The following is a 114897-nucleotide window of genomic DNA, read 5'->3' on the forward strand; positions in this document are numbered from 1 at the left end:
ATCGCCGCGACCCTGGTGATCGGTTACCGCGCCGCGGTCACGATCAACAATGATTCGAGCCGTTTCCCGGCCGATCCACGTGAGTGGGAGCGCGACATTCCCACCGACTGCCCGATCCTGCCCATGTTGCAGTACCGGCCGAACGCGTTGCGCAGCGCCGGCCAGGAGCATGCGCGGTACCGCAAGGCCAGTGTCGACAGTATCGACGCGATCAACCTGTACACGATCGACGGGGTGATCGAAGAGATCGTGGTCCCCCAGGTCAACACCTTCTGTGCCGACGGTGAGGCCGACCTGATCAGTCAGTACGCCTTCCCGGTCACCTTCGCCTACCTCAATTACATGGTCGGATGCCCGGCCGATATCGGCCAGCGGGTCGCACAGGGCATGGCGATGATGTTCGAGGGCAACTCGGCAGAGGAAGGCAACGCACTGTTCGTGGCGGCGCTCGGCGAGCTGGTGAGTCTCAAGAGGGACCAGCCGGGCGCTGACGTCACGACCCGGCTGCTGGCCCATGCTGCGGAGCTGTCCGATGAGGAGCTGGTGCATCAGCTGGTGACGATCTACGGCGCAGGCATCGAGCCGTTGACGAATCTGATCGCCAATACCCTGCTGCTGATGCTCACCGATGAACGGTTCTCCGGGGTGGCCGCGTTGACCACGCGCGACGCGTTGAACGAGCTTCTGTTCACCGACCCGCCGCTGGCGAATTTCGGGATCACCTACCCGACACGGCCGATGATGGTCGAGAGGGTGTGGCTGCCCGCCAATCAGCCGGTGGTGACCAGTATGGCGGCCTGCAACAACGATCCCGACATCGTGGGCCCGTACACCGGGAACAACGCGCATCTCGCCTGGGGCACCGGACCACACACCTGCCCTGCCCAGGATGTGGCGTACTCGGTCGCGCAGAACGCCATCGATCAACTCTTCGACCGGTTGCCCGAGCTCCGGCTGGCGTGTCCCGCCGACCAACTCGTCTGGCGGCCAGGGCCGTTCCACCGATCGCTGGCGAGCTTGCCGGTGGCGTTTCCACCCGCCCGCCCGTTCTGACCGAGACCCGGGATGCCGTGCTGACCGGCATCCCGGGCGTTCTCAATCGCCTGAGGCCGAGACCTCAGCCGAGCCGCAGCGCGGTCGCGCACTGCTCGACATAGCTGTCCGAGTCGTAAACCGTGCGCAGGGAACCGGTTTCGAGCTCGAAGGCCGCGACCAGGTCACCCAGGTGCGGGGCCAGCATCTCATGCAGCTGGACGCGCATGTCCCGCAACGGCTCTCGCGTCTTGGGGAGCGGGCCGTCGGGAAGCAGCTCCGCTCCGTGCGTGAGGCACTGCCGCACCGCGAACAGGGTGAGCACGTTCTCCATCACCTTCCGCGCGCTGTCCGGCAGCGCGGCGGCGCGCTCGGCCAGGCGCACTGCGGCCCGATGTGCGGTGTGCGCGTCGGCGGCCGCCAGCGCCAGATCGTAGACCCGGTCCCAGCGCGCCTGCCGGTCGCCGGTCGTGTTCGCGTAGACCTCGAGCGCGCGGTGCTGCAGGAACAGCGCGCGAGCGCCCATCCACTTCACCCAGCTGTCGGGGGTGTCGAGATCACAGGGCTCGAGCTCGTCCCAGCTTTCCCCGGTCCACTCGTCGGGGCCCAGCAGCCGCCGGTAGCCCGCCAGCAGGGCGATCACGTAACTGTCGCCCTCGGCAGTGGCCGCCGCGTCACGCAGGGCCCGGTACTCCACGATCTTGTTGTGCGCGAACACGCCCTGGGCGCCGAGCCGGTCCCGCACCTCGCCGCACACCCGCAGCGCGGTGGAGGTGGCGAAGTACTTGGTCAATGACACCAGGTCGGTCAGCGCCGGACCCTGCTCATCGTCCTCGGCGTCGATGACCGCCGCGAAACCGTCCACCGCGATCTCCACCGCGGACGTCGCGAGATAGGTGTCGACCACCGCCTCCGCCAAGGGCGCGTAGTGGGCCGGCACGTCCCGCAACCGGACCCGCCCGCCCGCCATGCTCGCGATGTCGCGTTGCTCGGACTGCCGCACGGCGATCGACACCGCGGCCCGCGACACGGCCGCCGCCATGCCCGAAATGCACAGGCGGCCGACGCGCACCCGGCTGATGGCACGCCACACCTGGTTGTCGCGCGGAATCGGCGAGTGCAGCTCACCGTTCTCGTCGAGCCGGGTTCCGGTGTGCGACAACAGGCATTCGCGCGACACCCGCACATTGTCGAAGCGGGTCATGGCGTTGTCCATGCCCAGGCCCGGCTTGTCCGGCATACGGCGGATGGTGAGGCCGGGCCGCAACTGCCCGTCGGCATCGCACATCCACACCAGAAACGGGTACACGCCGTGCGCGGTGTCGCCGACGATCAACCGCGCGAACACGATTCCGAAGCGCGCGATGCCCGCCACCGGTGGCGCGGCCGTCGTCGGCATGAACTTGATCGCCGCGTCGGTCGGCGTGTTCAGCACGAAGCCGCCGCCGTCGGCGGGGTCGTAGGTCGCGGTCGTCTCCAGATTGTTCAGATCGCTGCCGTGGCCGACCTCGGTGAGCACGTATGCGCCGACCGCGCGGCCCGCCAACAGCTCGGTCAGCGCGAAGTCCACTTCGCCTGTGCGCGAATGCTGTTCGAGCAACGTGCCCAACACCAGGTTGACCTGCACGGTCAGCAAGGCTCCCAGGTGCGGATCGACGACGGTGGATTGCTCGTGCAGGGTCAGGCATTCGCGCAGATCCGACACGGTCTCCACCGCCGACAGGTTGGGCAGCAGTCGCAGGTAGCGCTCGTAGGCGCGAGCCCCCGGGTCCTCGGTGGCGGTCCACCAGTCCTGGTCGAATCCCGCCTCCCCGAACAGCGTGTTGTAACGCTGCGCGGCGGCACGACGGCCCCCGAACAGCAGGTCCGCGAAATTATCCACATGAGAGACCATGACTCTGCCTTCTCTTCCACTCATTACCGATTCCAAGTGACTTGTCGTGTGTCACTTGGCATTACGCATGACTCGAAAGCCGGGGGATGCCCGGCTTCGAGACCAGCGGAAACTGTCAGTTCATCGGGGATCAGCGGCCCGAGGAAACGACCTGTCGAGAGTTCAACCCATCGCCCACCTTTGGGCGATATCGCCTGTCGACCGGCCATCGAGGAAGGTCGTGCGCGCCATCGCTCCATGCTGCGACCCCGAAGGAGCCACAGTGTTGCGGTTGGGCAAACGACACACGAAACATAGTGTGACACACGAGTCTTCAAAAGGAGTCGGGTAGGGCGGGGATCATCGGGCGAACAATCCTCGATGCCGTCCTGAGCTGCGCGTAACGGTTGCTGCGGGTATAATGCGACTGCATCCCGGCGCTATCGCCGACGTGAAATTCGTTGTTTTTGAGCACTTCTCACCGGTCACGTACCACCCGTTCATGGGAGTTGCACGAGTGAAGCTGCAGTCGCCGGAGTTCGCCGCCGACCCGACCCGCGCCTACGAGGATCTGCGCCGCCGCTACGGTCCGGTCGCACCCATCGAGTTGGCCGACGGGGTGCCCGCCACCCTGGTGCTCGGCTATCGCGAGGCGTTGCGGATTCTCGGTGATCCCGAACACTTTCCGGCCGATCCGCGGGGGCGGCAGTACCGGTCGGCTTATCTGGCCGCGGTGGCCGAGATCGATCAGTACCGGTTGCGCAGTACCGTCGAATCCGCTGCCATGCCGCTGATCAACGGCTTCTGCGGGGCCGGGTACGCGGACCTGCTCGCCGACTACGCCCGCCCGCTGACCCTGATCGTGCTCAGTGACCTGATCGGCTTCCCGCCGCGGCTGCGCACCGAAGCCGGTGCCGCACTGCTGGATCTGGCCGAAGCCGCCGACACCGCCACCTCGGACCTGGCGGAGCGCCAATTCCGCACCGTGCTGGCCGAACTGGTGGCCGTGAAACGCGATTCCCCGGGCCGCGACGTGGTTTCGACCCTGATCGGCCATGCGGACGCCTTCGACGACACCGAGATCGTCGACCAACTGACCAGGCTCTGCGTCATGGGCGCCGAACCGACCTGGAATCTCATCGTCAACACGTTGGTCCTGATGGCCGACGACACCGGTTTCCACGACGATCTGATGGCCGGCTCCCTGCAACTGCGCGACGCTATCGACAGCGTCTTGTTCACCGATCCCCCGCTGGCCAACGCCTGCCCCCGCTTCCCCCAGCAACCCCAGGTGATCGCCAGTTCCCTACTACCAGCGAACCAACCGGTCCTGATCAGCATTACCGCCTGCAACAACGACCCCGCCGTCTCTGGCGACCACACCGGCAACCGCTCTCACCTGGCCTGGGGCCGAGGCCCCCACACCTGCCCCGCCCAGCCCATAGCCTCGATCATCGCCCGCGAGGCCCTGGATCAACTCCTGGACGCCCTCCCCGAGATCAAACTCGCCATCCCGCTGACCGACCTCCCCTGGCGCCCCAGCACCTTCCACCGCGCCCCGGCAGCCGTCCCGGTGACCTTCCCGCCGTCCCTACCCGTTGGTCCTCGCGCGTGAGCCCGGCAGGCCATCTCGGCTTGACTCCGCCTCACCCGTGTCCGACATTGAGTTGATGCGTTCGAGAGCAGAAGAACTCGACAAGGCCCCGTCCGGCGGTTTCGACCCCGTCGGTGCGGTGGAGATGACCTTGACGCCGCTGGGCGCAGGCGACTTTCACGGCTCGATCGACGAGATCGCCCACGCCGCTGCCGCTCTCGGGGCCGACCATTTCTACGTCACGAACTCCTTGGGCTCGCGCATCACCGCCATCGCCTACCGCCGCGCTCCCCGACCCCGCCGGTGGTGCCGCGCCCGATCCTGAGCGGCAGCCGGGACCGTCACACCAGGTGGTCGCGAAGCCAGGCCGACATCAGGGCGATGGCTTCCGGAAGTTTGGAGGCGGCGACGTGGCCGGTGTCGGGGATGAGGTGGACCTCGGTGTCGCGACGGCCCTCGAACAGGAGGGTGTCGTGTCGGACGACATGGACATCGTCGGCGCCGTTGACGATCAGCATGGGGCAGTTGGTGTCCTGGGCGAGCAGGGATTCGCGGTTGAACGGCTGTGCCGCGCTGAGGATGTCGTCGAAGGTGGGGCGGGCGGTGAAGCCGAAGGCATTGCCGGCGATGTCGGCCATGCCGAACATCAGGCGGCTGAAGTTCTCCCGGGTGAAGGAGTCGACGATGGGGCCGCCGAGATCGATGGCGGCGTCGACGATTCCGCGCAGGCCGGAGGCGGCGGCGAAGTTGCCGCCGAAAGAGAAGCCGAAGTGGGCGACGTGGCCGTTGCCGAGGGCGCGCGCGGTGGCGACGAGGCCGTCGATCACCGAATCCGCGTAGGCGTCGAGCGGGGCCTGGGTCTCACCGGTGCCCGGGTGGTCGAAGGCCAGCACCGTCACGTTCGCGCTGCGGACGAACGCGGTCTCGATGGCGTGCAGATCCATCTTCCAGCTGTCGAGGCCACCGCTGAGCAGGACCACCGGGCGTTGGGTGAAATCCGGTGTGGCCGAGAGCAGATGGACCGGAACGGAGGTGGATCCGCCACGGTAGGGCAGTTCGAGGACGCGGCGCTCGAAGTGGATGCCGAAGGTCGGCGCGGCCTTGACGTACTGCTCGACCTGCAACGCCATCGCGGTCCGCTTGGGCACGTCGGCCAGGGCGGGGAATCGCGCCACACCGTAGGCGAGGGCGGCGCGGAAGTGTTCGCCGCGGCCCCCGGGACCGTGCGCGCGGGCGGCAGGACCGCCCGGGTCCGCACGGCCGTCCTGGAGGCCGCATTGCACGAGCTGGCCGCCGGCGGGTACGCGGCCCTGTCGATCGAACGCATCGCGGAACGATCCGGTGTGCACAAGACGACCATCTATCGCCGATGGCAGTCCAAGGAAGCGGTCTTGGCCGAGGCCGTCGGGGATCTGGTCGAGTCGCTGTTCCCGATTCAGGTCACCGGCGAAATCGACCGGGATCTCCGAGTTTTCGCCCGCGCCCTGGTGGATCTGCTCACCAGCGACGCCCCGCTCGTGGTCGGCGCGGTGCGCGCGCTGTTCTCCGATGCGGCCCACGACCCGCGCATCGCCGAGCTCAAGCGCGAGCTGTACGCCCGCCGATACGACGAGGCGCGCGCCATCGTGCAGGCCGCGATCGATCGCTCGGAGCTGCCGCCGGACACCGATACTCGCGAATTGATCGGCCTGATCACCGCACCGATCTACTACCGCTTCCTGGTCACCCAGGAACCCCTCGACCACGCCGTCGCCGACCGCACCGCCGCGACCGCCCTGATCGCCGTCCGCGCCGGGGCCTGCCGCCTCGGCTAGCTATCGATACGCGCGGGCCATCGCGGCGGTTTCGGTGGCCATCCGCGCGCGCAGCGGAGCGGGAGCCAGCACTTCCGCGCCCGCGCCGAGCCGCAGCAGGTCGGGCAGTGCACGGTCGAACGACTCGATGGGGAAGTCGATTTCGCGCAGACCGGTGGCGTCCGGGGCTGTCGCGGAGGCGCGGGCCGCCCGGGCAGCGGCCGGATCGAGCAGTTCGGGGAGTCGATCGAAGGTTTCGGCGTTCAGGCGGATGCGGGCCGAATCGTGGTGGCGGCGTTGGTCGAAGGATTCCAGGTAGGTGGACCAGTACGCGGCCAGCGATAAGTCCGGCGGGCGGGTGACGGGGTCGTCGAGGACCTGGAGTTCCATGATCCGGGAGATGCGGTAGGTGCGGATCCGGGTGTCCGAGTGGCCTACCAGGTACCAGTTTCCCGATTTCAGGACGAGGCCCAGTGGTTCGGTGGTGCGGGTGACCAGATGCGGTGTCGCCCAGCGGATGTAGTTGAAGCGCAGCGCGCGTTCGTTCCACACCGCGTCGGCGACCGTCGTGAGGTACGGGGTGGGTTCGGATTCGGAGTACCAGCCCGGGGCGTCGAGGTGGAAGCGCTCGGCGACGCGACCCGCGCGGTCGCGGAGCTCGGGCGGCAGGGCGGACATGACCTTGAGATTGGCCGCGGTCACGATCGCGCCGAGCCCCAGATCGGAGGCGGCGCTGGGCAGTCCGGCCAGGAACAGCGATTCGGCTTCGTCGGTGGTCAGCAGGTTGAGTTTGGCGCGGAAGCCGTCGAGCAGGCGATAGCCCCCGTCGTGGCCCGGATCGCCGTAGACGGGGATGCCCGCCGCGGACAGCGACTCCATGTCCCGGTAGACGGTCCGCACCGACACTTCCAGCTGCTCGGCGAGCTCCTGTGCGGTGACCCGGTCGCGCGTCTGCAGGAGCAGCAGGATCGACATGAGACGGCTGGCGCGCATGCCGGGAATTCTGCCCGAATCCACTGACACAAGATGTCAGTGAAGCCCGCATACCTTTGCTCCTCGTTCCGAACGAATCCCCTCCGACCTCGAATAGGGAGACACCGCAATGCCTTTCATCGAAACCCGCACCGGCACCTCGCTCTTCTACCGCGACTGGGGCACCGGCCGCCCGGTCCTGTTCTGCGCCGCGGCGGGCATGGACAGCATCGAAGCCCGCGGCGTCATGGCCGATCTGATGGCGCGGGGCCTGCGCGCCATCGCGGTCGACCGCCGCGGCCACGGCCGCTCCGACGATCCCGGGATGGGCTACGACTACGACACCCTCGCCGATGATCTCGCCGATCTCATCGACCACCTGAACCTGCACGAGCTGACCCTGGTCGGCCATTCCATGGGCGGCGGCGAGATCGTGCGCTATCTGACCCGCTACGGCAGCGAGAGGATCGATCGCATCGCCCTGGTCGCGGCGGCCCTGCCGTTCCTGCTCGCGACCCCCGACAATCCGGACGGCGTGCCGCGCGAAGCCGCTGACGCACTGCGCGATTCGTGGCACCACCACCAGGATGTCTGGCTGCGTGACAATGCCGACCCGTACCTCGGCGTGGGCCTGCCGGGCTGCGACGTCAGCCAGATCGACCGCGACCGGGTACTGGCGTCGATCGGCTGCGGCACCTCACTGCAAGCGATCCTGGAATGCAATCGCGCGGTGGTCGAGACCGACTTCCGCACCGAGCTGCGGGAGATCGACGTGCCGACGTTGATCATCCACGGTGACGCCGACGCCTCGATCTCCCTCGATTTCGGCGGCCGCCGCCAGGCCGAGCTGATTCCGAACAGCGAGCTGATCGTCTACGAGAACGCTCCGCACGGCGTCTACCTCACCCACGGCCCCCGCCTCACCGCCGACCTGCTGGCCTTCCTCGGTGAATCGCCCGCGCGCCGGGCGGTTTCGCGACCCGAGCCGGTCGGATCCGCTCCGCTTCGTTGATCCGCTGAGCGTGACGATCGCCCGAGCCCCTTCGCCGTGCCACGGCGGAGGGGCCCCGGCGTTGCGGGTCAGCCGACGCTGATGACGGACTTGCCGCGTGCGTGCCCGGCGGCCAGATCGTCGATCGCGACGGCGGCCTCAGCCAAGGCGTAGGTGAGGGTGACGCGCGGGGCCAGGGCGCCCGCGGTGGCGAGTTCGGCGAGCGCACGCAGGGTTTCGGGCTTGGGCAGCGACAACAAGGAGCGCAGCCGCTGGCGGGAGAGGAGCGAGAGCAGCTGGGCGCGCATCGAGCGCCCGAGCCCGCCGAAGAAGCGGCCGCCGCCCTCACCGCCACCCAGCACCAGCGTGCCGGCGTCGGTGAGCAGGGAACGCAGCAGCGGCAAGGGGCGATTGCCCGCCATGTCGAAGATGAGATCGTAACGACCGGTGAGTGTTCGGGCGGTGTAGTCGATGACGTGATCGGCACCCAGGTCGGTGACGAACTCGACGGCCGGGCCCGCGCAGACGCCGGTCACCTCGGCCCCGTAGTGCTTGGCCAACTGCACAGCGAGGTGACCGACGCCGCCCGCCGCGCCGATGATCAGCACGTGCTGCCCGGCCTCGATGCGTCCGGAGTCGCGCAGGCCGTTGAGTGCGGTCATCCCCGAGATCGGCAGGGCGGCAGCCTGTTCGAAGCTCAGATTGACCGGTTTGAGTTGCAGCTTGCTCGCCGGGGCGCACGCGAACTCCGCGAACGATCCGGGCACCGTCCCGAAAACCTCGTCACCGGGCCGGAATTCGGTGACCCGCGGACCGACCGCCTCGACGATCCCGGACACGTCCCAGCCGCGGACGCGTTCCCGGGGCCGACGCAGCCCCAGGGCCAGTCGAGCGACCAGCGGCTCGCCGGTCATGAAATGCCAGACGCTGGGGTCCACGCCCGCGGCGCGGACCCGGAGGAGCACCCCGTCCTGTCCCGCGTCGGGCGTGGGAACGTCGGTGTAGGACAGCATGTCGGTGGTGCCGTAGGCGTCTTGCGCTATAGCCTTCATGGCTCATCTTCTTCCGGGTACTCGAAGACCTCGCTCAGCGGTGCACGGAACACCCGGGCGATTTCGAACGCCATCTCCAGTGACGGCGAGTACTTGCCCTGTTCGATGGCGATGACGGTCTGGCGGGTCACACCGAGCCGGTCGGCCAGTTCGGCCTGGGTCATCTCACCGTTGGTGAAGCGCAGCGCGCGAATATTGTTGAGTACCTTGGTGGGTCTCACCATGGCCACATCCCCCGCCGGTAGGCGACGAGTTTGGCGGCCGCGCTGACGAGGGCGCCGAGGGTGAGGCCGAGATAGATCGCGTTGGCGATCCAGAACCGGTCCGCGTCGGCGAGGCTGAGCAGCAGTCCGCCGCCCGCGCCGAGCGCGGTGAACGCGCCGCCGATCTGTGCGCCGCGCAGGTCGATCTCCTTGTCGCGTTGGTCTTTCCGATCTCCCTCCCGGGAGCCGATGGCGACTGCGATACTGCCGATGATCGAGGCCAGGATCGACCCGCCGACGGCCCACAGCAGCGGCGCGGCGAAGGAGACGGACGTGAGGGCCTGGTCGCGTGCCCGCACGAGCACGACGACCAGGTAGATCACGTAGGAGACGACGGACGCGACACCCAGGATCCAGGTTCGCTTCTCCTCGTAGGGCATGCGTCCAATGTAAAACAAAGCCGACATGATGTACAGAATCTTTTACACCACCCGGCGGGGACTCAGGCGGGCCGGAACCCCACCCGCAGCGATTCCAGCCCGCGGATCACGACGTTCGGCTTGAACGGCGGGTTCTCCGAAAGCAGTTCCATGGCAGAGACTTTGCGCAGCAGCACGTCCAGCAGCACTTCCATCTCGAGCAGCGCCAGCGGCGCGCCGAGGCAGTAGTGGATGCCGAGGCTGAACCCGAGGTGCTTCTTGGCCGGGTTCATCGGGTCAGAGTAGCGGGCCACATCGGTACTCTCCGGGGCTGGGAAGACCCGCTCGTCGTGGTTGGCGGAGTTGATCAGCACCACCACACCGTCGCCGGGCTCGAAATCGTGCCCGGCCACCGTGATCGGACGCGTGGCCGCCCGGGTGGTGATCTGCACCGAGGGTTCCAGCCGCAGCAGCTCGTCCGGCGCCGAGGCGGTCAGTTCCGGCCGTTCCCGCATGGCCCGCACCTGATCCGGTGCGCGCAGCAGCCGCAGCATGCCCGTGCCGACGAGGTTGGCGGTCGTCTCGTGCCCGGCCACGAAGGTGGTGATGCAGGTGGCGAGCAGTTCCTGTTCGGTGAGCACGTCACCGCGGTCCTCGACCAGCGAGAGCGCGCTCAGCAGATCGTCTTTCGGGTCGGTGCGCCGCTCGTTGAGCAGCTCCCGGAAGTACCCCATGAATCCGCGCGAGGCCGCACTGCGCGCGGTCAGGCATTCGGCGGGCAGCGTGTAGTCGTGGTCGAACCCGCGCGCCAGGTCCTGCGACCACTGGTGCACCTGCCCGTACGCCTCTTCGGGCACCCCGATGAGCTCACACGCGATGATCAACGGCAGCGGGTAGGCGATGGTCTCGACGAGATCGAATTCACCCGCTTCCAGGGCCTTGTCGACGAGCTGTTCGGCGAGTTCCTCGATGCGCGGCCGCAGCCGGGTCACCGTGCGCGGGGTGAATCCCTTGGTGACGAGGTTGCGCAGCCGGGTGTGGTCCGGCGGCTCCATCCACAGGAACGAGGTGGGCAGTTCTTCGGGCGCGTCCTCGGGCGCGACGGTCGGGTGCATCATCCCGGCCTCTTCGGCATGACTCCACGCGGTGGTGGACAGCACGGCCGCGCAGTCCTCGTAGCGGGTCAGCACGTGATGCCCGAGCGGGGTCAGGTGGATGGGTCCGGCATCGCGCAGGACCTTGGCGGGGGTGTAGGGATCGGATCGGCCGTCGGGTCCGAACAGCTGGACCAGGGCGGCCGTGACGGCCGGATCCTGCTCCCGGGCTGCGATGTTCACCTCTGGGGCGACCATTGCGGTCCTCCTGGTTTCAGTGGTGGGCTGACATGGTGGCCGCGGCCCCGTTGCCGCGCAGCATGATTCGTCCCACCAGCGCCGGACCGGCCAGCGCGGCGGGCGTTTCGACGAGATGGGCGACCCGCATGAACGTCCGTGCGACCAGCGAGTCATGGTGGGCGGCGCGATATGTCTGCGCCACATACGCATTGGTGAGCCGGGTGCGCAGGCCACGCCGTCCCGCAACGGCGGGATGACGCAGATCCGATGCGGCGGCCAGCTGCCAGGCGGTGTCGGCGGCCTCGGCGGCGGCCGCGTAGAACCGTGCGGGCAGCTCCGCGAACGGCAAGCCGATGCGGAGGCATTCCCGCAGGACGGCCGCCTGCAGCGCCGCCACGGTCATGCCCTGGGCATAGAGCGGATTGAACGCGCATTGCGCGTCACCGAGCACCACCAGCGCCGCGGGCACCTCGGGTTCCCGGTCGAAGCGGCGGCGCACCGAGGACCGGAAGCGGTACGGCACCGCGTCACCGAGAGGCTCCGCAGCCGTGACGATCTCGTGGATATCGGGCGCGGACAGGGTCGCGGCATAGGCGTGGAATCCTGCCGGATCGGTGGGCGGATGATCACCCATCATCCCCGCCAACGTCACCAGCCAACGGTCACCCTCGACATGCACGGCTCCACCACCACGACCGTCGGCCCCGGTCGAGATGATCACCGACGCATGCCCGCCCAACAGCCCGTCCCGGTGCCGATACAGCCGCGAGGCATACCCGAGATCGACCTCGAGTCGCTCCTCGACAGGCGCCGTCGCGCCGATCACCCGCAGCCACTCGCAGATTCGCGAGCCTCGTCCGCTGGCATCCACGACCAGATCCGCGCCCACGATCTCGGTGTCGGCGGAGTCAGCGCCGCCTGCACTACGCGGCTCGCCCTCCCCCGCACCGTCGTCGGCCGCGTCCGTGGAACCGCTCCGGCGCACCCCGTCGTCGATCGCGGGTGTGTCCGAGGCTGCTCCGTGGTCGCCGTCCTGGCGCGAGTCGCGGTGGGTGGTCACTCGCACGCCGGTGACGCGCTCACCATCTCCCGTCAACCCGCGCACCGTAATACCCTCACGCAGCGTCACATTCGGTAGCTCTAGGGTGCGTCGGCGCAGGACGGACTCGAGCAGCGGCCGGGTGGCGATGACCGAGGTGAGATCGGTCGCGGTGGCGGCCAGCCGGGATCCGCCGATATACCAGCGGGTCCCGACGAGCACCTCCGCGGTGTGCGCACCGGCGGCAACCAGATCGTCGGTGCACCCGGGGTACAGATCCTCGATGATGCTGCGCCCGCGATCCAGCAACCCATGCAGGTGCGCGCCTTGCCCAACCCCACGCCGCACCACACCCGGCTCGGCCGTATCCCGCTCGAGAATCGTGACCCGCGTACAGAATTCGGCCAACACCCGTGCCGCGAGCAGCCCCGCGACACCCGCGCCGATGACAATCGCATGCCGCTCCGCCCCACCGGCCTCGGGTGCGGTCATTGGGTCACCCCCCAGCGGCAATATCCGCCACGCCCGACGCGGTCGCACGCCGCACCCGGTTCCGTGGCTTCGCGTGCGAGACCCCCACGCGTGCTGAATTCGACGGGCATCCGCGCCACGACGCACACGGGCGCGCGGTACATCGGCTCGTGCAAGTATCCGCACTGCCCGATGCCGCCGCGTACTTCGCACGGACCCGGGTTGTCCCGTTCGAAATTCGTGACCCGCGTGATCGTGTGCCGGTCCGCCTGGTTCATACCGCTACCTCGCCCGGGCGCGGTCATATCGCGACCGGGAGGGCCATGACGCCTCGGTGGATGAGGCTGGGGCGGTATTCGATATCGGTGGCAGCCAGACGCAGGTCGGGGGCACGGTCCAGGAGGGCTTGCAGGGCGGTGGCGGCCTCGAGGCGGGCGAGGGGTGCGCCGACGCAGTAGTGGATGCCGAGGCTGAAGCCCAGATGCTTGCGGGCGGGGCGGGTTCCGGCGTAGCGGGTGATGTCGAAGCGGTCGGCGTCGGGGTAGACGCGGTCGTCGCGGCTGGCCGAGGCGGTGAGAACGACTACGCCGTCGCCGCGGCGGAATTGGTGGCCGCCGACCACGGTGTCGTTCAGTGCTACGCGGATGGTGAACTGGGTGGGAGCGTCGTAGCGGAGCATTTCGTCGAGGGCGGGTTCAACCAGGTCGCGGTTGTCGCGCAACAGGTTCCACTGATCGGGGTTGCGGAGCAGGGCGAGCATGCCGTTGCCGATCAGGTTGATGGAGGTCTCCATGCCCGCGACCAGAAGGAGCAGGGACAGGCCGACGACCTCGGGCTCGGTGAGGAAGTCACCCTCGACGCTCGCGGTGACCAGCTCGCCGAGGAGGTCGGTGGTGGGGCTGTGCTTCTTGCGCTGCACCAGCTCTGCGAAGTACCCCATACACGCCATGGCCGCCTGTCCGCGTACGGTCACCGCGCCCTCGTCCAGCAGTGAGTCCGGGTCGCTGCCGCGGGCGATGGCCAGCTGCCACTCGCGGAATCGGGCCGCGTCGGCGGGGTCGCCGCCGAGCAGCCGGACCGGGATCATGGCCACGGCCAGTGGCACGGCGAGGTCTTCCATGATGTCGAAGCTGCCGCGGGCCAGGGCCGCGTCCACCAGTTCGTCGACCACCCGACCGGCCACGGGGGTCAGCTCGGCGATCGTGCGCGGGGTGAACGCCTTGGCCACCAGTTTGCGGTAGCGGCCGTGCTCGGGCGGGTCCATGCGGACGAACGAGCCGGGGATGGCGGCGGTGGTGTCGCGGAACGGGCTGATGCCCGCGGAATACCCGTGGCCCCAGTCGTTTCCGGTGAGCACCTGCGAGCATTCCTCGTAGCGGGTGATCAGCGTGACCGGGACGTCGCCGAAGCGGTACGGGAACAGTGCCCCGGCGTCGCGCACCCGGCGATACGCCGGATACGGGTCGGCCCGGTGCTCGGGGTCGAAGGCGTCGAAGGTGATCTCGGGTACGGCGGTGCTCATCGGCCCTCCACTCGGACACGCAATTCGGACATGCCCCGCACGACGACGTTGGGCCGGTACGAGGGTTCGGCCAGCAGGCCCAGGTCGGTGACGCGAGCGCCCAGGGCGCGCAGCACCGTTCGCATCTCGAGCCGGGCCAGGGGCGCGCCCAGGCAGTAGTGCAGCCCGAGCCCGAAGGACAGGTGCCGTTCGGCGCGCTGCCCGGGCAGGTAGCGGCCCAGGTCGAACCGGTCGGCGTCGGGGAAGGCGGCCGGATCGCGATTGGCCGAGCCCAGCAGCACGATGACCGCGTCGCCGGGCGCGAAAGTCCGCTCCCCGACGGTGATCTCGGCGCGCGCGGTGCGGGTGGTGAGGTGCACGGGCGCGTCGTAGCGCAGCACCTCGTCGACGGCGGGCCCGGCGAGGTCTGGATCGTCGCGCAGCCGCCGGAACTCGCCGGGCTCGCGGATGAGGGCGAGCACGCCGTTGCCGATCAAGTTGACCGAGGTCTCGTGTCCGGCGACCACCAGGATGAGCAGGGTCCCGATGAGCTCGGTGTGGGTCAGCCGCACCCCGGCCTCCTCGGCCTGAACCAGGGCCGTGATCACGTCCGGCTGCGGGTTCTCGCGGCGCTGTTCGACGAGATCGCCGAAGAATTCGGTGAATTCGTGCACGGCGGCGGTGCGCGCGGCCAGCTCCTCGGGGCTGAGCAGCACATCGGGATCCAGGCCGCGGGCGATCCCGGCCGACATGGCCCGGACCTGCGCATGCGCCTCGGCGGGCACGCCCAGCATTTCGCAGATCAGCGTGAGCGGCACCGGATAGGCCAACGTCTCCAGCAGATCCACCTCCCGCTCGGCCAGGATCGCGGTCAGCAGGTCCTCGACGAGGTGCTCGGCACGGGCCTGCAAGGAGGTCACCGTACGTGAGGTGAACGCCTTGCCGACCAGCCCGCGCAGCCGCGTATGGTCCGGCGGCTCCATCCACAGGAACGACCCCGGCAGCTCGACATCGCTGTCCCCGTGCAGCAGTTCGGGTTCCTCGGCGTGGCTCCAGCGCGGATCGATGAGGATCGCCTGCGCCTCGGCGTGCCGGGTGACCAGGTGGGTCCCGTGCGGTCCGGGCACGAACGGCCCGGTGGCGCGCAGGATCTCATAGCTGTCGTAGGGGTTGTGCCGGAACTGCGGCGCGACGCTCTCCACGACGGCCTGTTGCACCCGGGTACTTTCCGCGACCGCGGCGGGATCGGCACTCACCGGCGACTCCTGAATTGTGCGGGCCAATTTCGGGATTCATCCTCACGGGCTCAGCACCTGCGCCGTCCGTCCATTGTCGACGCCTATCGCCCGATTGCCGTATCCCTTTATCGGGCACGACATTTGGACGATCGACGCTGCTTATCACCGCCCGCGATTAACAGGGAGTTCAGCGCGCGGACACAATTCGCTGTTGTCGTGATCATCATGAATTCCCTGAATTCGGAAGGCACACTGCCGGATCGGCTGGCCGACATCGCGGCCGCGCATCCCGGCGTCGTGGCGACATTCTGGTCGACCGGTGAACGGCTGCCGTACGCGCGCCTGCATCGGCTGTCGCTGACAACGGCAGCCGAGTTGGTGCGACGCGGTGTCGCCCGCGGCGAGCCGGTGGGCATCCTGTGCCCGAACGCACCGGAATTCCTGGTGAGCTTCTTCGGTATCGCGGCGGCAGGCGGCGCGGCCACTCCCCTGCCCCTGCCCGCGAGCACCCGCCGCGCCGGCGGCTACCCCCAGCAACTGGCGGCCATCACCGCGGCGGCGGGCATGCGCACAGTACTGGTGTCGCCGACCTTCGCCGAAATGATCCCTCTCCTACACGACGCCGTAGACGTGGAATTCCTCAGCACGACTGCACTTTCCGCTGAAGCGGATCCTTCCGACGGCGGCCTGGTCTCCGCTGGGGCGACAGGTTCCGCTGAGGCGACGACTGCGACTCGGGCGGCGGGTTCGGTCGGGGCGACGGGCTCGGTCGAGGCGACGAGTTCGGTCGGGACGACGGGCTCGGTCGAGGCGACGAGTTCGGTCGGGGCGGCGAGTTCGGTCGGGACGACGGGCTCGGTCGGGACGACGGGCTCGGTCGAGGCGACGGGCTCGGTCGAGGCGACGAGTTCGGTCGGGACGACGGGCTCGGTCGGGACGACGGGCTCGGTCGAGGCGACGGGCTCGGTCGGGACGACGGGCTCGGTCGGGACGACGGACTCGGTCGGGACGACGGACTCGGTCGGGACGACGGACTCGGTCGAGGCGACGGACTCGGTCGAGGCGACGGACTCGGTCGAGGCGACGGACTCGGTCGAGGCGACGGACTCGGTCGAGGCGACGGACTCGGTCGAGGCGACGGACTCGGTCGAGGCGACGGGCTCGGTCGGGGCGGCGGGTTCGGCTGAGGCCGAGATCTTGTGCGGGGCGGCGATTGCTGCTGGAGCGGGCACCTCGGCCGGGGCTGGGACCAAATCGGTTCGGCTGCCGGAACTTCGCCCCGATGACCTCGCGGTCGTGCAGTTCACCTCGGGCAGCACCGCGCTGCCCAAGGGCGTGAAGCTGACCCATCGCCAGGTGCTCAGCGGCCTGGCCGCGATCCGGCGCGGCATCGCCCTGGATCTCGAGGATCAGGGCGGGTTCTGGCTGCCGTTGTTCCATGACATGGGCTTGTTCGGGACGCTGTCGGCGATTCTGCGCGGCATCCCCGCCCACCTGTGGTCGCCCTTGTCGTTCGTGAAGGATCCCGCGCGCTGGCTGCGCGAGTTCGCCGCCAGCGGCACCACCATCACCGCCATGCCGAGTTTCGGTTACGAGGCGCTGCTCGCGGCGGTCGAGCCCGAGCAGGTCGCCGCGCTGGATCTGCGGCATTGGCGCATCGCCTTCAATGGTGCGGAACCGATTTCGCAGGACGTGGTGTCCCGATTCCTGGAGCGCTTCGCGCCCGCCGGATTCGCGCCCAGCAGCATGTTCGGCGTGTACGGCATGGCCGAGGCCACCCTGGCGGTCGCCTTCCCGCCGCTGGGCCGCGACCCACTGTTCGAATGGGTCGACCGCGCACTGCTGGCCGATGCCGCTGTGGCCGAACCGGTTTCACCCGAGCAACCCGGCGCGCGAGCCGTGGCCGGAGTCGGTGCGGCCGTGGACGGCCTGGCGTTGCGGGTGGTCTCCACCGACAGCGGCATCGAGCTCCCCGACGGCCGCGTCGGCGAGATCCTCATTCGCGGCGCGTCGGTGACCGGCGGCTACCTCAGCGCCGACCCGGAGGCGGTGGCCGATCGCTTCGTCGACGGCTGGCTGCGCACCGGTGACCTCGGATACCTGCGTGGCGGTGAGCTTTTCGTCACCGGCCGCTGCAAGGACATGATCACCGTGCGAGGGGTCAACCACTACGCCCAGGACGTCGAGGCGGTGGTCGCCGATCTCGACGGTATCTACAAGGGCCGCTGCACCGCCTCGGCCGACCCCGACGGTGCGGATGTGATCGCCGTGATCGCCGAGACCGAATGCGAGGGCGAGGAAGCCGTCGCGCTCTCGCGCGCCATCGCCGATCGTATTGCCGCCGAACTCGGTTTGGCGGCGGTCGAAGTCCATCTGGTGGCACCGCGCACGATCCCCCGCACCAGCAGCGGCAAGCTGCGCCGCCTGGCCGCCCGCGACCTCCTCACCCCGCGGCAATGACGCCCTTCCATCCCTCGCGAACCGGAGTACCTCGTGCACAGTTATGACGTCTTCCGCCACTACGAGCGCCTGCACTGGAAGCTGGGCGACCTCGGCTTCGACACCGTCGACAAGGACCTGGTCCGGCCCGAATACGTCACCCTGGCCAAGAGCGCGGCCATGGGCGAGTCCAATGTGATCGCGGCCGTGCACGGCTTCCTCGCGGAGTTCGTGGACGACTACGACTTCTCCACCTTCGCGGTGGTGTGGGGCTATCAGGAAGTCCAGCACCACTACGCCTTCCGCTCCTGGCTGCGCGCCATCGGCGAGGACGTGCAGGACGCGGCGGTCGACGCCATGCGCGAGCCCTACGCGCCGGGCACCACGCCGTCGGCGACGCTGGCCACCAACATCATCTCCGAGCTGACCGTCAACCACGTCTACCGCGCGGTGTCGTCGTGGGTCGAGGAGCCGGTGCTGAAGTCGCTGCTGCTCAACGCGAGTCGCGACGAGGCCGGGCACGCCCGCGAATTCATCCACTACGCCACCGGCCGGCTGGAGCGGCGGCCCGAGGAGCTGCCCTCGGTGCTCGAGACGCTCTACGTCTACAGCTCCGAGGCCAAGATCAAGCACCCGGTGAGCACGTTCAAGGCCGGGATCGCCGAGCTGAGCGATCACGAGACCATCGACACCGGTTTCGAGCTGTTCCTCGAACAGGTCGCCGCCGAGGGCGAATTGGAGGTGCTGCACGACAAGGTGCGCCGCACCTTCGCGACCATGACCGGGCTGGACCTGTCCAGCAATGCCAAGGTCCGCCGCGCGCTGGCCGAGGCCATCGCCCAGGCCCGCCCATGACCGCACTGTCCTCCGATGCCGCGACACCGCCGCCCGCCGACCCCGAGGTCGTGCGCGTGCCCTGGTCGGTCATCCCCGACTACCACTGCTTCGGCTGCTCCCCGCACAACGTGTCCGGGCTGCGCCTGACCTTCACCCCGCACGGTGACGGTTTGCAGGCGCGTTTCCGCCTGGATCGCGCTTTCGAGTCGTATCCCGGCATCGTGCACGGCGGCCTGACCGGCGTCATCTGCGACGAGGTGATGGGCAATCTCATCGTGCTGGCCCGGCACGTGCCCGCCTTCACCGTCTCCCAGCGCACCCGGTTCCTCACCCCGCTGCTGATCGACCGCGAATACCGCTGCGTGGCACAGCTTTCCGAGACCGGCTCGGGCGGCCTGATCCAGGCGACCGCCGAGATCCGCGACGCCGACGACGCCGTGTGCGCCGCCTCGGCCGCCACCTACCGGCCCTTCGCGCTCGAGTCCGTGCGCCATCAGCTGTCCCTGCGCGACGACGAGGTCGCCCTGCTCGCCCAGGCCCTCACCACGGCAACCGCCCTGTCCCCGAATGGAGTTCCGTCATGACCGACGACATCCTGCGCACCGTCACCGAGATCGCCGCCGCCGAGACCGGCCTGCCCGAGTCGACCCTCACCCCCGACGCCGACCTGCGCGGCATGGCGGGCGTGGATTCGGTGCGGGTGCTGCGCATGATCGCCCGCATCGAGCGCACCTACGACATCGAGCTCGAGGACGAGGACGTCTTCGGCACCGCCACCCTCGCCGAGGTGGCGGCGGTCGTGGACAAGGCCGTGCGGGCCGCGGCATGAGCCTCGAAATCGACAGCATGAGCGCCCCCGTCACCGCCGACACCAATCAGCACTACGACCTGGATCCGGAGATCTTCGGCCAGTTCCTGGATCCGCTGCGCAAGTACAGTTCGGCGCTCTACGAGAACGACACCGACACCCTGGAACTCGCGCAGCGCAACAAGCTGCGGTTCGTCGCCAGACGCCTGGGCATCCAGGGCGGCGAGCAGTTGCTCGACATCGGTTGCGGCTGGGGATCACTCATCCTGTTCATGGCCCAGGAGTACGGGTGCGACACCCTGGGTGTGAGTCCCGCGCCGCGCCAGCACGAATACATCGCGACCCAGGCGCTGGCCCGGGGCGTGGAGCGTCAGGTGCGGACGCGGGTCGGGCATTTCGAGGAGATGGAGCTGCCCGCGAAGAGCCAGGACGCGGTCACCATGCTCGGCTCGATCGTGCACATGCCGGATCTGGACCGGGTCTTCATCGAGGCCCGCGCGGTGCTGCGCCGGGGCGGTTCGCTGTATGTGTCGGAGAGCTGCTTCCGCAATGCCGCCGCGCGCCGCGCTTTCGACGAGCGCGCCGGCACCGAGTTCGTGCGCAACGACATCTTCGGCTGGGGTTCGCTGCGTCCGCTGTCCGAGCTGGTCACCGCCGCCGAGGATGCCGGTTTCTCGATCACCTCGGTCGACGATCTCACCGACCAGTACCGGCGCACCATCGAGGACTGGATCGCCAATGTGGACGTGGCCGCCGATCTCATCGACGCGCACCGGCCCGGTCTGGCCGCCCAGCTGCGGCACTACCTGGAGGTCGCCAATGCCGGATGGGGTTACACCACCAAGCATTACGCGCTGGGCTGCCGCAAGGCGCGCTGAGAGCCGGGAGCGGAGATGACGAGGCAATCGGACCTGCTGCCGGTCGGTGAACTGGTCGAGGCCGTGGACGGCTTCCTGGCCGCCTCACCGGCCGCGCGAGCGTGGGACGTGGAGACCGAATTCGACTGGGCCGCCGCCGATGCCGGACGGCTCACCGAGGGGCAGCGCTCGGCGGTGCAGTTCGTGACCTTCATCGAGGATCACCTGCCCGGGTATTTCGATGTGTACCAGCGGTTCTTCCCGGTCGACGACAGTGTCGAACTGCCCGCGTTCGAACACAATCGGGAGCTGTACCACTTCACGGTGCGCTGGGCCCTCGAGGAGGACACCCACGCCCGGGCGTTGAACCGCTACCAGGTGGACTCCGGCATCGCCGAACGCGACACCCTGCGCACGGAATTGGCGGTGGAGGGCCGCAAGCCGTTCGACCTGCCCTATGAGCATCCGGTGCAGTTCTTCGCCTACGCGCTGGTGCAGGAGAAGGCGACCCAGATGTACTACCACCAATTGCGGGACGTGTCGGGCGATCCCGTTCTGGCGGCGGTGCTGTCACGTCTGGCTCGCGACGAGGCCCGGCATTTCAGCTTCATGGCCGATGTGGTGAGCCGGTATCTGCGGGTGCAGGGTGACGCGGTGGTGGAGCCGATCCGCGATGTCGTGGCGGGATTCCGCATGCCGCTGGCGGATACGCTGCGCGGCTACTGGCGCTGGGCGCTGCGCATCGCCGACGTGGCCGACTACGACCACACGGCCGCGTACGAGCATCTGCTGCGGGTGCTCGACCGTGCGGTGGACGCGCGCACCGATCGGCTCGATGAACTGGCGGTGTTCATCGGCCAGTGCCGCGCATTGGCCTGACCACCCGATACGAAAGAGCCCGGTTCCGTGGGGAACCGGGCTCTTTCGTGCGAGGACGTCAGCCCTGGGGTCCGAGCACCAGGATGGTGGTGGATCCGTGCGCGATCAGCTTGCCGTTGGCGTCGGTGATGCGCCCCTCGGCCGTGGCGGTGCGACGGCCGACGTGCACGGCGGTGGCCTCGCAGGTCAACCGGCTGCCGTCGATGGCGACCGAGCGGATGAAGTTCACCTTCAACTCGAGGGTGGTGTAGGCGGTGTTGTCGCCGAGCTTGGTGAACACCGCGCTGCCCATGGCGGTGTCCATCAGTGTCGCGATCACCCCGCCGTGCACGGTGAACATGGCGTTGATGGTGGCCGGGTTCGGGTCCAGGTAGTAGCGCGTGTAGCCGTCACCGGCGCGATCGAGCCGAATGCCCAGCGAGGCGCCGACTCCCAGCTTCTCGTCCAGGCCCCGCTGGAAGACCGTCGTCAGTTCGTCGACGCGCCGGTCCACCGTCGCGTCGATCTGCGCCTCGCCGTTCACGTGTGTGCTGGTCATGGATTCGTCCTCCCTAGCCTGCCGGTGTCGGGTGAATTCGATCAGCTTCCGGTGAATTATGGTTTGCCGCAGGACATTCCATTTCCAGCTCCGATCGGGCGATCGAGAAAGCCGTGTGACGAATCATTACTCGCCGCAAGCAATTACATCGGATACTGTCGGCGGTATGGCCGACATCGAAGCCCTGGACCGCATCGAGTCCATCGGGCCGGAATTCTTCGCCGATCCGCATTCGCATTATCGCCGCTGGCGTGCGGAGGGCCCGGTGCGCCGGGTTCGCTATCCCGACGGGATCGTGCGCTGGGTCATCCTCGACTACGCCGCGGGCCGCGCCGCCCTCAACGACCCGCGCCTGGCCAAGAACTACCTCGCCACCAACGGCCTGCTCGCCACCAAACGCGGCCTGCCGCAGCCGGACCCGCGGGATCTGGTGCTGTTCAACAACATGCTCAATCTCGACCAGCCCGACCACACCCGGTTGCGCAAGCTGATCATGCGGGCCTTCACCCCGCGCCGGGTGGCGGAGTTGACGCCGCGGATCGAGGAGATCGCGGCGGACCTGCTCGACGCCCTCGACGGCCGCCACGAGGCGGACCTGTTGCACGACTTCGCCGAACCGCTGCCGATCACCGTGATCTGCGAACTGCTCGGTGTCCCGCTCGCCGACCGCGCGAACTTCCAGACCTGGACCAAGGCGCTGGTCGCCGTGGCCGGGGTGGAGGAGGACCGTGAGTCCGCCGCCCGCGACATGGGGGCCTACCTGACCGGGCTGGTCCGGGAGAAGGCCGCGCATCCCACCGCGGATCTGCTCTCCGCGCTGGCCGTTCCGGCCGACGACGGCGACACCCTCACCGAGACCGAGCAGGTCGGCATGGCCTTCCTGCTGCTGGTCGCCGGGCACGACACCACCGTCAATCTGATCGCCAACGGCACTCTCGCCCTGCTGCGCAACCCGGAGCAGGCCCGCGCCCTGCGCGCCGAGCCCGAACTGATCCCCGACGCCGTCGAGGAGTTCCTGCGCTTCGACGGCCCGGTGAACATCAGCACCATCCGCTACACCTCGGAACCGGTCACCATCGCCGGCGTCGACATCCCGGCCGACGAATTCGTGTTCATCGCCCTCATCGCGGCCAACCGCGACGAGGACCGCTACCCGAACCCCGACACCCTCGACATCGGCCGCGACACCTCCGGCCACATCGCCTTCGGCCACGGCATCCACTTCTGCGTCGGCGCGCCCCTGGCCCGCATCGAGGCCCGGGTAGCCTTCTCCGCCTTGCTCTCCCGCTATCCGAACCTCCGCCTGTCGCCTCGCGACGCGGCCCTGACCTGGCACCCGAGCACCCTGATCCACTCGCTGCAGGAGCTCCCGGTACTGCTGGACTGACGCTCTTTCAACGCGGCCGCAGCGTGACCGGCAGCGCCGAGGGCGAGAGGACGAAGTCGCGGTTGGAGGCGCGCACCCGGTGCCCCGGTACCGGTGTGACGCGCCATCGTGACAGCAACGCCGCCGAGGCCAGGGCGATCTCCAGCATGGCGAAATGGTCACCGAGGCAACGACGGCGGCCGACACCGAAGGAGATCATGGCCTTCTTCGCGGTATCGGCGGCGTTCTCGGCGTTCCAGCGCTCCGGATCGAAGGTCTCGGGGTCGCTGAACCAGCGCGGATCGTGCTGAACCATGTAGGGGCTGAACATGATCGCCGACCCGGCGGGGATGGTGACCTCGCCGATCGGCAGATCGGCGCTCGCATTGGCGGCGCTGATCCACGGACCCCAGAATCGAATCGTCTCCGACACGACCTGCTTCAGGTACGGCATCGACCCCAGGTGCTCCGGCCGCACATCCCCGGTCCCCACCACGGAATCCAGCTCGCCATAAAGCTTTTCGGCAATATCGGGCCGCAGACTCACCTCGTGCCACAACCACCCGGTCAGCGATGCCATCGACCCCACCCCACCCGCGAGCATGAGAATCGCCTCATCGATGATGTGGTCGTCCGACAACCGCTCCCCGGTCTCGCTGTCGGTATGCCGGATCAACGCCGACACCACATCATTGAAATCCTCATCCCGCCTGCGATATTCGGCGACCACGGCCCCCACCGCCGCCCTCAGGTGCCGAGCCTTGCTGCGCCAGCGATAGTTCGCGATCACCCGCATCCTGCGCAGCTGCGGCGGCAACGCGGTCCGCACGATCACCTGGCTGAGCAGCCACGGCACACTGTCGCGAATCTCCCGCCGCGCACTGTCACCGAAATCCGCCGTGAACAACGTCGCCGACACGGTGTCGAGCACCAGCCCGTGCGCCTCGTCCATGAGGTCGACCCGCTCCCCCCTCGGCAGTCCGGCCGCCCACGAGTTCGCGATATCCGCCGCGGCTTCGGCATATTCGGCCAGCCGGGTCTGCCGCAGCGCGGGCGAGATCATCCGCCGCCGCAGCCGATGCTCGGGCCCGCGCAGCACATTCACCGCCCCACCCGCGATATCGGCGATCGCTTCCCTCAGATCCTCCCGCTCGAATTCCGCGTCCGAGAGATTCACCTCGCGCAGCAGATCCGGCGTAGTGAGCACATACCCGGTCTGCCGCCCGAAATGGACCCGCACGATCGGCCCCAACCGCGGCAACGAGGTGACGAAACCCGGCGCGTCGGTCAGCGCCCGCAGACTGTGCCCGAGCACGGGCACAGCGCCGGGCGCGGTGGGTATTTCGGCCAGTGTCCGCGGCATGACGGCCGGGAAATCGGCGACAGCGATCGGAGCGGCGGGGGTTGTGCCAGCGGTGCGCAGCGCGGCGGCCCGGATCCCCGCCAGCGTCCTCATGACGGCGCCCACCCCGTTGCCCCTCCGACCGACAGTCATGCTCGCTCCCTCCGCGCCCGGCACCGCGACCACGATCGCGTCGGCGGACTGTCGACGGTCCTCCGATGTGGCCGCGGTCCGCCGGTCCCGGCGGACCGCCGCGGCCTTCCCGCCCCGTGCGCGGGGCCTGCGCCCGAACACCGCCACATCATCCGCCAGCGCGGTGGGCGCATCGGCGGCGGCCAGTCGGTAGACTTCCAAAACTGCTGCGATCTGCCTCGATTGGCGGACAGCGTCGGTCTGTCCGGTCAACGCGGTTCGCAGCTCGGCGAGTAGCGAGCGGTCGGCCACGAGTTTGGCGAGGGTGTCGGCCAGCGCGTCGACGGTGACGTCGGCTGCGCGTATCCCCGCCGGAACCGATTCGGCCAGAGCAGGATCCGTGTACACGACCGGCAGCCCTACCGCCGCCGCCTCGAGCAGGACCATGCCTTGGGTGTCGAAACCGTAGGAAGGAAACAGCAGGGCGTCGGCCGCCGCCATCGCGTCGAGACATTCCGCTTGGGTCACCCTGCCGTGCAAGCGAATCCGGTCCCCGAGCCGCCGTTCGACAATCCGTCCCACCGCCGCGCCGTGCAGCTCACCCTCACCGTAGACATCGAGTTCACAGTTGTCCGTCCGGCGTACTGCCTCGATCGATTCCAGCAGCCGCTTCTCCCCCGACAGTCGGCCGCACCAGACCAGGCGCAGTGGGCCGTCGTCGGTTCGTTGTGCGGGGGTTCGCCCTTCGAGGAGGGCGTCGTCGACTCCGTTGGATATCACCGTGATCGGCCGGGTCACCCCGTGGGCGAGCAACAGATCCGCGAAGTGGCCCGTCGGTGCGATCACCTGGTCGGCGGCTTGGGCTTGGCCGCTGATCGTCCACCAGGCGTGCCGGGCCGCGCGCGTCTCGGGCCGGTGCGGCATGTGATGGGTGTGCGGGACGTAGCGGCCGTGCAGGAGTCGCAGCGCCAAGGCGGTCGGGTACGGTGCGGGCGAGGTGTGTTCGATGAAGGCGTCGTCGCGGCTCTGGGCGGTGTGCACGAGCGGGATGCCGTGCCGCCGTGCGGCTTTCATTCCTGCGATGGCGACGCCGTAGGTGGATTGGGTGTGCACGATGTCGATCGGCCCGCGCCCGGCGAACTCGGCGTCGATGAGCGCGGCGTTGCGGCGGGTCGGCGCGACGACCTCGAAGCCGTTCACGGCAGGGATCGAAAGCGGATGCAGTGCAACGATATCCGGGTCCGGCGCGGCAGTCCGGTCGGGTGCGACGAACAGGGTGACCCGGTGTCCGGCGCGTTCGAGGCCGCGGCGCAGTGCGGAGACGGCGGTCTGCACCCCACCGAGCGAGGCCGGGTGGTAGTCCACGAACATCGCAATGTGCATCAGCCGAACCCTACTCAGCGCCGACCCGTTCTGAAATGCCCACATTTTTCCGGTCTGGACGGCGGCCGCCACGCCGCACAGTGTCTATTGATCCCACCATCTGTGTCGAAAGAGGCCGCATGCGCATCGCGATACCGCTGACCGGAACCCGGGGCGACGTTCACCCGATCGTGGGCCTCGGTGTCGAGTTGCAGCGGCGCGGGCACGAGGTGTTGCTGGGCGCGCCACCGAATCTGGTCGACTTCGTCACCGCCGCAGGGCTTCCCGCGCAGGCCTGCGGACCGGATGTGCAGCGGCTCTACAGTTCCGAGGAAGGGCGGCGGGCGCTCGCGGCGGGCAATACGCTGCGGCTGATGCAATTGGTGGGCAAGCAGATGGCCGAGTACGCCGAGCGGATGAACCGCGAGGTGATCGAGGTGTGCTCGAAGGCCGAGCTGATCGTGGCGAGCACGGTCACCGAGGATCGCGCCTCCTCGATCGCCGAGGCCATGGGCGTGCCGCTGGTCAGCCTGCACTACTATCCGTGCCGCATGAACAGCGCCTACCCGTTCCCCGGATTGCTTCCGGCGCACTGGAATCCGCCCGCGCCGGTCAATCGGGCGACCTGGACGCTGGCCGAGAACCTGCGCCGCGTCGTGTTCCTGCGCTACCTCAACCAATTGCGCGGCACGCTCGGACTGCCCAAGTCCTATGCCAGTCCGGCGGCGGCGCTGGCCCGGGCCGGTGTCCCCGAGATCCAGATCTACGACCCGGCCCTGGTTCCCGGCCTGTCCGAGGAGTGGGGCGAGCGCCGGCCCTTCACCGGCTTCCTCACCCTCGACCGCGCCACCCGCACCGCCGTGGGCGAGCTCTCCGGCAGCCACAACGAGCTGCTCGAATGGATCGGATCCGGTGCTCCCCCGGTGTTCTTCGGCTTCGGCAGCATGCCGATCCACGACGCCGCCGCCGTCTTCGCCATGGTGGAGCAGGTGGTGGTCCGGCTCGGCATCCGCGCCCTGGTCCACGCGGGCTGGAGCGATCTCGATGTGGCCGCCACCGCGACCGGGGACCGGATCAAGCTGGTCGGCACCGATTTCGCGTACGACGAGATCTTCCCGCACTGCGCTGCGGCCGTGCATCACGGCGGCATCGGCACCCTGTTCGAGAGTCTGCGGGCGGGCCTGCCGACGGTCGTGTGCTCGGTCTCGTTCGAACAGCCCATGTGGGGCGGCCAGGTGGCGAAGCTGGGTTTGGGGGCGCACCTGCCCTTCACGGCGCTGACCACCGAAGGCTTGATCGCCGAGCTGGCTCCGCTCCTGAACGATGAACGCCGCACGCGAGTAAAGGAATTCGCGACCACCCTGCGCACCACGGGCACCGCCGAGCGGGCGGCCGATCTCATCGAGGCCGCTGCCCGGTGACCGCGCCCACCGCCGTCCGCTACCTCGTGCCCGACACGCTGGTGATGTTCCGCCGCTGTGCCCGCCGCACCCTGCGCAGCACCGACACCCTAGTCATCTCGCTGACCATGCCGATCCTGATGATGCTGTTGTTCACCTATGTGTTCGGCGGCGCGATCGAGGTCGGCGGCTCCTACCTCAACTATGTGATCCCCGGAATCATGTTGCTGTGCACTGGTTTCGGCGCGTCGATCACGGCGACCAGCGTCTGCACGGACATGACCCGCGGCAGTGTGGACCGGTTCCGGACCCTGCCGATGTATCGCCAGGCACTGTCGGCGGGACATCTGAGCGAAGGGGTCGTCCGCACCATGGCGGCCATCGTCATCGCGGTGGGCGTGGCTGTGGCGCTGGGTTATCGGCCGGGTTCGGGCCCTGTGGGCTGGCTGGCCGCGACCGGCTTGATCGTATTGTTCGTGGTCGCGATCACCGCGATCGCGGTGGCCCTGGGTATGGCGGCCGGTAATCCGGAGGCCGCGGGCGGCCTCACTTACGCCATCACCTTCATCCCCTACGTCTCGAGCGCCTTCGTCCCGACCCACACCATGCCGTCCTGGCTGCGCGGCATCGCCGACCGCCAGCCCGCGACCCCGGTCGTGGACACCATCCGCAGCCTGCTCGACGGCACCCCCGCCGACCGCGCGCTGCCCGCCGTCGTGTGGTGCGCGATCCTCGCCGCCATCGGATTCGCGTGCGCGAGCGTGTCTTTCCGCCGCCTGAACTACCGCTGACCGCGCTGCATATAGCAGTTGGTCTCGATCACCGCACCACTGTCGAGGCGCTCACGCCAGCCCGCGGGCCCCACGAGGCGAACCGTGTCCGCCCACGGCGAGTACGGCTTGCCCTGCGAGTCATGGCCCGGGAACGGCACATAACCCCAGTAGCAGGTGAGCCCGCCCGCCGGAGGCGAGAACACCCAGGTGTCGGCCCCGACATCGGCACCGACCGTGACCTGCCTGATCTGCTGCTGCGCAACGACATTCGGATCGCCATTGCTCACGTCCTCGGGAGCCGCGTTCGCCGCGCCCACCGCGGTCACGAACGCCGCCACGGCAGCCGAGCCCACCCCGAACACACGTCTCATCCCCGACAGCCCAATCCTCGTATCGAATCCCCGCCCCCCGGAACAAAGACGGCGGCGAACTCTAACAAGCCCTCGTCGTGACCGGGTAGACCCGCGGATAGGCCACCGAATCGGTCACCCGCCCAACCTCCGGACCCGGGCCGGGCGTTGCCGTTTCGTTCAATACTCGACCTGCCTGACCGCCCGACGATATCTCCCATCGACCATGACTCACGAAAGGATGGGACCACACATGATCACCTGGGGTGGCCGCCTATTGGTGCTGCTGGGAGCCGGGCATCTCCTCACCGGCCTGGCAATCACATCACCGCATTTCGCCCGAACCTGGCTCGCCGGGCATCTGACCGACGACAGCCTGACCGCCTTGAGCCCCGCCAACGGCGCCTATTGGCTCACGGTGGGCAGCTTCGCCTTTCCTCTCATCATCCTCGGCCTGCTGATCCTCTGGCTCGACCGCCGCGACATCGTGCCCCCACTCTTCCTCCCTTGGACGATCGGCCTCTGGTCGCTGGCGGCAGCCGCCATGTTCCGCGGCATCCCCTGGCTGCTGGCCTGGCTCGGCGTAGCCCTCCTCTTCACCGGCATCCACCGCGCCCGCACCGCCGGAGCGGGCCGAATGGAGCGAGCCGACATCGTTCGATAGCCTGGCTGCGTGTCTGTCAGCGGGGTGGCCGCGGCCTTGGTGCCGAAGCGGATGTTGTCGGTGTTCGTGCGCAACGCGGAGCTGTTGAAGTTCCTGACGGTGGGGGCGATCGCGTTCATCGCGACCTCCGCGATGTTCTTCGGGCTCAAGTGGACTGTGCTGCAGGGGAAGCCGGTGACGGCGAACGTCATCGCGGTGTTGCTGGCGACGGTCCTGTCGTATGTGCTGAATCGGGAGTGGGCGTTCTCGGCGCGGGGCGGGCGGCAGCGGCGGCACGAGGCCGCGATGTTCTTCCTGGTGGCCGGTATCGGGTTGGTGATCAACCAGCTGCCGCTGGTGGTTTCGCGCTACGCCCTCGACTACCGGACTCCGGATGTCTCGCTGCTCGCGGAGAACATTGCCGACTTCCTCAGCGCGACCTTGATCGGCACCCTGCTGGCGACCGCGTTCCGGTGGTGGGCGATGCGCAAGTTCGTGTTCCCGCATGCCGCCGAGTCCGCCGCACCGCGGTCGCGGTCGGTCCCGGCGAAGCGCTGAGCATGCTCAGTTGCCGGTCGCCGCGACCGCTTGCGCGATGAGCGTCAGATAGAGCGTGAGGATGAACAGGACCGCGGGGATGACCGGGTAATCCTCGTCGGTCGAGCGCAGGTAGCGCCGGGCGCCCGCAATCGGAATCACGGTCAGCGCCAGCGGGATCCAGCCGATGACCGCCGCTACGCCGTGGAATTCCCAGGGCTTCGCCACGGCGATCTCGCTGATAGCCGCGGCCGCAGCGCACAGCAAGCCCGCGGCGGTGCTACCGGTGGAGCCCAGGGCGTTGGAGTAGTACATCTCCCCCGGTCGGATGATTCGGGACGTCTTGCGGGCGAATTCGAATTGCAGGAAGGCACCGGCGAAGACGATCGCGACCCAGGCGACCCGGGCGTGCGCGGACGCCTCGCCGGTGTCGATGGCCGAGAGGATGACGTAGGCGGTGACCAGGAGCTGGACCGGGTAGGTCACCAGCAGGTTCAGCAGGATGCTGGTGCGGACTGTCGCTGAGAGTTGTTCCAGCCCCCACAGGATCAGGCCGTAGGCGAGGACCGCTGTGATGGCGAGAGCAGAACGCAGCGACAGCGCCAGGCTCCCCGCGATCGAGACGACCGCGATGAGGGCCATGGCGCCGCGCAATTCGAGCGCGCTGATCGCGCCGGTGACCAGCGGGCGGTCGGGGTTGTGGATGCGGTCGTAGTCGAGGTCCTTCTGTTCGTCGACCATGCGCAGGTAGAGCAGGACGATGGCGACGATCGCGATCCGGGCGGCCGTCGCGCCGGTAGGGTGCCAGCCGGTCTGCGGTCGGGTCAACAGGGCCGCGGTGCCTTCGAGCGCGAAAACCCACAGGATGCCGTACAGCAGGTAGTGGGGCTTGTACATCACGCGGGTGAAGTGTGCAATACGGCCGACCGAGGTGAAAACACCGGCGCTGGAATGCTTTTCAGCAAGATCGGTCATCCCGCCGCGCCCTCCCCCGCCGGTGTGGCCGCGGGCTTCGCCCAGCCGTCCCATCCGGTCAGCTCGGCGGCGGGCGTGCGCCGCACCGAGGTGTCCGAGCCGGGCAGCAGGTGGGCCACGGGGAGCATCGCCACCTGGGTGACCTCATCGAACGGGATGCCGAGCAGGTCGGCGACCTCGCGTTCGTAGGCGAGGTGCGCGGTGGTCAGCGTCGAACCCAAACCCCGTGCGCGCAAAGCCAATTGCAGATTCCAGACGGCTGGATAGATCGAGCCGTAGAAGCTCGCCAGCCGAAGAGCCGACGCCTCGGCGGGTGGGCGGCCCAGTGAGCACACCAGGATCAGCGCGGGCACCTCGGCCAGGTTGTCGGCCAGGAACTGACCCGAGGACAGGTCGGCCAGCTGATCCGGGCGGGGTGTGCGGCCGGAAAGGTTGGCGGCGAAGCCTTTCCGGTAGTACTCGCCGATGCTCGCCTTGAGCTCGACATCGCGGACGACGACGAAACGCCAGGGCTGGCGGTTGGAGCCGCTGGGTGCGTGGACCGCGATCTCCAGGCATTCCCGGATATCCCGGTTGTCCACCGGCCGCCGCAGGTCCAGGCGTCGCCGGACCGCGCGAGTGCCGGTCAGCAGGTCCGTGTTCACGAGCGGGTGTCCTCCGAAGCTGGTGCGGCCCGGTCGAATTCGAGATCCACCCGGGCGGCCACGCCACCCGCCTGGCGGATCTCGCAGTGCACGACGGTGGCGTCGACGCCGGATTCGGTGCGCTCCGCGACGCACACGGCCGGCAGGTCGAGCTCGACGAACTGGTCGAAAGCGCTGGTCACACTGACCAATCGGAGCGGCCCGACAGCGGTCAACGCGGTCTGCCTGCACGCCTCGATGAGGAGGTTGCCGGGCACGTGGTCGAGCTGATGGTCGAACAGGATCGGATGGGTGGTGTCGGCGACGACCGCGGCGCGTGCCCGGCTCTCGGTGACTTCCGGGACGCCGATCACCACGTTGCGCGGATTCTCCCGCCCGACCAGCGCCGCCGCGGCGCGCGGCCCCGCCGAGGCGGGCGTCTCGAACGGACCCAGCCCCAAGTGTTTCCGGTATCCGGCGCGAATCGCGGACCAGTGGCGCGGAGCGACCCAGGAGAACGATCCGTCCACCGTTCCCATCGCGACACCGCCGCTGGCGATGTCGAGGACGAGGTCCAATCCTTCCAGCAGCTCACCGCGCCGATGCTCGCGCAGCGCCCGCACCCGCAGCTCCAGATCGGCCGGTGCTCCCCCGATTTCCCAAGCGCCGCTGTCGATTCCGCTGCCGTTGAACGTCCGCACCAGGAACGCCCGATCGGTGGGCACGTCGTAGAACTCGTGCGTCACCGCGATGGACGCCTGCCGGGCCGCCTCCATGACCGCGATCAGGTCGTGATGCTCGCCCAGCGCCCCGGCGTGATCGCCGTAATGCCCGTGCATGCGCGGCAATTGGGCTCCGACGACGAAACTGTCGGCCGTCTCGGCCTCGAGCGAGGTGACGAAGACCTCCGCGACCGCGTGCCGGTGCGCGAGCGCGCGCGGAATGGTGCGGACATGGGTGGCGCGGGCCGCGCCGGGCCGGGCGGCCGCGGTACCGCGCACGGGTTGTGTGGTTGTCACGGTCTTGCCTCCAGCCAATCGGTCGCGCCCACGGGCCGCAGCGTCTGCGATCCGGTCCCGGTGCGCATGGGAAGTACGTAGGAACCCAGCACGATGACCGACCAGGCGTCGAGCGCGAGACCGCTGGACCACGCCACGTCCAGCAGTGCGGCCTGCGCGGCGTCGGAACCGGGTTCGGCGGTCACCATCCGCTCGTCGAGGGACTTCAGCGCCGCCGAGTCCAAGTCGGCGCACAGCCGGGCGACCGCCTCGCCCCGATCGAAGCTGCGGGCCGGGGCCTGGTCGTAGAGGTCGCGGGCGAGCGCGGCGGCCTCGGCACTGCGGTCCCGGCCTTCGAGGGCGCGAGCGATGACCCGCGACCGGGTGTCCTCGTCGAAGTAGATCGCGAGCTCGCGCAGCACATCGGCCGGATCGTCGGGCGAGTGCACGAGATTGAGCAGATAGTTGTGCCGCCCCAGCAGATACCGCAGCTCCCCCGGCCGCCGCTTGCGCGGATCGGTGGCGCCCTTGGCCTCGGCCAGCCGCACCGGCGTCGGCAACTCGCCCACCGGTCCGCGCACCACCAGCACCAGCACGTCGGAGATGCCGACCAGCAGATCGGCCAGCCGCCGACGTTCGGCGGAGGCGATGTTCCAGGCGAAGTACCACAGCGCTCGCGCCACATGCCGATCCACGACCACCCGGTGGGCGTCCACGACCTGGAAGTCGTTGTCGGCCAGCCACGTCAGGGTCGGTTCGACCGCGCGGGCCACGATGGCGTCGGGTTTGAGCAGCAGCAGCGAATGCTCGCAGGCGAAGCGCTCGGCGTCGACACCGAGCCGTCCGGCCTGGTCGACGGTTTCGAGCAGATAGGTGTCACCGAGGTAGGCGTCGATCTTGGCCTTCGACGGTGTCAGCTCGCCGAGCAGGGTCCGCAGTTCGTCGTCGTTCATGCCCGCACTCCGGTTCCGCCGATGCCGTCGCGCGCCAGCATCTCCTCGATGGAGGGCAGTGGCGCGCCGAGATACCCGGACTCGAGGCAGTGGTCCAGCAGCAGCCGCAGGTAGTCCTTGCCGGTCCGCGGTCCCAGCCGGTCCAGCAGCCGATCGGCGGTGCTGGTGTCGAAGCTCAGGCGACGCTGGAAGTAGCTGGTGTAGAGGGACCCGATGCGCAGGTAGTACTCCCGCTCGATGGCATCGAGATCCTCTGGGCGGAAGGATGATTCGGGCACGAAGGTCGCCACCTCGAACGAGGGGTACTCGGCCAGCACGTCGGAGACCTCGCGCAGCGACAGCGTGTCGCGGCCCACCGCGTGCAGGGTGGCCCCGGCCACGCTGTCGAAATCGGTGACAGCCGCGGCGATCACGTCCGCGACGTGATCGACCGGCGCGAGCGCGAGCGTGGCGTCGTAGCGGCCGGGCAGCGTCCGCAGTTTGCCCTCGACCATGAGCTTCACGACGGTGTAGAGGTTCTTGTATTCGCGGATCGCGCCGTCGTTCAGCGCGCCGGTGACGATGCCCGGCCGCACGATCGCCCACCGCAGCCCGCGCTCCCCGCCGTCGCGGACCAGCTGCTCGGCGCGCAGTTTGCTCTGCTCGTAGCCGTTTCCGAAGCCCTGCCCCGCATCCAGCTCGTCCTCGCGGATGACGCCGTGCCGCATCCCGCACACGTAGGCGGTGCTCACGTGCACCAACGGCACGTCCCATGCGAGCGCCAGTTCCACCGCGTGCCGCGCGCCGCCCACATTGAGTTCGTCGTAGGTGTCGGGCAGGGCGTCGAAGGCCGTGGTGGCCGCGCAGTGCACGATCATGCCGACGCTCCCGGCGAGCTCGGCGGCGACGGCGGGATCGAGGCCGAACCCCGCCTTCCGGATGTCGCCGTGCACCCGCAGGTCCGGCTCGTAGGCCGTGCCGTCGTTGCGTCGAAGCTCCGAATTGTTATGCAGCACAGCCACGACGGCCCGCCCCGATGCGCTGAGCCGGGCGGCGACCTCCGCGCCGACCAGTCCGCTGGCCCCGGTGAGCAGCATCCGCTCGCTCATGCGCTCACCTCCAGGGCCCGGATGACCAGGTCGACGACCTGCCCCACCCGCAGCACCCCCATGAGTTGTTCGGGCCGGTAGCGCGGCAGGTCGAAGCCGCGTTCGAGCACGACGGTCAATTCCATCAAGCGCAGCGAGTCGAAGCCGAGGTCTTCGATCAGGCGCAGGTCGTCGCCGAGGTCCGCGGCGGGTCGCGGCGCCATGCCGCCGACGATCCGCCGGACCCGTTCGGCCACCGGGTTTTCGATGCTCATGACTGCTCGCTCTCTCGCAGGTGCGGCTGCTGGCCGCCGCTGGCCAGCAGGTCGCGGGCCTCGTCCAGGGGCAGGTCGGCGTCGAGATAGCCGGCCAGCCGCAGCCAGTCGTAGCCGAGGGTCAGGGTCCGCTGCCATTGCTCACGGGAGTCGAAGGAGGCCGGGAACTCCCGGGCCGCCCCGGCATCCGCGCTCAGGCGGCGCACCGTCGCGACGAAACCGTCGACACAGGCAAGATCGTCCAGAGCGTCGCCGCCGTTTCGCAGTGTCCGCGAGAACCGCACCTGGACAGCGGATTCCAGTGCCGAGAGCAACACTGTCCGATCCGGTGCATGCGCGGGCACCAGCCGCGCCACGGTGCCCACCGGATCCACATCCGCAGGCAGCGGATCGATGCCGTACGCACTCAACAGCACTCGCACACTCATCGCGATGAGCCGATGCGCCGCAATATCGGCAACCTCCCCCTGCCCGTCCTTCACCGCGCCCACCAGATCCTCGCGAGCGTTCTCCAGCACCACGTTCGACCACACCAGATTCAGCCCACACCCGATGAACCGCTGCGCCGGCATCGGCGACAGCGTCACGATCCCCTCCCCCCGCGCCGCCCCGGTGAGCCCCAATGCGGGCAACGCCACCGCCGGCACCGGCGTAAACGGCTGCACCGGCTTACACATGGCCAACGCCGGTTCCAGCACCTCCCCACCCCGCCACTGCAACCCGACGAACCCCAACCGCACGAACTCGGCCAGCTCCGCGCCTATCTCGTGCCCACTACGCGCCATGACATCCCGAACCGACTGCCGGAACACCACCGACCGCCACGCCCGCGCCCCCGCCTCGGACAACACGAAAACCTCGCCGTCCGACCGCAGTACGTGCAGCCGCCCGGCCAGCGGCCAGGTGGTCACCTGCGGACGGCGAGTGAAGATCAATGCGTGCGCATCGTCGGCGATACCATCGACACCCAGGTCCGCGGCCAGCTCCAACAGCGCGCCCCAGCGCTCCTCGCCCGCTTCGGAGCCCGGCGTCGGGGATTGCTCGCCGAACCCTGACCCCTGGCCGGGGTTCCTCGTCGCGTCGCCGAGTGACCCGCTGCCCGCGTCCTGGCCGTACGCTTTGGCCTCGGCTTCCCCCGTGGTACCAGCGTCCGGCGTGTGGATCGTGTCGACCGAGATCGCCTCCCCGCCGTTGCCCGTCCCCACGGCCCATGACTTTCGTTCGGGCGCAACCGATCCCGGCCCCGGGTTTCCGGCGTCGGCCGCGGCCGCCGGAGCTCCGGTTCGATCACGGCCGGAATCCGAGGTGGCAGAGGCATTGCCGGGCAGGAGCACGCTGGGATGGCGCGTGGTCGCCGCACCCGTGGTCTCCGCCTCCTGCCGTTCAGCAGCAGGAGTCGGTCCGGCACTGGCGGACACCGGTTCCGGCCCGAGCCCGGACGATTGGTTTGCTCGACCCGGCGCACCGATCAGTGCCCGGTAGCGGTCGGCCAGTGGATCCGGGCCGATCCGATCCAACTGCCGGGGTAGCCATTTCGTCTCGAGGTACGTCTCATCCCGGTGGGCGAGCCAGCCCTTCGTGGCCTGCAGGACACCGTCCTCGGCCCAGGCCAGCGCCTCGGCGTGGGCGCCGAAGGCGCGCAGGGCGATCGCGTAGCGCAGGGCGTGGCGGGCGCGTGCGGTCCACCATGTGGCGACGCGCACCGCGAAAGCGTCGTCGGTGATGAGGGCGCGCAGCTCGTACAGGTCGACGACCCCGGGTACGAGCACAGTGGCGCGCAGGAAGCGCTGGCACCGGTTCAGCACGTCTTCGTTCGGATCGGTGATGACCTGTTCGAACTGGCGTCGGATCTGGGCGACCGAGCGGGTCCGCACTTCGACGCGGCGTCCGTCGAGGAAAAGCACGGTCGGCAGCGTGGGGAGTTCGTCGCAACCCGGTGCGACCACCAGGAAATCGATGTCGGAGCCCGCGTTGCCGAAGCCTTCGGCCAGCGAGCCCTCGAAGAGCACGGCCGCGTCGGCCGGGACCGAGACCGCTTCCAGGGCCGCGTCGAGCAGCCGCTTCAGACGGTCCGCTGGAATCGCCGGGGTCCGTGCGGAAGCCTGCTCCTCGTCGTCGGGCGCATGGATCACCGCGCCCTCGAGCTTGCTGTCGCGCAACTGCTGCCACATGTGGCGGCGGCGGGGCTTGCCGCTCGAGGTGCGCCGGATGAGTCCGCGCGGGCCGGTGACGATGCGGACCAGCTGGGCGGGCCCGAGATGGCCGCGGATGATGGCCCGCGCCTGCGCGATCCAGTCCCCGGCGGCGGTCTCGGCGAACAGCACGACACCCTGCTGTCCGGCGTCGGAGAATCCGACCGCGGCGAGCTTGCCCTTGGTGAGCCCGGTTTCCTGGGCGACCCGGGATTCGATGTCCTCCATGAACACCGAGCGGCCGCGCACCTTGAGGCTGGTACCCATCCGGCCGAGCACGAAAACCTCACCGTCGTACAGGAATCCGGCGTCACCGGAGTACAGGCGGCCGTTCTCGATGCGCGTGGAGGCGGTCGCGCTCGGTGTCCCGGAGTAGCCCAGCGCCACCGAATCGCCGGTCACCACCATCTCGCCGAGCACCCCGTCGGGCAGCTCCCGGCCCTCGTCGTCGACGACGGTCACGGTGGATTCGGGCGTCGAGAAGCCCAGTCCGGTGATCCACCCCGCCCCCTCGACCCGGTGGCTGTCGTCGAGAATCGCCTCCTCGAGCACCGGAACCGGTTCGCCGAACCGCAGATTCGGATTGTCCAGGCGCAGCGCGGTGATGGGCCGTCGCGTCGGCGAGGAGGTCACCATCAGCGTCGCCTCGGCCAGCCCGTAGGCGAGGGTGAACGCGCCCATCGAGAAGCCCTGCGGCCCGGTCAGTTTCGCGAACGCCTGCAGGTCGGCGACCTCGACCGGTTCGGACCCGATGGCCAGCGTGCGCCATCCGGACAGATCCAGGTCGGCGATGTCCTCGGGCCGCACCCGGTGCGCCACATATCCGAGCGCGAACGACGGCGAGGGCGCGTGCTGGGCCGTCGTCATGGCCCGCAGCCAGCGAATCGGGTCGCGCACGAACTGGTCCGGCCGCATCAGGTACAGGTCGGCCTGATTGGTGACACCCTGCAGGAATGCCCCGACCAGGCCCATGTCGTGGTACAGCGGCAGCCACGACACCATGGACTCGCCCGGCTGCCAGTCGATGAGCCGGGTGATCATGTCGATGTTGTTGGCCAGGTTGTGCCAGCTCACCCGCACGCCGCGCGGCGAGCCGGAGGAGCCCGAGGTGAACTGCAGCAGCGCCACTTCCGCCACCTCGGCGAGCTCCCGCGCGGCGGGCGCGGCGGGCAGCGCGGCGGCGTCGACCACCAGCGGCTCGTCGGCACGCCCAGCCGCGACGGCGGCGGCGCGCACGAACGTCTCGAACTCCGGCGACGTCACGACCAACTTCGGCCGCGCCTGCTCCAGGATGCCCGCGATGTGCGCCACGATCTGCTCGAGGTCACCGAACATCGGCGGCGCGACCGGCGTGAACACCCCGCCGCAGGCCCACACCGCGTAAAAGGCGGCGACGCACGGGAATCCGGTGGGCATGATGACGCAGGCGCCGTCGCCGCTGTCGAGCCCGTTCGCGCGCAGCAGCCCGGTGATGGACCACACCTGGTCGGCCAGTTCGCGATAGCTGCGGTACGCCCAGCCCTCACCCTCGTCGGCGAGGTGGATGCCGGTGTCCCCGGAGGGGGAGATCAGCCAATGCCGGACGGCCGCTTCGTCGTTCGCAGGGTCGATCACAGGTCTCCTTCGGGAAGCACGGTGACGGTGCCGGCGGCCCCATCGACTCGGATGCGCATGCCGGTGCGCAGTTGGCGGGTCACCTCGGGTAGCTGGACCACGGTCGGCACGCCCAGCTCGCGCGCCACGATGGCCACGTGGGTGAGCGGACTGCCGCGCTCGATGACCAGGGCCGACGCCGACGGCAGCGCGGCCACCCAGCCCGGATCGGTGCGATAGGCGATGAGAATGCCGCCCGCGACATCGCGGGGCTCGTCCACCACGACGGCGAGACCCTCGACAATGCCTGCGGCCGAAGGGGTTCCGGCCAGCACCGTCCCCGGGGTGGCGGCCTCGGTGGCGGTGACCGGCACCCAGCCCTGCGCGGCCAGCTCCGCGTTGCCCAGCCGAGGTCCGACGGTGCGGAACCGGGCGGGCGCGACCAGGGTGGAGTCCTTGGCGCGCAGCGACTTCCGGCCCGCCACCGCCTCGCGCAGGTCTGCGGTGTCCGCGCCTTCGTAGCAGCCGCGCAGCTCCTGCACGGTCAGCTGGAACACGTCCTCGAACTCGTCGACGATGCCGCGGGCCGCCAGGTCGCGCCCCATGACCCGGATCATGCGCTTCACCATGCCGAAGGCCCGGGTCCGGCAGAAGCGCAACCGTTCCCGATGCGCGGCGCACCGGTTGACCTTGGCGCGCAGTCGCTCATAGACGCGGCGGCGCACGCCGTGTCCGAGGTGCTCGTCGAGGTAGGCGTCGGCTTCCGCGCCGCGATCGGCGGTCACGGTGTCGCCGACCCGGCCGACGGCGCTGCGCAGCATGACGAACAGGTTGGCCGGATGCTCCCGCAGGTCGGGGGTTTCCAGCTTCAGCTCGTCGAGGCTGCGGTAGCCGTAGCGGTCGAGGTAGTCGTCGAGCGCCGCGAGGAACCCGGTGCGTCCCGATGCTCGCAGCGCATCGTGAATCTCTTCCGGCGCAGTGGAATTGAGGAGCTCGTTGAGCTCCGGATCGGCGCGCACCGTGCGCGCCAGCTCGGTCATCGCCCGCGCGGGTTCGGCCGATTCCACGTCCGCGCCCGGCCCGACCACCGCGTAGAGGAACCATTCCGGGGCCTTGGGCAGGAACAGCCTGGTGAGCAGGAACATCAGTCCGGTGGTGGTCAGCAGGATGGCGTCGAGCACCATGAGCGGACCCCAGCGCTCCACCAGATCGCGATCCACCGTGCGGTAGGCGCGATAGGCTTCCTCGCCGGTCAGCGTGGTGTAGTCGAGCGTGTCGTATTCGTCGTAGACGCGGTAGAACTCCGCCGCGAACCGTTCCATCATCTCGTCGATGCCGAACAGCCGCCGGATGTAGACGGCCGTGGTCACCGCCCGCGATCGCAGTCGCGCCGCCGGGCTGTCGAATTCGAAGGGGCGCAGGGTCTTCGCGATGTCATCGGGCAGTGGTTCGGCCACGCCGAGCGCCGCCTCCAGCACCCGCCGGTTGAGCGGATACCCGGGCGCGATGCCGACCATGCGGTACCAGTGCAGCAGGTTGTAGTACACGCGGCCGTGGAATGCGCCCAGCAGCACCGGAGTCCACGCGTCGGTCTGGCGCAGCTGGCGCGGCGGTACCCGCAGCGAGGCCGCGTAACCGCGATACACCCGGCCGTAGATGTCGGCGGCGGTGGTGAAGGTCAGCGGCGAGGTGATGCCGCTGAAGCTCTCGATGATGTTGGAATTGTCCCAGATGCGCGCCTCGTGCGGGCCGACCCGCTCACCCGCGCCCCGCAGTTCGACCGATCGCGTCGAGGCGGTAGCGGTGATCGGGCGGGTCTGCAGCAGCCACACGCCGGTGTCGTCGATGGCCCATTCGATGTCCTGCGCGGCGCCGCTGCCGATTTCGATCTTCCGGGCGAGCTCGACCAGCTCGGCGACCTCGGCGTCCGCCAGCACCCGTAGGCCGCGCTGCTCGCTGTCCACCTCGGTGGTCACACAGCCCTGCCCGGCACCGGCATCGACTCGAATATCCTTGTCCCCCAGCGTGATATCCAGCAGCTCCCCGGTGTCCTTGTCGAGGATCAGCGAGTCGGCGTCGACCGCCCCCGACACCAGCCCCTCCCCCAGTCCGTAGACGGCGCTGATCACGAGTTCGTCGGCCGCGCCGGTCATCGGATTCCGTGTGAACACCACACCACTCGATCGCGCGACGATCAATCGCTGCAACACCACCGCCGGTGCGAAGCCGCGAGAAATGCCGTGTGCGTATGCGTATCGCACCGCACGCTCGGAGAACGCCGACACCCAGCAGTCTCGCACCCGTTCGGCCGCCGCCTCGACCCCGCGCACATTGAGATGGGAGTCGAACTGCCCGGCGAAGGACTGCTCGACCCCGTCCTCGGCCGACATCGACGACCGCACCGCGATCGCGCCCGGCCCCAACCGCTCCCACGCCTCGGCGATCAGCGCCACGGCCTCCTCGGACAGCTCCGCCGCCGCCAGTTCGGCGCGCAGCTGTCCGGCCCGCGCCACCGCCGCCTCGACGTCCTCGAGCGCCGCGAACTCCCGCAACCCCGCGCTCAGTCCCGCCCCCTCGGCGAACCCCTCGAAGACCTCCGCCCCCAGGACCACCCACTCCGGGACCCGCACCCCCAGTTCTCCCAGCGCGTACAACCCCCGCGCCTTCCCACCTCCACGCGCGGCGACATCCACCGAGTCCGACCAAGGGCCGAGCAATCGCACAACCTCTCCCATCCCCCTGAGGCCAGTCACATCCCAGCGGACGCCGGAGCAAGATCAGGGGTGCCATTCTGGATAATCCACCCCTCAAACGCGCACCAGCCCAAGCTTCTTGGGTCTGCAATACCCCGGCCCGGTCGTAGAGTATCTGCGGGACGAAACCTGCACGGCGGGAATCACAATTCGAGGGCCGCACGGTGTGACGTGGGAAAATCCGATGGGGAGCGGCTATTCCGGCGGCTGCCAGTTCAGTACCGAGTCCAGGCTCCGGAGCACGGCCGAGCTCGGCGAGAGACGGATCACCGTGTCGCGCACCGTGGTTGCGGGTGTCGAGGACCATTGCGCGACCGCGCCGATCAGCCGGGAGCGGCGCGCGATGCCCGCGGTGCGGGCCCGGCGCAGCCGATCGTAGGCCGCGAGCGCCTCGGGAACCGGGTCGTGCGCGAGGACGGCGGCGAGCGTCACCGCGTCCTCGATCGCTTGATTCGCGCCTTGCCCGAGATTCGGCGTCATGGCATGGGCGGCATCGCCGAGCAGGGCCACCCGGCCGCGCACGAAGCCGGCCAGGGGCGGCAGGTCGTAGATGTCGTGGTGCAGCACGCTCGTGGGGTCGACGTGAGCCAGGGTTTCGGGGATGGGTGACGGCCAGTTCGCGAATCGGGCCCGCACCTGCTCGAACTCACGATCGGGGTGCCGCTCGCCCTCGGGTGCGTCGGCGACGGCGAAGAGGTACGCGCAGCCGTCCGGCAGCGGGACGACGCCGAAACGCTCTCCGCGACCCCAGATTTCACCGCCCGGGGGCGCGAAGTCCAAGGGCCCGGTGATCATTCGCCATGCGGTGTATCCGGCATAGCGCGGACCCCGCGCCGCGGGCCACAATGCTTCCCGGACCACGCTGCGAATCCCGTCGGCGCCGATGACCAGATCCGCCTCGGACACACCCTCGCCGTGGGTGATTTTCACGCTGGACCCGAGGTTCTCGACTCCGACCACGGTCACACCCAGGCGTAGCGTGCCCTCCGGCAGCGCCGCGGACAGGATGGCGAACAGATCGGTCCGCCGGATCGCGATGAGCGGCCCGTAGCGCCGCGCCATCTCCACGGTGTCGGTCTTCGACAGCCACCGCCCGCTCCGGTCGCGAATGCCACCTTCGGCCTCCATCAGCCCGGCTGCCCGGACCGCGGCGCCGACGCCGAGCGCATCCAATGCCCGAATACCGTTGGCCCACAGTGAGATACCCGAGCCGACCTCGCCGATCTCACTCGCCCGCTCCAGCACCTCGACCCGCCAGCCGCGGCGAATCAGTGCGATAGCGGCGGCCAGCCCGCCGATGCCGCCGCCGACCACGATCGCTTTCCCGGATCCGTTCACAACCCCTCCACTACAGCCGTAGTAACCGTCGACTACAGTCGTAGTACCACCCGGCAATGAAAGGGAAGCCATGGTGACCGACACCGCAGATCGCCGCACCCGCCTGGCCGACGCCGCCATCGAAACCCTCGCCGAATCGGGCATGCGCGGCCTGACCCACCGCTCGGTCGATCAAGCGGCGGGCCTGCCGGAAGGCTCCTGCTCCAACTACTTCCGCACCCGCGAATCCCTCCTCGAAGCAGCCGTCGACCGCCTCGCCGAACGCGACCTCACCGAACTGGCCACCCGTCCCCTCGACGCCACCGACCCGGACGAGGTGGCCCGCATACTCACCGACCTGATCGCCAAATGGACCACCATCGACCGAGTCCGCATGCTCGCCCGCTATGAACTCGCCCTGGAATCCACTCGCCGCCCCAAACTCCGAAAAGCCCTCACCGACACCGGCCTCCGCTTCCGCGCCATGGCCACCGACCTCCTGTCCGGCCTCGGCATCGACGACCCCCAATCCCACGCCCACCCCTTCGTCGCCTGCCTCGACGGCTTCATCTTCGATCGCCTCGCCGGCGCGGGCGACCCCGACACCCACCAGATCTACGAGACCCTGCGAATCCTGCTGCGCGGCTACCTGGCACCGTGAACCGCCACCGGTCAGCGTTTTCGATACCTGGCCGCCCCTGCGGCGAGCGACGCTCCGCACATCATCCATTCGAAGGCTCCGGTCGACGGCCCCGGCAGCATTCCGCCAGTTGCACACCGCCGATGAGGTCGTAGAGGGTCTCGCCTTCGTACATGAGGTGGTCGGCGTTGAAGTGGTTCACACTTCGCCGTCAGGGCGAGGTCGAGATAGGACTGCCCCGGGATCGGGTGGTATCGCCAGTCGGGGATGGCGCCGATCGAGCCCATCGCCGACGCCCGATTACGGCACCACCTGCTCACCGGATCGCCAGAGGACCCCCAGGCCAGAATGCGCTTCTCCGCAGTATTCGGCGCACTCATCTCCTTATTCGTGGAATGGACCGAAGACAGCCTGGCGCCGACCGTGACGCGTTCGTCCGCCACGCCTGCGAGGTAACGACCCAACTCATCACAACCCGCTGCTCCGGCGACACCCCGCCCCTGAGGCTCAAACGTGCACCGAGCCACCGGAATTGGCAGCAAACCGCCTTCCGACAGCGAATTGTGCACGGATAAGCCCACCGCGCCGAACTCGGCCGTGCACTACTTCACAGCCGGGCCGGGCTGCCCGGTCGCGGCAGCCCGAACCTGTCGGTGGGGCCCCATACCATGGAAGCATCGCAGGATCGGCCGCACAGGCCGAGAACGCAGGGGCGCAAGCAAATTCGAATGGGGAGGGTCAATCATGTTCACGGTCTTGCTCGTTGCGTGGGGAGCCCTCCTGGCAACCACCGTCCTCGGCTGGGAGATCACCGCAGGAATCTCGCTCCGCGCTTACCGCGCGTCCGAATCCTGCACCATCGGGGACGGCATGCCGACCAAAAGGCTCTGGGAACTTCGCGATCGCGGGAAGCGCTACGCCCGAATCTCGACCTGGTGCGGCGCAGCATGCCTGGCGACCTTTGTTTCCGCCTTTGCCACCCTGCTGGTCGCGGTCATCGCCTGATCTGAAGGACGGCAGACGGCTGTGCGGGACAGCCCAGCCAGCTTTCGTTCGCGGCAGCGGTGTTACTTGAGTCCCGAGCGGACGAAGGCGTTCACGATGTGGCGCTGCAGGACGAGGTAGAGCAGTAGGACCGGGAGGCAGGCCAGACCTGCGACCGCCATCATCGGACCCCACTGGTCGCCCTCGGTGCCCATGAAGCTGCGCAGGCCCAGTTGGAGGACGCCGTTGGAGCGGCGGAGGACGACTGCGGGCCAGAAGTATTCGTTCCAGGCGTTGATGAACAGCAAGATTGCCAAGGCGGCCAGGGCCGGGCGCAGGTTGGGAACTACGACTGTCCACAGGATGGACCAGCTGCCGCGGCCGTCTATGCGGGCGGCGGCGACCAGTTCCTTGGGGAAGGCGGCCATGTGCTGGCGGAGCAGCAGGACCGCCAGCGCCGAGCACAGGGTGGGCAGGACCGCGCCGACGATGGTGTCGAGCAGGCCCAGGCGGGTCAGGAGAATGTAGTTGGGGAGCATGGTGACTTGGAAAGGCACCAGCCAGGTGCCGACGAAGGCCAGGTAGAGCAGGCGTTGGAAGCGGAAGGTGTACATGGCGAAGGCGTAGGCGGCCAGCAGCGCGATCAGCAACTGGGCCGTCGCCGAGAGTGCCGCCATCGCAAGGGTGTTCGCGATCAGGCCGGTGATATCGACCTGGCGGGCCGCGTCGGAGAAGTTGGTCAGCGAGAGCGGCCACGGCAGCGGCGAGAGCGAGCCGACGTCCGCGGGGCGGCGCAACGCGGTCGCGAAGAGCCAGTAGATGGGGAATACGCACACCAGGGCGGTGCCCGCCAGCAGCGCGTGGCCGCCGGCGGTCCGCAGCCGCTCGAACAGCGGTGACTCAATCATCGTGGAAGGCAACCTTTTCCGAGATCCAGACCAGGCCCGCGGCCAACGTGCCGAAGCCCGCGAACATCAGCACGCCCGCGGCGGCGCTCAGCCCGGCGTCGAAACTGTGGAAGGCGTACTCGTAGAGCAGGTAGTAGACGTTGGTGGTGGCCTGCGCGGGCCCACCCTGGGTCATGGTGTCGATGAGCGGGAATGTCAATGTAGGACTGAGCAATACGGTCATCAGTACCAGGAACAGCAGGGTCGGCGAGAGCAGCGGCAGGGTGATCCAGCGCCGGATCTGTGCCGTGCTCGCGCCGTCCACGCGCGCCGCCTCGTCGTAATCGCCGCTGATACCGGCCAACCCGGCCCACACCACGAGCACCGCGAAACCCAGCAGCTGCCAGCCGGTGACGCCGATGATCACCGCGTGCGCGGTCGTGGCGTCATAGACCCAGTTGCGCTGCGAGCCCAGCACACTGTCGACGAACCCGGTGCGCGGATGCAGCAGCCAACGCCACACCGCGGCCGCCGCCACCGGCGCGACCAGAAACGGCGCGAAGATCAACGCGTGATAGACGGTCCGCGCACGCTGCCCCACCCGGCGACTGGCCAGCGCGATGAGCACCGGCAGCCCGACCGTGAACGGCAGCAGCCCCGCCATCAGCACGCCGGTGCGCCGCACCGACGCCCAGAACGCCGGAAGATCCACCAGCCGTTCGTAATTCGCCGTCCCCACCCACCGCATCGGCGAGGTCGGCAGCAGATTCCACGAATAGGTGGACAGTTGCAGCGCCTGCGCCAGCGGCTGATAGGTCCACACCACCAGCAGGATCACCGCGGGCGCGAGATACAGGTAAGGGGCAGCGATCCGGCGCACGCTCCCCCACGCGGCGCGGCGCGCGGACGCCGCCGGTGCCGGAGCCAGCACCGGCGGCGCCTGTTGCGGTTCGACCGTGACGAACACCCGCTACCCGGCTTCCGCCGCGAGCGCCGAGAGCCGCTCCTGCACCTCGGTGTCGTCCTTGTCGTAGATCCGGTGCACCGGGATGGCGTCGACCGCGGTCGCGATGACGGTGTCCCCCAGCACGTCCAGGCGCGTGAAACCCGCACCGGCGAAAGCCTGCTGGCGTCCCGCCGGGGCCATGGCGTCGATGCGGTACGCCAGCGCCGGGCCCACCCACACCGGGATCCCGCCCAGCGCGGCGGCCGCGGTCATGTGGTTGTGGCCGCACAGGATCATCCGCACATCACTGCCCGCGAGCACCTCCGCCAGCCGGTCGGCGTCCTGCAGCTTGAGGAATTCCGCGGCCGGAATGGCCGACGGCAGCGGCGGGTGATGCAGCACCAGTAGCGTGCCGCGCTCGGCGGGCCGGGCCAATTCCTCAGCCAGCCAGGCCAATTGCTCGGATTCCAGCCGGCCGTCGTGGCGACCCGGCGTCGTGCTGTCCATGCCGATGACCCGCAATCCCCGCACGTCCAGCACCCGGTCGTGCGGCCGGGCGGTGTCCACGGCCTCGAGCCCGAGCAGTCCGGCGCCGAACGCCGCACGCTCGTCATGGTTTCCCATCACGTACAGCACCTGCGCGCCCAGCTCGGCGGCCACCGGCTCGACTGCCTCCCGCAACCGCCGATAAGCGTCGAGCGAGCCGTTGTCGGACAGGTCGCCGGACAGGATGAAGGCATCGATGCGCCGCCCGCCGCCGCGCAGCCGGTCGAGCACGCCCAGCAGCACGGCGTGGGTGTCCACCGCGTCGAGCACCTGCTCGCCCGCGGCGCGAAGGTGGGTGTCGGTGAGCTGCACCAGCGTCAGTTCGTTCATGACGCGGGCAGAAGTTTGGCGCCCTCGGTGCGGGCGGCGGTGAGCGTGGACTGGGCATCCTTGCCCTGGAACACGACCGACTCGACGGCGTCCATCATGCCGTCGCGGATCTGCAGATAATCGTTGCCCGGCATGGAAACCCACGGCTCCATGGTGGCCAGCTGCGCGATGTTAGGACTCAGCAACGGATTCTGGGAGGCCCACGCGGCCAGCACGCCCGGATCGGTCACCATCTCCGAACGCAGCGGCAGATAGCCGATGTTCTTGGCGATCTGCGCATAGGAGTCCTCACTGGTGAGGTACTTGATCAACTCCCAGGCGGCACGCTGCTTGGCCGGATCGCCGGTCAGGATATGCAGTCCCGCACCGGAATTGGTTGGCACCGGCGTCTTGTCGCCGAAGCGCGGCAGGGTGGTGGCCCGCAGATCCCACTTGTCCTTGGCCCCGGCCACGAACGTGCCCTGGATGGCGCTGGTCTCGAGGATCATGCCGATCTCGCCGCGCGCGAACGCCTCATAGCCCTGCTTCTGCGCCAGCTTGGGCATCGCGCCGGCGGTGACCAGATCCTGAGCCATCTTGACGGCCTCCACGCTGGGCGCGTCGGCGTAGGCCAGGGTGTGACGGTCCTCGGAGATGACGCGACCGCCGTTGGAGCGCACCAGGGATTGGAGGCACCAGTCCTTGGCGGACTTGGTCAGGCAGTCCAGATAGACCCCACCCTGCCCGGTCCTGGCATTGATCGCCTTGGCGTCCTCGGCCACCTGCTGCCAGGTCACCGGCGGCTTGGCCGGATCCAGTCCGGCGGCGGTGAACAGGCTCGCGTTGTAGTACAGCACCGGCGTGGAGAACACGAACGGGACGCCGTAGGTGTGGCCGTCCCAGTCGTCGAGAACGCGGGCGCGCGGGTGATAGTGGAAGCGCTGCCCGTCGAAGTTCGCCTGCACGGCCTGCTTGCCGAACAGCGCGTCCAGCGGCTTCGCGCCGAGCTGGTGGATGGTGAAATCCAGGTCGCTGAAACCCAATTGGGCCACATCCGGCGGATTGCCCGCCACGATCTGGTTCTGGATGCTGGAAATGGTGTCGCTGGCCGGGTTGGGGCTGTTGCCCTGCGGCTTCTGCGCGGTGACCTTGATATTGGGGAACTTCTTGGAGAAGTCGGCGATCAAGGCGTTGAAGGTATCGGTCCACGCACCCGCGAGACCGTAGTTGTAGGACTCGAAGACGATCGAGACCTTCTGGTCGGGGCCGAGTTCGGGGACCTGCGCGGCGGAGGTCGAGTCGGTGGCGGTGGTGCCGCCGAGCCCGCAGCTGGTGAGCGCGAGGCAGGCGGCGAACACCAGGCCCAGGACGGGCACGGTGCGTTTCACGGGTTTCTCCTCATCGAAAGGGTTGAAAGTTCAGGCGACGGACGCCGTCACGTCTTGGATGGCCGACTCATCCGGAGCGGCCGGGGTATCCGGGACGGCCACCTGGTCCGGAAGGGCCGGGGCGTCGGGTTCCCGCCAGCTCAGGCGCAGTCCAGAGGCCGGATCGAACAGGTGGATGTCGGCGGCGTCGGCGCGCAACGAGACCTCCTCGCCCACAGCGACTCCTGCGGGACGGGGCGCGCGCACGCACAGTTCCACCGCGCCCACGGACACGTGCACGAGCTCCTCGCTGCCCAGGTTCTCGACCATGGTCACGCGGCCGTGCGCGGTGGTGGTGGTCGGATCCAGCCGCAAACGTTCGGGGCGGACGCCCGCCAGCACCGCGGTCTCGGCCTCGGGTCCGCCGGGCAACCCGAGCGCCGCATCGATGCCATCGGCGCGCACCCGCAGCGTGCCCTCGTGCGAAATCACCTCCGCCGGGAACAGATTCATCGGAGGCGAACCGAGAAATCCCGCCACGAAGGCGGTGCGGGGCCGGTCGTAGAGTTCCTCGGGCGTGCCGACCTGCTCGACGCTGCCCGCATTGAGCAGCGCGATCCGGGTGGCCATGGTCATGGCCTCCACTTGATCGTGGGTGACGTACAGGAACGTCGCCCCCAGGCGCCGATGCAGGCCGATGAGCTCGGCCCGCGTGGCGCTGCGCAATTTCGCGTCCAGGTTCGACAGCGGCTCGTCCATGAGGAACGCGCCCGGATCACGAACCATGGCGCGCGCCAACGCGACTCGCTGCCGCTGCCCGCCCGAGAGCGCGGCCGGGCGGCGCTCGAGCAGCGCCGACAACTCCAACGTGCCCGCCACCTCGCGGACCCGCCGGGCGATCTCGGCGCGGGACCGGCGGCGGGCGCGCAGCGGGAAGCCGATGTTCTTCTCCACGCTCAGATGCGGATACAGCGCGTAGCTCTGGAACACCATGGCCAGATCCCGCCGCTGCGGGGCCTCGTCGGTGATGTCGTTGCCGCCCACCATGATTCGGCCCGAGCTGGGCTGTTCCAAGCCCGCGATCATGCGCAGCAGCGTGGATTTGCCGCACCCGCTGGGGCCCAGCAGGACCAGGAATTCACCGTCGGCGATGTCGAGGCTCACCTCGCGCACCGCGTAGTCGGCGCCGAATCGTTTCGACACCGCGTCGATCTGCAGCCGGGCCACGTCTCTCCTTCAGGCCGGCGCGGTGCCGGCGGTGATCCAATTCGCCACGCCGGCGGCGATGGCGGGCGCGTCCTTGACCCACAGGAAGTGGTCGCGATGGACGACGGCCGAGTTCTCGTCGATGTGCCAGCGCGTCACCGCCGCGGCAGGCATGCGCGAAACCAGGAAGTCCACATTGGATTTCGGGCCGAGCACGTCCTCGTCCAGCGAGATGACCAGCACCGGCAGCGCCATGGCGGCCAGCAGCGAGTTGTAGCGGCGCTTGGTGCCGCTGGGGCGGTAATAGCTGGTCAGCGAGTGCACCGACCAGTCGATCATGACACCGCCGGGCATGGGGGCCGGGATCAGCACGCCGCCGGGCCAGTGCCCGCGCAGCCGCGACACCAGGCCGATCCACTGGATCTGGCTCAGCGCCTCCCACCAGCGGCGCGGACCGAACGCCCACCAGAACACCGTGCCGGTGCCGATGACGGTGACACCCGCGATGCGGCCGGGTTCGGCGGCCGAGAACAGCAGGGCCAGTTGGCCGCCCAGGCTGTGACCGAACAGGTGGATCGGCGCGCCGGGGAAGCGCTGCTCGACGGCGGCCACCAGGGCGGGGAGATCGGTTTCGATCATCTCGCGGTAGCCGAAGTCGGTGTGCTCGCCCAGGGCGGGTGTGGCCTCGCCGTGGGCGCGCAGATCGCAGGTGGCCACCGAAAGACCCTGGACGTGCAGAGCTTTGGCGAGGGCGAAGTAGTTGCGCGCCTTCATCGCCATAGCGGGCAGGATCAGCACGACGGGGGCGTCGGACCGCTCGGCGGCCAGGAACCGCACGGTGAACGACACACCCTCGGCGGTCTCGACCTTGGTGGACTCCAGAGTGCTGAATTCCGAACGTGATTCGGGGGTAGCGGTGGTCATCACGCCTCGGTTCCGGCGATGGTCACATCGCACACGTAGTCGAAGGTGAACTTGGCGACCACCACGTCGTTGTCGTCGAGCAGCGAAGCCTTGCCCGAGAGTTCGAATCGACCGGACTCGACCGTGGCCAGGATGGGGGCCAGTTCGAGCTGATCAACGGTCGCCAGGGTGCGGATACGCCCCTGCGCCGGTTTGCGATACGAGGCGGTGCCGCCACGCAGCACCAGCCGCTCGACCGTGTACAGCCGTTCGGCGGCCGCGCCCACGAAGGCGCAGGCACCGGCGATGTCGGCGGCGGTGAACAGCGCGCCCGCGTGCACGGTGCCCATGTGATTGCGCACCTCCCCGACCGCCGGAATCTCCACCACCGCACGGTCGCGACCGATCTCGGTGACGAGCGTTCCGACGTGACGGCCGAACGGCACCAACTCCTGCGAGACGACCCGCAGGTATTCGTAATCAACAGCGGCGTAATCCAATTCAGGGTAGGCGGCCGCGAATCCGGCCAGAGTTCTCGTCATCTCGAGGTTTCCTTCAGAATTCGATGGGCGGTTCGGGGCGCGTGAGGTGTCGGTCCGCCACCGAGGCGGCCCGTAGTCGTCGGCGCGATCCTCGGATCGCGGTGGGGTCGCCTGCTCACCGCTGGTCCCGGCGCTCAGCGCGGGCCGCGCAGCACGCGGCGGGCGATCGACCAGCGCAGCACTTCGGACGGACCCTCGTAGATCCGGAAGGCCCTGGCCTCCACCAGGAATCGGGCCACCAGATGGTCCTCGCACACACCGAGGCCGCCGTGCAGCTGCACGGCGCGGTCCAGCACCCGCCACACCGCCTCGGAGACGAAGGTTTTCGCGACCGAGGTCTCGTGGCGGGCCTGCGGGGAGGCCGGACCGTGGACGTCCACGGTCTCGGCGACCGAGCGCACCAGGGCGCGGGCGGCGGCGATATCGATCTCGTTGTCGGCGACCAGGCCCTGGGCGATGCCGTGCTCGGCGATCGGCACGCCGAAAGCCGAACGGCCCGTGATGTGTTCGACGGTCAGCTGCTGCGCGCGCACGGCCAGCCCCAGCCAGTTCATGCAGAACACCAGCCGCGAGGGAGCGAGCCTGACCTGCGCCAGCTCCAAGCCGCGCCCGACCTCACCGAGCACGGCGGAATCGGGCACCTCGCAGTCGATGAATTCGACTTCGCAGTGGCCGCCGGGCGCGCTCGTGTGGTCCAGGGTCGGCATGCGGCGACCCACCCGCAGGCCCGGATTGTCCTGATCGACCAGGAACATGGTCGGGCCGTCCGAAGTCATGGCCACGCAGATGGTGAAGGCCGCGCCGTTCGCGCCGGTGGTGAAGTGCTTGGCGCCGTTGATGACCCAGCCGTCATCGGTCTCCTGGGCATTGGTGCGCAGCATGCGCGGATCCGAGCCCGCGCCCGGGGCCGGTTCGGTGAGCGCGATGGCCGAACGGACCTCGCCCGAGGCCAGCGGGGCCAGATAGCGTTCCTGCTGTTCGGAATTCGCCACGTGGGCCAGCAGGTGGATATTGCCGTCGTCCGGGGCCCACGCGTTGACCGCGAGCGGGCCGAGCAGGCTCGCGCCCGCGGCCTCGAGCACCTGCGCCTGACCGCGGGTGTCCAGCCCCAGACCGCCGTAGCGCGGATCCGACAGCGGGCCGAAGACACCGGCCTCCTTGGCCTTCTTCTGCAGATCCAGGCGCAGCGCGTCATCGGTGACGCGGCCGCCGGCCACCACCTCGCGCTCCACCGGGTACACATGCTCGGTCACGAATGCTCTGGTCCGTTCGACCAGTTCCGCCACAGCGCTCATGGGGCCAGTCTCGGCCGGGGGCCGGGCCCGTCGGCGGGGCGATCGTCAATGCCTATCGGTCGAATCGACTCGGGCAACCGCCACGCGATCTTCGTCCCGGCTCGACCAGGGTTGGCCACGACACCGACTCCACGAGGGGATGCGATGAGCGAGCTGACGGTCCGGGTGAGCGACCGGCGGGACGTGGCCGAGGGCGTGTTCGCCCTCGAACTGGCCGCGACCGGCGGCACGCTGCCGCGGTGGACCCCGGGCGCGCACATCGACGTGCACGCGGGCGCCGTCGGGGTACGACAGTACTCGCTGTGCGGGGATCCCGCCGACGAGAACCGTTGGCGCATCGCCATTCTGCGCGAGACGGCGGGGCGCGGCGGGTCCGAGCACCTGTACCGCACCGCGGAAGTCGGCACGTCGCTGCGGGTATCCGTGCCGCGCAACAACTTCGAACTGGAACCCAGCGGCGAGTATCTGTTCCTGGCGGGCGGGATCGGGATCACCCCGATCCTGCCCATGGTCACCGCGGCCGTGCGGGCCGGGGCGCGCTGGAGCCTGCACTACGGTGCGCGCACCCGTGCGCATCTGGCGTTCACCGACGAGCTCTCGCGCTACGAGCACGTGAATCTGGTGCCGCAGAACGAATCCGGGCTACTCCCCCTCGCCGACCTGCTCGCCGATACCACCGCCGCCGTGTACTGCTGCGGCCCCGCGCCCCTGCTCGACGCCGTCGAGACCGAAGGCGCGCGCCGGGGCCTGGCGGTGCACACCGAGCGGTTCACACCCCGGCGCGTCGACAATGTCGTCGATCGCGCCTTCTCGGTCCGGCTCGCGCACAGTGGTCAGGTGCTGGCGGTCGCGGCGGACCGGTCGATCGTCGACGTCCTCGAAGGCGCGGGCGTCGCGATCGTGACCTCCTGCCGTGAGGGCACCTGCGGCAGCTGCGAGACCACCTTCCTCGAAGGCGAAGTGCAGCACCGTGATTCGGTGCTCACCGCCGACGAACGCGCCCACGGCAGGACCCTGATGCCCTGCGTCTCCCGGGCGCTCTCCGATGTTCTCGTGCTCGATCTGTGAGCGCGGGAAGCACCAAGAAAACACACGCAGAGAGAAACAGATGAGGAATACTGCTGCGGCGTCCGCGCTGCTCGCGGCCGGACTGTGCATCGGCGCAGGCGCCACCGGCACGGCCGGGGCCGACACCCCCGCCCCCCTGAACTACACCGCGACCAGCACCACCCAGAACACGGTCATCCGGACCGACGCAGGTTCGATGACCGTCGAGAACGGCGTCTTCAAGATCAAGGCCGCCGACGGCACCGTGCTGGCCGGGACCGAATTGTCCTTCCGCGTAGACGATTTCGTCTTCCCCATCGCGGCCGACATCACCGACCGCACCGCCACCCTGACCCCGCAGTTCGACGAGGCCCACGCCGTTTACCAGCCCGTGGCCCTCCCCTACGAGGATCAGGCCCCCTGGAAGACCCAGTACGACCGCGAACAGGCCGCCTGGGGCCGCATGCGCGACACCATCTCCCTCGGCGCCACCGTCGGCACCGTCGTCGGCGGCCTCGGCGGCGCGGCCCTCGGCTGCGCGGTCGGCGGCGTCGCCCTCGCCGCCGCCACCGCCCCCCTCGCCACCATGTTCGGCGTAGGCCCCCTCGCCGGCTGCCTCATCGGCGCCTCCACCGTCGGCTTCCTCGGCACCCTCGCCGGCCAACTCTTCGTCACCGCCCCGGTAGCCATAGCCGCCGCCATCCAATACTTCACCACCATCAACACCCCCTTCACCCCCGCCAAGTAGGCGGCCCCGAACCCGGCGAGCACGCCCGGGGGACACGACCCGTCCGGATCCCCGATCCGGACGGGTCTTCGCCGTTCCCAAAACATCGATCAGCAACGTATTCACGGGCCGCCGGGAGCAGCACCAGCAGCTGACATCAGCAGACGGCATTTTCGCACTCCACACGGTAGTCGGACCATTGCGGAGTCTCAGCCCGCGCCAGCCGGGCGAGCGTCTTGGTCCAGCGGGTCGGCCCCGGTACAAGCCGACCCCAAGGTTTCGTTAATAGCGTCTGCGCAGAATGACCTTGTTACCGACGAAGGGGAGGCACAGTGAAAGCACTCATGACCACAGTGACGATCGGCGGCGCACTCGCGGTCGCGCTCATCGGGTTCGCGGGGCCGGCGTCCGCGTCGGCGGTACCGGTAGCGCACACCTGGTGTCCCCACAGCGAGGAGATGCATCAGACCTGGGACGTCAACACCGGGCAACCGGTCATCTGCGTCAACACCGGTGCCACCGGGCTCATGTGGGTCCCCGACGCCACCCGCTGATCCGCGGTCGGCGGGAGGCGAGGAGGAGGCCGATGGAATCGATTGCACGGCAAGATAGTCCACTCCGGATCGTGCATGGAGCCAAAGAATTCGCGAACTCGTTCCCTATCGCATTTCAGTATGGTCAGCCCTCCGAGGCAGAGGCCAAGGATGAATTGGCCCGGCAGCTGAATATTCATATTCCCGAAAATTGGCATATGATTCGTACGCAGTCGACCTGCCAAACCGGACCGAAATTGAACACCTGCTCCCTCGAAGGGGCCTTCGCTGGTCCGGCATCGGAATTCGATAGGTACCCCTCGCTGTTTCTTCCGAGCCCAGTCGAGATTTTCGATCAACCTCCCGCCTACCCGATCACCTGTGAAGGTCTCGCCGCCAAATATGCTCTCGGGCTGGCCGATCGAATCGACTGCGCAGCCCAGCAGCACCTGGCCCTCAGCGGCGATGCGGGCAACAAGGTACTCATCGCGGGTTCCGCCACAGCAACTACCGTGCTCATCGGCGTCACACTCCGATGAGCAGCAGGTGCTTGTTTGGGTTCGCGTGCAACGGGAATTCCGACAGGACGGGTTGATACTCACAGCCCGGGTCCAGACCTATCAGCGTCAGCGCTGAATGCTTCGATCGAGATCCGAAATTCGGACTGCTGGAACATCATTCGAACTGACGTCGGAAACTGCCCGAAACCGGGCACTTTCGCGATTGATAGGCATCCAGCAGCGGCAATCCGGAGGTTTCGTCAATGGATATGGAACGCACTGGCCGAGCGACGGACCACGATGCCGACTTTGTGGCCGACGCCCGCGTAGCGGCTGAGCAGTGGAAAGCCGTGGCGGCTCGCACTCGGCTGGTCTGCGACTCGGCGGCTGAGTATGCGCGTCATGCTCGAGAGCGGTCGGCGGCGGCCCGACGGGCGGCGCAGGACAGGCTCGACCGGCAGCGGCTGGTGCGGGTGCTGGGCGATGTGCCGGTGGTCAGCGGTTCGGGATGCGTTCGTGGAGGGTGAGCAGGACGTGGTCGAAGGCGGCCACGGTGTCGGGGGGCGCGGCGGGGACGGTGGGTAGTTCGGCGATCAGTTGTTCGGCCAGGGCGCGCAGTTTGGTGTTGGTTTCCTGGGAGCGCCAGGTGAGGACCTTGAACGCTTGCTCGGCGCTGATGCCGTACATGCGCATGAGCACGCCCTTGGCTTGTTCGATGACCGAGCGGGATTCGATCAGCTCGGGCAGGCGCTGGTTGAGGGCGTCGCGTTCGGCGGCGGCGAGGGTGTCGGACAGGTCGACGTAGAACCCGGTGGTGCCGACCGGGCGGGCCGCGTCGTCGAGGATGCGGTCGGCCACGACCATCACGGTGTGTTCGATGCCGTGGGTGTCGATGAAGCGGTGCCGGCTCGAGAAGGGCTGGCCCTGATCGATGGAGCGGGCGATGGCTTCGGCGACGTGCTCACGGTCGTCGGGATGTTTGTGGGCCAGCAGTAATTCGGTGGTGGGTTCGATTTCGCCGGGGGCATAGCCGTGCATGCGGTAGACCTCCGGCGACCATTCCCACCGCTGGGTGGCGAACCAGAAGCGGAAGCTGCCCGCCGCGGGCTGCTGCGGTTCCGACGGCGCGGTGGAATGGGTTGACGCCGGGACCCCGGCGGGAGATGTCATCACTCGAGTATGGACCGAGCGCGGGTTTTCGCCCTCTATATCGGCGAGCGGGATTCGTCCGATGAACGGAGGTTTACTGGGAGGGAGTCCGTCGGAAGGAGCGAGACATGTCCGCACCGGAGATCTCCACCGAAGACATCTCCTATCGCAAGTACGTGCCCGTGCTGGATAGTTATATGGCGTATGTGGACGCGGGGAACGGCGATCCGATCGTCTTCCTGCACGGCAACCCGACGCCGTCGTACCTGTGGCGCAATATCATTCCGTACCTGCTGCCGTTCGGGCGTTGCCTGGCGCCGGATTACGTCGGCATGGGCAACTCGGGCGCGGCGCCGGACGGCAACTACCGATTCTTCGATCAGCAGCGGTATCTCGACGCCTGGTTCGAGGCGCTCGGCATCGACCGCGAAGTGATCCTGGTCGTGCACGACTGGGGTTCGGCGCTCGGATTCTCCTGGGCGCGAAGGCATCCCGAGCGGGTGAAGGCCATCGTGTACATGGAGTCGATCGTGCGCCCGTTCCACTCCTGGGACGAATGGCCCGCCGCGACCCGGGCATTCTTCCAGGGGCAGCGAGGATCCGAGGGCGAGGACCTGATCCTGCGCCAGAACCTGTTCATCGAATACCTACTGCCCCTGCGCAATATCGCCCCCGAGATCATGGAGATCTACCGGCGGCACTACCGCAATCCCGGCCCGTCCCGGCTGCCGATGCTGGCCTGGACCCGGGACCTGCCGATCGCCGGAGAGCCCGCCGACGTCGTGGAAGTCGTCGCGGACTACGCGCAATGGCTGTCCGCCAGCGACATTCCCAAGTTGTTCATCGACGCCGAACCCGCCGGTTTCCTCATCGGCGCTCAGCGCGAGTTCTGCCGCGCCTGGCCCAACCAGCAAACCGTCACCGTGCCCGGCTCCCACTTCCTCCCCGAGGACGCCCCCGACCTGATCGGAGACGCGACCGCCCGCTTCGTCGCCGAGATCCGCGCCGGCCGGCTCACCCGCGAACCGGCCGCCGCGCACTCCGCCCGGCCGAGCAGGTAGGCGACTGCCGCACAGTGGATCCAGGGTGGGCCAGAGGATCGACGCCGGTGAGGGACGAGCTGGCGGTCCACAGCCCCGCGGCGGTGTCGATGTCGGTCATGTGCGGGAGGGGGTTCTCTTGATGCGGTTGCCCGCGGAGCCCGAAAACCCTTGGCCCCCACAGTTTCCCGCCTGCGATCTCGGGGTCCAGTACCGCGCGGACGATCGTGCGGGCGCCCGCGTGTTTGCCGTGCAGCACCGCGTTCGCGGGCAGTCCGTACAGGCGTTGGGCGGTGGTGCGGGCGAACAGCGGCGGCCGTGACGGGGTCAGCGCGTCCAAGGCGCCGCCCGGATGGACGACGATGCTGCAGATGTCGGCGGCACGGGCACGCAGACGGCGGTCCAGTTCGAAACCGAACAGCATCTGTGCGAGTTTCGATCGCCCGTAGGCGCGTTTGGGCCGATAGTCCTGGCCGGACTGCAGATCCGCGAGATCGAGCCGTTCCGACCGTGCCGCGAAGCTGCCCACGGTGACGACCCTGCTACCGGCGGTAGCGGTCAGCATCGGCTCCAGGTGAGCGACCAGCGCGAAATGTCCGAGATGGTTTGTCGTGAACATCAGTTCGTGCCCCTGCGGACTCGTCCGGCGTTGCGGCTCCGACAGCAGCACCCCGGCATTGAGCACGACCGCGTCCAGTCTGTCGACACCGAGGCCGTCGACCGCTGCGGGCAGCGCGGACAGATCCGCCACGTCCAGACGCGCCCAACGTACCCGGGCGCCCTCGACACGCGACCGAATCAGCTGCGCCGCCAGCTCGGCCCTGGCGGTGTTCCGGCAGCCCAGCACCACCGTCGCGCCGCTGGCCGCAAGCTGCTCGGCGGCGAAATACCCGATACCCGCGTTGGCCCCGGTCACCAGAAAGGTCTTCTCATCGGCACGCCGGCCGCCCTGCCATGTCATGGCGTCAACCCTCGTCCCAGCCTCTTGCACCGCCCTCACACGGAGCTGTCTCGCCAGGTCGATGCGTCCCTCCCGCAGGCGCTTCCGGTCACCAATCGAAGGAAGTTCGATTCGGTTGAGTGAGGTCGCTGTGTTCGTCGTTGACCAGATGGAAGGCCAGCGACAGGTTGCTGATCGCGGAGGGCCAGCCGGACAGTGCTCCTTCGCCGACGGGTCCTCTTTCGAGGGCGAGCAGCGTGCTGACCGCCTCGGTGGCCAGTGAGGCGGCCGCCAGCAGTGCCGGTTTGGGGGTGGGGCCGGGGTGAGTGGCGAGCATGGCGATGCGTTCGCGCACCCAGTTGACCTCGAATTGCGTTTGCTCGGAGACCGTCGTGTCGGTGCGCATGAGCGCGGCTTCGGCGGCAGCGCTCGCCGCGCACCAGGTCTGCACGCAATGGCCCAGTGGGGCTTCGACGATCGTGGCTCTCAAGGCGTGGCCGAGCACCGCGTGCGCGGCGGCCAGCAGCTGGGCTCGTTCGACGAGCGAATTCGTGCCGGCGGCGAGTTCGTGAACCTCGATGCCCCAGGCGTCCAGCATCGTTCGCACCTGCGCCGTGTCGATCTCCGGTCTCGGCCGCTCATCCGAACCGCAGTCGACATCGACCTCGCAGACCGTCTCAAAGTTCACAGTTCCACCAATCCGCAACGAGTAGGAACGAGCCCCCCGAGGGCCCGAGTGGACCTCCACCAGACCCTATTGCGGCGGTACCCCGAACCGCTGACATGCTCACGAACTCCGCAAGTCTCGCAATGCGGCGATTACGGACATCGCATCCCATCCCGGAAGCCAGTACGCGAGATGAGTTGGGGCTACGGGTCGTTCGGGGGCGGCGGGCAGGAGAGGAAGGCGCGTTTCAGCAGAGTCGACAGGTGGGCCTGGTCCTCGGCACTCAGCCTGTTCAGGCCATCCCGGGTGGTGTGCATCTTCGCGCGGATCGCATCGCTGAGCTGTTCACCCTCGGGCGTGATGACGAGGTTGGTGACACGGCGGTCGGAGGCGCTGGGCTCGCGGCGGACCAGGCCGCGCTTCTCCAGCCGGTCGATGATGCCGGTGACATTGGAGGCGTCGCAGGCCATGATCTCGGCCAGCGCGCGCATCGCGATCGGGCCCCTGCGCAGCACGGTCAGCGTCTTGCCCTGGATCGCGGTGAGGTTCTCACTCGCGGCCGCGGCGGTGAAATCCCCGTAGTACACACCGAGCGAGAGCGAGAGCAACTCCATGAGCTGGGCGGTGTCGACGCGGGGAGCTGCGGTCATATGAACAGCCTATCCACAGATACTTGACTACCTCAAGTATGTGGGGATAGCGTCGGGCCACATTGCTTGAAGTTCTCAACCATCCAGATTGGCAAGTACCCTGAGGAGCATCCCGTGACCGCCACTGTTTCCGACACCGACCGCGCGGCCCGACTGCTGTCACGCCCCATCACGCTGAACGGGCTCACCGTCCCGAACCGCATCGCGATGGCGCCGATGACCCGCATGTTCTCCCCCGGCGGCATTCCCGGAGACGATGTGCGGTCCTACTACGCGCGCCGGGCCGCCGCGGGCGTCGGCCTGATCATCACCGAGGGCACCTATGTCGGCCACGAGTCGGCCGGGCAGAGCGACCGGGTGCCGCGGTTCCACGGCGAGGAGCAGCTGGCGGGCTGGGCCAAGGTCGTCGCCGACGTGCACGCCGCGGGCGGCACGATCGTGCCGCAGCTGTGGCACATCGGCATGGTCCGCAATCACGGCGAGCCGCCCGTGGCCGAGGCTCCCGCGGTGGGCCCCTCCGGCATTCGCGTCGACGGCACCGAGGGCACCGGCAAGGCGATGACCCAGGCCGACCTCGACGACGTCATCGGCGCGTTCGCCGAGGCCGCCGCGGCCGCCGAGCGCATCGGCTTCGACGGCATCGAACTGCACGGCGCGCACGGCTACCTCCTCGATCAGTTCCTCTGGGAGCGCACGAACCGCCGAACCGATTCCTACGGAGGCGATTCCGTGGCGCGCACGAAGTTCGCGGCCGAGATCGTGGCGGCGGTCCGGGAGGTCGTCTCCCCCGAGTTCCCGGTGATCTTCCGCTACTCCCAGTGGAAGCAGGAGGCTTACGACGCCCGCCTCGCCGAGACCCCGCAGGAGCTCGAAGCCATCCTGTCCCCGCTCGCGGCCGCCGGTGTGGACGCCTTCCACGCCTCCACCCGCCGCTACTGGCTGCCCGAGTTCGAGGACTCGGACCTGAACCTGGCCGGCTGGACCAAGAAGCTCACCGGCAAGACCACGATCAGTGTCGGCTCGGTCGGCCTGGACGGCGACTTCCTGCGCGCCTTCACCGGCCAGGGCGCACCCCTGGGCAGCCTCGACAACCTCCTCGACCGCCTCGAGCGCGATGAATTCGACATGGTCGCCGTCGGCCGCGCGCTGCTGCAGGACCCGGAATGGGCGGCCAAGGTCCTCGCGGGCCGCGTCGACGAGCTGAAGCCCTACGACGCGGCGGCACTGAAGACCCTGAGCTAGCGGTAACCGAATCCGGCTGCTGCACAAGGTGATACGCGAGGTCGCCGCCCTCACGCTGTGATGGCGGCGACCGGGTCGTGGAGTTGGGCGATCAATTCCAGGACGGCGGGCGGTGCCGCCGTGAGGTCGCCGTCGATGCGAAGTTCACCGCTGGCCGTCGCGCGTTGCCGATGCTGTCGGGCGGCGGCGGCGACCTCGGGGTTGCCTGCCCACACGCGGCGGGACAGCTCGTGGTGAGTCGCATAGTCGGCGACGATTCGGATATCGGCATCGCCGAGAGTGCCGCCGCGAACCTCGACCTTGCTCGCGCTTATCCGGATGAACCAACTGAGTGTTCCGCCGGGCGTATTGGCCCGGCCGAACGGAGGATTCGTCAAGTCTTCGCAGATGCAGTAGTCGAGCGACCCGAGATCGACGTCCCGCAGCAGATCCCCGATGATCGCCCCGACGGCCTCGATCCACTCCGCGCTCACGTATTCGTACATCCTCGCAGGTGTCATTCGAGGAATGCTTTCACCGGAGGACCCGCTGCTCTTGCGGTGACTTGCGAAGGCGCAGGCCAGAACTTGCGTAGCCTGCGTCGGCCGCGAGCCGTCAGTCCGATTGCAGGACGAAGAACAGGAAGCCCAGGAAGCTCGCGCCGAGGACGTCTCGGAAGACGTCGGGGAAGAGGTCGCGGGCGGCGGGCGCGGGTGGGGGTTCGCTGATGACGGTGATCCGGAAGCCCGCGGTGGTGAAGGCGTCGGTCATGGCGTGCAGGGGGCGGTCCCAGAAGGTGAGGCGCGCGGTTCGGCCGCCCATGAGCCAATCCTCGGTGCGGGGACGGGTTTCGAAGTAGTCGGTCTTCTCCCCCGCCGAGCGTTGGGCGGTCCAGATGGCGAAGGGGTGTTCGACCGAGGCGATGAGGCGGCCGCCGGGGGTCAGGACTCGTCGTAGTTCGGTCAGCGTCGGGGCCCAGTCCCGCAGGTAGTGCAGCACCAAGGAGGCGGTGACGTCGTCGAATGCGTTGTCGGGGAACGGGAGCGGCTCGGCGAGGTCGGCGACACGCAGGTCCGCGCCGGGGCCCAGTCTGCGGCGGGCCAGCTCCAGCATCGCCGGGCTGGCGTCGATACCGGTCATGAGGGCGCCTCGATCGCGCAGGGCGGCGAAGAGGGGGCCCGCACCGCATCCCGCGTCGAGAATTCGGCGGCCGGTCACGTCTCCCGCGAGATCGAGCATCGCGGGACGCTCGTAGTAGGCGTTGAGCAGGCTGGTCTCGTTCTCGGCGGTGTAGCCCTCGGCGATGCTGTCGTAGCCGTTCGCCGGGGTCGGATCGAAAGTATCGATGGTGCTGCTCTTTTCATGTCCGGGCTGCGAGGATCAGGTGACGGATTCCGATAGTGGAGGGCAGTGGCATGGCTTCGATCTCACGGGAGATACTCATCGACGCCGCACCGGCGCAGGTGTGGGCGCTGGTCGCCGACTTCGCCGAGGGACCGGTTCGGATGGCTCCCGGGCTGGTGACCGGCAGTACCGATCTGGGTGAGGGCTTGCGGGAGGTGAGCTTCGCGCACGGCACCGTGGTTCGCGAACGGCTCATCACCCTCGACCACGAGGCTCGCCGGTTCGTCTACTCGGTGATCGGCGGTACCGCGACCCCGCTGCACGACAACGCGGTCATGCACGTACTTCCCCACGGCGACAACGGTACTCGGTTCGTGTGGTCGCGCGACATCCTCCCCGAGGCCATGGCCGCGCCCTTCGCCGCCACCATGGATCAGGCTCTGATCGTGATCAAGAAGACGATCGAATCCGACTGACCCGCAGGCGGAACAGCCGGGACTCAGGCGTTCGCGCCCAGCACGGTGGCCGCGATCCCGGCGATGACCGGAACGGCGTCGAAAAGGTCGCCGTCGGGTCCGGCCATGGTGTCGAAGGTCTCGAAGCTGGTGAGGGCCAGCAGGATTCGCACCTGCTCGTCGAGATCGACCTCCTGCGGGTTGTCCTTGGCGAACGGGGCCGCCAAGACCGCCAACCCTTCCCGGCGACGGTCGTCGCGGGCGCTGATGACCGCGTGGACGTCGGTGTCGAGGGCCGCGAGGGCGCGTAGCCGTCGCATGGCGGGCCGGTCGGCCTGCCAGAAGCGTGCGAAGCAGGCGATGAATTCGGTGAGGGCGGGCAGGGGTTCGGGGTTGGTGAAGGCTTTGACCAGTTCGGACAGGCCGCCCGCCACCCCGAGATCGTCGCAGACCGCTTCCAGCAGACCGGTTTTCGACTTGAACTGGTAGTAGACGGTGGCGCGCGCCACGTCCGCACGCTTGGCCACCGCGTCGAGCGTGAAACCGTGGTAGCTGTCGGCCTCGCCCAGCAACGCCCTGGCGGCATCGAGAACCTGCCGGCGACTCTGCTCGATCTGCGCGGTGCGCTTTCCCAGGTTGTACTGACGGGGGCTCATGGCCTTGACAGTACCCGGTGAACCTGATTCATTCATACATACAGTCTAACTAAATTCAATCGCCGCGGAACACCGTGCGGCGAAAGGACATCGGCCATGAACGACCATCGCCCCGCCACGTCCATCGACTTCTTCGGTATGTATCTGGCCCACGACGCCTGCATGCGCGACCTGGTCCGCCTCTCGGCGGCCGCCGCCGCGGGCCGCCTCGCCGAGCCTTCCGTCTCGATCGGATGGGAGACGTTCCGACGCCAGCTCGACCGGCATCACAGCACCGAGGACGCCGCCCTGTGGCCGCTGGTGCGCGCCGCCGTCGACGATCCAGCGGACCTGGCGGTCCTCGACGAGATGGAGGCCGAACACGAAGGCATCGAGGAACTCCTGGGCAAGGTGGAATCGGGTATCGCCGATTCCGTTGGCGGCCCGCGGTTGCGAGCCGACGTCGACGCGCTGGCCGCGGCCCTCGACACGCATTTCACCCATGAGGAGCAGGTGGCGCTGCCGCTCATCGATCGCACGGTCGGCGGCCCCGGGTGGGCGGCCTTCGGCGCGGAAATGCGCAAACGCAACGGACTTCGCGCCGTGACCGAGTATCTGCCGTGGGCGCTCGACGACGCGCCCGCCGCGGCCCAGGCCAAGATGCTCGACTTCCTGCCCGCTCCGATCCGCGCGCTGTACCGCTACGTGCTGAAGCCGCGTTACGTCCGTGCGCGCCGCGGCTGGCTGCAACCCGACGAGGGCGGGGAGCAGGGCGAATGACGCAGGCTCCGACGGCATCGGCAGACCTCGACCCGGCCCTGCGCAAACTGGTGGTCGTGGTGGTGCTGGGCGCGATCATGACGATCCTCGACACCACGATCACCAGCGTCGCCGTGAACACCCTTGGCACCCAGTTCCATTCGCCGCTCACCACGGTCCAGTGGGTGCTGACCGGATACACCCTGGCGCTGTCGGCGAGTATCCCGCTGTCGGGCTGGGCGATCGTGCGATTCGGCCCGAAGACGATGTGGATCGCCGCGCTGCTGCTGTTCATCACCGGATCGGCGCTGTGCGGACTGGCCTGGAACATCACCGCGCTGATCGTGTTCCGGCTGTTGCAGGGCTTCGGCGCGGGCATGGTCATGCCGATCGGGCAGACCATGCTCGCCCGCGCCGCCGGACCCGCCCGGATGGGACGCGTCATGAGCGCGGTCGCGGTACCGGCCATGCTCGCCCCGGTCCTCGGCCCGACGGTCGGCGGCCTGATCCTGGGCCACCTGTCGTGGCGGTGGATGTTCTACATCAACGTTCCCCTGTGCGCGATCGCGGTGCTCGCCGCGATCCGCGTCCTGCCGCCCGACCGGATCCGCGATCGGGCGGCCCGGCTGGACGTTCCCGGATTGGCGCTGCTGTCACCGGGTTTGGGCGCGCTGGTGTACGGCACGTCGCAGGCGGGCGGCGGCGCCAGCCCGACCGACATCCATGTCGTGGCCGGAGTGCTGACCGGGCTCGCGCTGGTCGGCGGCTATGTCGTGCACGCACTCCGGCGCGGCGATGCCGCGCTGGTCGACGTCCGGCTGCTGCGAGATCGGAACTTCGCCGCGGTCAACGCGATGATGTTCGTCTACATCGCCACCCTGTCCGGCCTGACAGCGCTGCTGCCGCTGAACTTTCAGACCGTCGGCGGCGACACCCCGCTGCGTTCGGGAACGCTGGTCGCACCGCTCGGACTCGGCGCGATGGCGACCACGCTCATCACCGGCAAGCTCAGCGACAGGTACTCCCCCAGGCTGCTGATCCTGTCCGGGCTGCCCGTGGTGTTGCTCGGCATGCTCGGCCTGACACAGATCGGATCGGCGACCAGCGACATTCCGGTCACGGCAACGCTGTTCGTGATCGGTCTCGGCCACGGCATGATCATGCCCGCGGCGATGGGCGCCAGCTACCGGACCTTGCGGCACTCCGAAATCCCCTCGGCCACAACCGCTACCAATGTCGGCATCCGCGCCGGCAGCTCGTTCGGTGTCGCGGCACTGCTGGTGTTGCTCCAACGCTATATCGACCATCGCCCACCCGATGCCCACGCGTTCACCCAAACATATTGGTGGGCACTCGCATTCGTGGTCGCCGCGGTCGTACCGGCACTGATCCTGCCGCGACTCCGCCACCCCGCGGACCCCTAGCGCCTACAACGCGAAGACCCGCCGGGCGTTCGCGTCCAGGTACAGGTTACGGGTCTCTTCGTCCAAGCCCAGTTCCTCGAGACCGTCGAGCGCGTGCTGAGGAAAGATCATCGGATAGTTGGTGCCGAAAAGCACCTTGTGGCGGCCGGTGCCGGTCTTCAGATACGAGACCAACTCGGCGGGAAGGCGTTTGGTGGTGTAGGCCGAGGTGTCGATGACGACGTTGGGGTGTTTGCGGGCCACGGCGATCATCTCCTCGGTCCAGGGGTAGCCGATGTGGCCGCAGACGATCGTCAGTTCCGGGAAGTCGAGGGCTACCTGATCGATGTACGGGATGGGCCGACCGGTTTCGGAGGGCCGGAGCGGGCCGGTGTGGCCGACTTGGGTGCAGAACGGGATGCCGAGGTCCACGCAGGCGGCGAAGAGCGGGTAGAAGCGGCGGTCGGTAGGCGGGGTCTCCCAGAGCCAGGGCAGGACTCGCAGCGCTTTGAAGCCCTGGTCCTCGACGCGGTGGCGCAGTTCGCGGACCGCGTCCATGGGGCGGCGCAGGTCCACCGACGCGATGCCCGACAGCCGGTCGGGCGCCTCCGCGACCCATTCGGCCACTTCGTCGTTGGAGATGAGCACGCCCTCCGGCGCGCACCAGGCCGAGATGAGGGCGTGGTCGACGCCCGCCGCGTCCATGGCGGCGAGCGTCGACTTCAGCGGAATGTCGTCGGTCGGGATCTCGGTGCCGTTCCAGCGGCGCAGCGAGGCGAACATGTCATGGGCCAGAAAACGGGCGGTGGGGTGTTGTGCCCAGGCGTCGACGGTCATGTGCGCGTGCTCCTTCGCGTGGCGGCCGCCTTCCATCATGCCGGGGCGGGCACCGGCATGATGGAGGATCCGGGGGCGGTCATCGGCGTTCCGGCGGGCGCGGGCGATAGCTCGCGACCGCGGCGGGCAATCGCACCCCAGCGGCACGCAGCTGCGCGATCCGGGTGAGATAGGCCGCGCCGGTCATCATCTGGTCCGCGATCTCGGCGACCGAGCGATTGCCGGGCGCGGCCAGGTGACTGCCCGCCACCCAGGTGTTGAACGCGCCCATGGCCGGTCCGCACCAGATCTGGTAGTCGGCCACCCGCTCGGCCTCGCCGCGAATGCTCCACCCCGACGACAGTCCCAGATACCAGCGGAAGATGAGCGCCATGCGCGCCTTCGGATCACGCTCGGCCGAAACCAGCTGGGCCGGATCGCGTTCGGTGAAGAATGCGACGCAGTCGTCCCACACCGCCTCCAGCGGACGCCGGAACAGCGTGGATTCCAGGTCCGCGCGCACCCGCGCCGGCAGCGCGTCGATCCCGTCGTGGGCTCGATACAGCTCGTAGAGTCGCTGGGCGCGGGTGGCGAACAGGGTGCCGCGCCGCAGCACCTGCACCTGCACGCCCATTTCGAACATGTCCGAGGACGGGGCCATCACGCAGTCCGCGAAATCCGCGGTCGCCAGCAGCTGCTTGGTCGCCTCACATTGGGCGGCCTCCCGGGCGGACTGATTGATCGATCCGGTGACGATGTAGGCCGCGCCCATGGCGAACGCCGCGGCCGCCGCGTCGGGGGTGCCGATACCGCCCGCCGCCCCGATGCGCACCGAGGCGGCGGCGGGGACGCTCCCGGCGACGCGATCACGCGTGGCCCGTAGGCCGGGCAGCAGCACGGTCAACGGACGGCGATCGGTGTGCCCGCCCGAATCGGCCTCGGCGGTGATGTCGTCCGCCATCGGCACCTGCGCCGCCAGCTCGGCCTGATCCGCGCGCAGGCGCCCGTCGGCGACCAGCTGCCGCAGCAGCCGTTCGGGAGCGGGGCGCAGGAACAGCTCGGCCACCTCGGTCCGGGACACCTTGGCGATCAGGCGATTCCGGATCTCGATGCCGCCGTACCGGTCCGGGACGAGTCCCGCCGCCCGGTATCGCACCACCTCGGCGGTGAGATCCATGAACGCCGACGCCTCCACACAGCGCACTTCGTGCCGCAGGCAGGCGTCCACGATGGCCCGCTCCAGCGCGGGCTCCGACGGACTGTGGATCAGATTGCAGGCGAACGGCTTTCCGACCAGTCGCCGCGACAACTCGGCCAGCGCGGCATCGACGACGGCCGGTGTCACGCCCGCCGCACCGTAACTCGCCAGGTATCCGGCCTCGGCCATGGCCACCACCAGCGCGGGTGAGGCGATGCCATTGGCCATGGCACCGGCCGCGTAGGCGGCACGCACGCCGTGCGCGGCCCGGAAGCCGCTGTCGCCCAGCTGTTCCGGTGGCAGCGGCGAGACCGCGGACAGAATCTGGCCCTGTGCGGCCACGGCCGGATCGGAGGTCGCCGCCACCCGGCCCTGTGACCGCACGATCCAGCAGGGCCGTTCCAGGTCGAGCAGCAGCGCGGCGACCTCGTCGCTCCCGGTGGCCAGGGGTGAACGGACGGCGGTCATTCCGACGCCTTTCGATCGGCGAGTTCGACGGCGAGGTCGACGAGTTCGTAGATGCGCAGTCCCGGCTTCCACAGCGACCCGTCCACGACCACGGTCGTCCCGTGCTCGTCGCGACGCACGGATTTGATGTGCGCCTCCAGTTCGACGGTGCCGTCGGTGGGCAGAAACTGACCGCGGTAACGCCAGCTGAAGGCGATGCCCACCGGTATCCGGAACACCGGATCGGCCATGCCGTCGGCGAATCCGGCGTCGAGCATCCACTCCTGCACGGCGTGAATGACCGACTCGACACCCAGCGAGCCCGGAATCACCGGGTCGAGATGGAAGTGCCGGGCGAAGAACCAGTCGCCCGGATCGATGGTGCGCAGTGAATGCAGATATCCCGCACCGTAATTCCCGCCCTCGTCCACGACCTCCACCCGGTCGATGAGGGCGAGCCGGTCGCGCGAGCAGGCGCGGGCGGCGGGATCGGCGCGGCGCGCGGCCACGTCGATGGTCCGGGTCGCGGCCTCCGGATGCGCGGTGAGCCAGCTCGGCACATACCGCCCGGCATCCAGACCGGTCTGATTGCCGAGGGCCTGATCGCTGAAGTAGCCGAACATGGTCTCGCCCTGATAGAACGGCTCGCCGTCCACGCTGAGCGTGTAGTCGAAGGTCTGCAGCGACGAGCCCGGCAGGATCGTGGTCGACAGCAGTCGCGAGGACTGCTCGATGGTGCGGTCCCGCAGGTCGACCTGCCGCAGCACGGTCGCGGTGCCGCCCAGATTGCGCAGGCTCAGCGTGACGCCCGGCTGGGTCAGCGTGGGCCCCGCGTAGTAGCCCATGAGCAGGGCCGCCTGCAACGAGGTCTCCATGTACACGAAGTGCGGCATGGAGTCGTTGGCCGTGTCGCCGTAGTACCAGGAGTCGGCCGGCGAGTCGTATTCGGTGTCGTACGAGGCGGATTCGAGATTCCCGCGCTCACCGTCGAAACGCAGCACCCGATCCACCAGCAACAGCCCACCGGTCGGCAGCCGCGTCGCCCGCACCCCGGTGTACGGCGCGAACTCCGCACCCATCGCAATGGCCTGATCGCCGCGCGCCAGATGAGCCATATGGAACTCGTTGAGCAGCAACCCCGGCACGGCTTCCCCGGGACCGACCCGCGCACCGGACGGTTCGGTGACCAGGACCGTCACAGCGAGCGTTCCGGCCATGCCCTCACAGGTAGCAGTCGCCTGCAGAAACGGCCGCGGCACCAGATCGAGCCGATCGACCACGAGTTCGACGGTCCCTGAAGCGAATTCGCTCCCGGCCTCGCCGACACCACCGGTGAGCACACTCCCCGACAAACACAACGGCATCCCGGCATAGAGCGCGAACACCTCCCCTACCTGCAACGCGGCCGCCCGCGGATCACCCTCGAACCGCGCCACGACCCGCCCGTTCCCGCCACCGCCGTACAGCTCGAGGGCACTCACCTCGGTGAGCACCAGCGGCGTGGTGGCCGCCAACCGCGCCGCCACCTCCACACCGTCCCGGCGATGGTTCCCACCGAACACACCGCTCATCTCCGTGGCCGCCAACCGTTCCAGCTCACCACGATCCAGCCGCGCCACCCGGGGCCGGGCCAGCGGCTTGAACGCACCTTCCAGGGCATGCATGAGCGCCGGGCCCGTGCCCGTTTCGATAGGCGACGCGCCCCTCGGTGTTCCCACCCCGGGCTCTTGCCGCTCGGTCGTGAACGGAGCGGCCGCCGCGACCGCCCGCCGCCACGCCTCCCGCTGCAGGGTGGTCTGGGCGCTCAGCGCGGCACGGTGGGCCTCGATCACGCCCGCGCGGAGCTGGGCGATCGCGTCAGCGACGACGGGATGCACCGCGCCCGGCCGGCGCGGGTCCGGGTTCACCGCTGTCGCCGACGCATATGCAGAGCGGTTCGGTTGCGCCGCAGCAGCTTCCGGACTCGGTGCGGCGGTGTCCGATCGTGGTGACGATGCGGGCTCGGCCTCCGTGGCCGGGCGCTGCGCCGCGCCGGAAGGGTCGAAGGCGATGCCGTCGAAGTCGAGAACTGTCATGCTGTCCACCGCCTCACCGAGGTTCGGAACTTGTCCGTCAGGTCGGGTGTCGTGAGTACCGTGACATCCGAGAAACGTTGCAGCACTGTGCCGTCGGCGGCCAGGGCCATGGCGTCGATCAGGGCTTCCATGCGGGTGGCCCTGGGGTTGTCGACCAGCACCAGGAACGGTGCGTCCTGCGGGAGCGGCTGGAGGTAGTCCACCCGGCCGATGCCCAGGGGTAGGCAGGCCGTGCCGAGGAGGCGGTGGCCGAGGACCGGCGGGCATTGCAGGATCAGGTCGGCGAGCACCGGGTCGTGCAGGTGGGCGGCGAATGCGCCCTGCGCTATCGGGTCCGTTGTGAGGGCGCATTCGAAGACGATGGCGTCGTCGCTCTCGGCGCGAATCGCGCGCAGGCCCTGTAGGGCCGGGCCGTGGAATTGGATCGCGTCGCGGTAGATCCGCTCAGCGTTCTCGCCGGGCCCGTTCGGTACCCGCAACCGAGTCGCGATCTGGTCTCCGGCAGCGGATTTCGACGCTTCGGTCAGTAGTAGCGTGGCGCGGAACCGGACAGCCGCATCCGCCTGAACGGTGGCGCGCACCGCTTCGAACCCGTCGACCGGTTCGGCGGGTTCGAGCTCGAACTCCAGGGTGGTCACCGGGTGATCGAAGACCAGCCCCTTGAGCACCTGGAAGTTCCTCGCTCCCACCACGATCCGTCCCGGATGGGTCCGCTCGGCCAGGTTCGCCATCGCGCCCAGCCCGAAGGTGGCCGGTAGCACGATGTGCTCGCCGATGCGATGCGCCTCGATCACCGGATGCTCGACCAGCTCCGTGATCCCACGGCGTGCCCGCACCGGTGCTGCCGGGGCATCAGCGGTCGAGAGCGCGGTGGCCGCGCCCACCAACAGGATCGGTTCTTCCCGGCGGGCGGCACTGAACTGCGCGGTGAACGCGGCCGCACCGGCCGCCGGTGCCAGCAACGGCACCCCTCGCGCCGCGAAGTGTTCGCGCAGTGCGGGAGTCACCATCCCGCCGTCCCAGGCACCCCAGTCCAACGCGGTCACGCGGCGTTCGGGATCGCGCGCGCCCCAGCTGACGGCGAATCGTCCCAGCGCCTCATTGGCCGCCGCGTAATCCGCCTGCCCGGTATTCCCGAAGAGTCCCGCCACCGAGGTGAACAGAATGAGATGCCGTGGATTTCCGGCCGCGGCCAGCACCGCCGCCAGCCCGGCCAGCTTCGGCCCGAGCACCCGCCCGATCGATTCCGCTGTCTTGTCCGGAATCAGCGTGTCCGCCAGCACACCCGCGCCGTGCACGACACCCGTGATCGCGCCCCGCCAGCCGTCTGGTTCATCGCGCCACGGTGCGAGCGCCGCGGTCAGTGCCGCGATGTCCGTCGTGTCGACCGCGCGGTATTCCGCCCGATCCCCGAGTTCGGCCAGGGTGGCGCGGATTTCGCGGACCGCGCGGACATTCGCGCAGGCCCGGTCGATCTCGCGCGGGGTGACGCCGGTGCCCGCCAGGGCGCGCACCGCCGTCGGTTTGAGGTCGCTGTCGACGACGGCCGCCGCCCACTCCGGATCCTCGGTCAGCTCGGTGCGACCCAGCAGCACGAAATGGCAGGCGCTGTGGCGAGCGAGCTCGAGTACACAGGTCGCGGTCACACCGCGTGCGCCACCGGTCACCACGAGAGTGTCGGCCTCGGTCAGCAGAGAGGCACCGAAATCGGTTCCGGCGCGGACGATGTCGACGGTGCGGGCCGGGGCGTGACGGCTCGGGACCGGGGTGCGGCGGGTGCCCCCGCTGTCGATGCCGATCTCGAGGGTGTCGAGAGCGGCGTCGCAGAGTTCCTCGAGGACCAGGTCGGCCAGGCGGTGCGGAAGCACCTCCGGGGCGATGTCGAGGGCCCGGCAGAACAGCGTGGGCTGTTCGGCGGCAAGGGTTTTCACCGCTCCACCGAGACCACCCAGCAGGGCCGCGACAGGTTCGGCGTCGCCGCGGAAGCCGAGGTGACCGTCGAGCCGGGTGAGGGTCACGAACCCCGCTCGCCCGCTCGCCGCCCGGAGCTGCGGCAGGACCTGCCCGGCCACCAGGATGGCGTCGGTCAGAATGCCCTGCGCCCGTGCCCATTCGGTGGTCACACCCGCGACCACCACACAGACATCCAGCGGCCCGCTGCCGGTCATCGCATCGGGTCCGCTGACCCGCCGCACCGACCAGCTGCGCGCCCGCAAGAGCTCTTCCAATGCCTCGCAATCGGTTTCACCCGATTCATCCAGGCAGACCACCAGCGCCTGTCCGGCCGCCCGGTAGGGATCCACCGCCGGATCCACCGCGGGCAGCTCGACGAGTTCCACCACATGCCGCGGCGTTTCGACCGCGGCCTCAGCTTTTGGGTGGACATCACCCCCGGCCAGCTCGCCCACGATCTGATCGAGTGTCCGCAATGTCCCCAACTGCTCCGGCCCGAGCACCGGCAACTCCGGGAACCGCTCCTGCAACGCCCCGATCACCTGCACCCGCTTGATCGAGTCGACACCGAGATCGGCCTCCAGATCCATCGTGGGGTCCACCATCTCGACCGGATACCCGGTCTTCTCCGCCACCACCTCACGCAACGCCTGCCGCAGCGCGCTCGCCGACGTGCCCCCACCTACGGACGGCAACTCAACCGCGGGCTCGGGATCAGAGACCGGAACTACCGTATTCACCACTGCGGCAGCCGCATTCGAACCCGCCGCCTCGGCATGGTTCTCGCCCGCCCCGACCAGCTCGTCAGCGACCTGATCCAATGTGCGCAACGTCCCCAACTGCTCGGGCCCGAGCACCGGCAACTCCGGGAACCGCTCCTGCAACGCCCCGATCACCTGCACTCGCTTGATCGAGTCCACCCCCAGATCCGCCTCCAGATCCATCGTGGTGTCGACCATCTCGACCGGATACCCGGTCTTCTCCGCCACCACCTCGCGCAGCGCCTGCCGCACGGTCTCGCCGGACAGGCCCATCGCGCCCCCGGTCCCGATCTCCTCGGCCACGAACCCGTTACCCGGCTGGCCGATCGTGGTCACCGATCCGTTCGAGCCACCGGAGAACGGCAGATTCCCCGCCGGAACGCCCGGCGCTGCGATCGAAATGCCCGAGTCCGCCCGCGCCACCGGTGCGGCGATCGCCGGGTTCCCCGACGCTACCCCGCTCGGGGTAGTCACCGGCTCGGACTCGACGTAGACCCGGGCCGGGCGTGACGGCCTGCCCTCGAGGGCCACCAACTGCGCCACGACATCCCCGGCGCGCGAGTGGCTTTCGCTGATCGCGAGGCCGTGATCCTTCACGGCTTCGATGGCCCGCACCAGCATCTCGTCGACATGCCCGTGGCGCAGCGCCCCGGCCAGATCGCGAGCCAGCTCGAGCTGCCCGTCCAAGTAGTGACGATGAATGTTCAAGTGCTGCACCAGCGCGCTGTCCAGCGCATCCGGCGAGGGAATGCGGTACTGCGGTTCCGCGGTCACAGAATTCTCCAGAGAGCTGGGCATGGAAGGCCGGTCATTCCGGCCGGACTGAACAGGAACACCGACCCGGCCACCGTTTCCGGCGGACCGAGTCGACAGATCGAGCGAAACACCGCTCACAGCAGGCACCTTCGCGGCACCGGGCGCGATAGCCGTTCCCACCGCAGCAGGTGCGAGGTTCACTCGGTAGTCGGCGGCCAGGGCGGCGGCATAGGCGGAGCGGCGGGATTGCGGGACGTATTCCGGGGCCGAGATCTTCACGGTCATGGCGGGTTTGCGGGTCGGGGCCGGGGGTTCGGGTGCGCTGTAGCGGTTGATGCCGCGGATGTCGAAGCCCAGCACCGCGAGTCGGACGGCAGCTCGTTTCAGGGCGAGGTCGCCGTTGCCGATGGGGCCGGAATCGGTGGGGACGGCGATGATTTCGTCGCCGAAAGTGCGGCGGGCCAAGGAGGTGAGGACCTGTTTGGGGCCGAATTCCACGAAGACGGTGCAGCCGTCGGCGCGCATGGCGGTGAGGGCGTCGTAGAACTCGACCGGGTTGCTCAGTTGGGCGGTGAGGGTGGCGCGGTTGGATTCGGCGTCGTTGCCGTAGGACGCGCCACGGGTGTCGGCGTAGACGCGGGCGTCGGGTGCGCCGATCGTGACCTGGGCGACGGCCGCGCCGAAAGCCTCGACCGCATGACCCACGTAGGGGGTGTGGAAGGCGCCGGAGACCGGTAGTGGCCTGGTCACCCAACCGTTTTCGGTGAAGCGCTCGGTGACGGCCTCGATTCCGGCGGTGCCGCCGCCGACCACCACCTGATCGGGGGCGTTGTGGTTGCAGATCCACACGTCATCGACACCGTCGAGGGCTGCTTCGACCTCCTCGCGCGCCGCGCCGACGGCGACCATGGTGCCCGCCTCGACGCCCTCGGGCACGGTCATCGCCGCGCCGCGGGCCCTTGCCAGGCTGTAGAAGTCCTCGGTGGTGAGAGCACCCGACGCCCACAGCGCCGTGAGCTCACCGAAGCTGTGGCCCAGATATCCCTCGGCCCGGAATCCGAACTCGCGCAGCACAGCGAACTGTCCGGCGGCCAGCGCCCCGATGGCGGGTTGCGCGAACTCGGTGCGGCGCAGCGCGTTCTCCTGCTCGGCGCGGGTGTCCTCGTCGAACGCGGGCGGCGGGAACACCACGGTACCCAGCCGGGTTCCGGCGCCGGCGAAGGCCGCGTTGGCGGCGTCGAAGGCCGCGCCCACCGGCGGATTGTTCAGCGCGGCAGCGGCTCCCATGTCCACGTACTGGCTGCCCTGGCCCGCGAACAGCGCGCCCACCTTGCGGTCGGGCAGTGCGGCGGCCCGGTAGTACACGCCTTCCGGGTGATCCCAGTGCGACGCGTCGGGATTGCGGGTCAGCTCGTCCACGACCATCTCACGCAGTTCGGCGACGGCGTCCTCGTCCAGCGACACGAAGCCGACCCGGGCATGGTCCTCGGGAATGTCTCCGCCGTCTCCGCCGTCGCCACCGTCACCACCGCGAACGGCCTCGATCAACCCCGAGACATCTGCCGCATGCCACACGTGTGCCCGAGGCGTCCGGTGCAGCAGCTCGCCACGCACACCGTCGGCCTCCTCCAGCACCAGATGGAAGTTGGTGCCGCCGAATCCCATCGCCGAGGCGGCCGCCCGCCGCACCGGCCGCGCGGGATCCAGGATCCAGGGCCGGGTCCGGGTGTTCACATAGAAAGGCGCTGTGTCGGCAGCGATCTCGGCGTTCGGCGTGTCCACGTTGATGGTCCCCGGCAGCACCTTCTGGTGCAGCGCCAACGCCAGCTTCATGACGCTGGCCGTGCCCGCCGCTCCCTTGGTGTGCCCGATCTGGGACTTCACGCTCCCAAGCGCCGCGAACCGCGCCTCCGGACTCGCCTCGGACAGCAGCCCTTTCAACGCCGTCAATTCGGTCTTGTCGCCCACGGCCGTGCCGGTGGCGTGCGCTTCGATGAGCTCCACATCGGCCGGCGAGCACTCCGCGTCCGCATAGGCGCGATCCAGGGCCAGCCGCTGTCCCTTGGCGACCGGCGCGTAGATGCTCTTGGCCCGCCCGTCACTGGAGGACCCGAGCCCCCGGATCACCGCGTACACCCGATTGCCGTCGCGGCGCGCATCCTCGAGCCGGCGCAGCGCCAGCATCGAAATGCCCTCGCCCAGCAGTGTTCCATCCGCCCCCGCGCCGAACGGGCTGATCCGCCCGCTGTGCGAGAGCGCCCCGACCTTGCTGAAGCACATGTAGATGAAGATGGTGTTCTCGGTGTCCACACCGCCGGTGATCATCATGTCGGCCCGGCCGTCACGCAGCTCCGCGATCGCGGTGCGGATCGCCGCCAGTGAGGCCGCGCACGCCGCGTCCACGGTGCAGTTCATGCCGCCCAGCCCGAGCCGGTTGGCGACCCGCCCGGCCACCACATTGGCGAGCAGTCCCGGGAACGAATTCTCTTCCCACGGTGCGAAAGCCGCCGCGAACCGGTCGGCTATGGCCTCGGCGTCCCCGTCGGACAGCCCGACCGAGCGCGCCGCGTCCTTCAGCACCGGCGTGGACAGCCGCATGGCCAGCGGATGCATGAGCGGCACCGGCCCGGTGGTTCCCAGCACCACGCCGGTGCGCGCCGGGTCGTACCAGCCCGACCCGGTCGCGCCCGCGTCGACCAGCAGATCGCGCGCCACACCGAGGCTGAGCGTCTGCATGGTGCTGGTGACCTCGAGCTGATTGGGCGGCAGCCCGAACTCGAGCGGATCGAAGTCCACGTCGGGCAGGAAAGCGCCACGGCGCGAATAGGTCTTGTCGGGAGTCGCCGGATCCCCGTCGTAGTAGTCGTCCAGGTTCCAGCGGGAGGCGGGAACCTCCTCGGTGCAGTCCACGCCGTCGACGATGTTCTGCCAGTACTCTCGATGGTTGCGTGCCCTGGGCAGCAGGCCCGACATCCCGACTATGGCAATCGGGTCGCGTGCCAGGCGTCTGTCGTCCGTCACGAAGAATCCTCTCGAAGGTCCACAACGGCGGCACCGCCACCGTGCCGGTGCGCCGCTCAGGCGGCGACCGTGGTGGCGGTGATCGTCGAAATCAGTTCGGCCGCACTGGCGGCGAACAGACGGTGTCCGGACGGGCTGGGGTGCAGCCCGTCCTCGGTCCAGGTGCCCGCGCGTTCCCAGCCCGACTCGGCGGACAGCTCCAGCAGCAGGACCCCGTGGTCGGCGGTGACCCGGGCCATGGCGGCATTGGCGAAGGCGAAGCGCTCCCGCAGCAGGCCGCGGAAGCCGTCCGGAACCGGCAGGCGCGCAGGAATATCCGGGTAGTCGGCGGTGAAAACCGTCGCGCCGGTGGCGGTCAGCGCACCGAACAGCGCATCGAGATTGGCCTCGAAGGCATCCGGGTCGAAGGCGCTCACCAGATCGTTCACCCCGACCACCACGCCGTACAGCTCGGCCCGCACCGCGTGCGGCAGCTGCTCGCGCAGCACGTCGCCGGTGGTCGCGCCGTGCACACCGAGATTGCGAATCCCGTTCGGCCGCAACCCCAGCTGCGCACCCAACCGGGCCACCCAGCCGCGATAACCCCCACCCACGGCCGGGTCGCCCCGGCCCTCCACGAAGCTGTCGCCCAGCGCGACCAGACCGACCCCGGTCACAGCGCCGCCTCGCTCTTGCTCACGTGCCGCGCGTCCACCGGGAAGTCGACCAGCTCGTACAGCTCGGCCAATTCGGCCTCACCGAAGAACTTGTCGGGCGAGTACAGCCCGGCGATCAGCCCGAAGAACTTCTTCGAGTAGTCCGGGCTCATGCTGGTGGCCCGGAACACCGAGTCGTAGTAGGGCGTCAGCGACAGCTCGGAGATGCTGGTGGTCAGCTCATAGGTGCTGGAGCTCTGCGCATCCCGCTCCCGCTGGTACTCCGGCAGCGTCTCCTCGAAAGGCCGTCCGCCCGCGAGGCTCTCACCGGCCAGATCGGCCAGCAGCTGCGCGTACTTGAACGAGTCGGTGATGCCCCATCCGGTGAACGGGTCCTTGTGATACCCCGCGTCGCCGACCAGCGCCCAGCCGGGCCCGAAGGACCGGCGGCGGTAGTTGTCCGGGTACAGCATGGGCCGGAACGGCTCCACACGCCGACCCGAATCCTTCAGCCGCGCACCGATTTCCGGATCGATCTGCTCGACGATCTCCTGCACCCCGGCATCCGGGTCGTTGCGGAACTCGCGGAACCGGTCCCGCTTGCGCATGACCGCGACCAGGTACAGCTCGTCATTGGTCGGCCAGGCCGCGAACTGCTGCTCACCGAACCCGGTGCGGTGCTGCATCCCCCAGTCGACGCCCTCGTAGTAGGAGTAGTAGACGAAGCACGCCGCGGGCGAACCCTCGTAGACCTGCGCGCCCACCTCCTTGGCCACGGTCGAGCCCGAACCGTCCGCGCCGACGACCAGCGTGGCCCGGAACTCCTTCTCCGCACCGTCGCCGACGCGGCCGCGGACACCCACGACCCGGTCGCCGTCACGCAGCAGCCCCGTCACGGTGAAGCCCGAGATCACCTCGGCCCCGGCCTCGTCCGCGGCATCGACCAGGATCTTGTCCAGCACGGTCCGGCGCGGGCAGTACACGGCGTCGATGCCGTCGTCGGCCGGGTCCGCCATCCCGCGAATGTCGATATCGGTGTAGGTGAAGTTGAGGTGCCGCACCGGCGGGCACCCGGTCGCGGTGACCCGGTCGAGCAGGCCCCAGGACTTCAGGAAGCCCAGCCCGGCCTGGTGGATGTAGTGGGTGGAGGGCGTGTCGCTCGGGAACTGCGCCCGATCCACCGCCAGCACCCGGTAACCCTGGCGGGCCAGCAGCATGGCCAGCGGGGCGCCGGACACACGAGTTCCGACAACGATGACGTCGTACATACTCAGATCACTTTCGGGTCGTCGAGTAGAGCAGATCGATATCGGCCGAATAGGTTTCCGCGATCGCGGCGCGACGCAGTTTCAGTGAGGAAGTCAACAATCCATTGGCGACCGTGAAATCGCCTGCCACAATGCGAAACTCACGAATGGATTCCGGCCGGGAAACCAGCGAATTCGCGTCGTCGACCGCGGATCGGATCGCCGTCGCCAGATCGCGTCTCGGATATTCGCGCAGCCATTTCTCGGCGCGCTCGGCATCGAGGGTCACCAGCGCGGTCACGAAGGCCCGCCCCTCCCCCACCACCATGCAATTGCTGACCAGCGGATGCAGCCGCACCCGATCCTCGAGCGGGGTGGGCGCGACATTCTTGCCGCCCGAGGTCACCAGAATCTCCTTCTTGCGCCCGGTGATTCGCAAGTACCCGTCCTCGAGCACGCCCACATCCCCGGTGTGCAGCCAGCCCTCGGCGTCCACGGGCCGCTGCGCGCCGGCCGCGCCCCAGTAGCCGGGCGACACGTGCGGCCCGCTGACCAGCACCTCGCCATCGGCGGCGATCGCGACCGCGGTCCCCGGGATGGGCCTGCCGACGGTGCCCAGTCGATTGGTCTCGGGCGCGCTGACCGTCACCGCGGTCGCCGCCTCGGTCAGCCCGTAGCAGTTCAGGATCACCGTGCCGAACCCCGCGTAGAACCCGGCGGTCGAATCATCCAGCGACGCACCGCCGCAGATCACATAGCGCAGCCGTCCGCCCAGCGCCGCGGCGACCGGATCGTCCACCACCACCGGCGGCGTCGGCTCCGCGAGCCGCAGCAGCCCGGTGACCACCGCTTCCTTCTCCATCTCCGGACTCACCAGCGCGCGACAGTGCTTGCGAATCTTCTCCAGCGCGTACGGAATCAGCGCCAGGAACGTCGGCCGCAGCCGCGGCAGCGCGGGCACCAGCTCCGGAATCCCCGGCAGCAGATGGGTGGCCGCCCCGCCGAACAGGCAGGCGAACAGCATGGTCTGCCCGAACACGTGCGACAGCGGCAACGCCAGCGCGGTCACCCCGTCGAACAGCTCCCCGGTCTGGCGGACCGTATTGGCCGAGGACACGTACATGTTCCGATGGGTGATCATGCAGCCCTTGGACAGCCCGGTGGTGCCGCTGGTGTAGACGAGCATGGCCAGGTCGTCGGCGCGCACGGCCGCCGTGTGCTCGGCCAGATCCGCCCGGATCTCGCCCCGCGCCCAGTCGGCGGTCTCCGCGAAGGTCCACACCTCGGCGGCGCCGGCCGCCCGCAGCCGCTCGGCGTCCTCGGCGGTCTCCGCCGCGAAATACGTGCTGCCGCTGTCGTGCAGGATGTGCTCGATCTGCGCGGCCGAGGAGGTCGGATACACCGGCACCACCACCGCGCCGATGGCCAGCACCGCCAGGTCCAGCAGCGCCCACGCCAGCCCGGTGCGACCCAGCACCACCACCCGGTCCCCCGCCGCGACCTGCCGATCCAGCAGCGCCGAGGCCGTCGCCCGCACCTGCCGGTCGAATTCCGCGCAGGTCAGCGGTGCGGACTCGCCGTCGGCGAGGGTCGCGCGCTCCGGGTGCCGGAACGCCGCATCGGAGACGATCGTGTAGAGGCTCGAGGTGGCGGACGGTTCGAAACCGTTTCCGGTGACGGATCTATCGGTGACAGACGCGATGTTCACGACCCGAATTCTGGTCGGCCGCAATCATTCTCGTCGCCGCCCGACCGGCTGTTCCTACCGCGCGAAAGTCATTGCCTATCGAATCGCTCAGGCCGGAACGGCGCGGGCATCATCGAGGGGTGCGGGTTCGGCCGATTCCACACAATCCAGAAACGCGGCGACCGCCGGATTCTGCTCCTCGGCACGCCACACCGCGTACAAATCCAGAGTGGGGACCGGATCCAAAAGTTTGACCGCGACCGAATTGCTTCCGGGCGCGCCCATTCCCATGGAAATCGCCCGCGGCAGCGAAGCGAAGCCGACCATGGGACGCACCGACACCACGTGCGCCGTCGCCCCCGGATCGTCGGCGTGATGGGCCACGTTCAAGGTGATCCGCGACTGCGCGGCCGCCCGGAAGATGGTGTCGTACATGGCCGGACACTGCTCGCGCGCGAACAGCACACAGTCCTGGCCCTGCAGCTCGGCGAACGGCACGCCCGGCCGATCCGCCCAGCGATGCCGCCGCCCGACCACGGCCACCAGCGGCACACGGTGGAGTAGTCGCCGGTACCGGAACTCCGCGGTGCTGGGATGCCCGTACACGAGGGCGATATCCAGCGATCCGTCCGAGAGCGCCGCCAGCTGCGGCCCGGTCCGCTTCTCCCACAACGACACCACGATGTCGGGATGCCGGTCGGTCATCCGCACCAGGGCCTCCGGCAGCACATGCCGGCTGGCGGGCAGGTTGTATCCGATGGCGAGGCTGCCCGAACGGCCCTCCGCGGTGGCCTTGGCGGCCTGCGCGGCCCGGTCCACCTGGGCGACGATCTGGCGGGCCTGCAGTTCGAACTCGCGCCCGGCCGCGGTCAGCCGGACCTCGTGTGAATTCCGGGCGACCAGCTGGACCCCGAGCGACTTCTCCAGTTTCTGCAGTTGAGCGCTGAGGCTGGGTTGGGTGAGATGGAGGCGCTGCGCTGCGCGGCCGAAGTGCAACTCTTCGGCGATCGTGATGAACGAGACTAGATGTCGGAACTCCATGACGCCGGCTCCTTCCGAGTAACTGCCACGGTAGCGGCGGCAGGTAACCGATTGTGAACCGCGACCGCACAGCGACCCCCGGTTCGGTTTCCTCCCAATGAATCACCGATGTGATTCCCGTCTCCCTGGAACAAGCAGCGGCCGTCGTACGTTCTCACTGTGGTCACGGGGGGATCAAAAAACCCTTCGGCAACGGCAGGCCCGTTGTGCCACCATGTCTTTCACCGAAGATCAAATCGACCGTCAACGGTCGTCACCGACAGGAGAGGAGGAGACGGCTTGATTACCCATAGTGCCAAGGGCAACTACGAGCGACCCATCGGCCGTCTCCAGGCCCGCGCGTAAGCCGCCCTGCCCTCTTTCCCTGTCAGATCCCTTTCACGAAACATGGTGAACCCCATGCTGTTCCGTCATGCCGAAGACCCGGAGATAACCACCGACAACTGGATACACGCCGGAGTGCTGCTGCTCAACGCCTCCTACGAGGCGCTGACCACGATCCGTGCCGACCGTGCCGTGGTACTGCTGCTCAGCGGCGCCGCCGAGACCGTCACCGACCGTCAGCCGCACTTCCCCGTCCGCTCGAAGCACCTGGAGCTGGCGCTGCCGGAAACCATCCGGCTGCACCGCTACATCTACCTCGAGCACCGGATCCTCGTGCACGACGACGACAGCCGCGCCACCCTGCCGGCGATCCTGCGCCGCGACCGCTACCGCTGCGGTTACTGCAACGGGTGGGCCCGCACCGTCGACCACATCCGCCCGCGGTCCAAGGGCGGGCCCAATACCTGGGCCAACCTGATCGCCGCGTGCGGTCCCTGCAATACGTACAAGGCGGACCGGACTCCCGAGGAGGCCGGGATGCGCCTGCTGTGGGAGCCCAAGGCCCCCAACGATCGAGAGCGGGCCCAGCGTCAGGTCTGGAAGGAACTGGCCGCCTCCTGAAAAGGGGTGGGTCCGAACGAAACACACCCATCAGACGTGATCGGACATGAAAGGAGCGAGATCCGATGACGAACACTGCACTTCGGGAGCAGACCCTGGCGGATCTGCTTCCCATCTCCGACTCGAAGGACTACTGGCAGCACGCGGCCTGCAAGGGCGACCCGAACCACGAGGCGTGGTTCCCGTACCCCTCGCAGGACTTCGACTACGCGCGCGGCATCTGCGAGTCCTGCCCGATCCGCCGCGAATGCGGTGAATTCGCGTCCCGCACCGGCCAGTCCGGCGTCTGGGGCGGGCACGAGTACGACCGCGGCAAGATGATCCGCGATTGAGCGCATTGGCCGCGGCCCTCTTCGAGGGTCGCGGCCAATGTCGTATCGGGGGCGCGGGGGCGAAGCCCCTGAGAGACCAGAGAGTTTGCGGTAACCGCCTGGTACACGTGGCGAAAGTGGGCTCAACATACACTTGTCGATCGTGGGAACTCATCGCGCCGCGGGCGGGTCACGAGGTGTCAGCAAGGGACCGGTTATCGCAATCGCCGCGGTGATCGTGCTAGCGCTGGCCGTGGTCGGCTGGGCGTGGTTATCGGATCGGTCCAAGGAGCGCGACTCCCGCGCCGCCGCGTCCTGCGTCGAGGGCACCGCGACCCTCAATGTCACCGTCGATCCCGACATCCTCGGCCCGGTCAAGTCCGCCGCCGATCGCCTCAACGCCACCAAGCCGCACGTCCGTGACCATTGCGCGCAGGTGGCGGTCACCGCGCAGCCGTCGGCGGCCATGGTCGCGGCGTTCACGGCGAACAAGCCCTGGGATCCCGCGCTCGGCCCGCAGCCCGCGCTCTGGATTCCGGAATCCTCCCGCTCGGTCGAGCAGATGCGGGTGCCCGGCCTGATCGCCGGCACGCCCGTGCCCGTCGCCGTCAGCCCGATCTCGCTGGCCGTCCCCGACGAACTGCGCAGCGCCATGGAGACCGCCAAGGTGCACTGGTCGGATCTGCCGAAGCTGCAGAGCGGTTCGATGGGCGACCTGGGTCTCGGGTCGTGGGGCAAGCTGCGCCTGGCCATGCCCGCGGGCGACGCCTCCCTGGCGGTCGCCACCGCGGTCGGCTCCGGCGTCTCCGGCACCGAGCCCCTCGACGACAAGGCGGTCGCCACCGGTCAGGTGGTCTCGGCCATCTCCAATCTGGCCGCGGGCGCACCGGCCGCCAAGGATGTGGCGGGCGCGCTCACCGACCTGTCCACCGCCGCCGATCACGCCGCCGCGCCCGTGCACGCGGTGGCCGCCACCGAGCAGCAGATCCGGGCCCGCAACGGCCTGACCGCCTTCCGCCCCGACGGCGCGGGCCCGGTCGCCGACTTTCCGGCCGCGCAGCTCACCGGCTCCTGGGTCGACCAGACCCAGAACTTGATCGCGGGCGTGTTCGCCGACTTCCTGCGCGCACCCGAGCAGTCGAAGCTGTTCACCGACAACGGTTTCGCCGCGGCTCCCCCTGCCACCAGCCCGGTCCCCGCGAAAGCCGTGCTGGACAAGGTGAATCAGATCCTCGCCCACCCGGTGCTCGGCGTGCAGGCCACGGTGCTGCTCGACGTCTCCTCCTCCATGTCCGCCACCGAGGGTTACGGCACCCGGCTCGCGAATGCCGTTGCGGCGGTGGAATCCACGATGGGCGTCATGCCGCCCGAGTTCGGGCTGGGCGTGTGGGAGTACTCCAAGAACCTCGACGGCAACAACCCGTACAAGGTGCTGGCCCCCACCGCGCCGCTGGGCGACAACCAGCGCAACGCCATCGGCCAGGCCTTGACCACGGTGACCGCCAGCCCCTCCAAGCCCGACCGCACCTACCCCACCGTCGAGGCTGCCTACAAGAACGTCCTCGCCAACTACGCGACCGCCCGCACCAATTCGATCCTGCTGATCACCGACGGCCCCGAGGACGACTCCACGATCACCGGCGACCAGCTGCTGGCCGACATCGCCGCCGCCACCGATCCGGCCCACCCGATCCGCGTCGACGTCATCGTCGTCAACGGCCCCGGCACCCAGACCCTGCAAACCCTTACCCAGCGCACCGGCGGCACCTACACCAAGGTCAACACCACCGCCGATCTCCCGTTCGGCACCGCCGTCAACCAGTCCCTGACCACCCCGTGAGCCGCACACCACAACACGTGGGCTGCACCTTCGCGACTCATCAGCAAACCCGTGGCATATTCGGCGAATGGCACACTCGACAGATCCTGAACCCACACTGAAGCAGGGATTTGCCGCCGGAACGGCGATGGCGGCGGGCATCCTGCTACTCGTCATCGGTGCGCTGTCCATCCTGCAGGGCATCTCCGCCGTCGCCTCCGACGACCTGCTCGTCGTCGGCTCCGACTACGTCTACAAGCTCAACACCGCGGGCTGGGGCTGGATCCACATCATCCTCGGCGCCATCGAAATAATCGTCGCCATCGGCCTGCTCAACAACACCACCTGGGGCCGCACCGCCGCCCTGGTCCTGGCCGCCCTCTCCATCGTCGAGAACTTCCTCTGGATCCCCTACTACCCCGCCTGGTCCCTGCTCATCATCGCCCTCGACGTCGTAGTCATCTGGGCCATCGCCACCTACAAACCCGCCACGAACTAGCCTGCGCGGCAATGCCGATGCGCCCACCAGCGACGAAAACCGGTGGGCGCAGGCTTGCCGAGGGGGCGAAACTCGTCGAGCCGCACCTCCGGGAGGAACGATGTCAGACCTGATCCCGGTCCGTTTCGACCGGGTCTCCATCCACGCGGGCGACGACCCCATACCGGCCATCCTCGACTTCCCCGAATCCGCCACCGTCACCGACCTGATCGTCCATGTCGCCGGACAGCTGCCCCGCCAGACCGGCGACGCGATCTGGGCAGTCCAACTCCACACCCACGGCCCGGAACCGAAAACCATCCTGCTCGCCCTGATCCGCATCGACTACCACCCATCCCGCGCAGCCTCCGGCGGTGTGGCCGGTCGGCACGACTGGTTCATTTCCTACCGCATGCAGGAGACCGCAACTCTGCGCGATCTCGCCGAATGGTGGACCACTTCCCACCTCTCGGTCGACGCCGCTCCCGTCGGCAGGTGGCGCACCCTCGGCGAAGTCCGAACGAGCAAGAGCTACACCGAAACCGGTCCTACCGCCGTCCGCCCCGCCTGGGGCGCTTGATCATTCGATGCTCGGCGATACCCGGATCACATGTCCCGAACGCCGAGCCCCAACAGGTGGAGTGCTACGTCAACGGTGGTGGTGTTGAGGGTGTCGTCGAGGATGCCTGCTGATGGTGGTCGCCGAATCCGACACCATGGCCCCCACCGGACCCGCCGCACGAGCGCCCCGCGGCGAGCTCTACCGCAGCCGCGGCGGCCATTACGATGTCTACGCCGGAGGGCTCGACCACACCGACGTGCTCCGCGTGGAACTGGAATTCCTCGAGCGGCACGCCGAGTGATTCGATTCCGAGACGAGAAGCGCCCCAGCGGTTTCGACGACCACCGGGACGCTCGCTCAGCATGGATTCAGCGGCGCACAGCGCGCAGGATCAGCTCCGCGGCCGCGTCCGGCCGGGCCACGGTGACCGCGTGCGAGGCGGCGACTTCGGTGGCCTCGGCCCCGGCGCGCTCGGCCATGAACCGCTGGGCCTCGATCGGGATGTTCTTGTCCTCGGTGGTGAGCAGCGCGTAGGCCGGGATGTCCTGCCACGCGGCGGCCTGGGCCGCTTCCTGCAGAGCGCCCAGTGCGATCGGACGCTGCGTCACCGCCATGGCGGCGGCGGTCGCCGCGGGAACGTCGGCGGCGAACTGCCCCGGGAATTCGTCCCGCCGGATGTAGAGCTCGGTGGCCTCGACGCCGTCGGCCCCGGGATAGGTCGCGGGCCGCGTGGTCGGGCCGAGGGTGGAGCCCGGGAACTTGTCGGTCAGCTCCAGCGCGCTCTCACCGACCTCCGGAATGAACGCCGCCAGGTAGACGAGCGCGGTGACCTGCGACTTCCCCTGTGCCGCAACGGTGATGACACTGCCACCGTAGGAATGCCCGGCCAGCACCACCGGCCCGTCGATGCTGTCCACGACCGAGGCGATGTAGGCGGCGTCGGAAGCGAGTCCGCGCAGGGGGTTGGCGGCGGCCAGCACCGGGATGCCCTGGGCGGCCAGGGTTTCGATGACACCGTTGTAGCTGGAGGAATCGGCGAAGGCGCCGTGCACCAGGACGACGGTCGGAGTGGCGGTCATGCGAGTTGCTCCTTGAATGAGTTCGGAAGATCAGGCCGGGTACAGCGCCGAGCGCAGGGTCGCGACGGCCTGCGCCACAGCGGCTTTCGCGGCGTGGGTGTCGTGCATGGCGTTGACCATCACGAAGTCGTGGATGATGCCGCCGTAGCGCGCCTGGACGACGGGGACGCCCGCGGTGCGCAGCTTGGCGGCGTATGCCTCGCCCTCGTCGCGCAGCACGTCGTTCTCGGCGGTGATGACCAGGGCGGGCGGCAGTCCGGCGAGCTGTTCGGTGTCGGCGCGCAGCGGCGAGACATCGATGCGGGCCCGGTCTTCGGGGCTGGTGGTGTACTGGTCCCAGAACCACTTCATGCCGTCGAGGGTGAGGAAGTAGCCCTCGGCGAACCGGCGGTAGGACTCGGTGTCGAAGTTGGCGTCGGTCACCGGGTAGAACAGCACCTGCTGGGCGAAGGCGACATCGCCGCGTTCCTTGGCCATGAGGGTCAGCGCGATGGCCATATTGCCGCCGACCGAGTCACCGGCGACCGCCAGCCGCGACGCGTCCAGGCCGTGGCTCGCGCCCTCGGTGGTGACCCACTGCGCGATTCGGTACGACTGCTCGTTGGCGACCGGGTACTTCACCTCCGGCGAACGATCGTATTCCGGGAACACCACCGCGGCCCGCACACCGACCGCGAGGTCGCGCACCAGCCGGTCGTGGGTGTGCGCGTCACCGAATACCCAGCCCGCGCCGTGGGTGTAGACGATGACCGGCAGCGGCTCGGTCACGCCCTGCGGCTTGACGATGCGCGCCCGCACCGATCCGGTCGGCCCGCCCTCGACGGTCACCCACTCCTCGTCGATCTCCGGCTTGAAGATGGACGAATCCTGCACCGAGTCAACGGCTTTGCGCCCCTCCTCCGGCGGCAGCTGGTACAGGAACGGCGGCTGCGAAGTCGCGTCCACGAACTCCTGAGCGGCCGGTTCGAGCGCGACGTGGTGCGGATTTCCGGACATGGATGATCGAATCCTTTCCGCGGCACCGAGTGTCGATGCCACAGCATTCATTTTCATCCGGAACCGTCTCGCGCCGCCCCGCCCAATCGGCCGCGAAAACCACGATTCAGGACACGGCCGCCACCTCGGGCGTCGGCTCGTCCGCCCAGCTCGCCGAACCGGTCGTACGGAAGCGCTTCTGATACTTGAGCGGCGAAATACCCAGGCGCGCAATGAAAGCCCGGCGCAGCGCCTCACTGCTACCGAAGCCCGAGGCCACCGCGGCCTCGGTCACCGTGGATCCGGCGTGCAGCAGATCACGGGCGACCCCGAAGCGGATACAGGCCACGTACTCCGCCGGCGAGCGCTCCAACTCCGACCGGAACAGCCGGGTCAGGTGCCGCACGCTGACCTGCGCGTGCGCCGCCAGGGTCTGAACCGTGTGCGGGAAGGCCGGATCCGCGCAGATCAGATCGACCACCCGCCGCACCAGCGGACTCCGTGGCACCGGACCGGCCAGCGACGCCGAGAACTGCGACTGCCCGCCCGCCCGCTGCATGTACACCACCAGCAGCTGCGCGGTCCGCCGCGCCACATCCGCGCCGTAGTCCTCCTCCACCAGCGCGAGCGCCAGATCCACGCCCGCGGCGACTCCGGCCGAGCTGTACAGGTTCCCGTCGCGCACGAAGATCGCGTCCGCGTCGACCTCCACCGCCGGGTATCGGCGAGCCAGATCCGGCGCGAACTTCCAATGGGTCGTCACCCGCCGCCCGTCCAGCAGCCCCAATTCGGCCAGTACCGCCGTCCCGCTGCAGATCGACACCAGCCGCCGGGTGCGCGCGGACAGATGCCGGGTCGCGGCGAGCACCTCCGGCGTCACGAACACCGAGGCAGGCAATTCGCTCCCCGGAATCACCACGGTGTCGAACCGCCCGGCGTCGGTCGCGGCCCCGCTCACCGCCACGCGCGCCCCGATCGAGGTCTGCACCTCCCGCCCGTCCGGCGAGAGCAACACCACCTCGTAGCCGTGTATCGCCTGGTTGGCTTCCATGAAGACCTCGGCGGGCCCGGCGAAGTCGAGCATCTTCACACCATCGAAGACGAGGATCCCCACCCGGCGGCGGTTCGGACCGGAAGACATAGCTGACATGTCCACCAGTATTCTGGAGGCGTACCTCCAGAACAAGGGGAGTGCGCAAGATCGCAGATTGATACGGTGATTCCCATGGGCAGACCACGACAGTTCGACGAGCGGGCACTGCTCGACGCCGCGGTCGAGCTCTTCTGGGCCCGCGGCTTCGACAACACCTCGGTGGAGGACGTCTCGCGCGCGACCGGCATCGGCAACGGCAGCATCTATGCCGCCTACGGCAACAAGCGCGGCCTGTTCCTGGCCGCCTTCGAGAAATACTGCGAGCACCGCGCCCGATTCGTCTGCCACGTCGTCGAATCCGCCCCCGGCTCCGCCCGCGACGCCGTACGCGCGCTCTGCCGGGCCGTCATCGACGATTGCGCCGCGCACCCGGACCGCCGCGGCTGCCTGATGATCAACAGCATCGCCCACCTGGCCACCCGCATCCCCGAGGTCGCGACCATCGGCGCCCGCACCACCGCCACCATGGAAAACGGTGTGGCCGACCGCCTCCGCGACGCCCAGACCGCCACCGGTCCCGCCGACGAAGCCCTGCTCTCGGCCCTGAGCGCCAACATCATCATGACCACCCAGGGCCTCATCCAGCTGAGCCGCATGGGCGTCACCCCACCCCGCCTCCGCGAGATCGCCGACGTCTCCTGCGAACTCCTCCCGCCAGCCTGGGCCGACCAGCGCCACTGACCTCGATCACCCGGCGACGTGTCGTCCGCCTCGCAGCGGGTATCGACCAGTCGTGACGTTCGATTTGACGCCCACGGTCGCGCAGCACGATCTGGCACGGCGTGTGCACGAATTCGCGCAGGACCGCATCAGACCGGTGGCCGCCCACTACGACCGGACCCAGGAGTTCCCCTGGCCGGTCCTCGAGGAGGCCGCCGAACGCGGGTTCTACAGCCCGCTCTTCTACCGCGACCTCATCGGCGATCCCACCGGTTTATCGATTCCGATGTTCATGGAGGAGCTGTTCTGGGGCTGCGCCGGTATCGGCTTGGCGATCGTGATGCCGGCGCTGGCGCTGTCCGCGATGGGCCAGGCCGCCTCTCCCGAGCAGTTGCTCCAGTGGGCGCCCGAATGTTTCGGCACGCCCGGCGATCTGAAGCTCGCCGCCCTCGCCATCTCCGAACCCGAGGGCGGCAGCGATGTCCGCAACCTGCGCACCCGCGCCATCCGCGACGGCGACGACTGGATCATCGAGGGCCACAAGATGTGGATCGGCAACGGCGGCATCGCCGACGTCCACGTCGTGAACGCCGTCGTGGATGAGGAACTCGGACACCGCGGCCAGGCGCTGTTCGTCGTGCCCGGCGGCACACCGGGATTGGAACTCGTCCGAAAACTGGACAAACTCGGTTGCCGCGCCTCCCACACCGCCGAACTGAAACTCGACCGGGTCCGCGTGCCGCGCGACCACCTGCTCGGCGGCGAAGCGAAACTCGACCACAAGCTGGCCGCCGCTCGCGCGGCCGCCCACGACGGCCACCGCGCCGCCTCGGCCACCCTCGGCACCTTCGAGCAGACCCGCCCGTTCGTCGCCGCGCAGGCACTCGGAATCGCCAGGGCCGCACTGGAATACATGACCGCCTACGCCAACCACCGCGAAGCATTCGGCGCGCCCATCATCGACCACCAGGGCATCGCCTTCCCCATCGCCGATCTGGCCACCCGAATCGACGCCGCCCGGCTGCTGACCTGGCGAGCCTCCTGGATGGCAGCCAACGGCGTGCCCTTCGAACGCGGCGAGGGCTCGATGGCGAAGCTGGCCGCCAGCGAGGTCGCGGTGCAGACCACCGAACGCGCCATCCAAACCCTGGGCGGCTGGGGCTACATCACCGACCACCCCGTCGAGAAGTGGTACCGAGACGCCAAGCTGTACACCATCTTCGAAGGCACCAGCGAGATCCAGCGCATGGTGATCGCCGGCGCGCTGGGCGCCGCCGAAGGCAAACCACCCCTGCACGTCGAACTCCAGCCCTCGGGCGGCGCCTGGAACAAGATGTTCGGCCGCGGAACCGAACGCCGCACCAAGGCCGCCTCCGCGGCCCTGCTGATGAAAGACCGTGTGCCGGACCCCCTCAGAAGGGCCGCGATGAAGATCCTCCGCCCACCCCGCTGAACACCGGGACCCGACGGAATCCTGCCGCCGCACAGCGTCAGCGTTGGGGCCAGCCGCTCGGGTTGCTCACGGGGCGGTCGACGTCGATGGGAACGATCGAACGGGTTTCGTATTGGGTGGACAGGACAATGTGGGTTTCGATGGTGCCGTGTTCGCCGATGCGCTCGGCCAGGCCCTCGAAGTGCTGGAGGGTGGCGGCTCGAACCTTGAGAAGGGTGCAGTGGCTGCCACTGAGCTTGTGGACTTCGACGACTTCCGGGTAGGCCTCGGCGGTGCTGGTTTTGAGCAGGCATTTGCCCAGGGCACAGCGCAATTGGATGAAGGCGAGGACAGGGAGGCCGGTGCGGCGGGGGTCGACGCGGGCCTCGTAACCGGCGATGACGCCCGATTCCTCGAGGCGGCGTACCCGGTCGGCGACGGCGGGCGGAGAGAGGTGGACACGGCGGGCCAGTTCGTTGTAGGACAGGCGGGCGTCGGCCTGGAGTTCGGCGAGGATGTTCCAGTCGGTCTCGTCCAGGGGTTTATTCGCTTGCAAACCGATTCCTCCTGAACGCCTTGCGATCGGCAGCCGTGGGGGCCGAATCTCCTTGACCATCTTATTCTTTGCCGACCGCTCGCTTTATAGCGTTTTCTCATGACCACGATCGAGACCGAGCCGGTGCTGAAACGCCGGTGGCTGGTGGCGTTGTTCCTGGGCGCCGCGGCAATGAGCCTGGCCATGGTGACCGCGAGCACGATGGGCACGCTGGTGGCCGCCGACGCGCTGGGCCCGGGGTGGTCGGGACTGCCCAGCGCGGCCGGGGTGCTCGGCACCGCGCTCGGGGCATCGGGATTGACGGCGGTCATGGCGCGCCGGGGCCGACGGGCGGGCCTGGTGAGCGGGTACGCCGTCGGCGCGGCCGGCGGGTTGTGCGCGGTGCTGTCGGCGGTGACGGTGTGGTTGCTGATAGTGGGCATGGTGTTGCTCGGGGTCGGTAATGCGGCTGCCCAGCTGTCCCGTTATGCCGCCGCCGACCTGCGGCCGGGGCGGCCGGGTGCGCTGCTGGCCGTGGTGGTCTGGGCGGGAACCGTTGGGGCCGTGGGCGGTCCGCTCCTGCTGGCCCCGCTGTCGGCGGCGGCCCAGGCGGTGGACCGGCCCGCGCAGACGGCCGTCTTCCTGCTCGCAGCGGTGTCCGTCGCGATCGCGGCTCTCACCGCGACCACCCTGCGCCGCGACACCTCCGCCGCGATACCGGCCCCGCCGCCGCAACGCCCGCCCATGCGACTGGCCCTGACCTCGATGCTGGCCGCGCAGGTGGTCATGACCACGATCATGACCGCCGCCCCGCTCGCCATCCACGAGCACGGTCACGGTCTGCACGTCGTCGGCGTGATGATCTCGGCCCACACCTTCGGCATGTTCGCCCTCGCGCCGCTGTCCGGCCTGCTGTGCGATCGTTTCGGCGGCCGTCCGCTGATCGTCACCGGCCTTGCGCTGCTGGCGATCTCGTCCGCCATGTCCATGCTGGCCGACACCCTCGGCGGCCCGCTGCTCGCACTCGTGCTGTTCCTGCTCGGCTACGGCTGGAACCTCGCCTACATCGGCGGCAGCAACCTGCTCGCAGCCAACCTCCCCGAAACCGAACGCATGCACCTCCAGGGCGCCGTCGAATCACGGGTCTGGGGCGGATCAGCCCTGGCCACCCTGGCATCCACAGCAGGCTACGCCCTCGGCGGCTACAGCTTCCTCGCCGCCCTGTCCCTCACCATTCTCACGATACCCACAGCCCAACTCCTCCGAGAACGTCCCACCAGCCCCGGACAACCACTGGGGCGCTGAACCTTTCGACACCCGGACAGCGATCGCTCAGCGTATGCACCCCGGTTTCGCGCCGATCGAAACTCTTATGGCCCACCGCGCCCCTCGATGCGCGCCGCCGCGGACAACCCGGCCGAGGTGGTGGGCGGGCCGAAGACGGCGCGCAGGACAGGTCGGGTACCGCGGGCCTCGCCGATGTCGGTGAGCATGGCCAGCAATTCGTGGAAGTTGGTTTTGATCGGGTTGAACGTGTTGATGTTCTTGGTGAGGCCGTAGGTGACGGGCGCGGATTCGTGTGCGTAGGTGCCGAACAGGCGGTCCCAGATGATCAGGATTCCGCCGTAGTTCTTGTCCAGGTAAGGGTTGTCGGCGCCGTGATGGACCCGGTGGTGGGAGGGGGAGTTGAAGACGTATTCGAGGGGGTCGGGGAGGAAGCCGACGCGCTGGGTGTGCAAGGGCCACTGGAACATCGAGGTGACCACCAGAGCGAACATGATGATCAGCGGGGGGACGCCGATCAGGGCGGCGGGGATGTAGGCCGCGTTGTAGAGGAAGGTCGCGAACGGCATCAGCGCGGGCATTCGCAGGGCCGTCGACATATTGAACTGCTCGCTGGAATGGTGCACGCTGTGCGCGGTCCAGAGGATGCGGATGCGGTGTTCGGCGCGGTGGCCCCAGTAGTAGCAGAAATCGGTGGCCAGCATGCCGATCACCCAGGTCCACCAGCGGTCGACGGGGAGGTGGAACGGGGTCAGCGCGGCGGTCACCAGGAGGAAGGAGAACGGGACGAACAGGTTCTCCAGTGGCACGGTCGCTTTGCTGATCAGGCCGATCACCAAGCTGTTCGCGGTGTCCGGAGCATAGAACCCACGCTTCCGATCCCCGTCCGCGCTGCGCCGCCAAGCCGCCCATTCGACGGTCATGGCCAGCAGGTTCACGGGCACCGCGAAGAGGAGGATACGACTGAAATCCACCGTGAGTCCTAGTCCGAATTCATCTGACAGCGTTGGGAATTCGACTATTGAACGCCGGACCCATGCGGAACAGGAGTAAAGAGGCCGGAGAGGATGGCTTCCAACAACCCGACCCCTTGTGCCGACCCTGTGGTCTGGTCGGACGAGCCGGTCGCGGCGACGGGCTGCGGGGCGGTCGACGCGGCGTGGGCCACACCCTTGGCAGCGGCCAATCCGGTGAGAAGCACTGCGACAGCAAGTGTTCCACGGAACTTGGCTCTGGCATGGACTTTGGACACCCGAGGCTCCTTGGTGATCGGTGTACGAGGCCTCGAGGCTAGCAACTCTGAACTACACCGATTTCAGATTGCCTGCCCGCAATTCCTGGGGCACTGGATTTCCCTGCCAGGAATCGGATCGGCATGCGACCTCGACGATCACCGACGGAGGCCTCGGCGCGGTTGCGGGCGTAGAACTTGCCCCCGGCCGCCCGCCACGGGCATTGACGAAGCGACCGGCGGAGTTGCAGCGGATCAACGAGAGCGGCCTGGAGCAGGGAGATCCGTGACGGACAGTTGATTCACCACCGCTCGGAAATATACGGAATCTATTCAGAGGCAATGACTTTGCCGAGATTGTCCAGTTCGTTGGCGCGTCCCGCCACGATCCGGCGGGTCCATTCCTCGTCATGCATCGGTTCGATGGTCATGGTGACCTGCACGCCGCCGGTTACCGGGGCGATGTCAACCGTGGTGAGATGGTCGTAGGCGCTGGCCCTGCATGGACTCGCCGCCGGCGCGGAGAACTCCAACGAGATGGGCTTGTGGCAGGCGCTCACGCCGGACGAGCTTCTCGGCCGAGTGAACGCCACCCGGCGTTCGATCAACCGAACCACCGCCGCGGTAGGCGCACTCCTCGCAGGGCTCCTCGCCGAGCACCTCGGGCATCGGCTGACGCTCGCCTGCATCGTCTTTGTCTTCACAGTCGCTGCCCTCGCCGCAGCGCTATCACCCCTACACGCCGCCCCTGGCGCTGGTGATGACCGCAGGCACGAGGGCTTACACGACGAGACATCGAGCCATCAGCCGAAGCGGCAAGACTGACCGGACCGGACACCGCAGCACCAGCGACTACCGAAACGACCAAGCAGGCTCCGGATGAGGCTACTTACTCATTGCCGCAGATCGGTGATCGAATGGTCGATTCGCACGGAACTCGGCAACGCAAACGCACTCATCTGCCGAGATTCGTGCGATTGGCCCTACCTCGCACAAACACATCGAACTCGTCGATCTCTGACCGATTCCCTTGGCAAAGTGCGGGATCCGGCCAATCGGCGGCACCGGCGAGCGTAGCTCGAATGCGCGGCCACGCCGCGACCGCGCATTGGTCGGCCGTCCAAACAAGTTGGCCGACAGCAGCTTCCCACGCCCGCACCGAATCGCAGGTGCTGGTTGCAGCAGATCTATTTGTTCGCACCCGATTCGAGCACCGAAGGCGTCAGTCGAGCTTTGGATCTGCCAGCAGTTATTTGTTTCCTGTGCTGCACAGGGCATGGTCGACGAGGGTCATGGCGGCGTTCTCCTGGGCGATCTGATGGTCGTCGGTGTCTTGCAGGAGGGTGGACATCGATACCACGACGCTGCGAGTGCCGTCGTCGGTGACGCCGTCCCTGGTCTTGTAGCCGGGGATGTCGCCGCCGTGCATCCAATACCGCCCGCCACAGGACAATTCGATCGAGAACAAGCCCAGGCCGTAGCGGGCGCCGGGGAAGATCGATCGGATCTCGGCGTCGGTGTCGACTGTTTTCTTCATTTCGGTGAGTTGTTCGGGCTGGAGGAGCTTGCCGCCGAGCAATGCTCGGAAGAAGGTGTTGAGGTCGGCTGTGGTGGTGATCAGTGCGCCCGCTGCGGCGGCGAATCCGCTGATCCGGTTATCGGTGGTGTCGACCAATCCGCCGGTGGGCCATTGCGTGTATCCGGTGGCGTGCGGGGTGGGGATCGTGACCGCACTGCCGGGATAGGTGGTGTGGTTCAGGCCGAGCGGGGTGATGATCCTGCGGCCGACTTCCTCGTACCACGGTGTGCCGGTGACCTTGTCGATGATCATGCCGGCCAGCAGGTAGCCGGTATTGCTGTAGCTCCAGCCGGTTCCGGGGGCGAAGGTCGGTCGGCTTTGGACGGCGGTGGCCACCACTTGTTCGGGCGGGGGCGGGACATCGAGGGCGTATCGGCGGTAGTCCTCCGGTGAGGCCAGCTCGTACGGATTCGGGTACTTCAGTCCGCTGGTGTGGTTGAGCAGTTGGCGCACCGTGATCTTCGTGCCGTCGTTGCCGTCGCCGTGCACCACGCCCGGCAACCACTTCTCGACCGTGTCGTCCAGGGCGAGCTTGCCCTCACCGACCAACTGCAGCAGCACAGTGGCGGTGAACGTCTTGGTAACGCTGGCCGCCCGGAAATAACCATCTCCCGAGACCGGACCCCGACTCGCGATATCGGCGACGCCACTGGTCGCCACCGTGTTACTGCCGTCGGCGGCGACCAGCCTGGCCTGCACACCCGTGATACCGATATCGCGAATCGCGTCGGCATCACGCTGAAGCGCGGTCAGCTCGGCAGCGGAGGCTGGTGTCGTCGAACTCGGCGGCGAGACTGCGGGCCGGTCGGGCTGGCAGGCGGTCGTGCCGAGAGCCGCGGCGACCAGTATCGGCACGGCGCCAAACATCCTCGATTTCAACGGATTCCCTTCGGGCAATCGGACGGTTACAGCACCACCACGCTAAAATTCCGCGCCCCCGCACCCCATCCCGACAGCGCCCGAACCACCGCTACGGCCACCGCCCGGTCCCGGGGTGGTGCCAGCGCTACCTCAGTCCGCTTTCCTGGCTCGGGTCGGACGTGAGGGACCACGCGTCAACCGCCCCCGATCCGGTCGAGGAGTGAAGGAACCGGGGCCGAACCGCAGCAGCAACGGTCTGTGGAACGTGGCGAGCGCGGCCAGCAATCCTCAGCCCGATTCCGGTTGGCGGACCGCGGGTGATGGGAGTCGGGCAAGACGACGAGCGCCCCATCGGTTTCGGGAACCGATGGGGCGCTTGGTTATTCGACTGTCAGCCGAGGGTTACTCGGCGTAGGCGTCCAGGGCGGGCAGGTCAGCGGCACACCAGGTTGACCGGCGGCGCACCGGCCGCACCCGTGACGGCAAGACCGGACCGTTCCAGCACAACCCACATGATCGACGAGGCATAGAATCGGCACTGCCACGTTCCAGTGGCGTCGCGGAGGGCTCGAGCGCGAAGTCCGGCTCGGGTCGAACGCGGATACCTTGGGGGAAAGACGATTTGCTATGAGAAGCTCATATCTTCCGCTCATCGGGCTCGTGGCCGCGGCATCGCTGTTCGGGTCCCCGGCCGCCCTGGCCGCGACGGTATCGGCAGGCGGAGCGGTCTCGTCCACCGGCAACTGGGTGATGATCCCGGTGACCTACACCTGCTCCCCCTCCGACGGCTCCCCGAGCCTGACGGCCACGGCACAGAACGTCACCAACGGATCCTCCGGTTTCGGCACATCCCCGGCCACCTGCGACGACACCCTCCAAGTGGCCTACCTGAGCGTGGTCGGCACCGACGACCATTCCGGAGATATCGTGAGCTACACCATCATCGGGCCCGGTGGCGCGGCCGCGTCGGGGACGCTCACGATCAGCTGAGATCCCTCACACGACGAGCGGCACCCCCGCCCGCATCACCAAACAGACCGACCTCGGCGTCGGGCGGCACCGAAAGGGCGCATCGTTCGATGGCCGGACTGTGATCAGTCCGCCAGGAAGGCGGAAGCGCTATCGATGGTTGCGTGAGTTCTCTCCGAAATAACGAGCGCCCCAACGGTTTCAGGAACCATTGGGGCGCTTGGCCGTTGAACGATCAGTCCGGGCTCACTCCGCCTCACTGTAAGCGTCCAGGGGCGGGCAGGAGCAGACCAGGTTGCGGTCGCCGTAGGCGCCGTCGATGCGGCGCACGGACGGCCAGACCTTGGCGCGGGCGGACTTCAGGCCCTGGGGGTAGACGGCCTTTTCGCGGGAGTAGGGGTGGTCCCACTCGCCGACCAGGCATTCCGCGGTGTGCGGGGCGCCGCGCAGCGGGTTGTCGTCGACCGGCCAGACGCCGGCCTCGACCTGGTCGATCTCGGCCTTGATGGCGATCATGGCTTCGATGAAAGCGTCGAGTTCTTCGAGGTTTTCGCTCTCGGTGGGCTCGACCATGAGGGTGCCCGCGACCGGGAAGCTCATGGTCGGGGCGTGGAAGCCGTAGTCGGCCAGGCGCTTTGCCACATCGTCGACGGTGACGCCGGTGCGCTTGGTGATCTCGCGCAGGTCCAGGATGCACTCGTGGGCGACCATGCCGTTGTCGCCGGTGTAGAGGACCGGGAAGTGCGGGTCCAGTTTGCGGGCAATGTAATTGGCCGAGGCGATGGCGGTCAGGGTGGCGCGGCGCAGGCCGTCGGCGCCCATCATGCGGATGTAGGCCCAGGTGATCGGGAGGATCGACGCGGAACCGTACTTGGCGGCCGACACCGCGTGCGAACCCTGCTCCAGGGGATCGCCGGGCAGGTACTTCGCGAGGTGCTCGCGCACCGCGACCGGGCCCACGCCCGGGCCACCACCACCGTGCGGGATGCAGAAGGTCTTGTGCAGGTTCAGGTGGCTGACGTCACCACCGAACTTGCCCGGACGCGCCAGTCCCACAAGGGCATTGAGGTTCGCACCGTCCACGTACACCTGGCCGCCGGCCTCGTGCACCAGCCCGCACAGCTCGGCCACCTCGTGCTCGTACACGCCGTGCGTGGACGGGTAGGTGATCATGATGCAGGCCAGCCGCTCGGCATGGTCGGCGATCTTGGCGCGCAGGTCGTCGAGGTCGATATCGCCGTTCGGCCGGGTCTTCACGACCTCCACCCGCATGCCCACCATGGCCGCCGAGGCCGCGTTGGTGCCGTGCGCGCTGGAGGGGATCAGGCACGTATCCCGGTGCGCGTCACCACGATCCAGGTGGTAGCGGCGAATCGCGAGCAGACCCGCGTATTCGCCCTGGCTACCGGCATTGGGCTGCAACGAAACCCGGTCGTAGCCGGTGACCGCGCACAGCCAGCCCTCGAGGTCGTCGATCAGCTTCAGCAGGCCCGGCGCGTCCTCGACCGGCGCGTAGGGGTGCACCCGGTTGAAGCCGGGCCAGGTGATGGACTCCATCTCCGCGGCCGCGTTCAGCTTCATGGTGCACGAGCCCAGCGGAATCATGCTGCGGTCCAGCGCGATGTCCTTGTCCGAGAGCGCGCGCAGGTAGCGCAGCATGGCTGTCTCGGTGCGGTACTTGGTGAACGCGGGCGCGGTCAGGTACTCCGAGGTGCGGACCTCGATGTGCGGGCGCTGCTTGCCGTGGAAGAGCGCGCCTTCGGGCCCGACCGGGATCTCCGCGCCGAAGCAGTCCAGCACCGCGACCACGTGGGTGTCGGTGGTGACCTCGTCACAGGCGATGGCGACGTGATCGGCGTCGACGAACCGCAGGTTGATGCCCTGCGCCTTCGCCTTGGCCACAATGGCTTCCGCACCGCCGGGCACGTTCACCAGCACGGTGTCGAAGAAGCTCTGGTGCACGACCGCGTCGCCGAGCCCCGCGGCCAGCCACTGCGCGTGCCCGTGCACCCGCCGCGCCAGCGAGCGCAGCCCGTCCGCACCGTGGTAGGAGGCGTACATAGCGGCCAGAATCGCCAGCAGCACCTGCGCGGTGCAGATGTTCGAGGTCGCCTTCTCCCGGCGGATGTGCTGCTCGCGGGTCTGCAGCGCGAGCCGGTAGGCCAGATTCCCGTCCGCGTCCACGGACACGCCGACCAGTCGGCCCGGCAGCTGCCGCGCGTGCGCGCTGTGCACCGCGAGATAACCGGCGTGCGGCCCGCCGAAGCCCAGCGGCACACCGAACCGCTGCGTGGTGCCGAAGCAGGCGTCCGCGCCCTGCTCCCCCGGCGGCGTGATCAACGTCAGCGCAAGCAGATCCGCACCGACCGCGACCAGCGCACCCCGCTCGTGCGCGGCCTCGATCACCGGAGCCCAGTCCACGATCCGCCCCGACGCGCCCGGCTGCTGCACGATCACGCCGAAGAACTCGCCCTCGGGCAGCCGGGGTGGGTCCGAGGGCGTCAGCGGAGCCAGGTCGGCCTCGACGATCTCGATCCCCAGCGGCTCGGCCCGCGTGTACAGCAGTGTCCGCGTCTGCGGGAACAGATCGGTGTCGATGAGCAGCCGCTGCGATTTGCTCTTGCGGTTGGCCCGCTGCAGCAGCGTCATGGCCTCGGCCGCCGCGGTGGCCTCGTCCAGCATGGACGCGTTGGCGACCTCCATCGCGGTCAGATCCGCGACCATGGTCTGGAAGTTGAGCAGCGCCTCCAACCGGCCCTGGCTGATCTCGGGCTGGTAGGGCGTGTACGCGGTGTACCAGGCCGGGTTCTCGATCAGGTTCCGCAGCAGCACCGGCGGAGTGTGGGTGTCGTAGTAGCCCAGCCCGATCATGGTGGTGGCGACGGTGTTCGAATTGGCCAGCGCCGCAAGCTCTGCGAGAGCCTCGTGCTCGGAGACCGCGGCGGGCAGCGCGTCCAGACCATTGCCCGCGGGCGCGTCCAGAATGCTGGCGGGCACCGCTTTGGTGGCGAGTTCGTCCAGCGACTCCACGCCCACGGTCTCCAGAATGCGGCCGGTCTCACCGCTGTCGGGGCCGATGTGGCGGTCGGCGAAGGATCGAGTCCAGATCACGGCTGCTCCAAGGGGTGGGCGGGGTGCCGGCCGACGGCCGGCGCTTCGTCTGCCCTCCCCCTCTGTCCTCGATGCCTGAGAGATTCGGACCCCGGCCTTGCGGCCGTTGCCCTTTCACCATGGGCGGGTGACGCGCGGCCACCACTTTCCAGAGGCGTCGAAACTCCGCACGGTCCCTTGTGCCTGAGAGATTGACGGGGAGGTGCTGCTCCTTCGGCGTCCGAGGCTACCCCCGGAACTCTCCCGCACGGCTGCGACGCACTGCCAGTTTAGAGGGGCCCAAGTTACAAGAATGTTGCCTGGGTTCCGTTTCACACCGGGACAACGAAAATGCGCGCCGCCCGGCGGGCGACGCGCATTCGGAGAAGCTCCTACCCGGTCTTGCTCATCCTGGCCTTGCGGCGGAACGACAGCTCGTCCTCGGGCCGGTCCGAGGTGCTGCCCGCCTCGGCGCGCTCGGCCGGGAAGTTGGCGATCGCGCCGGTCAATTCACGCATCGCGCCGCTGACGGCGATGCCGAACACGCCCTGACCACCCTGCAGTAAATCGACCACTTCCTCGGGCGAGGAGCATTCGTAGACGGTGGCGCCGTCGGAGAACAAGGTGATCCCGGCGAGGTCTTCGACGCCGCGGCTGCGCAGGTGGTCCACGGCGATGCGGATGTTCTGCAGCGAGATGCCGGCGTCCAACAGCCGCTTGACGATCTTGAGGACCAGAATGTCCTTGAACGAGTAGAGACGCTGGCTGCCGGAGCCGGTGGCACTGCGGATGGACGGGACGACCAGTCCGGTGCGGGCCCAGTAATCGAGCTGGCGGTAGGTGATGCCGGCCACCTGACAAGCGCTGGGCACGCGGTAGCCGACGAGTTCGTCGGGCACCGTGTCATCGGGGAACAGCCCTGGCTGCACCACATCCTGAGGTTGCGGTTGATCTCCCACTGACTACTCCCTTACTGCTTGCCTATCAGGGCTGGGCTCTGTCAATCGACTCTGGAGCGTTGGCCTATCAATCGAGGCTACTCTCCTGATTGTTGCGGGAGAATCGGGTCCGTCCAAGCTTGAACGGGCGCGTGTTTTTAAACCTAAACCTGAGGTAGAGACACGGATTTGTCTCGTTTCGAGATCAGTAGAAGATCATCGCCAGGTCAGAAGTTGGTCAGCTGTCCGTGGCCTTGAAGTCATCCGGAGATACCGATTCGAGAAACTCCTTGAACTTCTCGACTTCGTCCTCGCGCTCGTCCGGCATGACCAGTCCGGCCTCCTCGAGCACCGGCTCCTCGGCATAGATCGGGCAGCCCACCCGCAGCGCGATGGCCACCGAGTCCGAGGGCCGCGCCGAGATCCGCAGATCGTTCTCGAAGACGAGATCGGCGTAGAAGGTGCCCTCCTGCAGATCCACGATCCGCACTTCCTTGAGGGTGTGGCCGAGCTCCTTGATCAGGATCTTGATCAGATCGTGGGTCAGCGGGCGGATGGGGGTCACGCCCTCCTGTTCCAGCACGATCGCGGTGGCCTCGGCCTGACCGATCCAGATCGGTAGATAGCGATCGCCGGAGACCTCTCGCAGCAGCAGCACGGGCTGATTCTGTGGCTGTTCGACACGGATGCCGATCACACGCATTTCGCTCATCGCACTGCCTCCCAAATCCACACCGGCCGCCAGCCCCCGGCTGTAATACCGAGTCTAGGCGAAGATTTCAGCCGCCGAGCGAAGCGCGCACAGAGGTCTTCACCAGGCAGGTGTGCAGGGTCAGCGACAGCGCCGCCAACTCACGCACCGTTTCCTCGGCCCGGGCGCGGGCATCCGCGTCACGGCTCTTGGCGATCGGCGCCGCGATCTGCGCGACCATGGCGGCCTCGCGATCGGCGGCCAGTTTGAAGGCGCGCAGATGCCTTGCCTCCAAACCGAATTCACTCAGGGCCTTGGCGGTGCGGGCCAGGGTGACGGCGTCGCCGTCGAAATAGCCTGCCGCACCGGGGGTGATCAGGTTGGCCCGGATCAGTTCGGTCAGGAACTTCTCGTCGATGCCGGCCTGTTCGAGCAGATCCGCCCGGGTGATCCGGATTTCGTGATCGAACCGGAGCTCGGCGGCGGAGACCTCACCGGGCACGGCGCTCAACCGCCGCAACTGGCCGCCGTTGGAGGCCACGGCTTCTTTCGAATCGGACACCGTTGGTGAATCGGACACTGGCATCGCGCTTCCCACGGCGTTCGCCCGGGCCCGGGCCTCCCGGACCCCGAGCGTCGCCGCCCCACTGTCGATCGCTTCGAGCTGTTCCTTGATCACCTTCAACGGCAGGTACTGATCCCGCTGCGCGGTCAGCACGAAGCGCAGGCGCTCGACGTCGGCCACGTGAAAGCGGCGGTACCCCGAGGGCGTGCGCTCCGGGCTGATCAGGCCCTCCGACTCCAGGAATCGGATCTTGGAGATGGTGATGTCCGGAAAATCCGGACGCAGGAGATCCAGCACGGAGCCGATCGACATGCCTCCGCGCGTCCACTGCGCTGCGCCAGTCATTCCGCTCGGACCTAGAGAGCCGAGTCGCTCGTCGCCGGTCGCGGGCCCGTCAGGAAGACGAGACGGAACTTGCCGATCTGGACCTCGTCGCCGTTCTGCAGCTCCGAGGAGTCCACCGGCTCCCGGTTGACGTAGGTGCCGTTGAGGCTGCCCACATCGACGACCTGGAAGGTGTCGTCGTCCTGGCGGAATTCCGCGTGGCGACGGCTGACGGTGACATCGTCCAGGAAGATGTCGCTGTCGGGGTGGCGGCCCGCCGAGGTGGTGGGCTGGTCGAGCAGGAAGCGGGAACCGGCGTTCGGTCCGCGCTTGACCACCAACAGGGCCGCGCCCGCGGGCAGGCCCTCCACTCCCTGTACCGGCTGCTCGCCTGTCTGCTCGGGGCGCGACGTGTCGACCTCGTTCAGGAAGTCGGCACGGAACACCGAAGTGGTCTCTGCTGCCGTTTCCTGGTAACCCGGGTCCTTGTTCTCGCTCACCCTTGCTCTCCTCCTCGAACCGAATAATCCATGCAAGCAGTTGATGCCCTCAGCGATGCGGCGCTCCGGCCGCTCCCCGCTTCGGGTAGGTCCGGATAATCCGGGCACCGGCTGCGCGCACTTCTGTTGGCATTGACCGTACCCTGCCAGGGCGTACCCGTGCAGGTAGAACTGTGAAGGCTCCTTCAGCCTCCGATAACTCCTTGATAACCTGCGGCATCCAGGAGCTTTCCGAGGGCAGCGTCGAGCGCCTCGGCGGAGTCGGCTTCGAGCTCGAAGAGCCAGCCGTCGCCGTAGGCGTCGGAGTTGACCGTCTCCGGCTCGGCGTCCAGAAGATCGTTCACCGCAACGACTTTCCCGGCCAGCGGGGCGTAGATGTCGGAAACGCTCTTGGTGGATTCGATCTCGGCGATGCTCTCGCCGGCCGGCGCCTCGGAGTCCACCGCGGGCAGCTGCACGAACACGACGTCACCCAGCTGCGACTGCGCGTAATCGGTGATTCCCACCCGCACCCGGGTCGGACCCACTTTGCTCACCCACTCATGTTCCTCGGAGTAGCGCAAATCCTCGGGTACTGCGGTCACAGGCAGTGTCCTTTCAACGGGCGTTCCTCTCGGGATCGTCGTCGATCCGTCCGCCGCACACCCTATCCGGCGTGATCATGGTGTGGCACGGGCGGTATCGCTCGGGCCACGGCGACGGCCTTGCCCAGATACAGGATTCCCGTCCAGACATAGACCGCCGTGCCCCAGACCAAGAATGCCCCACCGAAGGCCCGGCCGAAACCCGCGGCCGCCCAGTCCATCTGCCCGGCCAGCAGCCAGGGCAAAGCGGACATGAGGGCGAAAGTGGCGGCCTTGCCCAGGTAGATGACCTCCGGCGGCGGGAGATCGCGGCGCTTGTAGATGCCGAGGGTCACCGTCAAGATCGCGTCACGGCCGACCAGGATGAGCACCACCCACCAGGGCAGGATGCCGCGAATCAGGAAGCCGCCCAGGGTCGCCAGCAGGTAGAGGCGGTCGACCAGGGGGTCGAGCAGGGCGCCGAGTTTGGACGACTGGTCCAGCAGCCGTGCCAGCTTGCCGTCGAGCCAGTCGGTGACACCGCTGGCGACCAGCAGCGCGAAGGCCCAGCCGTCGGCCTTCTCGACCAGCAGCAACCACAGGAAGACCGGGACGCCGATGAGCCTCAGCACGCTGAGGATATTGGGCACCGTGAAGATCCGGTCGCTGTAGACCGGTTCGGCGTTCCGCTCGGTAGTCACAGACCGGTCTTACCTCAATCACCCGGGCATCTCCATACGGGCACGCCGCCTAGCACCGTGAGAGAGTTCTATGCAATCCTTCTCATAACGGTTGAGCTGCGAGAGGAAAGACCATGCCCGACTTCGACTATGACGTCGTCGTTATCGGTTCCGGGTTCGGGGGGAGCGTCAGCGCGCTGCGCCTGACCGAGAAGGGCTACCGGGTGGCGGTGCTCGAGTCCGGCCGCCGGTGGAACGCCGAGGACATCCCCAAGACGAACTGGAATGTCCGCAAGTCGATCTGGGCCCCGCGGCTGGGGCTGACCGGGACGCAGCGCATCAGCGTGCTGGGCAAGTGCGCGGTCTTCTCCGCCTCGGGGGTCGGCGGCGGGTCGCTGATCTACGGGAACACCCTCTACGAGCCGCTGCCCGCCTTCTACACCGACAAGCAGTGGGCCCACATCACCGACTGGCGCGACGAGCTCGCGCCCTACTACGACCAGGCGCAACGCATGCTGGGCGTGGAGCAGAACCCGCGCATGACCCCCGCCGACGACGTGATCCGTTCCGTGGCAGAGGATCTGGGGGTCGCCGACACCTTCCACGCCACCAATGTGGGCGTGTTCTTCAACGAGGCCGAGCCGGGCGTGGAGGTCGACGACCCCTACTTCGGCGGGGCGGGACCCCGGCGCGCGGGCTGCATCCACTGCGCCCGCTGTTTCACCGGCTGCCCGCACAACGCCAAGAACACCACCCCCAAGAACTACCTGTACCTGGCCGAGCAGGCCGGTGCGCACGTGTTCGCGCTGACCTCCGCGTCCAAGGTGCGGCCCATGACCGGCGGCGGGTACGCCATCGAGACGCAGCGTTCGGACCGGTGGGTTCGCAAGGGCCGCAAGGTGTTCACCGCCGAGCAGGTGGTGTTCGCGGCGGCCGCCCTGGGCACCCAGAAGCTGCTGCACAAGATGCGCGACGAGGGCGTGCTGCCGAATCTGTCGCCGCGGCTGGGCGAGCTGACCCGGTCGAACTCCGAGGCCATCCTCAATGTGGTGAGCAAGGCCCGCGACGACTTCGCCGAGGGCATCGCCATCACCTCGTCGATCCATCCCGAGCCCGACACCCACGTCGAGGTGTGCCACTACGGCAAGGGCCAGAACGGCCTGTTCCCGCTGTCGGTGCCGCTGGTGGACGGCGGCGCGTTCCGGTTCCTGCGCTTCCTGCTGGCCATGCTGCTGCATCCGGTGGTGTTCGCGCGCAGCCTCAATGCGCGCCGGGCCTCGGAGAAGTCGGTCATCCTGCTGGTCATGCAGTCCCTGGACAACTCGCTGACCTCGTTCCGCAAGTGGGGGCAGCTGAAGACCAAGCAGGGCACGGGCAAGCCGAATCCGACCTGGATCCCCCTCGCGCACGACGTCGGCCGCCGGTTCGGTGAGAAGGTCGACGGCGACGTGCAGATGCTGGCCATGGATGTGTTCAATATCCCGGCCACCGCGCACTACATCGGTGGCTGCGTCATCGGCGAAGGCCCGGAAAGCGGTGTGGTGGACCCGTATCAGCGCGTGTACGGCTACCCGGGCCTGCACGTCGCCGACGGTTCGGCGGTCACCGCCAACCTGGGCGTGAACCCGTCGCTGACCATCACCGCGCAGGCCGAGCGCGCAATGGCGTTCTGGCCCAACCGAAACGAGGCCGACCCCAGGCCCGAGCTGGGCGCGCCCTACCGTCGCATCAATCCGGTCGCGCCCAAACACGCGGTCGTGCCCGACTTCGCGCCGGGCGCGTTGCGCCTGCCCATCTTCCCGACCGACTACCCGACCGACCCCGCCCTGCCCATGAATTGAATTGCGTCGGCCCGTGAACCGAGCGCGGCGGCGTGCCCGGCGGTAGTTTGGGGCGTTGTGCCCGTACCATTCCCGGTATCGATTCGACGAGGAAGGTGAGAGCCGATGCTCGTCCGAGTGCAGAACGCCGCCGGCACCCACGCCGAGAAGGTGCTCATCGATTGGCTGCGGACCTGGAAGGGCGCCACCGATCCCAAGGGCGTCGCGACGGTGAATTGCAGTCTGTTCCACAACAATCAGCTGCATCCCTTCGATGCGGTGGTGTGGACGCCGACCAGCTGCGTGGTGATCGAGGCCGAGTCGCTCAACGAGAAGATGGACGGCGAGCTCGAGGTTCCGATCAACGGCCCCTGGCGGGTCGGGGACAAGATCATCCCCTTCGACGGCGCCGGGCAGAAGACTCCCCTGGACAAGTCCCGCGATCACACCTTCGCGCTGCAGAACTGGCTGGCCGAGCGGGGTCTGGGGCAGCGCGTCATCCACGGCATCGTGCTGGTGGTGCCGCCGCCCGGGTCGAATCTGCGGGTGCGGCAGCTGTGGAGCGATCCCAGTTTCCAGGTGCTACTCGGTGACGAGCGGGCCCTGCGCGACCACTTCACCGCGCTGCTCTCGCGCGGCCGCCCGCAGTGGTCGGCCAATGACGTGGCCTGGGCGTTCCGCGGCTTGGGCATCCTGCCGTACCTGCCCGCGCCGCAGGATCTGATCAACGAGGGCTTCCTCGGTCCGGTGGACGTGTCGCTGTGGCACGGCGGCCCGCAGCAGGCGCAGGCCGAGGCGTTCGCGGAGGAGCAGGCGCGACTCGAGCTCGAGCACGGCCGCTCCGGACGCGCCCTGGCGATTCCCGCTCCCTGGTTCAGCCCATGGAAGCTCTACCCGCGCCGCAGTGACCGGATCGAAGTGGGCCGCGGATTCATGCGGATCATGCTGTCGCTCGGTTTCATCGTGGCGACGCTGTGGGCCATCTGGTTCTTCCTCGCCATGGTCGCCTCGCTGTGACGCTCAGCTCGAAATCGCCGTCGCGGCACGCGTAGCCGTGAAGTAGCGGAACGGCAGATACAACGCAGTGACAAGAGCAACCGCGGCCGCCGTTCCGCCCAGCACGTCGGTCGGATGGTGGTATCCGAACCCCACCATGCCGATCATGACGGCCGGCAGGACCACCACCATGACGCCCACGGTCACCGTCCGCGCCCGTGTCGATTCGCTCACGAGAGCGAAGGCCGTGACGACCGCGACCAGTTGGACGGTGTGCCCGCTGGGGTAGGCCAGGTAGTGGTCGAGCTTGCGTTCCCAGAACGGTTTCAACGCATAGGTATTCACCGCCACCACCAGTTCCGGGGCCACCAGCGCGAACCCGGCGCTCCACCACTGCCGCCGGTAGACGAACCAGGCGGCGAAGGCGACCAGCAACGGCAGCACGACATAACTATTGCTGGGGAACACCAGCACCCGATACACCCAGGTGTGCGCGTCCAGCGCCGAGTGGATGTGCTGCTCCAGCGCCAGATCCACGCTCGTCGATCCGCCGCCCGCCGGAAACGACAGCGGCACAACCAGAGTGACGATCACCCCGACGACGATCAGCGCGGGCAGGGCGGCACGGCGCTGCCAGCCGTCGGGCCGGGTCGGGGCGGGCACTGTCGATCGAGTCACGCCTGCACGATACCGACGGCCCGCCCCTGCCCTTCACGGCCGACGCACCAGCATCCGGCGCAACAGGCCGTCACGCAGCGCCACGGTGTGCCAGAGCACCGCGCTCATGTGGGCGATGAACAGCGCCAGCAGCAGATACGCCAGCCAGGTGTGCACCAGATGCAGCCGGGCGTAGACCTGAGCGCTCTCCGGCGCGACGGCGGGCAGCCGGAACCCACCCGCGACCCGGACCGGAATCCCCGACGCCGACACCAGCGCCCAGCCGATCAGCGGCTGCAGGATGAACAGCACATACAGCGTGAGTTCCGACGCCACCGCGACCACCCGCTCGCGCGGCGACAGCCCCTCCCCCGGTGCGGGACCGCGACGCGTCAGCCGATTCGCCACCCGCACCACCGCCAGCGCCAGGATCGCCAGCCCGACGGTCCGGTGGATGCTCAGCAGCACACCGTAATTCCCGATCGTGCCGATCATCGCCGCGCCCAGCATCAGCATGCCGACGATGAGCACGGCCATCAGCCAGTGCAAGACTCGGGCCAGCAGGTTGTACCCGGCCGGCTCGGAATCCATAGCGGCCGAGGAGGTTCCGGTCGAACTCGCGCCGGGCTGAAGTGTCCCTACGTCACAGGTGTCGGCAGAGCGGACCGAGTCGCGGACCGGCCTATCGTCCAGTCGGCTCTGCTCGCGCGAATCGGCCTGGGACACGTGCGGTTCGGGTTGCACCTGGGCGCGATCGGTGGCCACGGGTCCCTCGTGCGTCTCGCTCATGCCAGATCCTCCGTCCGCAACGGCTGCCGGGCGAGCGTCTCCCCCGCGCGGCGGCGATACGATTCGGCGTAGGCGGCCGAACGCGCCTGCAGCACCGGATCATCCGAGGCGGCGATGCCGTTGGGCAGGACCAGCGGGTCGAAGTTCACCTCCCGCACGTTGGCGGCGGTCTCGGTGGCGATATCGGTCACCACGATGGTGCCGGTGTCGATGCGGCGGCGGTCGGCGGGCCAGGCGACGGTCGGATCGTCGGTCGGATCGGTGCCGCGCACACCCACCACGGCGATCAGTTTCCAGCGCACCGGCCCGCGGCGGATATCACGGACCAGGCCCGCGAAGAGCTGGTTGTCGCCGGATGACGGTGCGGCGTCGGTGGTTTCGGGTTCCAGCCGCCACCGGACCGGCGTCCGGCCGCCGTGGCCGTCGACGCATTCGAAGGCGTTGAGACTGTGGAAGGTCGAGGTGGCGAAGCTCGGCGTGGGCGGATTCTGCTTGATGACCTCCAGGGCCGCAGCGGTTTTCGGATGCGCGGCCAGATACTCGCGGACCCGGGCGGGATCGGGTTTGCCGGTCGCTGGGTCGGGCGCGTAGGCGGCGGTGCGGTCGTGGAAGTCCTGCCCCGAGGTGTCGGTGAAGACCGGGATGTTGAGCAGCGCGAGCCGCCACTGCTCCCCCGCGGGCAAGGCCAGGCGCAGGGCGAATCCGCGGCGCGCCGCGGCGGTGTCGGATGCGAAGGGCTGGCCCCCGGCGAGGGAGAAGCGCCCGGTCAGCGGGTAGCTGCCCGCCCGGAACACCGAGGCGGAGGAGAGTTCCGTCCCCGCCCCGGAACTCTCGAACCGTCCCGCCACCGCGACGCCCTTGGCGTGATTGCGCCGATACCCGGGCACATATCCTCCGGCGGCCTGCAATCCGTCGACTATGCGGCGCGCGGTCAGCCGTGCCGGTCCGATTCCGTTCTCGGCGAACAGGAATCCCCCGAGGCCGACGGCCCCGGCACCGGCGACCAGCGCCGCGCCCAGCAGTGTTCGCCGGTTCGTGCGTAGCGGGATGTGGTCCTCGCCCATACATGCTCTCCTCGTGTCGATCTCGGATACGGGATCCACGATCGTGCGAGGCGCGGGAACACACGAACCGACACGGCGGGCGCGGCGATCACTTCACAGTTCGGTAAGGATTCGGGCCTCACTCGCGCAGCGCGACCTTCTCCAGCAGCGGCCACGAGCGCGCCGGAGCCCACCAGTTGGCGGTGCCCATGACCCGCATGAACGCGGGCACCAGCACCATGCGGACCAGGGTGGCGTCCATCAGCACGGCCAGCGCCAGGCCCAGCCCGAGCATCCGGTTCATGGTGACGCCGCTGACGGCGATGCCCGCGAAGACCACCGCCATGAGCAGCGCCGCGGCGGTGACGATGCGCCCCGAGCGGGCGATGCCCAGGGCCACCGCATTGTCGTTGTCCTGACGCGTCTTCGCCGAGTGCTCCCATTCCTCGGTGAAGCGGGCGAGCAGGAACACCTCGTAGTCCATGGACAGACCGAACGCGACACAGAACAACAGCACCGGCAGTGTCGCGATGGTGTACCCGGTGGCGAGGGTGCCCAGACCGCCGAGATGACCCCACTGGAAGACGAACACCAGCGCGCCGAAGGTCGCCGAGAGCGAGAGCGTATTGAGCACAAGGGCTTTCAATGGCAGGACGACGCTCCCGGTGAGCAGGAGCAGCAGCCCGAAGGTGACGACCGCGATCCAGGCGATCGCCTTCGGGAAGCCCTGGGCGATGCCCTGCCCGGCGTCCTCGGTCTGCTGGGCGAGACCGCCGAACAGCACCGGCGCGGGTGCGGGCACCGCGCGCAGCGCGTCCAACTGCTGTTCGGCCGCTTCGGAATACGGGTCGAGCCGGGTGGCGACGGTCAGGTGCACACTGTCGGGTCCGGTGGCGGCGGGGTCGCCGGGGCCGATCATGCGCGCGTTCTCGAAGGCGCCCGCCGGGCCGACCACGGCCCGTACGTCCGGAACCCGGGACAGGGCGGCGGCGTACGCGCCGGTGTCGATCCCCTGACCGCGCACGATGATGTGCACGGATCCGGTGGCGTTGTCGTCGAACCGGTCTCGCAGCAGATCGCCCACCTGCCGGGAATCCAGCCCGGCAGGCAGCACCCGGTCGTCGGGCAGGCCCAGCCGCAACCCGACGATCGGCGAGCCCAGCAACAGCAGCAGCGCCAGCACCGGCAGCGCGCTGAGGGCGGGCCGCCGCTGCACGCCGCGCGCCACCCGGTAGAGCAGGCTGCGCTCGACGGGTGTGGCCTCCCGCAGCGGTTTCCGATTGATCCGGTCGCCGAGCACCATGAGCAGCGCGGGCACCATGGTCAACGCGAGCACGATGGACAGCGCCACCACCGCCAGCCCGGCCGAGGCCAGCGAGCGCAGGAAGGCCATGGGGAAGAACAGCATTCCGATCAGCGCGATGCCGACGGTGGTGCCGGAGAAGGCCACGGCCCGGCCGCCGCGCCTCATCGCGACGGTCAGCGCGTCGGTGCGCTCGGCTCCGCGCGCGATCTCCTCCCGGTAGCGCCCGATGATCAGCAGTGAATAGTCGATGGCCAGGGCCAGCCCGATCGCGGTCGTGATGTTCAGCGCGAACACCGACAGCTCGACCACGTAGGTCATCAGATACAGCACCGCGCCGGCCCCGGCGATGGCGACCACACCCGTGAGGAACGGGATGAGCGCGGCCACCAGGCTGCGCAGGAACCACACCAGCAGCAGGAAGGTCAGCGGCAGCGCGATGGCCTCGGCGACGGCGAGGTCCTGCTGGGTCTGCTGCCCGGTGTCGCGCCAGACCTTGGCCTGCCCACCGGCCCGCACGGTGACATCGTCACGGCTGCCGGTGAATTCGTCGGCCAGCTCGCGCGCGATGCCCGGCGCGTTGTTCTCGTCGCCGCGCACGGTGGCCACGATGAGACCGATCTTGCCGTCCCTGCTGAGCAGCGCCCGGCTCGGCATCGGCTCGGTCCAAGGCGACACCGCCCGGGAGATGCGCGAGTCCCCTTTCAGCTGTTGGGCGATCTCGCGGCCCCGGGCGCTCGCCGCGGGATCGAGTGCGCCGTCGGGCGATTCGACCGTGAACACCAGTTGCGCGCCGGTCATGCCGTAGTCGCGTTCCAGCATGCCCGCCACCCGGGCGGATTCGGAGTCGGTCGACACGAACCCGCCCTGGGACAGCCGCGCCACCGCCTGCGAACCGACCGCCCCGCACAGTACAAAGGCGATCCCGACGAGGATGAGCACCAGCTTCGGCGTGCGCAGCGCCGGTGCCGTCAACCGGTCGATCATCACGTAACCTCGCCGTCGCGCACGCACTCGAGGGTCCCCTCATGCTGCGCCGCCCCCGCGCGTGGAGCCCGGTCGAGAACCTGCCGGGATGACGGCGGCGGCAGCGCGCCGTCGATCTCGGCGATGCGGTCCAGCATCATGGTTCCCCTTGCGGCGAAGCGATCTCTCCGCTCCACGATGCACAGCGGCAATAGGGTTCAGTGCCGAGGGCAGTCCGGCTCAGTCCAGCATGGCCGCGCGCAGCATGCCCTCGGGGACACCGAGACCTTCGATCAGCGTCAGCGCCTGCGGCCGCAGCCGGTCGACCAGTTCGTTCACGCCCCGGCGCACCGCCTTGGCCCGTTCCACCGACATGAACCGGTGCATGATGAACCAGGCCTGGTTCTGCTCGATGGTCCAGTAGACGTAGAGGTCGCACACGGTGTTCGCCAGCGCCCGCGCCTCGGGGTCAGCGATGTCGGCGATGCCGTCGATGAAGGCTTCGAGGACCATTCGCTCGATGTGGGCGGTGCCCGCGGCGAGGATGTGGTCCTGGGCGTTGTTGAACGCCTCGAACGGACCGGTCTCCTTGGCCCGGGCGCGCAGCCGGTGCGCGGCCGTGCGCACCATGTAGTCCTCGCGGTCCGCGAACAGCTGCAGCTGGACCGAGCGGCGCGACAGGTCACCCTCGTCCACGGTCTCGTCGCCGCGATCGCGCAGCCGCTGGATCATCTGCCGCACGCCGGACCGCTCCCGCACCACATCGCGGGCCGTGGTGGCGGCGAAGCGCACCCAGCCGAGCGCGTCGAGGTCGCGCACCTCCTCCGCGTAGGCCGTCAGCAAGTCTTTGGCTACCAGCTGGGTGAGGACCACGTTGTCGCCCTCGAAGGTGGTGAACACATCGGTGTCGGCCTTCAGGGTGACCAGGCGGTTCTCGGTGAGATAGCCCGCGCCGCCACAGGCCTCGCGGCACTCCTGGATGGCCCCGGTGGCGTGCCGGGTCTGGGCCACCTTGAGACCGGCCGCGCGATTCTCCAGCGCACGCTGGGCGCGGGGATCGGTGTCCTGCCCGGTCTGCACCAGGTGCATGCGGCGCACCAATTCGTTCTGCGCGAAAGCCAGTGCGTAGGAACGCGCTACGAGCGGCAGCAGGCGACGCTGATGACTGCGGTAGTCCAGCAGCAGCGTCTCCTCGCCGGTGTCGGGATCGGAGAACTGACGGCGCTGCTCGGCGTAGCGCACCGCGATGCTCAACGCCACCCGCGCCGCCGCGGCAGCCGCACCACCGACACTCACCCGTCCCCGCACCAGCGTCCCGAGCGTGGTGAAGAACCGCCGGCTCGGGTTCTCGATCTCGGAGGAATAGGTTCCGTCCGGCGCGACATCGGCGTACCGGTTGAGCAGGTTCTCGCGCGGAATTCGCACCTGGTCGAACAGGATTCGCCCATTGTCGACCCCGGGCAGCCCGCCCTTGAGACCGCAATCGGAGATGGTCACCCCCGGCAGATCACTGCCCGCCTCGTCGCGGATCGGCACCAGGAAACAGTGCACGCCCCGCCCCTCGCCACCGGTGATCAACTGCGCGAAAACCGCTGCCATGCGGGCATGTTCGGCCGCGCCGCCGATGTAGTCCTTGCGCGAGGACGGAGTCGGGCTGTGCACCACGAACTCCTGGGTGGCCGGATCGTAGGTGGCCGTCGTCTCCAGGTTCGCGACATCGCTGCCGTGCCCGGTCTCGGTCATGGCGAAGCAGCCGAGCAGGCGCAGCGACGCCAGTTCGTCGATATATCCGCGATGCCTATCTGTGCCGAGGTTCTCTACTGCGCCACCGAAAAGTCCCCACTGCACACCGCTTTTCACCCACAGCGACAGATCGTTGTAGGCGAGCATCTCCAGCGCGGTGACCGCCGCGCCCGGATCGGCCGGGCGGCCGTCCACGTGCCGGAAGCCGCGTTCGACCCAGCCATAGCTCGCGACCAGGTGCATCTGCTCCAGGACCCGGGCCCGCGCCGCCTTGATGTCGAGGGACGGATCGCCGTAGAGCCGGTCGTCGTCGATGGCGGCCCGGGCTTCCTCACGCACCTCCCGCCAGGGTCCGTCGAGTGCCGCGCGTAGCTCTTTCGCAATCGAAACGTCGCTCGTCGCCATACTCGAAAACACTACTGGCCCCACCCTGCTCGCCCCGGTGATCTCCCGCACCCGTGTACGTTTGCCTTGTGACCAACCAGTTGGCTACCGACGAGCAAGTGGGAGCGCCCGCCGGGCTGCGCGCCCGCTGGCAGCGGCTGCTGACCGGGGCGGGCGACCGCCTCACCGCCGATCGCCGCGCCACGGTGGACACCGTGGTGGAGGCGCCGGCGCCGGTGCAGCCCATCGACCTCACCGATGACGCGACCGTGACCGAGGTGCTGGATCTGGCCGAGCGGGTGGGCGAGGTGGTGCTCGCCTCGGGCACCGCCGTCATGGACACCACCACCCAGATCGAGTTCATCGCCGCCACCTACGGCATGACCAAATGCGATATCGACGTCACCTACAACGCGATTCGTATCTCGGTGGACCGGGGACCGAAGCTGCCGCCCGCCACCACCATGCGCGTCGTGCACTACCGCTCCCTGGACTTCACGCGGCTGGCCGCGGTCGACCGGTTGACCCGCCGCATCCGCCGCGAACTGGTGCCGCCGCAGGAGGCGCTGGCCGCCCTCGACGAGATCACCTCGGCCCCGCACCCCTACCCGCGCTGGTCGGCGACCGTCGGCTGGGCGCTGATGGCCGCCGGGGTCGCGTTCCTGCTCAACGGCGGCTGGCTCATCGCGCTGCTGAGCTTCGCGACCACCACGCTCATCGACCGCACCAATCGCCTGCTGAACCGGCGCGGCCTGCCCTTCTTCTTCCAGCACATCGCGGGCGGCATGATCGCGGCCACGCCCGCGGTGCTGATATCGACCTTCGCCAAGGGTCTGCACCTGGATCCGTCGCTGATCATCGCGGCCGGAATCGCGGTGCTGCTGGCCGGTTTACAACTGGTCGGCGCGGGCGAGGACGCCATTACCGGCGCGCCCATCACCGCGTCGGCCCGCATGCTCGAGGTGATCATGATGACCGGCGGCATCGTGGCCGGCATCGCGCTCACACTGCGGATCGCGGAGGTGTTCGAGGCGACCGTGCCGACCGTGGACATGACCGCGGCCTCGCGAGACCTGACGAATCTGCCGCTGAAGCTGCTGGCCGGCGCCGTCACCTCGG

The 114897-nt window shown here is 68.6% G+C and carries 105 protein-coding genes and 1 riboswitch (2 of these 106 cut by a window edge); of the genes, 40 read left to right on the plus strand and 65 right to left on the minus strand.

Annotated elements, in window-relative coordinates:
• On the plus strand, positions 1–1053 hold the 3' portion of the coding sequence (locus GPX89_RS24560; RefSeq protein ID WP_235947978.1) for a cytochrome P450. It extends 153 nt beyond the left edge of the window; only the last 1053 of its 1206 coding nucleotides appear in the window; the start codon falls outside the window, past its left edge; the stop codon is at positions 1051–1053.
• A 64-nt stretch (positions 1054–1117) separates the two neighbouring features.
• On the opposite strand, the gene GPX89_RS45955 is transcribed toward GPX89_RS24560, so the two are convergent.
• Complete coding sequence (locus GPX89_RS45955) at positions 1118–2914, minus strand: acyl-CoA dehydrogenase family protein (protein WP_198347576.1); 1797 nt, start codon at positions 2912–2914, stop codon at positions 1118–1120.
• Between the two features lie 493 nt (positions 2915–3407).
• On the opposite strand from GPX89_RS45955, the gene GPX89_RS24570 reads away from it, so the two are divergent.
• Entirely contained in the window at positions 3408–4520 is a 1113-nt protein-coding gene (locus GPX89_RS24570; protein ID WP_157390055.1) for a cytochrome P450 family protein, read from the plus strand.
• Positions 4521–4575: 55 nt separating this feature from the next.
• Positions 4576–4824 (plus strand): hypothetical protein, encoded by a 249-nt coding sequence (locus GPX89_RS24575; RefSeq protein WP_157390056.1) that lies wholly within the window; start codon positions 4576–4578, stop codon positions 4822–4824.
• Between the two features lie 16 nt (positions 4825–4840).
• Here GPX89_RS24575 and GPX89_RS24580 read toward each other — a convergent pair whose 3' ends face one another.
• Complete coding sequence (locus GPX89_RS24580; protein ID WP_328602273.1) at positions 4841–5674, minus strand: alpha/beta fold hydrolase; 834 nt, start codon at positions 5672–5674, stop codon at positions 4841–4843.
• 24 nt (positions 5675–5698) lie between these two features.
• Between GPX89_RS24580 and GPX89_RS24585 the strand changes: the two genes are divergently transcribed.
• Complete coding sequence (locus GPX89_RS24585; protein ID WP_198347633.1) at positions 5699–6313, plus strand: TetR/AcrR family transcriptional regulator; 615 nt, start codon at positions 5699–5701, stop codon at positions 6311–6313.
• Here GPX89_RS24585 and GPX89_RS24590 read toward each other — a convergent pair whose 3' ends face one another.
• On the minus strand, positions 6314–7285 hold the full coding sequence (locus tag GPX89_RS24590) for a helix-turn-helix transcriptional regulator (RefSeq protein WP_157390057.1): 972 nt from the start codon (positions 7283–7285) through the stop codon (positions 6314–6316). It lies immediately after the preceding gene.
• Positions 7286–7394: 109 nt separating this feature from the next.
• On the opposite strand from GPX89_RS24590, the gene GPX89_RS24595 reads away from it, so the two are divergent.
• A complete protein-coding gene (locus GPX89_RS24595) occupies positions 7395–8276 on the plus strand; it encodes an alpha/beta fold hydrolase (protein ID WP_157390058.1) in 882 nt (293 codons plus the stop codon).
• Positions 8277–8344: 68 nt separating this feature from the next.
• Here GPX89_RS24595 and GPX89_RS24600 read toward each other — a convergent pair whose 3' ends face one another.
• The 7 genes from GPX89_RS24600 to GPX89_RS24630 form a co-directional block, all read right to left on the minus strand.
• Entirely contained in the window at positions 8345–9307 is a 963-nt protein-coding gene (locus GPX89_RS24600; protein ID WP_157390059.1) for an NAD(P)-dependent alcohol dehydrogenase, read from the minus strand.
• Positions 9304–9531: a helix-turn-helix transcriptional regulator gene (locus GPX89_RS24605; RefSeq protein ID WP_157390060.1), complete on the minus strand. Its 228-nt coding sequence runs from the start codon at positions 9529–9531 to the stop codon at positions 9304–9306. Before GPX89_RS24605 ends, GPX89_RS24600 begins: the two co-directional genes overlap by 4 nt.
• Positions 9525–9950, minus strand: coding sequence for a hypothetical protein (locus GPX89_RS24610; RefSeq protein WP_157390061.1), 426 nt, complete (start codon positions 9948–9950; stop codon positions 9525–9527). The genes GPX89_RS24605 and GPX89_RS24610 overlap by 7 nt, the downstream gene beginning before the upstream one ends.
• Positions 9951–10012: 62 nt before the next feature.
• The gene (locus GPX89_RS24615; RefSeq protein ID WP_157390062.1) at positions 10013–11281 is read right to left on the minus strand and encodes a cytochrome P450; all 1269 of its coding nucleotides are present in this window, start codon (positions 11279–11281) and stop codon (positions 10013–10015) included.
• 16 nt (positions 11282–11297) lie between these two features.
• Positions 11298–12794, minus strand: coding sequence for an FAD-dependent oxidoreductase (locus GPX89_RS24620; protein WP_157390063.1), 1497 nt, complete (start codon positions 12792–12794; stop codon positions 11298–11300).
• A 280-nt stretch (positions 12795–13074) separates the two neighbouring features.
• The gene (locus GPX89_RS24625; RefSeq protein ID WP_157390064.1) at positions 13075–14295 is read right to left on the minus strand and encodes a cytochrome P450; all 1221 of its coding nucleotides are present in this window, start codon (positions 14293–14295) and stop codon (positions 13075–13077) included.
• Positions 14292–15530: a cytochrome P450 gene (locus GPX89_RS24630; protein WP_328602274.1), complete on the minus strand. Its 1239-nt coding sequence runs from the start codon at positions 15528–15530 to the stop codon at positions 14292–14294. Before GPX89_RS24630 ends, GPX89_RS24625 begins: the two co-directional genes overlap by 4 nt.
• Positions 15531–15737: 207 nt before the next feature.
• On the opposite strand from GPX89_RS24630, the gene GPX89_RS24640 reads away from it, so the two are divergent.
• The 6 genes from GPX89_RS24640 to GPX89_RS24665 are packed head-to-tail and all read left to right on the plus strand — an operon-like array spanning position 15738 to position 21332.
• Entirely contained in the window at positions 15738–17972 is a 2235-nt protein-coding gene (locus GPX89_RS24640; protein WP_235948129.1) for an AMP-binding protein, read from the plus strand.
• Positions 17973–18005: 33 nt separating this feature from the next.
• Positions 18006–18806 carry a ferritin-like domain-containing protein gene (locus tag GPX89_RS24645; RefSeq protein WP_328602275.1) on the plus strand — a complete coding sequence of 267 codons (801 nt, stop codon included), beginning with the start codon at positions 18006–18008 and terminating at the stop codon, positions 18804–18806.
• On the plus strand, positions 18803–19372 hold the full coding sequence (locus GPX89_RS24650; protein ID WP_157390066.1) for a PaaI family thioesterase: 570 nt from the start codon (positions 18803–18805) through the stop codon (positions 19370–19372). The genes GPX89_RS24645 and GPX89_RS24650 overlap by 4 nt, the downstream gene beginning before the upstream one ends.
• Positions 19369–19617, plus strand: a complete 249-nt coding sequence (locus GPX89_RS24655; RefSeq protein WP_157390067.1) for an acyl carrier protein — start codon at positions 19369–19371, stop codon at positions 19615–19617. Before GPX89_RS24650 ends, GPX89_RS24655 begins: the two co-directional genes overlap by 4 nt.
• The gene (locus GPX89_RS24660) at positions 19614–20474 is read left to right on the plus strand and encodes an SAM-dependent methyltransferase (RefSeq protein WP_235947981.1); all 861 of its coding nucleotides are present in this window, start codon (positions 19614–19616) and stop codon (positions 20472–20474) included. Before GPX89_RS24655 ends, GPX89_RS24660 begins: the two co-directional genes overlap by 4 nt.
• A gap of 15 nt (positions 20475–20489) precedes the next feature.
• A complete protein-coding gene (locus GPX89_RS24665; RefSeq protein WP_157390068.1) occupies positions 20490–21332 on the plus strand; it encodes an acyl-ACP desaturase in 843 nt (280 codons plus the stop codon).
• Positions 21333–21390: 58 nt separating this feature from the next.
• On the opposite strand, the gene GPX89_RS24670 is transcribed toward GPX89_RS24665, so the two are convergent.
• Positions 21391–21870, minus strand: a complete 480-nt coding sequence (locus GPX89_RS24670; RefSeq protein ID WP_157390069.1) for a PaaI family thioesterase — start codon at positions 21868–21870, stop codon at positions 21391–21393.
• Between the two features lie 166 nt (positions 21871–22036).
• Here GPX89_RS24670 and GPX89_RS24675 point away from each other — a divergent pair, with 166 nt between their 5' ends.
• Positions 22037–23257, plus strand: coding sequence for a cytochrome P450 family protein (locus GPX89_RS24675; RefSeq protein ID WP_157390070.1), 1221 nt, complete (start codon positions 22037–22039; stop codon positions 23255–23257).
• 7 nt (positions 23258–23264) lie between these two features.
• Here GPX89_RS24675 and GPX89_RS24680 read toward each other — a convergent pair whose 3' ends face one another.
• Positions 23265–26093, minus strand: a complete 2829-nt coding sequence (locus GPX89_RS24680) for a cytochrome P450 (protein WP_157390071.1) — start codon at positions 26091–26093, stop codon at positions 23265–23267.
• Between the two features lie 119 nt (positions 26094–26212).
• Between GPX89_RS24680 and GPX89_RS24685 the strand changes: the two genes are divergently transcribed.
• Together GPX89_RS24685 and GPX89_RS24690 are read left to right on the plus strand one after the other, a co-directional pair.
• Positions 26213–27493, plus strand: coding sequence for a glycosyltransferase (locus tag GPX89_RS24685; RefSeq protein WP_157390072.1), 1281 nt, complete (start codon positions 26213–26215; stop codon positions 27491–27493).
• The gene (locus GPX89_RS24690) at positions 27490–28263 is read left to right on the plus strand and encodes an ABC transporter permease (protein WP_328602276.1); all 774 of its coding nucleotides are present in this window, start codon (positions 27490–27492) and stop codon (positions 28261–28263) included. The genes GPX89_RS24685 and GPX89_RS24690 overlap by 4 nt, the downstream gene beginning before the upstream one ends.
• On the opposite strand, the gene GPX89_RS24695 is transcribed toward GPX89_RS24690, so the two are convergent.
• Positions 28254–28616 carry a hypothetical protein gene (locus GPX89_RS24695; protein ID WP_157390073.1) on the minus strand — a complete coding sequence of 121 codons (363 nt, stop codon included), beginning with the start codon at positions 28614–28616 and terminating at the stop codon, positions 28254–28256. The two genes, GPX89_RS24690 and GPX89_RS24695, sit on opposite strands and share 10 nt — an antisense overlap.
• Positions 28617–28848: 232 nt before the next feature.
• Between GPX89_RS24695 and GPX89_RS24700 the strand changes: the two genes are divergently transcribed.
• Complete coding sequence (locus tag GPX89_RS24700; RefSeq protein ID WP_157390074.1) at positions 28849–29259, plus strand: DUF6463 family protein; 411 nt, start codon at positions 28849–28851, stop codon at positions 29257–29259.
• Positions 29260–29268: 9 nt separating this feature from the next.
• Entirely contained in the window at positions 29269–29796 is a 528-nt protein-coding gene (locus tag GPX89_RS24705; protein ID WP_328602277.1) for a GtrA family protein, read from the plus strand.
• Between the two features lie 6 nt (positions 29797–29802).
• Here the strand turns inward: GPX89_RS24705 and GPX89_RS24710 are convergent, their stop codons facing one another.
• The 9 genes from GPX89_RS24710 to GPX89_RS24750 form a co-directional block, all read right to left on the minus strand.
• Positions 29803–30750 carry a UbiA prenyltransferase family protein gene (locus tag GPX89_RS24710; protein WP_157390075.1) on the minus strand — a complete coding sequence of 316 codons (948 nt, stop codon included), beginning with the start codon at positions 30748–30750 and terminating at the stop codon, positions 29803–29805.
• Positions 30747–31394 (minus strand): nitroreductase family protein, encoded by a 648-nt coding sequence (locus tag GPX89_RS24715; RefSeq protein WP_328602278.1) that lies wholly within the window; start codon positions 31392–31394, stop codon positions 30747–30749. Before GPX89_RS24715 ends, GPX89_RS24710 begins: the two co-directional genes overlap by 4 nt.
• On the minus strand, positions 31391–32392 hold the full coding sequence (locus tag GPX89_RS24720; protein ID WP_328602279.1) for a ScbA/BarX family gamma-butyrolactone biosynthesis protein: 1002 nt from the start codon (positions 32390–32392) through the stop codon (positions 31391–31393). The genes GPX89_RS24715 and GPX89_RS24720 overlap by 4 nt, the downstream gene beginning before the upstream one ends.
• The gene (locus GPX89_RS24725) at positions 32389–33324 is read right to left on the minus strand and encodes a nucleoside-diphosphate kinase (RefSeq protein WP_157390077.1); all 936 of its coding nucleotides are present in this window, start codon (positions 33322–33324) and stop codon (positions 32389–32391) included. The genes GPX89_RS24720 and GPX89_RS24725 overlap by 4 nt, the downstream gene beginning before the upstream one ends.
• The gene (locus GPX89_RS24730) at positions 33321–34412 is read right to left on the minus strand and encodes an SDR family oxidoreductase (RefSeq protein WP_157390078.1); all 1092 of its coding nucleotides are present in this window, start codon (positions 34410–34412) and stop codon (positions 33321–33323) included. The genes GPX89_RS24725 and GPX89_RS24730 overlap by 4 nt, the downstream gene beginning before the upstream one ends.
• Positions 34409–34666 carry an acyl carrier protein gene (locus GPX89_RS24735; RefSeq protein WP_157390079.1) on the minus strand — a complete coding sequence of 86 codons (258 nt, stop codon included), beginning with the start codon at positions 34664–34666 and terminating at the stop codon, positions 34409–34411. The genes GPX89_RS24730 and GPX89_RS24735 overlap by 4 nt, the downstream gene beginning before the upstream one ends.
• Complete coding sequence (locus GPX89_RS44780; RefSeq protein ID WP_328602280.1) at positions 34663–38472, minus strand: AMP-binding protein; 3810 nt, start codon at positions 38470–38472, stop codon at positions 34663–34665. The genes GPX89_RS24735 and GPX89_RS44780 overlap by 4 nt, the downstream gene beginning before the upstream one ends.
• Entirely contained in the window at positions 38469–41186 is a 2718-nt protein-coding gene (locus tag GPX89_RS24745; protein ID WP_157390080.1) for a phosphoenolpyruvate synthase, read from the minus strand. Before GPX89_RS24745 ends, GPX89_RS44780 begins: the two co-directional genes overlap by 4 nt.
• A gap of 213 nt (positions 41187–41399) precedes the next feature.
• Positions 41400–42542 carry an FAD-dependent monooxygenase gene (locus tag GPX89_RS24750; protein ID WP_328602281.1) on the minus strand — a complete coding sequence of 381 codons (1143 nt, stop codon included), beginning with the start codon at positions 42540–42542 and terminating at the stop codon, positions 41400–41402.
• A gap of 73 nt (positions 42543–42615) precedes the next feature.
• On the opposite strand from GPX89_RS24750, the gene GPX89_RS24755 reads away from it, so the two are divergent.
• Positions 42616–43182, plus strand: coding sequence for a TetR/AcrR family transcriptional regulator (locus tag GPX89_RS24755; RefSeq protein ID WP_157390082.1), 567 nt, complete (start codon positions 42616–42618; stop codon positions 43180–43182).
• 723 nt (positions 43183–43905) lie between these two features.
• Positions 43906–44166: a hypothetical protein gene (locus GPX89_RS24760; protein ID WP_157390083.1), complete on the plus strand. Its 261-nt coding sequence runs from the start codon at positions 43906–43908 to the stop codon at positions 44164–44166.
• Between the two features lie 62 nt (positions 44167–44228).
• On the opposite strand, the gene GPX89_RS24765 is transcribed toward GPX89_RS24760, so the two are convergent.
• From GPX89_RS24765 to GPX89_RS24800, 8 genes are all read right to left on the minus strand, one after another.
• Positions 44229–45053: a carbohydrate ABC transporter permease gene (locus GPX89_RS24765; RefSeq protein ID WP_157390084.1), complete on the minus strand. Its 825-nt coding sequence runs from the start codon at positions 45051–45053 to the stop codon at positions 44229–44231.
• Positions 45046–45999 (minus strand): carbohydrate ABC transporter permease, encoded by a 954-nt coding sequence (locus GPX89_RS24770; RefSeq protein WP_407939485.1) that lies wholly within the window; start codon positions 45997–45999, stop codon positions 45046–45048. The genes GPX89_RS24765 and GPX89_RS24770 overlap by 8 nt, the downstream gene beginning before the upstream one ends.
• A 3-nt stretch (positions 46000–46002) precedes the next feature.
• A complete protein-coding gene (locus GPX89_RS24775; protein ID WP_157390085.1) occupies positions 46003–46854 on the minus strand; it encodes a metallophosphoesterase in 852 nt (283 codons plus the stop codon).
• On the minus strand, positions 46851–48221 hold the full coding sequence (locus GPX89_RS24780; protein WP_328602282.1) for an ABC transporter substrate-binding protein: 1371 nt from the start codon (positions 48219–48221) through the stop codon (positions 46851–46853). Before GPX89_RS24780 ends, GPX89_RS24775 begins: the two co-directional genes overlap by 4 nt.
• 30 nt (positions 48222–48251) lie before the next feature.
• The gene (locus tag GPX89_RS24785; RefSeq protein ID WP_328602283.1) at positions 48252–49427 is read right to left on the minus strand and encodes an ABC transporter ATP-binding protein; all 1176 of its coding nucleotides are present in this window, start codon (positions 49425–49427) and stop codon (positions 48252–48254) included.
• A 9-nt stretch (positions 49428–49436) separates the two neighbouring features.
• Positions 49437–50330, minus strand: coding sequence for an alpha/beta hydrolase family protein (locus GPX89_RS24790; protein WP_157390086.1), 894 nt, complete (start codon positions 50328–50330; stop codon positions 49437–49439).
• The gene (locus tag GPX89_RS24795) at positions 50330–50851 is read right to left on the minus strand and encodes a PaaI family thioesterase (RefSeq protein ID WP_157390087.1); all 522 of its coding nucleotides are present in this window, start codon (positions 50849–50851) and stop codon (positions 50330–50332) included. The genes GPX89_RS24790 and GPX89_RS24795 overlap by 1 nt, the downstream gene beginning before the upstream one ends.
• Before the next feature lie 134 nt (positions 50852–50985).
• Positions 50986–52146: an acyl-CoA dehydrogenase family protein gene (locus tag GPX89_RS24800; RefSeq protein WP_157390088.1), complete on the minus strand. Its 1161-nt coding sequence runs from the start codon at positions 52144–52146 to the stop codon at positions 50986–50988.
• 144 nt (positions 52147–52290) lie between these two features.
• On the opposite strand from GPX89_RS24800, the gene GPX89_RS24805 reads away from it, so the two are divergent.
• The 4 genes from GPX89_RS24805 (at position 52291) to GPX89_RS24820 (ending at position 54992) form a co-directional block, all read left to right on the plus strand.
• On the plus strand, positions 52291–53214 hold the full coding sequence (locus GPX89_RS24805; protein ID WP_157390089.1) for a PDR/VanB family oxidoreductase: 924 nt from the start codon (positions 52291–52293) through the stop codon (positions 53212–53214).
• A gap of 40 nt (positions 53215–53254) precedes the next feature.
• Positions 53255–53941, plus strand: a complete 687-nt coding sequence (locus GPX89_RS24810; protein ID WP_157390090.1) for a hypothetical protein — start codon at positions 53255–53257, stop codon at positions 53939–53941.
• 323 nt (positions 53942–54264) lie between these two features.
• The gene (locus tag GPX89_RS24815; RefSeq protein WP_157390091.1) at positions 54265–54474 is read left to right on the plus strand and encodes a hypothetical protein; all 210 of its coding nucleotides are present in this window, start codon (positions 54265–54267) and stop codon (positions 54472–54474) included.
• A gap of 32 nt (positions 54475–54506) precedes the next feature.
• Positions 54507–54992 (plus strand): hypothetical protein, encoded by a 486-nt coding sequence (locus tag GPX89_RS24820; protein ID WP_157390092.1) that lies wholly within the window; start codon positions 54507–54509, stop codon positions 54990–54992.
• A gap of 456 nt (positions 54993–55448) precedes the next feature.
• Here the strand turns inward: GPX89_RS24820 and GPX89_RS24830 are convergent, their stop codons facing one another.
• Positions 55449–56123, minus strand: coding sequence for a PAS and ANTAR domain-containing protein (locus GPX89_RS24830; protein ID WP_157390094.1), 675 nt, complete (start codon positions 56121–56123; stop codon positions 55449–55451).
• A gap of 107 nt (positions 56124–56230) precedes the next feature.
• Between GPX89_RS24830 and GPX89_RS24835 the strand changes: the two genes are divergently transcribed.
• Positions 56231–57163: a haloalkane dehalogenase gene (locus GPX89_RS24835; protein ID WP_157390095.1), complete on the plus strand. Its 933-nt coding sequence runs from the start codon at positions 56231–56233 to the stop codon at positions 57161–57163.
• On the opposite strand, the gene GPX89_RS24840 is transcribed toward GPX89_RS24835, so the two are convergent.
• From GPX89_RS24840 to GPX89_RS24850, 3 genes are all read right to left on the minus strand, one after another.
• Positions 57117–58103, minus strand: coding sequence for an SDR family NAD(P)-dependent oxidoreductase (locus GPX89_RS24840; protein WP_157390096.1), 987 nt, complete (start codon positions 58101–58103; stop codon positions 57117–57119). The genes GPX89_RS24835 and GPX89_RS24840 overlap by 47 nt on opposite strands.
• A gap of 88 nt (positions 58104–58191) precedes the next feature.
• A complete protein-coding gene (locus GPX89_RS24845) occupies positions 58192–58770 on the minus strand; it encodes a hypothetical protein (protein ID WP_157390097.1) in 579 nt (192 codons plus the stop codon).
• A 182-nt stretch (positions 58771–58952) separates the two neighbouring features.
• Positions 58953–59399 (minus strand): MarR family winged helix-turn-helix transcriptional regulator, encoded by a 447-nt coding sequence (locus tag GPX89_RS24850; protein ID WP_198347578.1) that lies wholly within the window; start codon positions 59397–59399, stop codon positions 58953–58955.
• 114 nt (positions 59400–59513) lie between these two features.
• On the opposite strand from GPX89_RS24850, the gene GPX89_RS24855 reads away from it, so the two are divergent.
• Positions 59514–60641, plus strand: coding sequence for an NADH:flavin oxidoreductase (locus GPX89_RS24855; protein ID WP_328602284.1), 1128 nt, complete (start codon positions 59514–59516; stop codon positions 60639–60641).
• A 50-nt stretch (positions 60642–60691) separates the two neighbouring features.
• On the opposite strand, the gene GPX89_RS24860 is transcribed toward GPX89_RS24855, so the two are convergent.
• Together GPX89_RS24860 and GPX89_RS24865 are read right to left on the minus strand one after the other, a co-directional pair.
• The gene (locus tag GPX89_RS24860; protein WP_157390098.1) at positions 60692–61141 is read right to left on the minus strand and encodes a hypothetical protein; all 450 of its coding nucleotides are present in this window, start codon (positions 61139–61141) and stop codon (positions 60692–60694) included.
• A gap of 94 nt (positions 61142–61235) precedes the next feature.
• Positions 61236–61967, minus strand: coding sequence for a class I SAM-dependent methyltransferase (locus GPX89_RS24865; protein ID WP_328602375.1), 732 nt, complete (start codon positions 61965–61967; stop codon positions 61236–61238).
• A 68-nt stretch (positions 61968–62035) separates the two neighbouring features.
• Here GPX89_RS24865 and GPX89_RS24870 point away from each other — a divergent pair, with 68 nt between their 5' ends.
• Positions 62036–62440, plus strand: a complete 405-nt coding sequence (locus GPX89_RS24870; RefSeq protein ID WP_157390099.1) for an SRPBCC family protein — start codon at positions 62036–62038, stop codon at positions 62438–62440.
• 23 nt (positions 62441–62463) lie between these two features.
• On the opposite strand, the gene GPX89_RS24875 is transcribed toward GPX89_RS24870, so the two are convergent.
• Positions 62464–63075, minus strand: a complete 612-nt coding sequence (locus tag GPX89_RS24875) for a TetR/AcrR family transcriptional regulator (RefSeq protein ID WP_157390100.1) — start codon at positions 63073–63075, stop codon at positions 62464–62466.
• A gap of 96 nt (positions 63076–63171) precedes the next feature.
• On the opposite strand from GPX89_RS24875, the gene GPX89_RS24880 reads away from it, so the two are divergent.
• Together GPX89_RS24880 and GPX89_RS24885 are read left to right on the plus strand one after the other, a co-directional pair.
• A complete protein-coding gene (locus tag GPX89_RS24880; RefSeq protein WP_157390101.1) occupies positions 63172–63834 on the plus strand; it encodes a hemerythrin domain-containing protein in 663 nt (220 codons plus the stop codon).
• On the plus strand, positions 63831–65237 hold the full coding sequence (locus GPX89_RS24885) for an MDR family MFS transporter (RefSeq protein ID WP_157390102.1): 1407 nt from the start codon (positions 63831–63833) through the stop codon (positions 65235–65237). The genes GPX89_RS24880 and GPX89_RS24885 overlap by 4 nt, the downstream gene beginning before the upstream one ends.
• Positions 65238–65240: 3 nt before the next feature.
• On the opposite strand, the gene GPX89_RS24890 is transcribed toward GPX89_RS24885, so the two are convergent.
• From GPX89_RS24890 to GPX89_RS24925, 8 genes are all read right to left on the minus strand, one after another.
• Complete coding sequence (locus tag GPX89_RS24890; RefSeq protein WP_157390103.1) at positions 65241–66053, minus strand: amidohydrolase family protein; 813 nt, start codon at positions 66051–66053, stop codon at positions 65241–65243.
• A gap of 79 nt (positions 66054–66132) precedes the next feature.
• Positions 66133–67698 (minus strand): PfaD family polyunsaturated fatty acid/polyketide biosynthesis protein, encoded by a 1566-nt coding sequence (locus tag GPX89_RS24895; RefSeq protein ID WP_157390104.1) that lies wholly within the window; start codon positions 67696–67698, stop codon positions 66133–66135.
• Positions 67695–69752 (minus strand): beta-hydroxydecanoyl-ACP dehydratase, encoded by a 2058-nt coding sequence (locus tag GPX89_RS24900; protein ID WP_157390105.1) that lies wholly within the window; start codon positions 69750–69752, stop codon positions 67695–67697. The genes GPX89_RS24895 and GPX89_RS24900 overlap by 4 nt, the downstream gene beginning before the upstream one ends.
• A complete protein-coding gene (locus GPX89_RS24905; protein WP_328602285.1) occupies positions 69749–76243 on the minus strand; it encodes a polyketide synthase in 6495 nt (2164 codons plus the stop codon). Before GPX89_RS24905 ends, GPX89_RS24900 begins: the two co-directional genes overlap by 4 nt.
• 56 nt (positions 76244–76299) lie before the next feature.
• A complete protein-coding gene (locus GPX89_RS24910) occupies positions 76300–76899 on the minus strand; it encodes an SGNH/GDSL hydrolase family protein (protein WP_328602286.1) in 600 nt (199 codons plus the stop codon).
• Complete coding sequence (locus GPX89_RS24915) at positions 76896–78146, minus strand: NAD(P)/FAD-dependent oxidoreductase (RefSeq protein WP_157390106.1); 1251 nt, start codon at positions 78144–78146, stop codon at positions 76896–76898. Before GPX89_RS24915 ends, GPX89_RS24910 begins: the two co-directional genes overlap by 4 nt.
• 7 nt (positions 78147–78153) lie before the next feature.
• Positions 78154–79833, minus strand: a complete 1680-nt coding sequence (locus tag GPX89_RS24920; protein ID WP_328602287.1) for an AMP-dependent synthetase/ligase — start codon at positions 79831–79833, stop codon at positions 78154–78156.
• 87 nt (positions 79834–79920) lie between these two features.
• Positions 79921–80853: a LysR family transcriptional regulator gene (locus tag GPX89_RS24925; RefSeq protein WP_157390108.1), complete on the minus strand. Its 933-nt coding sequence runs from the start codon at positions 80851–80853 to the stop codon at positions 79921–79923.
• Between the two features lie 399 nt (positions 80854–81252).
• Between GPX89_RS24925 and GPX89_RS24930 the strand changes: the two genes are divergently transcribed.
• From GPX89_RS24930 to GPX89_RS24955, 6 genes are all read left to right on the plus strand, one after another.
• Positions 81253–81798 (plus strand): HNH endonuclease, encoded by a 546-nt coding sequence (locus GPX89_RS24930; protein WP_157390109.1) that lies wholly within the window; start codon positions 81253–81255, stop codon positions 81796–81798.
• Between the two features lie 65 nt (positions 81799–81863).
• Positions 81864–82130: a WhiB family transcriptional regulator gene (locus tag GPX89_RS24935; RefSeq protein ID WP_157390110.1), complete on the plus strand. Its 267-nt coding sequence runs from the start codon at positions 81864–81866 to the stop codon at positions 82128–82130.
• 142 nt (positions 82131–82272) lie between these two features.
• Entirely contained in the window at positions 82273–83949 is a 1677-nt protein-coding gene (locus GPX89_RS24940; RefSeq protein WP_328602288.1) for a substrate-binding domain-containing protein, read from the plus strand.
• 67 nt (positions 83950–84016) lie between these two features.
• The gene (locus tag GPX89_RS24945; RefSeq protein WP_157390111.1) at positions 84017–84427 is read left to right on the plus strand and encodes a DUF7144 family membrane protein; all 411 of its coding nucleotides are present in this window, start codon (positions 84017–84019) and stop codon (positions 84425–84427) included.
• A gap of 100 nt (positions 84428–84527) precedes the next feature.
• A complete protein-coding gene (locus tag GPX89_RS24950; RefSeq protein WP_157390112.1) occupies positions 84528–84986 on the plus strand; it encodes a hypothetical protein in 459 nt (152 codons plus the stop codon).
• Positions 84987–85098: 112 nt separating this feature from the next.
• Positions 85099–85269 (plus strand): hypothetical protein, encoded by a 171-nt coding sequence (locus GPX89_RS24955; protein WP_235947983.1) that lies wholly within the window; start codon positions 85099–85101, stop codon positions 85267–85269.
• A gap of 67 nt (positions 85270–85336) precedes the next feature.
• On the opposite strand, the gene GPX89_RS24960 is transcribed toward GPX89_RS24955, so the two are convergent.
• From GPX89_RS24960 to GPX89_RS24970, 3 genes are all read right to left on the minus strand, one after another.
• The gene (locus tag GPX89_RS24960; RefSeq protein WP_157390113.1) at positions 85337–86047 is read right to left on the minus strand and encodes an alpha/beta fold hydrolase; all 711 of its coding nucleotides are present in this window, start codon (positions 86045–86047) and stop codon (positions 85337–85339) included.
• Positions 86048–86077: 30 nt separating this feature from the next.
• Entirely contained in the window at positions 86078–87043 is a 966-nt protein-coding gene (locus GPX89_RS24965; protein ID WP_157390114.1) for an alpha/beta hydrolase, read from the minus strand.
• A 106-nt stretch (positions 87044–87149) separates the two neighbouring features.
• Complete coding sequence (locus GPX89_RS24970) at positions 87150–88172, minus strand: GlxA family transcriptional regulator (protein WP_235947986.1); 1023 nt, start codon at positions 88170–88172, stop codon at positions 87150–87152.
• 75 nt (positions 88173–88247) lie between these two features.
• On the opposite strand from GPX89_RS24970, the gene GPX89_RS24975 reads away from it, so the two are divergent.
• Entirely contained in the window at positions 88248–88856 is a 609-nt protein-coding gene (locus GPX89_RS24975; RefSeq protein WP_157390115.1) for a TetR/AcrR family transcriptional regulator, read from the plus strand.
• A gap of 52 nt (positions 88857–88908) precedes the next feature.
• Entirely contained in the window at positions 88909–90288 is a 1380-nt protein-coding gene (locus GPX89_RS24980) for an acyl-CoA dehydrogenase family protein (protein ID WP_328602289.1), read from the plus strand.
• Positions 90289–90325: 37 nt separating this feature from the next.
• Here GPX89_RS24980 and GPX89_RS24985 read toward each other — a convergent pair whose 3' ends face one another.
• Positions 90326–90823 carry an Lrp/AsnC family transcriptional regulator gene (locus tag GPX89_RS24985; protein ID WP_198347580.1) on the minus strand — a complete coding sequence of 166 codons (498 nt, stop codon included), beginning with the start codon at positions 90821–90823 and terminating at the stop codon, positions 90326–90328.
• Positions 90824–90922: 99 nt separating this feature from the next.
• On the opposite strand from GPX89_RS24985, the gene GPX89_RS24990 reads away from it, so the two are divergent.
• Entirely contained in the window at positions 90923–92107 is a 1185-nt protein-coding gene (locus tag GPX89_RS24990) for an MFS transporter (RefSeq protein ID WP_157390117.1), read from the plus strand.
• Positions 92108–92172: 65 nt separating this feature from the next.
• Here the strand turns inward: GPX89_RS24990 and GPX89_RS24995 are convergent, their stop codons facing one another.
• From GPX89_RS24995 to GPX89_RS25005, 3 genes are all read right to left on the minus strand, one after another.
• On the minus strand, positions 92173–93060 hold the full coding sequence (locus GPX89_RS24995; protein ID WP_157390118.1) for a sterol desaturase family protein: 888 nt from the start codon (positions 93058–93060) through the stop codon (positions 92173–92175).
• Positions 93061–93646: 586 nt separating this feature from the next.
• On the minus strand, positions 93647–93925 hold the full coding sequence (locus GPX89_RS25000; protein ID WP_157390119.1) for a hypothetical protein: 279 nt from the start codon (positions 93923–93925) through the stop codon (positions 93647–93649).
• Positions 93926–94566: 641 nt separating this feature from the next.
• Positions 94567–95751 carry a serine hydrolase domain-containing protein gene (locus GPX89_RS25005; protein WP_198347581.1) on the minus strand — a complete coding sequence of 395 codons (1185 nt, stop codon included), beginning with the start codon at positions 95749–95751 and terminating at the stop codon, positions 94567–94569.
• Positions 95752–96384: 633 nt separating this feature from the next.
• Here GPX89_RS25005 and GPX89_RS25010 point away from each other — a divergent pair.
• Complete coding sequence (locus GPX89_RS25010) at positions 96385–96747, plus strand: hypothetical protein (protein WP_157390121.1); 363 nt, start codon at positions 96385–96387, stop codon at positions 96745–96747.
• A 225-nt stretch (positions 96748–96972) separates the two neighbouring features.
• On the opposite strand, the gene gcvP is transcribed toward GPX89_RS25010, so the two are convergent.
• The 7 genes from gcvP to GPX89_RS25045 form a co-directional block, all read right to left on the minus strand.
• Positions 96973–99837 (minus strand): aminomethyl-transferring glycine dehydrogenase, encoded by a 2865-nt coding sequence (gene gcvP / locus GPX89_RS25015; protein WP_328602290.1) that lies wholly within the window; start codon positions 99835–99837, stop codon positions 96973–96975.
• A gap of 160 nt (positions 99838–99997) precedes the next feature.
• Positions 99998–100093, minus strand: a riboswitch (glycine riboswitch).
• 115 nt (positions 100094–100208) lie between these two features.
• Positions 100209–100775 (minus strand): MerR family transcriptional regulator, encoded by a 567-nt coding sequence (locus tag GPX89_RS25020; RefSeq protein WP_328602291.1) that lies wholly within the window; start codon positions 100773–100775, stop codon positions 100209–100211.
• A gap of 217 nt (positions 100776–100992) precedes the next feature.
• On the minus strand, positions 100993–101466 hold the full coding sequence (locus GPX89_RS25025) for a bifunctional nuclease family protein (protein ID WP_040807814.1): 474 nt from the start codon (positions 101464–101466) through the stop codon (positions 100993–100995).
• Positions 101467–101533: 67 nt separating this feature from the next.
• The gene (ftsR, locus tag GPX89_RS25030) at positions 101534–102322 is read right to left on the minus strand and encodes a transcriptional regulator FtsR (protein ID WP_157390122.1); all 789 of its coding nucleotides are present in this window, start codon (positions 102320–102322) and stop codon (positions 101534–101536) included.
• 44 nt (positions 102323–102366) lie between these two features.
• Entirely contained in the window at positions 102367–102834 is a 468-nt protein-coding gene (garA, locus tag GPX89_RS25035) for a glycogen accumulation regulator GarA (RefSeq protein WP_328602292.1), read from the minus strand.
• Between the two features lie 185 nt (positions 102835–103019).
• Positions 103020–103418 (minus strand): glycine cleavage system protein GcvH, encoded by a 399-nt coding sequence (gene gcvH / locus GPX89_RS25040; protein WP_328602293.1) that lies wholly within the window; start codon positions 103416–103418, stop codon positions 103020–103022.
• A gap of 62 nt (positions 103419–103480) precedes the next feature.
• On the minus strand, positions 103481–104098 hold the full coding sequence (locus GPX89_RS25045) for a CDP-alcohol phosphatidyltransferase family protein (RefSeq protein WP_328602294.1): 618 nt from the start codon (positions 104096–104098) through the stop codon (positions 103481–103483).
• Between the two features lie 113 nt (positions 104099–104211).
• On the opposite strand from GPX89_RS25045, the gene GPX89_RS25050 reads away from it, so the two are divergent.
• Both GPX89_RS25050 and GPX89_RS25055 read left to right on the plus strand, forming a co-directional pair.
• Complete coding sequence (locus GPX89_RS25050) at positions 104212–105918, plus strand: GMC oxidoreductase (protein WP_157390124.1); 1707 nt, start codon at positions 104212–104214, stop codon at positions 105916–105918.
• A 105-nt stretch (positions 105919–106023) separates the two neighbouring features.
• Complete coding sequence (locus tag GPX89_RS25055) at positions 106024–106914, plus strand: nuclease-related domain-containing protein (protein WP_157390125.1); 891 nt, start codon at positions 106024–106026, stop codon at positions 106912–106914.
• A gap of 3 nt (positions 106915–106917) precedes the next feature.
• Here the strand turns inward: GPX89_RS25055 and GPX89_RS45960 are convergent, their stop codons facing one another.
• The 6 genes from GPX89_RS45960 to GPX89_RS25085 form a co-directional block, all read right to left on the minus strand.
• Positions 106918–107571 carry a phosphatase PAP2 family protein gene (locus GPX89_RS45960; protein WP_157390126.1) on the minus strand — a complete coding sequence of 218 codons (654 nt, stop codon included), beginning with the start codon at positions 107569–107571 and terminating at the stop codon, positions 106918–106920.
• 33 nt (positions 107572–107604) lie between these two features.
• Complete coding sequence (locus GPX89_RS25065) at positions 107605–108141, minus strand: cytochrome b (RefSeq protein WP_157390610.1); 537 nt, start codon at positions 108139–108141, stop codon at positions 107605–107607.
• A gap of 194 nt (positions 108142–108335) precedes the next feature.
• Positions 108336–109403 (minus strand): catalase family peroxidase, encoded by a 1068-nt coding sequence (locus GPX89_RS25070; protein WP_157390127.1) that lies wholly within the window; start codon positions 109401–109403, stop codon positions 108336–108338.
• 118 nt (positions 109404–109521) lie between these two features.
• Positions 109522–111672, minus strand: coding sequence for an MMPL family transporter (locus tag GPX89_RS25075; protein ID WP_157390128.1), 2151 nt, complete (start codon positions 111670–111672; stop codon positions 109522–109524).
• The gene (locus GPX89_RS25080) at positions 111672–111848 is read right to left on the minus strand and encodes a hypothetical protein (RefSeq protein WP_157390129.1); all 177 of its coding nucleotides are present in this window, start codon (positions 111846–111848) and stop codon (positions 111672–111674) included. Before GPX89_RS25080 ends, GPX89_RS25075 begins: the two co-directional genes overlap by 1 nt.
• A 43-nt stretch (positions 111849–111891) precedes the next feature.
• On the minus strand, positions 111892–113799 hold the full coding sequence (locus GPX89_RS25085; protein WP_157390130.1) for an acyl-CoA dehydrogenase family protein: 1908 nt from the start codon (positions 113797–113799) through the stop codon (positions 111892–111894).
• Positions 113800–113936: 137 nt separating this feature from the next.
• Here GPX89_RS25085 and GPX89_RS25090 point away from each other — a divergent pair, with 137 nt between their 5' ends.
• Positions 113937–114897 carry the 5' portion of a threonine/serine exporter family protein gene (locus GPX89_RS25090; RefSeq protein ID WP_157390611.1) on the plus strand. The gene runs 437 nt beyond the window's last position, so 961 of the gene's 1398 nt are visible here — the first part of the coding sequence; it begins with the start codon at positions 113937–113939; its stop codon lies beyond the right edge, outside the window.

Source organism: Nocardia terrae (assembly GCF_009760405.1).
Taxonomy (GTDB): Bacteria; Actinomycetota; Actinomycetes; order Mycobacteriales; family Mycobacteriaceae; genus Nocardia; species Nocardia terrae.

Bases quoted from the DNA above. Each gene is read 5' to 3' on its own strand.
- GPX89_RS25065 (WP_157390610.1), bottom strand. From the start codon at position 108,141: ATGGATTCCGAGCCGGCCGGGTACAACCTGCTGGCCCGAGTCTTGCAC.
- GPX89_RS24710 (WP_157390075.1), bottom strand. From the start codon at position 30,750: ATGACCGATCTTGCTGAAAAGCATTCCAGCGCCGGTGTTTTCACCTCG.
- GPX89_RS24915 (WP_157390106.1), bottom strand. From the start codon at position 78,146: ATGTACGACGTCATCGTTGTCGGAACTCGTGTGTCCGGCGCCCCGCTG.
- GPX89_RS24925 (WP_157390108.1), bottom strand. From the start codon at position 80,853: ATGGAGTTCCGACATCTAGTCTCGTTCATCACGATCGCCGAAGAGTTG.
- GPX89_RS24885 (WP_157390102.1), top strand. From the start codon at position 63,831: ATGACGCAGGCTCCGACGGCATCGGCAGACCTCGACCCGGCCCTGCGC.
- GPX89_RS24680 (WP_157390071.1), bottom strand. From the start codon at position 26,093: ATGCACATTGCGATGTTCGTGGACTACCACCCGGCCTCGCTCGGTGGG.
- GPX89_RS24935 (WP_157390110.1), top strand. From the start codon at position 81,864: ATGACGAACACTGCACTTCGGGAGCAGACCCTGGCGGATCTGCTTCCC.
- GPX89_RS24730 (WP_157390078.1), bottom strand. From the start codon at position 34,412: ATGAGCGAGCGGATGCTGCTCACCGGGGCCAGCGGACTGGTCGGCGCG.
- GPX89_RS24590 (WP_157390057.1), bottom strand. From the start codon at position 7,285: ATGCGCGCCAGCCGTCTCATGTCGATCCTGCTGCTCCTGCAGACGCGC.
- GPX89_RS24685 (WP_157390072.1), top strand. From the start codon at position 26,213: ATGCGCATCGCGATACCGCTGACCGGAACCCGGGGCGACGTTCACCCG.
- GPX89_RS24640 (WP_235948129.1), top strand. From the start codon at position 15,738: ATGAATTCCCTGAATTCGGAAGGCACACTGCCGGATCGGCTGGCCGAC.
- GPX89_RS25085 (WP_157390130.1), bottom strand. From the start codon at position 113,799: ATGGCGACGAGCGACGTTTCGATTGCGAAAGAGCTACGCGCGGCACTC.
- GPX89_RS24970 (WP_235947986.1), bottom strand. From the start codon at position 88,172: ATGTCAGCTATGTCTTCCGGTCCGAACCGCCGCCGGGTGGGGATCCTC.
- GPX89_RS24990 (WP_157390117.1), top strand. From the start codon at position 90,923: ATGACCACGATCGAGACCGAGCCGGTGCTGAAACGCCGGTGGCTGGTG.
- GPX89_RS25055 (WP_157390125.1), top strand. From the start codon at position 106,024: ATGCTCGTCCGAGTGCAGAACGCCGCCGGCACCCACGCCGAGAAGGTG.
- GPX89_RS24605 (WP_157390060.1), bottom strand. From the start codon at position 9,531: ATGGTGAGACCCACCAAGGTACTCAACAATATTCGCGCGCTGCGCTTC.
- GPX89_RS24655 (WP_157390067.1), top strand. From the start codon at position 19,369: ATGACCGACGACATCCTGCGCACCGTCACCGAGATCGCCGCCGCCGAG.
- GPX89_RS25075 (WP_157390128.1), bottom strand. From the start codon at position 111,672: ATGATCGACCGGTTGACGGCACCGGCGCTGCGCACGCCGAAGCTGGTG.
- GPX89_RS24955 (WP_235947983.1), top strand. From the start codon at position 85,099: ATGGTGGTCGCCGAATCCGACACCATGGCCCCCACCGGACCCGCCGCA.
- GPX89_RS25050 (WP_157390124.1), top strand. From the start codon at position 104,212: ATGCCCGACTTCGACTATGACGTCGTCGTTATCGGTTCCGGGTTCGGG.
- GPX89_RS24700 (WP_157390074.1), top strand. From the start codon at position 28,849: ATGATCACCTGGGGTGGCCGCCTATTGGTGCTGCTGGGAGCCGGGCAT.
- GPX89_RS24660 (WP_235947981.1), top strand. From the start codon at position 19,614: ATGAGCCTCGAAATCGACAGCATGAGCGCCCCCGTCACCGCCGACACC.
- GPX89_RS24945 (WP_157390111.1), top strand. From the start codon at position 84,017: ATGGCACACTCGACAGATCCTGAACCCACACTGAAGCAGGGATTTGCC.
- GPX89_RS24830 (WP_157390094.1), bottom strand. From the start codon at position 56,123: ATGACATCTCCCGCCGGGGTCCCGGCGTCAACCCATTCCACCGCGCCG.
- GPX89_RS24725 (WP_157390077.1), bottom strand. From the start codon at position 33,324: ATGAACGACGACGAACTGCGGACCCTGCTCGGCGAGCTGACACCGTCG.
- GPX89_RS24695 (WP_157390073.1), bottom strand. From the start codon at position 28,616: ATGAGACGTGTGTTCGGGGTGGGCTCGGCTGCCGTGGCGGCGTTCGTG.
- GPX89_RS24815 (WP_157390091.1), top strand. From the start codon at position 54,265: ATGACCACAGTGACGATCGGCGGCGCACTCGCGGTCGCGCTCATCGGG.
- GPX89_RS24570 (WP_157390055.1), top strand. From the start codon at position 3,408: ATGGGAGTTGCACGAGTGAAGCTGCAGTCGCCGGAGTTCGCCGCCGAC.
- GPX89_RS24760 (WP_157390083.1), top strand. From the start codon at position 43,906: ATGTTCACGGTCTTGCTCGTTGCGTGGGGAGCCCTCCTGGCAACCACC.
- GPX89_RS24965 (WP_157390114.1), bottom strand. From the start codon at position 87,043: ATGTCCGGAAATCCGCACCACGTCGCGCTCGAACCGGCCGCTCAGGAG.
- GPX89_RS24850 (WP_198347578.1), bottom strand. From the start codon at position 59,399: ATGACCGCAGCTCCCCGCGTCGACACCGCCCAGCTCATGGAGTTGCTC.
- GPX89_RS24950 (WP_157390112.1), top strand. From the start codon at position 84,528: ATGTCAGACCTGATCCCGGTCCGTTTCGACCGGGTCTCCATCCACGCG.
- GPX89_RS24840 (WP_157390096.1), bottom strand. From the start codon at position 58,103: ATGACATGGCAGGGCGGCCGGCGTGCCGATGAGAAGACCTTTCTGGTG.
- GPX89_RS24795 (WP_157390087.1), bottom strand. From the start codon at position 50,851: ATGACGAGAACTCTGGCCGGATTCGCGGCCGCCTACCCTGAATTGGAT.
- GPX89_RS24575 (WP_157390056.1), top strand. From the start codon at position 4,576: ATGCGTTCGAGAGCAGAAGAACTCGACAAGGCCCCGTCCGGCGGTTTC.
- GPX89_RS24805 (WP_157390089.1), top strand. From the start codon at position 52,291: ATGAGCGAGCTGACGGTCCGGGTGAGCGACCGGCGGGACGTGGCCGAG.
- GPX89_RS24595 (WP_157390058.1), top strand. From the start codon at position 7,395: ATGCCTTTCATCGAAACCCGCACCGGCACCTCGCTCTTCTACCGCGAC.
- GPX89_RS24620 (WP_157390063.1), bottom strand. From the start codon at position 12,794: ATGACCGCACCCGAGGCCGGTGGGGCGGAGCGGCATGCGATTGTCATC.
- GPX89_RS24610 (WP_157390061.1), bottom strand. From the start codon at position 9,950: ATGCCCTACGAGGAGAAGCGAACCTGGATCCTGGGTGTCGCGTCCGTC.
- GPX89_RS24790 (WP_157390086.1), bottom strand. From the start codon at position 50,330: ATGACCACCGCTACCCCCGAATCACGTTCGGAATTCAGCACTCTGGAG.
- GPX89_RS24835 (WP_157390095.1), top strand. From the start codon at position 56,231: ATGTCCGCACCGGAGATCTCCACCGAAGACATCTCCTATCGCAAGTAC.
- GPX89_RS24960 (WP_157390113.1), bottom strand. From the start codon at position 86,047: ATGACCGCCACTCCGACCGTCGTCCTGGTGCACGGCGCCTTCGCCGAT.
- GPX89_RS24820 (WP_157390092.1), top strand. From the start codon at position 54,507: ATGGAATCGATTGCACGGCAAGATAGTCCACTCCGGATCGTGCATGGA.
- GPX89_RS24870 (WP_157390099.1), top strand. From the start codon at position 62,036: ATGGCTTCGATCTCACGGGAGATACTCATCGACGCCGCACCGGCGCAG.
- GPX89_RS24875 (WP_157390100.1), bottom strand. From the start codon at position 63,075: ATGAGCCCCCGTCAGTACAACCTGGGAAAGCGCACCGCGCAGATCGAG.
- GPX89_RS24675 (WP_157390070.1), top strand. From the start codon at position 22,037: ATGGCCGACATCGAAGCCCTGGACCGCATCGAGTCCATCGGGCCGGAA.
- GPX89_RS24670 (WP_157390069.1), bottom strand. From the start codon at position 21,870: ATGACCAGCACACACGTGAACGGCGAGGCGCAGATCGACGCGACGGTG.
- GPX89_RS25010 (WP_157390121.1), top strand. From the start codon at position 96,385: ATGAGAAGCTCATATCTTCCGCTCATCGGGCTCGTGGCCGCGGCATCG.
- GPX89_RS24975 (WP_157390115.1), top strand. From the start codon at position 88,248: ATGGGCAGACCACGACAGTTCGACGAGCGGGCACTGCTCGACGCCGCG.
- GPX89_RS24625 (WP_157390064.1), bottom strand. From the start codon at position 14,295: ATGAGCACCGCCGTACCCGAGATCACCTTCGACGCCTTCGACCCCGAG.
- GPX89_RS24895 (WP_157390104.1), bottom strand. From the start codon at position 67,698: ATGACCGCCGTCCGTTCACCCCTGGCCACCGGGAGCGACGAGGTCGCC.
- GPX89_RS24860 (WP_157390098.1), bottom strand. From the start codon at position 61,141: ATGACACCTGCGAGGATGTACGAATACGTGAGCGCGGAGTGGATCGAG.
- GPX89_RS24810 (WP_157390090.1), top strand. From the start codon at position 53,255: ATGAGGAATACTGCTGCGGCGTCCGCGCTGCTCGCGGCCGGACTGTGC.
- GPX89_RS24650 (WP_157390066.1), top strand. From the start codon at position 18,803: ATGACCGCACTGTCCTCCGATGCCGCGACACCGCCGCCCGCCGACCCC.
- GPX89_RS24615 (WP_157390062.1), bottom strand. From the start codon at position 11,281: ATGGTCGCCCCAGAGGTGAACATCGCAGCCCGGGAGCAGGATCCGGCC.
- GPX89_RS24930 (WP_157390109.1), top strand. From the start codon at position 81,253: ATGCTGTTCCGTCATGCCGAAGACCCGGAGATAACCACCGACAACTGG.
- GPX89_RS24665 (WP_157390068.1), top strand. From the start codon at position 20,490: ATGACGAGGCAATCGGACCTGCTGCCGGTCGGTGAACTGGTCGAGGCC.
- GPX89_RS25025 (WP_040807814.1), bottom strand. From the start codon at position 101,466: ATGAGCGAAATGCGTGTGATCGGCATCCGTGTCGAACAGCCACAGAAT.
- GPX89_RS24765 (WP_157390084.1), bottom strand. From the start codon at position 45,053: ATGATTGAGTCACCGCTGTTCGAGCGGCTGCGGACCGCCGGCGGCCAC.
- GPX89_RS24900 (WP_157390105.1), bottom strand. From the start codon at position 69,752: ATGACAGTTCTCGACTTCGACGGCATCGCCTTCGACCCTTCCGGCGCG.
- GPX89_RS24880 (WP_157390101.1), top strand. From the start codon at position 63,172: ATGAACGACCATCGCCCCGCCACGTCCATCGACTTCTTCGGTATGTAT.
- GPX89_RS24745 (WP_157390080.1), bottom strand. From the start codon at position 41,186: ATGGGAGAGGTTGTGCGATTGCTCGGCCCTTGGTCGGACTCGGTGGAT.
- GPX89_RS24890 (WP_157390103.1), bottom strand. From the start codon at position 66,053: ATGACCGTCGACGCCTGGGCACAACACCCCACCGCCCGTTTTCTGGCC.
- GPX89_RS25070 (WP_157390127.1), bottom strand. From the start codon at position 109,403: ATGGGCGAGGACCACATCCCGCTACGCACGAACCGGCGAACACTGCTG.
- ftsR (WP_157390122.1), bottom strand. From the start codon at position 102,322: ATGTCGATCGGCTCCGTGCTGGATCTCCTGCGTCCGGATTTTCCGGAC.
- GPX89_RS24775 (WP_157390085.1), bottom strand. From the start codon at position 46,854: ATGAACGAACTGACGCTGGTGCAGCTCACCGACACCCACCTTCGCGCC.
- GPX89_RS24600 (WP_157390059.1), bottom strand. From the start codon at position 9,307: ATGAAGGCTATAGCGCAAGACGCCTACGGCACCACCGACATGCTGTCC.
- GPX89_RS24735 (WP_157390079.1), bottom strand. From the start codon at position 34,666: ATGAGCATCGAAAACCCGGTGGCCGAACGGGTCCGGCGGATCGTCGGC.
- GPX89_RS24800 (WP_157390088.1), bottom strand. From the start codon at position 52,146: ATGAGCGCTGTGGCGGAACTGGTCGAACGGACCAGAGCATTCGTGACC.